Genomic DNA, 111,474 nt, shown 5'->3' on the forward strand with positions numbered 1-111,474 from the left:
CGACGTCGTCGCGGCCTGGGCGGTGCGCACATTGGCGCGGACCGAGACGTTCATGCCGATGAAGCCTGCGGCGCCGGACAGGATCGCACCGATGGCGAAACCGATGGCGACGTAGAGCCCGAGGAAATAGGCAAGCAACACGAAGATGACGATGCCGACGATACCGATGGTGGTGTATTGGCGCCGGAGATAGGCTTGTGCGCCTTCGCGCACCGCCGCTGCGATCTCCTGCATGCGCGGCGACCCCGCATCCGCGCCCAAGACCGAAGACGTCGCCCAAATCGCGTAGGCGACGGAAAGCGCTCCGCAGAGCACTATCAACCATAATGCTGTCATGTGATGTTTGCCTCAGATCCTTGATGTACCCCCGGCGCCTTTTGTTGTCCGTCGTGCGGTGCAGCGCCTTGATTTTGAACAAAGCCGCCCCCTTGCCCTTAAGGGGCGGCTTCAGTCGGCCGCGAGCTTGCCAAAATCAAATTGACGGTGCAACGCCGGATGAGGCCGAAAAGGCCGATCTCGGCAGGTATTTAGGACCAAGCGCTGAGAACCAGGATGCCGGTTTGGAGCAATTGCTAGAAATGGCTGTAGGACAGCCGCGTCAAAAGCAGGTCCTGCCCCTGCCCGTCCAGGAAGCGCAGCGGCTTCTGCCCCTCGGTGATCGCACCGATTGCGGTCACGGCAACGCCCAGGGACCGCCCCGCGGCAATCAGCGTCTCGCATTGCGCCGGCGGAACGGTGCAGAGCACCTCGTAGTCATCGCCGCCCGCAAGCAGCGCCTCGACAGACGCGACGTTGCGGGCGCGAAGGCCGGCCGCCGCGGCCGAGAGTGGCAGGCTCGTCACGTCGACCGAAGCCGAGACCCCGGAGGCGGCGCAGAGCTTGGTCAGATCGCCGGCGAGGCCGTCGGAGACGTCCATCGCCGCGGTGGCATGATCGCGCACGGCCGGCGCCAGCACGTTGCGCGGCTGCGGCACCCGATAGCGCGAGACCAGAAAATCCCGTGCCGCGGGATCGGATGTCAGCGCGCTGGCGGCAGCGCCGCCTTTGAGCACGTCGAGGCCGAGCGCGGCATCGCCGATCGTGCCCGTCACCAGGACGCGGTCGCCCGGCCTTGCCCCGGTGCGGCCGATCATCCGCCCCCGAGGCACGCGGCCGAAGGCGGTGATCGAGATCATCTGCGGGCCCGGCGTCGACACCGTGTCGCCACCGAGCAGAGGACAAGCGAAGGTCTTCGCATCCTCGCCCAGCGCGTCCGCAAAGGGACGCAGCCAGGCATCCTCCTTGCTGCGCAGCGCCAGCGTCAGCACGAAGCCGGCCGGCGTCGCTCCTTTCGCCGCGAGATCGGACAGGTTCACCCGCAGCGCCTTGCGCGCGATGGTGTCGGGCGGATCGCCGGCAAGATAATGCACGCCCTCCACCACGGCGTCGGTGGTGACGACGATGTCCTCGCCGGACGAGGACAGCACCGCAGCGTCGTCGACCAACCCGAACGCGCCCGGATCGGTCGCCAGCGGCTTGAAATAGCGCGCGATGAGGGAGTCTTCGCCGGAGGGGTCCTGTGCGTTCGTCATCGGCGTTAACTCCACCCTCCGCCGTCATCGCCCGGCTTGACCGGGCGATCCAGTATTCGAGAGACAGTCGTGTTAGCCCGATAGGCCGCGGCGTACTGGATCACCCGCCTTCGCGGGTGATGACGACGGAGAATGGGGCAGTCGTCTCGCATCACTTCACCGCCCTCGCGGGAAACTACCCCCGCCCGAACTCGTCGCCGCGAAACTGGCGGCCGATCTGGTCGAGCACGGCATTGACCATGCCAGTCTCCTCACGGTCGACGAAGGCATTGGCGACGTCGACATATTCGGAGACCACCACCCGGCCCGGCACGTCCTTGCGATGCTGGAGCTCATAGGCTCCTGCCCGCAGCACTGCCCGCAGGATCGCCTCGATCCGCTTGAGCGGCCAGCCCTTCGACAGCGCCTCGTCGATCAGGGGATCGAGCTTCTTCTGGTCGCGGACGACGCCGGAAACGACGTCGCGGAAAAAGGCGGCTTCCGCCGGCAGATACGTCTCGCCCTCGACCTCGTTGCCGAGCCAATGGCTTTCGAACTCGGCAAAGATGTCGTTGATGCCCGCACCGGCGATGTCCATCTGGTACAGCGCCTGCACGGCTGCGAGCCGTGCCGCACCGCGCCGGTTCGCCTTCTTCTCGACAACGCCTGTCGGCTTCTTGGTGTTATCGGCCATGGCTTCAGGCCTGCGCCAGGCGGCGTTTTATGCGCAGCATCGCAAGCGCGGCGCGCGCGGCATCGCCGCCCTTGTTGAGCTCGCTGGCACGCGCCCGCGCCCAGGCCTGCGCCTCGGTGTTGACGGTGAGGATGCCGTTGCCGAGCGGCAGCTTTCGCGCCACGGCGAGGTCCATCAGCGCGCGCGAGGATTCCTGCGAGACGATCTCGAAATGAATGGTGTCGCCGCGGATCACGCAGCCGAGCGCGATCACCGCATCATAGGGCCTGCCGTTCGCCGCCGCGGCATCGACCGCGATGGCGACTGCCGCGGGGATCTCCAGCGCACCGGGAACCGTGATGACGTCGTGGGTCAGGCCGGCCACCTTCAGCTCCGCAACCGCGCCGTCCAGCAGCGCATCCTGGAGATCGTCATAGAACCGCGCCTCGACAATCAGCGCGCGCGCGCCGGAAATGTCGGTCTGGTCCTTCAGGGGTGCGCGCCGCGCGTCTGCCATCGTTCAATCCGTTTCGAAAGGGGTCGGCGCTATGTAGTAGCCGGAAGCATGTAAGCCAAGTTCTAAGAGACCGTCATTTCCGTCAGCCGCGCCGCGTAGCGGGCCATCAGGTCGACCTCGATATTAACCTCATCCCCCGCCTTCCAGCTGCCGATTGTCGTGACATCCAGCGTGTGCGGAATGATCAGCACCGAAAAGGTCACGTCTGCAACCGTATTGATCGTCAGCGAGACGCCGTCGAGCGTGATTGAGCCCTTAGTGGCGATGAACCGTGCCAGCTCCCGCGTCGTCGAGAGCACGAACCGCGCCATATCCGGCAAGTCCTCCCGGCTGACGATGGTTGCAATGCCATCGGCGTGGCCGGCGACGATATGGCCGCCGAGCTCGTCGCCGATCTTCAGCGCGCGCTCGAGGTTGAGCCTGGTGCCGACCTTCCAGCGCTTGGCCGTCGTCAGCGCCAGCGTCTCGGCCGCGGTGTCGACGTCGAACCAGGTCCTTGGCTTGGAGTCCATGCCATCCGCAACGCCCGAGCCAACCACGGTCAGGCAGACGCCGTTGCAGGCGATCGAGGCGCCGTCCGCAATCGTGCTCTGATCGTAGCGGCAGGCGATCCGGAGCCGGTGCAGCTGCCCCTGCGCCGTCGGCGTGAAGCTGACGATCTCGCCGATATCGGTGACAATGCCGGTGAACATTACGCGCGCTCGTAGATGGTGAGAGTATCCTTGCCGCAGGTCTCGCTAGCATGAACCTTGTAGGCCGGCGACTGCGTGATTTTCGACAGGGGCAATGCATCGAGCGCATCGACGCCGCCTTCGCCGACTGCTTCCGCTCCGCGGAACAGCCAGACCTCGTCGACGAGATCGGCCGCGACGAACGATGCCGCAACGCGGCTGCCGCCCTCGACCATCAGCCGCGTGATGCCCTTCTCCGCCAGCGCATGCAGCACGGCCGAAAGATCGAGCCCGGATGCACTCCCTGGAGGCATGCGCATGATTTGCGCACCGGCCGCGCCAAGGCGCGTCGCGGCGGCCGCTTCCGCAAGCTCGGAAGCGATCACCCAAAGCGGCGTCTCGCGCGCGGATCGAACCAGCTGGCTCGATGCGGGTATGCGCAGGCTCCGGTCGAGCACCACACGCACCGGCGAGCGCGCCGTCATGCCCGGCAGGCGGCAGTTGAGCTGCGGATCATCCGCCAGCACCGTGCCGATGCCGACCAGGATGGCATCGCTTTGCGCGCGGAGCAGATGCACGCGATTGCGTGCCGCCTCCCCCGTGATCGCAAGCGGCTTGCCGCCGGCCGCGCCGATCTTGGCGTCGGGCGAGACCGCGAGCTTCAGGATCACATGAGGACGCTGGTCCCGGATGCGGCGGAAATGTCCGGCATGATCGAACGCGGCCTCCGCCGCGCACAGACCGACGTCCACATTGATGCCGGCTGCGCGCAGGCGCGCATGGCCCTGGCCCGCAACTTCCGGATTGGGGTCCTCGATCGCCGCCACCACGCGCTTGATGCCGGCCGCGATCAGCGCATCGGCGCAAGGCGGCGACTTGCCGAAATGCGAGCATGGCTCCAGCGTGACGTAGAGCGTGGCCCCCCGCGCCGCTTCGCCCGCCCGCCGCAACGCCTCGGGCTCACCGTGCGGACGTCCGCCTGCTTGTGTCCAGCCGCGGGCGACGATGACGCCGTCCTTGACGATGACGGCGCCCACGGCCGGATTGGGCCAGGTACGCCCCTGCCCGCGCCGACCGAGCGCAAGCGCCAGCTCCATGAAACGGCGATCAGCATCCTTGGCCTCGCGGGCCTTCTGCGCGAACTGGTCTTCCAGGATGCGGAAGATCATTTGCGGATCGCGGCGAGCCGCGCTTCCTCCTCGCCGGAGAGCTCGCCGAGCACGTCGGCGAAATCCTTGGCCTCGCGGAAATTGCGGTAGACCGAGGCAAAGCGCACATAGGCGACATCGTCGAGCGTGCGCAGATGCTCCATCACGGTCTCGCCGATCACCTCCGAGGAGATCTCGGCCTCGCCACCGGTCTCGAGCTCGCGCACGATGGTGGAGACCATCTTCTCCACGCGCTCCGGCTCGACCTGCCGCTTGCGAAGTGAGATCTGCACCGAGCGCATCAGCTTGTCGCGGTCGAACGGCACGCGGCGGCCGTTGCGCTTGATCACCGTGAGCTCGCGCAGCTGCACGCGCTCGAAGGTGGTGAAGCGGAAATTGCAGGCGACGCACACGCGCCGCCTGCGGATCACGGACGAGTCCTCGGTCGGACGCGAGTCCTTTACCTGCGTATCGAGACTGTTGCAGTTCGGGCAGCGCATCCGTGTGACCTTTATTTTCGCATGATCTTTTCGGAAAACCGGTACCCACTTTTCCGGATCATGCGGCGCCTTACTGGTAGATCGGGAACCGGTCGGTGAGCGCCTTGACCCGTTCCTTGATCGCAGCCTCCACCAGCGGCGCCTTGCCGTCGGAGGATTGCGCGATCGCGTTGAGGACCTCTGCGATCATGCCGCCGACCTGCTGGAATTCGGCCACGCCGAACCCGCGGCTGGTCGCAGCCGGCGTGCCGAGCCGAATGCCCGAGGTCACAAAGGGCGATTCCGGGTCGAACGGAATGCCGTTCTTGTTGCAGGTGATGGCGGCGCGGACCAGCGCCTTCTCCGAGACGTTGCCCTTCAGGCCCTTCGGCCGGAGATCGACCAGCATCAGATGATTGTCGGTGCCACCGGAGACGATATCGAGACCATGGCCCTTCAGGGTCTCGGCCAACGCCTTGGCGTTCTCGACGATGTTCTTGGCGTAGACCTTGAAGTCCGGACGCAGCGCCTCGCCGAAGGCGACCGCCTTGGCTGCAATCACGTGCATCAAGGGACCGCCCTGCAGGCCCGGGAAGATCGCCGAGTTGAGCTTCTTGGTCAGCGTCTCGTCATTCCACAGCATCAGGCCGCCGCGCGGACCGCGCAGCGACTTGTGCGTCGTGGTGGTGGTGACGTGCGCATACGGCACCGGCGAGGCATGCACGCCGCCGGCGACGAGGCCGGCGAAATGCGCCATGTCCACCAGCAGGTAAGCGCCGACGCTGTCGGCGATCTCGCGGAAACGCTTGAAGTCCCAGGCGCGCGAATAGGCCGAGCCGCCGGCGATGATCAGCTTCGGCTTGACCTCTTCGGCCTGCTTGGCCACCGCATCCATGTCAATGATCTGGTCCTCGCGGCGCACGGTGTAGTGCGCCGCCTTGAACCACTTGCCGCTCATGTTCACGGGCGAGCCATGGGTGAGATGGCCGCCGGCGGCGAGATCGAGACCCATGAAGGTGTCGCCGGGCTGCAGCAGCGCCAGGAACACCGCTTGGTTCATCTGGCTGCCGGAGTTCGGCTGCACGTTCGCAAAGCTGGCACCGAACAGCTTCTTGGCGCGATCAATCGCAAGGTTCTCGGCGACGTCGACCCACTCACAACCGCCGTAATAGCGCGCGCCCGGATAACCTTCCGCGTATTTGTTGGTCATGACCGAACCCTGCGCTTCCAGCACGGCCCGGCTGACGATGTTCTCGGAGGCGATCAACTCGACCTCGTGGCGCTGCCGGCCGAGCTCGCCCTTGATGGCGGCGGCGATTTCCGGATCAGCCTGCTCGAGCGAGGCGGTGAAAAACGAATCGGGCGCGGAGGCGGACTTGGGTGCGGTCATCTTGCGAATATCTCCACCGCCGCAGCCTTTTGGCGGGCTACGGGCGGGTCTGGTGTGGCGGTCGGAAGCACGCGCGATCTACCACATCGGCCGACCGCGGCCAAGCATTTGCGGGTCGGGCCTGATATTTATGCAAGATATGGTGGGATTGTAGGTTTTCAGCCCGGGAGCGGTTGCGAGACCGCTCCCTGTCAAGATCCGGGCTGGGGCCGCCTTGGGCCTCATTCCTGAAGGTCGTGCTAAAGCCCCGTGTACCCCGCCTTCACTGGGTCGACGCTGCCGTCGAGCTGGCGCAGATAGGTCAGGCCGCAGACGGTCAACCTGTGACTGTCGGTCTCGCCGGCTTCCATCAGGATGTTGAGGTAATTCGTAACCTTTTCACGCGCCTCGGCGCTGGCCGCCGCGGTGCGGTTGGCGAGCAGGTCGTAGGTCTGCATGATGCGGTCGATGGCGGCTTCCATGGCATCCTCTGGTTCGGGGGGATTGTGGGAGTTTCGATCAGGCAACCGCTTTGGCCTCGGTCCGCGCCTGGAACCGGCCGATCGCCTTGTTGGCCAGCCTGATCTTGTTGAATTCACCCTGCTGGAGCAGTTTGACGATCAGGTGAAGCAGGCGGTCGTCGGTAACCAGAGTGTCCGGGATTGCGCCGGAGCGGCGAAGGTAGTTCGCGGCGATGGCGTAGGCCTCGCTGACGAGTTCCACGTTCATCACCCGAAGCCCGCGCTCGACCAGCATCGCCGTTTCTCCGATCCGAAGAAGATAAGCGCCGAGCCCGGAACTGGTTCCTGGCTGCCGGGGGATTTTTTCGCAGGTGCAAAAAAGATATCAACGCACCGGTCCGGGGCAACTCCGGACCAGCGCGCTTGGGGAAGTCAGGCACGTTCGGGAGGGCTGCCGGTCTTGTTGCGGGCCGGCTTCGCCCAGATCCCTTTAGAACTCAAAGGCGATAGAGGATCTGGTCGGTCCAGAACCGCTCCAGGCGGTGCAGCGACTTGTTGAGGGTCGCGAACTCGTCGCCGGAGATGCCGCCGACCTGCTCCACCGTCTTGACGTGCTTCTGGTAGAGCGCATCGACGATGCGGCGGACTTCCTGGCCCTGCGGGGTCAGGCGGATGCGCACCGAGCGGCGATCGACCCGCGAGCGCTGATGATCGAGGAAGCCGAGCTCGACGAGCTTCTTCAGATTGTAGGAGACGTTGGAGCCGAGATAGTAACCGCGCGTGCGCAATTCGCCCGCGGTCAGCTCCTTGTCGCCGATGTTGTAGAGCAAGAGCGCCTGGACCGAGTTGATGTCCGCGCGGCCGCGGCGATCGAATTCGTCCTTGATCACGTCGAGGAGCCGGCGATGCAGCCGCTCCACCAGAGTCAAAGCTTCCAGATAGAGCGACTGCACCGAACCCTGCTGGCCGGAGACGCGCTCTGCGGTATCTGCCGCAGTTGCGACGGCTTTCATCATGACACTTCCCCTGTTGTCGTTTTTATCGACACTTATTCGACGAAACTTTTGTCCCGTCTGATAGGTGCAACTTAAGAGGGGCGTTTGAAGATCGGCTTAAATAAGAGAATAAAGAGATCATGAATTTAAGACAGTGAATTGCGCATTAAGCCTGTGCCACAAGTACTTTTTGAAAGCCTCTGTTGACCTTCGCAAGGTCCTGTTCACCCTCCGTCCGCCCCTGTTGTCGCATTCCAGAACAGCCCCGCTCCGTTTCGAAACGCACGCGTAAGAGCTGTGGCGGAACCGGCTGGTCAATGAAAACTTGCCGCGAATTTTAGGCAACCAGCGGTCAACCAAACGCGCACACTCTCATGTCCCGGACAACATGCAGCGCGCAGCGATGCATCGCCGAGCCGGGACCCAGATAGCCGGAAACGAGATCGCGGAGAGATGGGCCCCGGCTCTGCAACGCATCACGCCGCAAGTGCGGCGCGCTGCATTGCGTCCGGGGCACGTTTGCGCCTACGGCGGCCGCTCGCGCGCGGCCATCCAGGCGAGCGCGAGATAAGCGGCAAGCATGAAGACCTCGACGCCGACCACGACCAGGCTGCCGCCGTAGATTCCCGGGAACATCAGCTCGATCACGGCCATCGACACCACGGTCGTCAGCCACACCACCGCGCCCCAGGGCGTCGCCAGCCAGAGGCCGACCGCGGCGACGAGCTCGATCACCGCGAAGTACACGGTCGCGGCCTGCCAGGCCATCGACTGGTTCTCGAACGCCTCGTCCTCGCCGCCGACGAAGCCCGTGACCTGCGCCCAGTGATAGAGGCCTTTCAGGATCGAGAGCAGCGCCATCACCCGCAGGAACAGCACCAGCCGGCGGGTCCAGACATTGTCGTCGGACTCCGGGCGCTCCGAGGAGATCGCCGCCACCGAGAGCGCGCTCTCTCGGGCAGTGTCACGGGCAGCGTCCCTGGCATTGGCGCCGCCCTGGGCCGCATCGCGGGTGGATATCTCGGACATGGCCCCTTCTGGCTGCTTCGGCCCGCAAAATCAATCGGCTGCCCAAGTCAGGTTCAGATCTGCCTTGCGGCAGGTCAAGCCGCGGTGACGGGAACCATGCGAGCTGGTATAAGAATAATTCCAGCCGGAGGAAGAGTAATGGCGATCAAATACGGACGTCCGATCGAATTGCGCGACGTTTCGCGCCGGGACAGCACCGCGGTGCCGCATGCCCTCGATCTGACCGTTCGTCCGCGCCGCAACCGCAAGGCCGAGTGGGCTAGGCGCATGGTGCGCGAGAACGTCCTCACCACCGACGATCTGATCTGGCCGCTGTTCCTGATCGACGGCACCAACAAGCGCGAGCAGGTCGCCTCGATGCCGGGCGTCGACCGCCTCAGCGTCGACCAGGCCCTGCGCGAGGCCGAGCGCGCGATGAAGCTGACCATCCCCTGCATCGCGCTGTTTCCCTATACCGATCCCTCTTTGCGCGACGAGGAAGGTTCGGAAGCCACCAACCCGAACAACCTGGTCTGCCAGGCCGTGCGCGCGATCAAGAAGGAGTTTCCCGAGATCGGAATCCTCTGCGACGTCGCGCTCGATCCGTTCACCAGCCACGGCCATGACGGCCTGATCTCCGACGGCAAGATCCTGAATGACGAGACGGTCGCCGTGCTGGTGCGTCAGGCCTTGGTGCAGGCCGAAGCCGGCTGCGACATCATCGCGCCCTCCGACATGATGGACGGCCGCGTCGCCGCGATCCGCGAGGGGCTGGACCGCGCCGGCCTGCTCGACGTGCAGATCATGGCCTATGCCGCGAAATACGCCTCCGCCTTCTATGGCCCGTTCCGCGACGCCATCGGCTCGGCCAAGACGCTCACCGGCGACAAGCGCACCTACCAGATGGACAGCGCCAACACCGATGAAGCGCTGCGCGAGGTCGAGCTCGACATCGCCGAGGGCGCCGACATGGTGATGGTGAAGCCCGGCATGCCCTATCTCGACGTGGTCCGCCGCGTGAAGGACACCTTTGCGATGCCGACCTTCGCCTACCAGGTCTCCGGCGAATACGCGATGATCGCCGCAGCCGCCAACAACGGCTGGCTCGACGGCGACCGTGCCATGATGGAAAGCCTGCTCGCCTTCAAGCGCGCCGGCGCCGACGGTGTGCTGAGCTATTTTGCGCCGAAGGCGGCGGAGAAGCTGCGCAGCCAAGCGTAGGGTCTCGCAGCTGTCGTAGGTGGGCCAAGCGAAGCGGGCCCACCGATCCACCCATCGTTTAAGTCGGCGGGCAATGGTGGGCACGGCGCTGCGCGCCTTTGCCCCCTACAGCATCCGCGCTTGTGGCCTCCCTTCGCCCCCGAATCGCCGGAATATTTCGGCTTGCTGCCGCCCGCGCGCCCTTGGCACGGGCATGGCCTGTTCCCATGTCCTGCGAGGGGGCTTCGCTGGGAGAACGGACCATGTCGTACAACTCGGGCAATTCGGGCGGCTGGCGCAATGACGGCGCCATGCAACCGCATGCCTACGACCCCGACCTGCATCCGGAGCTGTTCCGGGGCGTCGCGACGCGGCGGGTGTTCGCCTTCCTGATCGACATGGTCGTGATCTCGGTGCCGGTGATCCTCGGCTACATCTTCATCGCCTTGTTCGGCGTGGTCACCCTCGGCATCGGCTGGGCGCTGTTCTGGATCGCCTGGCCGGCCTCCGTGATCTGGGCCATCGTCTATTACGGCGCCAGCATCGGCGGTGCGTCCTCCGCCACGGTCGGCATGCGCCTGATGGACCTGGAGCTGCGCACCTGGTACGGCGCGCCCGGCTACTTCGTGCTCGGCGCCACCCATGCCGTGCTGTTCTGGGTGACGGTCTCGTTCCTGTCGCCGTTCGTGGTGCTGGTCGGCCTGTTCAACGGCCGCCGTCGCCTGCTGCACGATTTCGTGCTGGGAACGGTCGTGATCAACAATTCGGTTCGGATACCCGCACCGCAGGCGGCGCGGACATGGTGAGCTAATCGATTGACCCGGGGCTTTGGGAGCGCGATGCTGATGCCTGTTTCGGAGGCTCACGACGTCCCTTGACCCAGCACTCGCGCGACACCCCCCAGTTTTACCTCACGGCGCCTTCCCCCTGCCCGTATCTGCCGGGCCGGCATGAGCGCAAGGTGTTCACGCATCTGGTCGGAGACCGGGCCGGCGACCTCAACGACCTCCTGACCCATGGCGGTTTCCGCCGCAGCCAGTCGATCGCCTACCGTCCCGCCTGCGACCAGTGCCGGGCCTGCGTCTCGGTCCGGGTCATCGCCAACGAGTTCCGCCCCTCGCGCAACTTCCGCAAGGTGATGGCCCGCAACGCCGACATCATCGGCGAGCAGCGCAGCGCGGTGCCGACCTCCGAGCAATATTCCGTGTTCCGCGCCTACCTCGACGCCCGCCACCGCCACGGCGGCATGGCCGACATGACGGTGCTCGACTACGCCATGATGGTCGAGGACAGCCACGTCGAGACCCGCATCATCGAATACCGCAAGCGCGGCCCGGACAGCGGCATCACCGGCCGCGGCGAGGAGCTGATCGCGGTGGCGCTCACCGACGTCCTCAGCGACGGCCTGTCGATGGTCTATTCGTTCTTCGATCCTGGCCAGGTCAGCCGCTCGATGGGCACCTTCATGATCCTCGACCACATCGCACGCGCCCGCCGGCAAGGGCTGCCTTACGTCTATCTCGGCTACTGGATCGAAGGCTCCAAGAAGATGGACTATAAGGCCCGCTTCCTGCCGCAGCAGCGCCTCGCCCCGTCAGGCTGGCTCCGCATCGACGCGCAGGGCGACACGGCATCCGAGCCGCAGGATTAGCGAATGGTGAGTGGTGAGTAGCGAATAGGAGAACGACCCCACCTGCTCGCTACTCGCCATTCGCCACTCACCCAAAAAACGTATCGGCCAGCAGCTTCAGATTCAAAATCACGATGATGCCCGCGACGATCCAGGCGACCGCGGCAACCGACATCGGAATCGCGAACTTGCCCATCTTGCGGCGGTCGGAGACGAAGCGGACCAGCGGGATCACCGCGAAAGGCAGCTGCATCGACAGCACGACCTGGCTGAACACGAGCAAATCCGCCGTGCCGCGCTCGCCGTAGATCGCGGTGACGATGATCACGGGAACGATGGCGATGCCGCGCGTCAAGAGGCGGCGCGCCCAGCTGGGCAGGCGCAGGTCGAGAAAGCCCTCCATCACGATCTGGCCGGCGAGCGTCGCAGTGACCGTCGAGTTGAGACCGGAGGCGAGCAGCGCTACCGCGAACAGCGTCGAGGCGATGCCGAGGCCGAGCAGCGGCGACAGCAGCTCGAACGCCTGCTCAATCCCGGCCACGTCGGAATGGCCGCTCTTGTGGAAGGTCGCAGCAGCGACGACGAGGATCGCGGCGTTGATGAACAGCGCCAGCATCAGCGCGATGGTCGAGTCCGTCGTCGCCCATTTGATCGCTTCGCGCCGGCCGGTGTCGTTGCGTTCATAAGCGCGCGTCTGCACGATCGAGGAGTGCAGGTAGAGATTGTGCGGCATCACGGTGGCGCCGATGATGCCGATCGCGATGTAGAGCATGTCGGAATTGGTGAAGATCTCGCTCTTGGGCACGAAACCCCGCAAGACCTCTGCCACCGGCGGAGCCGCCGCCGCGATCTGCACCGCGAAGCAAACGGCGATCACCACCAGCAGCGCGATGACGAAAGCCTCCAGGAAGCGGAAGCCGCGATTCATCAGCAGCAGCAGCAGGAAGGCGTCGAGCGCGGCGATCAATGCGCCGCCAATCAGGGGAATGCCGAACAGCAATTTCAGCGCGATCGCCGTGCCGATCACCTCGGCGAGATCGCAGGCGATGATGGCGGCCTCGCAGGCGAGCCAAAGCAGGAAGTTCACTACCCGCGGATAGGAGGCGCGGCAGGCCTGCGCGAGATCGCGGTCGGTGACGATTCCGAGCCGAGCCGCCAGCGACTGGAGCAGGATCGCCATCAAGTTCGAGATCAGGATGACGGAGAGCAGCGTGTAGCCGAACTTCGACCCGCCGGCGAGATCGGTCGCCCAATTGCCGGGGTCCATGTAGCCGACCGAGACGAGGTAGCCCGGCCCGACGAAGGCCAGCAACCGCCGCCACCACCGGCCGGCGGCCGGAATGGCGACTGTGGAATTGACCTCAGCGAGGCTCTTGGTGATGGGGGCGTCAGCGCGCCAGCCGGCGAGGTCGGGAGTGATGTGGGGTGATCTGGCATCCATGTCGGCAGAATACCCAACTTCGTTCTTATTGCAACTCATTTGCAACTGCATCTAGCGGCGAACGTACCGCCGCGGATTGTGGGGAGATCGCCTCTTGTCGGGAAGCGGGTGGGTTTGGTGGTCATCGGGGGCCAACATCGGCAAATTCGCCTTTACGGGATATGCGCCATGTCAACGCCGCCTCGCCTCCCTGACACTTTCAACCGCCTCGCCTGGTCCAATCTCGCAGCGCAGTCGGCCGAGCAGATTGCGCTCGCGGCAGCGCCCATCGTCGCCGTGCTGACGCTGGGAGTGGCCGAAGGGCAGACCGGCCTGCTCCAGACCGCACTCACCCTGCCCTTCGTCCTGTTCGCCATCCCCGCCGGCGTGCTTGCCGACCGAATTTCCCGCCGCAGGCTGATGGCGAGCGCCGAGGCGCTGCGGGCGGTGGCGCTCGCGGCCGTCGTGCTGCTGCTCGCGCTGGGAGCCCTCAACCTGCCGCTGCTGGCCCTGCTCGGCTTCGCCGCCGTGTGCGGCACCGTCGTTTACAGCGTGGCAGCACCGGCGCTGGTGCCCTCGCTGGTGAGCTCCGACCTGTTGCCGGCGGCCAATGCGCGCATCGAGCTGGCGCGCACCATCGCCTTCGCCAGCGGCCCTGCCCTCGGCGGTGCGCTGGTTGGGTGGTGGGGCGCGAGCCCGGCGTTCGGCTTTGCCGCGGCGCTCTCGGCCATCGCGGTCGTGCTGCTCTCCGGCATCTACGAGCCCGCACGCGCGCCTGCGCCCCGGCGGCATCCGCTCCAAGAGATCCGCGAGGGCGCGGCCTTCGTGTTTCACCATCCGCTGCTGCGGCCGGTCTTCATCACCCAGTTCATCTTCAACACCGGCTGGTTCCTGCAGATCGCCGTGTTCGTGCCCTACGCCGTGCGCCATCTCGGTCTGAGCGCCGCCGGTGTCGGCACGGTGCTGACGATGTACGGCGTCGGCATGGTGATCGGCGCGCTCCTCGCCACGCGCGTGATGAAGCGCATCGCCTTTGGCACTGTGGTGGGCCTCGGCCCCGTCGCCGGCTTTGTCGCCGCCTTGGTGATGGCGCTGACGGTGCTGGTCCCCTCGCCCTGGCTCGCGGGCTTGAGCTTCTTCCTGCTTGGCGTCGGCCCGATCCTGTGGGTGATCTCGACCACAACGCTGCGCCAGTCCGTGACGCCGCCGCGCCTGCTCGGCCGCGTCTCCGCCATCAACATCATGAGCTACAGCGCCCGCCCGCTCGGTTCAGTGCTGGGCGCGCTCGTCGGCGGCCTCTGGAGCGCGGAGGCATGCCTCTATGTCGCCGCCGCATTGTTCGGCATGCAGGCGCTGGTGATCCTGCTGTCCCCGGCGGTGGGACTGGACCGGCAGCCGGACATGGTGGGAGACGAGGTGGCGGCGCGGTGCTGACCACAAGTGCATTGCGAGGAGCGTAGCGACGAAGCAATCCAGGGTCCCTCCGTCGCGGGACTCTGGATTGCTTCGCTGCGTTCGCAATGACGGCGTCTGTTGAGGCCGCGGAGACTAACCCGCCAGATAGCGCTCGTAGCTGCCCCTGACCGGCTCGCTCGCGTCGACTTCCGGATCAAGCGTGTAGAGATCCTGCGCGCGGCCGATGCCGCGCAGCGCGTAGCGGCCGGTGGAGACGAGGTAGCGGCGGCCGGCGGCATCGAGGCCCTTGTAGAATTCGGTCGAGGCCAGGAGCTCACGATCGACCGAGCGGCTCATCGAGGCGATGCGGCTGACCTCGTTGACGGTCGGGCCGACCACGGTGAAATCAAGCCGGTCCTCGCTGCCGATATTGCCGTAGAAGACCTCGCCGACATGCAGGCCGATATAGGCTGACGTGGTCGGACGGCCCTCCGCCGCCCGCCGCTCGTTCAGCGCAGCGACATTCTTGCGGAACAGGTGCTCGGCGCGGAGCGCGGCCCGCCGCGCATCCGCCATGTCCTCGCCCCAGAACATCGCGAGCACCCCGTCGCCGATCAGCTTCAGCACGTCGCCGCCGGCTTCGTGGATCGGATCGATCACGGCCTGCGCATAGTCGTTGAGGAATGGGATGATCTCGTCGGGACCGATGCTCTCGCTGATGCCGGTCGAGCCGCGCAGGTCCGAATACCACAGCACGGCATTGATGCGCTCGGTGACGCCGCGCGAGATGCGCCCGCGCAGCACCTGCTCGGAGGCGTCGCGGCCGAGATAGACGCGGCCGAGCGTGCGCGCGATGTCGACCTGCTGCGCCGACTTGATCGCGAGCCCCAACACCGGAACCAGATCGCGCAGCGCTTCCAGCTCCAGTCCGGAGAACCCGCTCGCGCGGCGGGTGGTCCAGCAGGAATAGAGGCAATCCATCAGGCCGAGCGCGCCGTTCTCTCCGAAGCGGTGGACGAAGGCGAGATAGTGCTTGTGGCCTTTCTCGGCGAGCTCGCCGATCTGCGAGAAATCCATCGACGGCGCATCGGCGAGATCGATCACCATCTCGTCGTGGCCATTCTCGAGCATGTGGAAGAACACCGAGCGGCGCCAGCTCTTGGGCGGCGTCGCCGTCGGCGGTCGAGCCGTATTCGAAGGCATCGCTCTCGTTGCTGGGACGATCGCTCCAGCGGAAGCCGCGGCCTTCATAGATCGGATGCAGCGTGTCGATGACGACGAGGCCACGCGACAATTCCAGCCCCTCGGCGCAGCAACGCTCGCAGAAGCCGCGGAGCAGTTCAATTTCGGGCAGGCCCGTGAGCCCCTGGCCGGTCAGCCAGTTCATCAGCGTAAGGCGCGAGGTCAATTGCATGCGCCATTATGGCGTGCATTCGTGACGAGCGGAAGGCGGATGTCCGCATACAACCCAAAGGCTCCCCGCCGGCAGCAGGTCGAATATGCCGCAGACGCGGTTGACGCGCTCTCGCCGCGGGCTGCAAATGCGCCGATGACACGGCCGATCGGAAATACGAGGACATGACCCAGCGCCAGCTTCCGATCATCCTGGCGCTCGGCACCACGCAGACTCTGGCCTGGGCCTCCAGCTATTATCTGCCGGCGCTGCTCGCCGATCCAATGGGACGCGAGCTCGGTGTCTCCTCCAACTGGATCTTCGGCGCGTTTTCGGCCGCGCTGGTGCTCTCCGCAATGCTGGGCCCGCGCATTGGACGGCAGATCGATCTCGTCGGCGGCCGTCAGGTGCTGTCGGCGTCCAACGTGACCATTGCCGCCGGCCTCGTGCTGCTTGGCATCTCGCAGTCGGTGATGGTGATGGCGATCGCCTGGCTGGTGCTCGGCATCGGCATGGCAATGGGGCTCTACGATGCCGCCTTCGCCGCTTTGGGGCGCATCTACGGCACCGAGGCGCGCAGGCCGATCACCGGCATCACGCTGATGGCGGGCTTCGCCTCCACCGTCGGCTGGCCGCTCACCGCCTGGGGCCTGTCGCATTTCGGCTGGCGCGAAACCTGTTTTGCCTGGGCCGCTGCCAATATCCTGATCGGCCTGCCGCTCAATTTCTTCATGCTGCCGGTCATCAAGGGCGCCAAGCAGGCGGCAGCCGCGGCCGCGAAGCCGCATGTGCCGCTCGACCGCACCATGATCTTGCTGGCCTTCATCTTCGCTGCGGTCTGGACTGTCACCGGCGCGATGGCCGCGCATTTTCCGCGCATCCTGGAGGCGATGGGGGCAACGCCCGCCGAGGCGATCGCGGCCGGCGCATTGATCGGGCCGGCGCAGGTCGGTGCACGCATGTTGGAGGCCGGCTTCCTCAGCCGCTTCCATCCGCTGTGGTCGACGCGGCTCGCCTGCCTCACCCACCCGCTCGGCGCCGTGATCGTCGCAATCTTCGGCGGCGCTGCGGCGAGCGCGTTCGCGTTGTTCCACGGCTCCGGCAACGGCATTCTGACGATCGCCCGCGGCACCCTGCCGCTGTCGATCTTCGGCCCGAAGGATTTCGGCTACCGCCTCGGCATCATCGGCGCGCCGGCACGGATGGCGCAGGCGGTGGCGCCGCTCGCCTTCGGCCTGCTCATCGACCTCATGGGCGCCAAGGTGCTGATTGTCTCATCCGCGCTCAGCCTCTCGGCGCTGGCCGCGCTGTTCCTGATCCGCGCCGGGCGGCGGCCGGATTGACCAGACCTTAGCTTTCGCGCACAAGCGGGCTATGAGCGACGACAACAGCCCGCCCCGCACATTCAAAGGCCTCGTGCGCTGGGCGACCACGCCGCCGCAGGCTTGGGGCGTTTATCTGCTCGCGATCCTCCTGGTCTGGCTGATCTCGTTCTATGCCGGCACGCTGAAACCGAAGAAGACGCCGGAGGCGAGCCCGCCGACAGCAACCGCGCCGAAGGGCTAAGCCACCCTTAGACGCCGGCAATCCATTGTGCCGACGTGAAGTGCTCGAGCGGTGCAAAGCTGCCCTTCGCCAATCCAGCCAGCACCAGCACGACGGCGAGCGTGTCGGCAATCTTGTGCATCGAGGCCGGGCGGCGGCCGGATTGACGCTTGCCCCGACCGGATGCCCTTCCTGTTGGCGCGCTCTTCGACCACATCATGGCGGATAGAGATCGCCATCACCTCGCTTCTCGTCCGGAGGACTGGTTGGCGGATCGTGTGCCGTTAAAGGCACCCCGTTCGCAACCAGTCGCGCGAGCTGCGGCGCGGCGGCGCTGGTACCGACGAGGCGAAACACGGCGCCGCTTCGATTGCCACCGGCGCGTACGCCCTGGAGAGCATCCGACTCGTCGCAAAACAGCGCGTAGTCGGGACCAACTCGCCGTGGGAGGGGCCCGGTTCGTGCGCGGCCCGCCGACGAATAAGGCGACTTGCGTTTCGGCGCCGACAGAATATAGCCGCCCGCCACGTGCACACCCGCGACGCTGTCCGTACCAATCCCGTTAAGGGTGCCCAGGCGAGAAACAAGCGACCCGGTCTTGTCGAACTCTCCACCGGCATATTTGCAGCCGGCCTCGGCCGCGCGGGCCGTCTCCCAGCCGGCATCGACAAAATACGAGCGCTTCGCGCCGGTGCGCATGTTCATGTTCGGATCGGTACGAGCCACATAGGCATGAACCTCGTTCCCCGCCTCGATGCCCTCGACCTTGATCTTCCAATTCCCATGTTTGGGCACCATCCCGGCTCCGGCGATGGTGGGCTCGACCGCAAGCAGCCACACCCTGTTGTCACCCCAGTCAACCGGGGCATACGCGCCGGTGTAGGGCGGAAGAGCGGGTACCGCGGGCGGTGGAGGTGGGGGGCCGGGGGGCGCAGGACCGGTGGTCGACGAGGAGCTACAACCGCCCGGCGAGGTGAGCGTAACAACGACATCGTCGCTGTGGTTCTTCTTCATCCAGACTTCGACAAAGCAGAGCACGGTGTTGTCGGGAGGAAGGCGCCAGGTCCATTCGACATGATCGGGGTCTGCCATGGATTGCCTGAGGAAACGGACGTGGCCCTCGCTCAGATACGTGTTGCCGGCGGACAGGAAGATATCAAGCTTTGGATTTCCGGAAGTACCGTCATAGTAAGTGACAAGCTCCCTCAGCTTCTCCTCGAGCGGCGCGGTGCCATCGTGAGGTCCGGTCGTCGGTCCGTAGCTGACATTGATCACCACGTTCGTTATGCGGGAATCGACAAATGACATGATGTATTCGATTGCGTCCGCGACGTAACCCTTCAGCCAAACGCCGGTCGCATCACGAAGACAACTCTCCGGAAACTGCACGAACACGATATCGGCTTCGCAAGCGGGATCGGTCAAGGGATCTCCGGGATTCCAACTCGGCGGATCGCGCCGCGCGATGCGCGCCGAGGGCGGTATGCGTCCCGCGAGGACGTCCATCACGTGTGCGCCATGCGAACGCTGATGCTTCAAGCTCCTGAAACCCGCATCGGCGTAGCAGCCATCCTCGTCGACCGTGTTCGCCCTCTTGTGCAACAGGATCCAGTCGTCGAGCCCGATCACGCCTGGTACGGATTCGCGAAAGAACTCGAGGCCGTAATTGAAGTCGAACGGCTTCTCGCCGAAAACGTCGGCGCCGACCGGGATCGGGGCTCTGGCTGGATCCTCGTTCTGGTCCCAGATGCCGCGCACGCGTGTCCCGGTTGCGACACCCGCGGTCCATTTGACAAACGGAGCGGCGGCGAACGGACAGCCATCGTCGATCACGCCGATGAGGAGAGATGTTGGTGGTTGTTCGCTCGCGGACCTAACCCGCTGCGCCCCCTTTTCTATGGCTGTCGGCTTCAACGGAAGCGACAACTCGACCCGGGATACGTTGTCGTTCCATGCCCGGAAACTTTCCGACCTGACGGCCGCCTTGTAAGCCCGTATGGTCAGATATCGCGAGTTCGGACTGGTCAATCCGAATTCGGCGCCGAAGATGTCACGACTTAGAGCTCTCACAAAGTCACCGGCCAGCCCGGCGTGCTTAAGCTCCACGAACAGGAATAGCTTGGACTCCCGCTCGTCGAAAAAGTCGAAGTTCTTGAATTCGCTCGCGATTGCGTATCGGAGATACGGGTCAAAGCATCTCGGCAATTCCTCGGCCATGGAATGCACTCCACTTCGGCTGCAGGGACGTGTTTCCTACGGAAATCTTGTCGAAACTTCGTAGTAGGCCTTGTCCCATAGTTCCTTCATTAGGAGGGACTGCGTAACAGTCCCTCCTGTGGTTTCCGAATAGAACTTGTTGGCATTGAGCGCCTGGTCAGCGTGGAAGGGATTGAAGTCCGTCCTGGAGTTGCTGTCCGCGTAGCCCGCGTTGAACGTGCGGCTCTTGGTCCCTGTGCTCCCCAGACAACGGCCGACGAAGTACTCGCCCAAGGCGATACCCAGCATCCGCCCTGCCATGCTGTCGACCGGAAAATGAACTCCGGCCACGACCCGATTGGTTGCGATCCGTGCGGCCTGCCGGTCGAGCTGCTCGACGATCTCCGGGAATCCGGATGTCGACTTCTGCAGGCTCAATAGCCGTTTCAGCACGTAGGCCACCGCATAGGCCTGCGTTGCATGTCCGCTCGGGAAGCTTCCGTGTCCCGGCGTCGTGAGCATCGGCTGTATCTCGGCGTTGTATTCGACCGGCCGCCAGCAGGCCAGCGCATGTTTGAAGCGCATTTCCACGTAGACGCAGAATTGCAGGACCATGTTGATGAGCTCGAACGTGCGCCTGGTCCTCTCGGGATGCAGATAGACGATCGAAGACCAGAAGGCATACTGGGGATCGATCTGCGCCATGATTTCCGTGGCGCGTTCGTTGCGCAGCTCGGCCCAACTCAGGACCATCGCAATCTGGTCTTGAAACGTCGACGCGCTCGGACGTCCGATCTCCGCAATCACGTATGCGGGCGACCGAACCAGGAATGCGTTTGGATCGGTAGCCGACACCTGAAGGGTGATGCCCTGCAGCATCTCCCCGACCGCCGTGTAGGCGCGCACCCACGGCTCCCAGCGATCCAATTGGGCGGGGTCGTCGATCGTTGTCGGCAAGCCCGGCGCGTAAAAATAAAAGTATGGAGGTGTCGAAATTTCGGGAACAACGATCGTCCCTTCGCGAGCGTGGATGAGTGCATCCACCATGATGGGATTGGCCCAGACGTCGCCGAGCGTGCCAATTATCGCCCCACCGGCCCCTCCAGCGCCGCCCGCTCCGCCTGCACCTCCTGCCCCCCCTGCGCCGCCGGCTCCGCCAGCACCACCTGCACCGCCTGCTCCTCCCGCCCCGCCTAGTTGAGCCATTGCCTGCCTCCTTATGAAAACAAGTCGGTATGAGGTTAGTTAGCCTGTCGTCGGTAGTCCTGCCACTTCGAGGCAACGAGCCCAGTGCCTGCCTGTTTCGAGATGCGCATTGGGGAGGCGCCCGATGTATCGATCTACGGTCAAATGCGGCTCGAGCTCGCGCATCTTGCCCAAGGCTTCGCGGGCCTCCGCGACCCGTCCCTGCGAAACGAGTGCGATAGCGAGGACCCGCCACGTGGACGGATGCATGCGATTGAGAATGAGAGATGAGCGCGCGAGCTCTTCCGCCTCGTCGTATCGATGCGCCGATAGAAGCGCCGTGGCGCCCAGGGACTCGAAATAATACCGCTGCGGATCGAGCGGGGAGAGTTTCAGAGCGCGCCGCGTTGCGTCCACGGCTGCCTCGCCGTCGCCTTTGAAGGCGTCGACGGTGCCGCGGTAGAGCCAGCCCAACGCGTGGCTGGGGTTGGCATCGACGGCCTGCTCACACCGCTTTCGGGCAGCGTCCAGGTCCTTCAACATGTGACAATAGACGAAGCCTTCGGTCGCAAGCGCAAGCGCGTCGGACGGGTCACGGTCGAGCGCCGCGCGAGTGGCGCTCAAGGCCTCGGCGGCCTCGCGTTTGCGGTCCTCGGACCAGCCGCGCGTCATGCGCAGGATGTACCAGTTGGCGAGCCAGGCGCGCGGGGCAGCTATTCGGCCGTGGCGATTGATCAGTTCCTCCAGCACCGTCCGGGTCTGGAGAAACTCCTCTCTGCTCGACCGGTGCATCAGGCGGATGCTGCCAAGCAGCAGCGAGTAGCTTTCTAGCGTCGGTAACGGCTGGGTCAGGATATGCTCGACCTCGGCATCGAAGACCGACAGATGCACTGCAGCGGCGATGCGGTGAGCCAGTTCGCTCTCCGGCTGCAGCAGATCGCCGATATTGCCGCTCAGGCGGTCGGTCCAGACGACTTGATTGGTTCGCGCCGCGGACAGCTCCGCCGTCACCAGAATCCGGTCCGCATCGACCACATAGCTGCCGCTGAGAATGTAGGTGGCACCGAGATGCGCCGATACTTCCGCCACATCGCTGACCCTGCCGCGAAATATATTGGTCGACAGACGCGAGATCACCTTGAGGTTCGCCGATCTGGAGAGGCACCAGATCACGCTGTCCGCGATCAGGTTACCGACGTCGAGATGCTCCTCCGCGTCCTTGCGCGCGTCGAAGGGGATGACGGCGATTGTCGGCTCCATGGGAGTTCCATAGTCTCGCCGAGCTGCGAGGCTTGGGTGTGGACTGGCCGGACCAACGCGGTAGGCGCGAACCGGCTTGTCAAAGTGCTTGAGGATACAGTCGCCCAAATCTTCGCACAGCGCATCCACTCCGTGCGTCAGCTCGTCGCGCGCCGCCTCGCTGCCAATCGTCTCCCCCGGACTGGCCAGGCTGGCAAGAGCTGTCGCCAGTTGCTCATGCGCGGCCTCGCTGGCGATGGTTTCACCGGGACCGGCAAGAGTTGCGAGCCGGGCTGCGAGGTTGATACCGGTGCCATAGATGTCGGTGCCGTCACTCCAGGCGGTGGAGGAGTTGATCCCCGCACGAAGCTGGAAGTGTTCATCTTCAGGCCGCCCGGTGTTCTGAACGGAGATACTCCGGTGCATTTCGGCGGCGGCATTGACGGCATCGCGCACGGATTCGAAGCGGGCCATGAGCCCGTCTCCGAGGCTCTTCACGAGGCCGCCGCGATAACGCGGCAGAATTTGGCCGGTGGCAAGTTGGACGAAGTCGGTCCATCGACGCACCGCGGACGCCTCATGCTCCCGCATCAGACGCACGGACTCGACGAGGTCGACCAAGAGGACCACGGTGTCCTGCTGCACGAGGCCCATTGCTCGTCTCTCCGAAGCCCGGCCTCCGCTGACCGGGCTCTCAGGTGAATGGCCCTTAAGGCCGGTACTGCTTCACTTCCTTGATGTTGACCGGACCTTGCCCGGCAGTTGCGAACTCAGCGCACGCACGCCCTCATCGAGCGCACGTCAATCCATACTGCGCAGCTGGCCGCTCGGTTATGAACCAGATCACGATTTGCGAAACGCCCGGGTGGGTCGCAATCGCGACAACTCAAAATGAAAACGCAAACTTCTTCTCGTCATGCGCGAAGTCACGTTCACTCACCGCTAATGCGGGCAGGTCTCGACCTCGACCGTGACGTGGCTGAGGCCCTTCAGCCCCGCGAGCCGCCGCTTGTAGACAGCCGGCTGCTTCGGCTTGTCCGACACCACCGAAAGCAGCACGGCACAATGGCCGGGGCCGACCTGCCAGAGATGCAGGTCGGTGACGCGATCCTCACCGACCTCCATGCGGGCGCGGATCACCCGCTCCAGCTTCTCGTCGGCGCGCACGTCCAGCAACACCGCACCCGATGATTTGATCAGGCCGAATGCCCAGCTGGCGATCACGGCGCTGCCGATCAGGCCCACCGCCGGGTCGGCCCAGATCCAGCCCGAATACATCGCGACGGCAAGCGCTGCGATCGCCAACACGGACGTTGCGGCATCGGTCATGACATGGACATAGGCCGCGCGGAGGTTGTTGTCGTGGTGATGGTGGTGACGATCGTGCTCGTGGTCATGCCCGGCGTGGTCGTCGTGCGCATGGCCATGACCGTGATGGTGATGATCGTGGCTGTCGCGCAGCAGCCACACGCTGGCGAGATTGACGCACAGTCCGAGAGCAGCCACGGACATGGCCTCGCCGTAGACGATCGGCACCGGATTGATCAACCGCAGCACGCTCTCATAGGCGATCTCGACCGCGATCAGGCCGAGGATGATCGCGCTGGCGAAGGCGGCAAGATCGCCGAACTTGCCGGTGCCGAAGGTGAAATGCGCATTCCCCAGATGCCGCCGCGCGAAGCGATAGGCGAAGGCGGCAATGCCGAGCGCCGCCGCATGGGTGCCCATGTGCCAGCCGTCGGCGAGCAGCGCCATCGAACCGAACAGCGAGCCGGCGACGATCTCGCCGACCATCATGACCAGCGTCAGCACGACCACGAACCAGGTGCGGCGCTCGTTGTCGTCGTGCTTCTCGCCCAGGAAGGCGTGGTCATGGGTCCATTGCTCGATGGAATGGGAATGCATCGAATTCTCCCGAAGATTCAGCTCTGTTGGCCTCCAATATAGACGGCAGGCACCAATTTTCTAAGGACCAATGGTCCCGCGGATTGACAGTGCTTCTTAGTTTCGCTGTAATCTGTGCCATGGGGATTTGAGCGATCTCCCCACGAGGCGACAGGCCCAAGCATCGCGTCCCGTTTGGTTCTCGAGGACGCATCATGTCTACATTCACGACCATCTCATCCGACAAAATGGCACGGCTGATCGGCACGGCGAATGCGCCGGTTCTGATCGATGTGCGCACCGAGCAGGATTTCGTCGCCGACCGGCGGCTGATTCCCGGCTCCATCAAGCTCGGCCACGACAACGTGGCGGAATGGGGCGGCGCCTTCGGCGGCCGCCGCGCCGTGGTCTCCTGCCTCCGCGGCGAGAAGCTCGCGCAAGGCACCGCGGCCTGGTTACGCCAGCTCGGCGCGCAGGCCGAAACGCTGGAGGGCGGCTTCGAGGGCTGGAAGGCGGCCAAGCTGCCGCTGGTCGACGCCCGCAAGCTGCCGCCGCGCGATGCCAAGGGGCGCACCGTCTGGGTGACGCGGGCGCGGCCGAAGGTCGACCGCATCGCCTGCCCGTGGCTGATCCGCCGCTTCATCGATCCGGCCGCAGTGTTCCTCTATGTCGCGCCGTCCGAGGTGGTCGCCGTCGGCGAGCGGTTCGGCGCAGCGCCCTTCGACATCGAGAACGTGTTCTGGAGCCACCGCGGCGAGCTCTGCACCTTCGACGTGATGATCGAGGAGTTCGGCATCGCGACTCCGCCCCTGCTGCGCCTCGCGACGCTGGTGCGCGGCGCCGACACCGCGCGACCCGACCTCGCACCGGAGGCGCCCGGCCTGCTCGCAGCCTCGCTCGGGCTGTCGCGCATGTATGACGACGACCTCGAGCAGCTCGAGGCCGGCATGCTGCTCTATGATGCCTTCTACCGCTGGTGCCGCGACGCCACCACCGAGACCCACAACTGGCCGACCAACAAGGTGAAGGCGTAATGGACGTTCGCGCCGATCAAACGGGAGCTGGTGCCGGTCACGGCATCAGCTTCAGCGAAGCTTTCCGCGTCTGGCTCCGTGTCGCCTGCTTGAGCTTTGGCGGGCCCGCGGGCCAGATCGCCGTGATGCACCGCATCCTGGTCGAGGAGAAGAAGTGGATCTCCGAGGGCCGTTTCCTGCATGCGCTGAACTATTGCATGCTGCTGCCGGGACCCGAGGCGCAGCAGCTCGCGACCTATGTCGGCTGGCTGATGCATCGCACCGCCGGCGGGCTGATGGCGGGCGGGCTGTTCATCCTGCCCGGCATCATCGCCATCATGGGCCTCAGCTACATCTATGCTGCCTTCGGCAATGTCAGCTTCGTCGAGGCGCTGTTCTTCGGGCTCAAGGCGGCCGTGCTCGCCATCGTCGTCGAGGCCGTAGTGCGCGTCGGCAAGCGCGCGCTGAAGAACCGCATCATGATCGCGCTCGCGGCCGCGGCCTTCGTCGCGATCTTCTTCTTCGCGGTCCCCTTCCCGATCATCATCATCGCTGCCGGCCTCATCGGCTATGCCGGCGCCCGAAGCGGCCGTCCGGAATTCGCGCCGGCCGGCCACGGCCATGGCGGCGGCGGCGCGATCGACAGCATGCTGGGCGAGGCCGTGCCCGATCACGTCCGCCCCAACACGGCGCGCGCGATCCGCGTCGGTGCATTGTGGCTGGCGCTTTGGCTGGTGCCGGTGATCGCGCTGCTAATGGGCTTCGGCGAGGCCAACGTATTTAGCCAGATCGCCTTGTTCTTCTCGAAGATGGCGCTGGTCACGTTCGGCGGCGCCTATGCGGTGCTGGCCTATGTCGCCCAGCAGGCGGTCGAGCATTATCATTGGCTCAAGCCGCATGAGATGCTCGACGGTCTCGGCATGGCCGAGACCACGCCGGGCCCGCTGATCATGGTGCTGCAATTCGTGGGCTTCATGGCGGCCTATCGCGACCCCGGCGGACTGTCGCCGATGCTGGCGGCAACCTACGGCGGCCTGCTCGCGACCTGGGTCACCTTCACGCCCTGCTTCCTCTGGATCTTCGTCGGCGCCCCCTATATCGAGCGCTTGCGCGGCAACACCGGCCTCGCCGGCGCGCTCAGTGCGATCACCGCCGCCGTCGTCGGCGTGATCCTCAACCTCTCGATCTGGTTCACGCTGCATACCCTGTTCCGCGAGACGGTGCCGGTGCATGCGTTTCCGCTGAACTTCGACATGCCGGTGCTGAGAAGCGTCGACGTGCCGGCCCTGGTGCTGGCGATCGCGGCGGCCACCGCGATCTTCCGCTTCAAGCTCGGCATGCTGACGGTGCTCGCGGGCAGCTGCGCGGCGGGCGTGGCGTTGCGGATGGCCGGGGTGATCTGATGCCAGGGACGTGACTAATCGTGAGTCCAGGATGAGTTGGAACGCCGCGGCCGAACGCCACCTAAGCAGGGGGTTTGGAGAAACAGCGATGCGTTTCATTCTGGCTTTGAGTTTTCTGATCACCTTGGTCGGCGCTGCCGACGCCGCACAGCCGCGTCATTCACACCGGCGGCACGCGATTGTGCATTCCGGTCAGGGTATGGTCCCGTCCGGTCCAGCTTCGGGCTTCGCCTACGCGCCGCCGCCGGAAACCTCAGCTTATCCTGGCGCCACTGAACCTTATTTCGGCGCTTCTCAAGGTTACGCGCCCGGCGAAAAGGAGCGGTTTCTCCGCAGCTTGTTCAGTCCATAGACCCGTTCCACCTTGGGCCGGCTCGCTGATGCCGCGGGAAAGCTGCTGAGTCGAACTCAGCAGCCTTCCCTTATTCATGTATAAGCTTCACGTATAAGCGCCGACGTTTGTTAGCGTCGGGTTGGATCGTTTGTGCCGCCCGGACGGATGGTCTGAGGACCGCCCTGGCCGGAACCCGCGCCACTGCCGCCGGCGCCTACGCTGGATCCCGTCGAACTGCCGGTACCTGCATCGCCCGCTCCTGTTCCACCCGCCGCGCCGCTCGTTCCGCCGCTGGTTCCTCCGGCCCCGGCGCTAGCGCCCGCACCTGCGCCGCCCGCTCCACCTGCGCCTGCCCCGCCTCCGGCACCTCCGCCCGCCTGCGCATGGGCGAACCCGATCGACGCGCCAGCAAGCAACGCACACATGGCTACTGAGAAGATTGTCTTTCGCATGGTTCAAACTCCGATTGACGATGACATGCCAATCGAAGCCGCGCGCAAACGTTCCTGATGATATTCGTCGGAGGCTTTCAACATCGCTAGGAACGATGTTGCGCAACGTTCAATTGATTCCAGTCCCGCGGCCACTCGACGTACCCTTCCGCGTAGCGCGCACGACTCATCACATGGCGGGCTTCGATCCTGGCCGCCGGCTACCGCATCATCATCCGCGCGATCGCTTCCCCGATCGCCACCGTCGTGAAGTGCGTGTTGGCGCGGCAATCGGACGGCATGATCGAGGCGTCGGCGACGCGAAGGCCGCTGATCCCTTTCACGGTACCGTCGGGGTTGACCACGCCATCGTCGTTCCCGCCGCTCATGCGGCAGCTGCCGGCGGCATGCTGGATGTCGCCGGTCTCGCGGCGCAGCACCGCGTCGAGCTCGTGATCGGGCAGGCTGGCGGCCTGCGGCAGCGTCAGATCCGTGTCAGCGAGCCTGATCCAGTCGGCGATGCCTGACAGCGCCGGCTGCGACGTGATGACCGCGAGCCGTTTCACCGCATCGATCATGCGCAGCATGTCGCGCGGATCGGCCAGCATGTTCTCCTCGACGACCGGATCGATCGCAGGATCGGTCGAGGTCAGCTTGAGCGTCCCGCGCGAATAGGCGTTGAACAGCCCCGCGCCGATCGCTCCGGGGTTCCCGATGCCGCGATGATTGAAGGCGATCAGGATCATGTCGCGCTTGCCGCCATTGGCGAGGCCGGAGGAATAGGTCACGCAGCAATTGGTGTGGCGCGTATCGGGATCGGTGGGACGAAGCTCGTCCCGGAGCTGGATCGTGGCGCGAAACAGCGGATGATCGAAGAAATGGCGGCCGACCGGCAGATCGCGCGCGACCGCGATCCCCATTGCCTTCAATTCCTCGGCCGGCCCGATGCCCGAGCGCAGCAGGATCGCCGGACTGTGGATGGCGCCGGCGCACAGCACGATCTGGCGTGCGCTGATCTCGTGGGTGCCCTGCCCCTCGACATGAACGCGGACGCCGGTCGCCCGCCCGTCGCTGATCAGCACGCGATCGACCAGCGCATGCCCGCGGATCTCCAGGTTGGCGCGCCCGCGCGCGGGCTCGAGATAGCCCTCGTTGGTGGTGATGCGGCGCAAGTTGCGGCTGTTGATGGGGTAGCACGCAACGCCCTCGCCGTCCGGACCATTGACGTCGGCGCACCAGGGATAGCCGCTCGCCAACGCCGCATCGCGCAAGCCGCGATCGATCGGGCCCCACTTTTCAGGAGGCGCGCGGTAGACCGGCAGCGGCCCGCCGCGGCCATGGCCCTCGACATCGCCGAATTCCAGATCGTCCTCGATCACCGAGAACAGCGGCATCACCTCTTTCGCCGACCAGCCGGTGCAGCCATTGGCCGCCCATTCGTCGAACGCGTCGGCAACGCCGCGGATCGCGATCTGGCCGTTCATCATCGACGAGCCGCCGAGCCCCTTGCCGCGCCAGTAGAAGCGCGGCTCCTGCCCCGCGACGCGGCGCGTCAGAAGATCGGGCCATTGCCATTTCTCCTGATACTCGCGCTTGTGGATGATCGGGATCGGATTCGGCGTCCTAACCTCCCAGGGCGCCTCGTCGGCGCGCCAATCGAGCCCCGCTTCGAGCAGCAGGACCCGCCGTGCGGGATCTTCGGAGAGCCTTGCGGCCACGGCGGCGCCGGCGGAGCCGCCGCCGACAACAATGACATCGTGCATCGCGCTACTTCTCAACGTTCCAGAACACCGGGATGGCGGACGGTATCAGACCGCGCAAAGTCGCGCGATAGGCGGCCGGCTGCGCGAACTGGCCCCACGGGATTCCGGGCGCCTGATCGTACATGACGGCCTGGATCTCGCCCGCGATCTTCTTCCGGTCCGCCTCGGCCGGCGCCTTGGCGAAGGCTTCCATCAGCGGGGTGATACGCGCATCGCATTGCCAGCCGGTGAAGTCGGCACAGTTGAAGGCGACCATGACATTGGTCAGCGGCGAGCCGAGGTCAAAGCCGCCGGCGTGAACGCCATAGACGCTCCAGCCCTCCTTCTTGGCGCGGCGCGCCAGCACGCTCGCCCAGTCCATCACCTGCAGATCGACATTGAAGCCGGCCGCCTTCAGCCGCTCGGCGAGCACCTGCGCCGAAACGCGCGGGGCTTCGAGATCGTTGGCCTGCATCACGATGACGGGCTCGCCGGCATATTTGGTCGCCTTCAGTGCAGCCTTCGCCGCTTCGATCGAAGGCTTTGCGGCGGCTTCCGTGCCGGCCTTGCTCTCGTATGTGGTGCCGCAGGTGAAGTAGGTCGCGCAAGGGGTGGCGTATTTGGCGTCGAGCCCGAGCGCATCCAGCACTTCGCGCTGGTCGACTAGCTTCCACAGCACGCGGCGGATTTCCGGATCATCGAACGGCTTCGATGCGGCGTTGAGACGGTAGGCGCCGGCGAACATGTTGCCGCCGGTGAAGTTGACGAGCTTGACGCGCGAGTTCTTCTCCAGCTGCGGCAACAGATCGAACGGCGCGTACTGCATGAAATCGACTTCGCCGGCCTGCAGCGCAGAGGCTGCGGTCGCACCATCGGGAATGACGCGGATCTCGAGCGTGTCGACATTGACGCGCTTGCCGCCGGCCAGGAAGTCCGCGGGCTCGGGGCGCGGCACATAGTCGCCGAACTTCTTCAGGATCATGCGGTCGCCGGTGCGGTGGTCGGCCTTGCTGTAGACGAACGGGCCGGAGCCGACGATCTCGGTGATGCGCTGGTCGCCGGGCGTCTTCGCGATGCGCTCGGGCATCATGAAAGCGACCGGGCTGACGGGATTGCCGAGCGCGTCGATGACGAGCCCGGACGGCTCCTTCAGCGTCAGCACGAAGGTTTTCGCATCGACCGGCTCGAGCGACGCCGTGATCGCAAAAATGCGGCGGCCGAGCGCGCTGCGGGTGCCCCAGCGGCGCAGCGAGGCCACGCAATCGGCTGATGTGACGGGCTGGCCGTCGTGCCATTTCAGGCCGTCGCGCAGCGTGAACGTATAGGTCAAGCCATCGGGCGAGACCTTCCAGTCCTGCACCATTTGCGGCTTGATGTCGCCCTTGGCATCCTTCGCAAACAGCGTGTCGAACACCATGTAGCCGAACGTGCGCGAAATATAGGCCGTGGAGAAATGCGGATCGAGCGTGACGATCTCCGCCTCGAGCACCGCGACGAGATTGCCCGCCGCATGCGCGGGCGCCGCCACCAGCGCAAGGCCGAACAGCGCGGGAATAAAAGCCTTCAGTTTGAGCATTGGGTGTTTTTGCCTTTGACCAGCCGTTTGCAGTCGTCAGGAAAAAGCAATGTTCGTGCCCGCACGTATGCGCTCATAGCTAGCTGCCACGCGTTTGCAGGATTCACACTTTTAAGTTGGTGAGCGGCGCTATCGCACCTCGTCATTGCGAGCGCAGCGAAGCAATCCAGAGTGTCTCCGCGGTGGGATTCTGGATTGCTTCGCTGCGCTCGCAATGATGGTGGGGAAGCAGAGTGCACAACACTCTCGTGCCCCGGACGCAGCGCAGCGTCACTTCGACGGTGCGCTGCTGAGCCGGGGCCCATGTCGCCGAGCAATCCGTGCAGCGTGGGTCCCGGCTCTGCGCAGCAACGCAAGATGCGTTGCAGCGCATCCGGGACACCAGAGTGCCCTACCCGATCACCCGGCCGAACTTGTTCGACTTCGGGAAGCCCTTCGGTGGCAGGCGGCCGGCGTCGGCGCGCGTGCCCTGCCACTCCGCCAGCTCCTTCATGGTCGCGGAGAATTCGCGTCCTGCGGAGTCCTTCCAGGTCAGGCCCGCCTTGGCGTCGAATACCGTAACGTCGGACAGGCCGCCATCCTTATATTTCTGCAGGCGCACGCCGCGGCCGCGCGCCATTTCCGGCACCTGGTCGAGCGGGAAGACCAGCATCTTGCGGTTCTCGCCGATGACCGCGACGGTGTCGCCCGTCACCTCGGTGATCGCGCGCGCCTCGTTCGGCATGTCGACGTTGAGGACCTGCTTGCCCTTCTTCGTGGTGCCGACGCAATCGTCCTCGTTGACGACAAAGCCCTGGCCTTCGTGGCTGGCGACCAGGAACTTGCGTCCGCCCTTGTTGACGAACAGCGCGACGGGCGCGGCCTCCTGCTCCAAATCGATGAACAGGCGGATCGGCTCGCCGTGACCCCGGCCGCCAGGCAGCTTGGCAACGTCGAGCGAGTAGAACTTGCCGTTGGTGGCGAACAGCAGCAGCTTCGAGGTCGTCTCGGCGAAGAACGCGAAGCCGAGCTTGTCGTCCTGCTTGAAGGCGAGGCCCGAGAGATCCTCGACATGCCCCTTCATGGTGCGGATCCAGCCCTTGTCGGAGACGACCACCGTCACCGGCTCGCGCTCGACGAAGGCCTCCTCGATCGCGGCGAGGTCGTGCTCCGGCGCATCCGCAAAGGTGGTGCGACGCTTGCCGAGCGGCGTTTTCGGTCCGAACATGTCGCGGACCTTGCCGACCTGCTCGCCGACCTTCTTCCACTGCTCGGCTTCGGAGGCGAGCACCGCATTGATGCCCTTGAGCTCGGCGCGGAGGTTCTTGTCCTCGGTGCGGATCTCCATCTCCTCGAGCTTGCGCAAGGAGCGCAGGCGCATGTTGAGGATGGCTTCCGCCTGTACTTCGGTGAGCCTGAACGCCTTCATCAGCTCGGGCTTCGGCTCGTCCTCGGTGCGGATGATCCTGATCACCTTGTCGATGTTCAGATAGGCGATCAGGAAGCCGCCGAGCACTTCCAGCCGGTGCTCGATCTGCGCCTTGCGATAGTTGCTGCGGCGGATCAGCACGTCGCGCAGATGGTCGAGCCATTCGCGCAAGCACTCCGCGAGCCCCACGACCTTGGGGATGCGCCCCTTGATCAGGACGTTGAGGTTCAGCGGAATCTTGTTCTCGAGCTCGGTGAGGCGGAACAGTGATTCCATCATCAGCGCTGGATCGACGTTCTTCGACTTCGGCTCGATCACGATGCGGACGTCTTCGGCCGACTCGTCCCTGATGTCGCCGACCAGCGGCAGCTTCTTCTGGTCGAGCAGCTCGGCGACCTTTTCGATGAGGCGCGACTTCTGCACCAGGAACGGAATCTCGGTGACGACGACCACCCAGGTGCCGCGCGAACCCTCCTCCTGCGTCCACCGCGCCCGAACGCGGAACGAGCCGCGGCCGGTGGTGTAGGCCTCCGCGATCGCCTGCTTGGAATCGACGATGATGCCGCCGGTCGGGAAGTCCGGGCCCTTGACCCACTTCAAGAGTGCCTTCGACTTCGCGTCGGGCTTCTCGATCAGGTGCAGCGCGGCATCGCACAGCTCGGCGGCGTTGTGCGGCGGGATCGAGGTCGCCATGCCGACCGCGATGCCCTGCGCACCATTGGCGAGCAGGTTCGGGAAGCCGCCGGGCAGCACGATGGGCTCTTTCGACTGGCCGTCGTAATTGGCGCGGAATTCGACGCCGTCCTCGTCGATGCCCTCGAGCAGAAGCCGCGCGACGTCGGTCATGCGCGCTTCGGTGTAACGATAGGCGGCGGGGTTATCGCCGTCGATATTGCCAAAATTACCCTGGCCGTCGACCAGCGGATAGCGCGAGGAGAAATCCTGCGCGAGGCGCACCATGGCGTCGTAGATCGCCTGGTCGCCGTGCGGATGGAACGAGCCCATCACGTCGCCGACGATCTTGGCCGATTTCTTGAAGGCCGTGCCGGGGTCAAGCCTGAGCAGGCGCATGCCGTAGAGGATGCGCCGGTGCACCGGCTTCAGGCCGTCGCGCGCGTCCGGCAGCGCACGGTGCATGATGGTCGAGAGGGCATAAGCGAGATAGCGCTCTTCCAGCGCCTCACGCAGCGGCACCTCGTGGATTTCAGCCGGTTCTTCCGGCGGAACGATTCGTTTTCCCATGCCGCCCGGTTAAACCGTGGAAGCGAATCGGGCAAGGATCGAATGGTTCCCTGTGGGCGGCCTGCTAGCCTGCCCAGCCGGCTGTGACGGTCTGGGTTGGGGCCGGACCAGGTGTTTGCGCAGGCGCCGGCGCATTGGTCAGGCAACGGCGGGCGGTCTCGATCTCGGCGTCGGTCGCGCCCCGTGACCGCGCCCATGTCTCTGCAGTGGCAGCGGAATATTTCGCCACATAGTACCGCACCACCGTGCACGAGGCCCGGCGAAACGCCCCGGGCTGCGGCTCACCGGCCATGGCGTCGGGCGCGAACGCAAGCAGCGTCGCGGACAAGGCGAATCCCTTGATCAACATTTGGGCTGTCCCCCGATGTGGAACCTGACGGCCAATCCGCTCAGGCCGATTTCGTTCCAGGGAACTGCATGCTGCTGGGCAAGGCTGGCCAGCTATTCCGTCATGGCGCCGGGATCGCCGCTCTCGCCTGCTGCCGCATCAGGGCGTTGATGAAGCCGGCCCGCGCATCGGAATGGCCTTGGCCGCGCGGCTCCAGCACGTGGCGGAGCAGGAACAGGCCGGTGAGCCGAAAACCGTCCTGGAGATCTTGCTCGGTGAGATCGCCCGCCGTTTCGCCCTTGCGCAGGAATGGCGGCAGGCGCAACAGCCGGTCGCGCCACGGCTCGCCCGCTCCGCGCGATACCGCGCCGCCGGATTTTGGCGAGACATAGATCAGGTTCGTGGTCTCGCCGGTCACCGCGCAATTGTCCAGCGCCAGGCCGAAGCCCAGCTCGGCGAGCATCGCCAGCTCGAAATGGATCAGGTGCACGGCCGCGCTGCCGATGTCGTCGAAATCGTCGAGCGAATGTTCGAGCAGCGCAAAGATGTCCTCATGCGGATCGCGCTCCGGCAGCAGCCGCGCGATCGAGGCGAGATGGGTGACGCCATAGACGCCGTGGGACGATGCCAGCAGCGTTGCCGCGCGCAGCTTCAATCCCTCGATCGCATAGGTGCCCAGATGCTCGTCGAGCCGCGCCCGCCACACCGCACTGACGCTGTTCCCCGGCTGCAGCAGCGGCCGCATCCGCGAGCCGGCGCCACCGCGGACGAGGCCGAGATGCCGGCCATGCGCGCGCGTCAACAGCTCGACGATGGCGCTTGATTCGCCATGCCGCCGGACACCCAGCACGATGCCTTCGTCGGTCCATTCCATGTGCTAAGTATAGCGGGATATGCCTTTATGCAGAAGTTCGGACACGCCCGGATTACGATGGCCAGCATCATTTTCGACTTGATCGCGCTCGTTCTCGAATTGGTGTTCTGGGTCGTCTGGGCGGCCTTGCCGACCGTTTTCTATTTCACTGCACTGGCGCTGCTATTCGTAACCACCTTCGGCAGGATCACTGTCGAATTCCCGGAAAGCTTGAGCCGGATCGGCTGGACAGGCCTCTTGCAGATCAGGCGCCCGGTCGAAGGCCGGATGACACTGTCCCCAGCGCTCGGCGTGATCGTGGGCTTCGTCGTCTGGGCCATCGTCGTGAGCGCGGTCGTCATCTTCCACGCCTACCGGTCGTAACGCCTCAGGCGTTGAACCAGCCCTTCGCATCGCCGGTGAAGGAGAAACACAGGCCCAGCGTCGTCAGCACGCAGGAGACGATCTCAATGGCGCTGTCGAGCTCCAAGCCGTTTTGGGCTATGATCCGGGCAAGCCCGATCACCGACAGTGCCTGCGCGACCGTCAACAACAAGCGCGGCCAGTTCTTGCGCCCATGCGCAGCCAGCCAGACGAGATAGACGAAGAGCAGGATCATGACCCCTCCCGTTAACGTCCTCGTCATGATCACCTGCTCGGTCAGCTCGGCATTGGGCGTGCGGTCCTGCACCGCAACGGACAAGGCGTCCAGCATCAACGATGCATAGAGCAGCGCTTCGAAGCGCTGGACGTTGGTAGGTAGGCTCATCGAATGCCGATCTATTCTTGGCTATTCTTTTGGGAAGTCCAGGCCCATCTCGCGATAGCGATCGGGATCGTCGCCCCAGTTCTCGCGTACCTTGACGAAAAGGAACAGGTGCACCGGCATGTCCAGGATCTGCATCAGCTCTTTCCGCGAGTCGGCGCCGATCGACTTGATGGTGGCGCCGCCCTTGCCGAGCACGATCTTGCGCTGGCTTTCGCGCTCGACGTAGATCGTCTGCTCGATCCGCACCGAATGATCCTTGCGCTCCTCCCACTTGTCGGTCTCGACCGTGGACTGGTACGGCAATTCCTGGTGCAGCTTCTGATAGATCTTCTCGCGGGTGATCTCGGCCGCCAGCTGCCGCATCGGCGCGTCCGACATCTGGTCCTCGGGGTAGAGGAACGGACCCGGCGGCACCATGTCCGCGAGCGTCTTGCGGATGTCGTCGACGCCATCGCCCGAGATCGCCGAAATCATGAAGGTCCTTGCGAACGTCATGCGCTCGTTGGCGGCCTGCGCCAGCGCCAACAGCTTCTCGCGCTGGACCAGATCGACCTTGTTGATGACGAGGATCTTGTCGTGATTGACGCTGGCGGCCTTGGCGAGGATCGCCTCCGCCTCCTCGTCGATCCCGGTCTTCGCATCGAGCAGCACGCAGACCAGATCGGCATCATGCGCCCCGCTCCAGGCGGTCGAGACCATGGCGCGGTCGAGCCGGCGCTTGGGCGAGAAGATGCCGGGCGTGTCGACAAGGATAATTTGCGCGTTGTTCTCGATGACGATGCCGCGGATCAGCGCGCGCGTGGTCTGCACCTTGCGCGAGACGATCGTGACCTTGGCGCCGACCAGCGCGTTGACCAGCGTCGACTTGCCGACATTCGGGGCGCCGATCAGCGCGACGAAGCCGCAGCGCGTCGCGCCGGGTGCCCCGCCGCTTGCTTCAACCGTCATTGCTGCCGCCGACGCCTTCGCGTTCGATCATCACTGACGCTGCCACTTTCTCTGCCGCGCGCTTGCTGCCGCCGATACCCTCGGCCGGGGCCAGGCCCGGCAGATCGACGGCGACACGGAACTGCGGATCGTGATGCGGGCCGGTGCGCTCGACCTCGCGATAGACAGGCGTCGGCAGTCCCTTGCCTTGCGCCCATTCCTGCAGCACGGTCTTGGGATCGCGCAAGGGCCGGCGCGGCTTGTGCATCCGCTCGGTCCAGTTGCGCTTGACGAATTCGGCTGCCGCCGCATGGCCGCCGTCGAGGTAGATGGCGCCGATCACGGCCTCGCAGATGTCGCCGAGGATGGATTTGCGCAGGCGGGCATCGGCACTGGAGCCGACCGAGCCCAGCTTGATGTCGTCGACGAGACCGAGCGACTTGGCGACGTCCGCGCAGCTCTCCTTGCGCACGAGCTCGGCAAGCCGCTTGGACAGCTCGCCCTCATCTGCGTTCGGGAAGGCGTGATACAGCATGTCGGAGACGACGAGCCCGAGCACGTGGTCGCCGAGGAATTCCAGCCGCTGATAGCTGTCGCCTCGCTTGCGCCCGGACTTCAGGGCCGAGACATGCGTGATCGCCTGCATCAGCATATTTGGATCGGCGAAGCTGTGGCCGATCCGCGCCTCGAGCGCCGCGTTGGCATTCGTGCCCTTGGCCTTGCTGCTCCGCGGCCGTTTCTTCTTGGCAGGCGCCTTCGCCGCAGCTTCGCCCTCGGGAGCGGCTTGCGCCTCGGTCGGTTGGATCGCGATGTCCTTGGCTTCGTCTTTCATCGGACGATTTTGAAGAACCGATTCCAGCGCACCGCCCACGGCCAGCGCCAGAGCATCCAGGCGTGCTCGCCTTCAGCGATGGAGAAGAAGATCATCTGGGCGCGGCCGATCAAGTGCTCCTGCGGGACGTAGCCGACCTGGCCGAGAAAGCGGCTATCGGTGGAGTTGTCGCGGTTGTCACCCATCATGAAGAAGTGGCCGGCCGGGACGGTGTAGACGTTGGTGTTGTCCATGTAGCCGTTGTCGGCGCAATCCAGCGTCTCATAGGACACGCCGTTCGGCAGCGTCTCCTTCCAGCGCTTCACCCGGGAGATGCCGCCGCCTTCCGAGCCGCAAGGGTCCTCGCCGACATATTCGCTCATGCGCTGCCGCTCGACGGGCGTATCGTTGATGTAGAGCAGCCCGTCCCGCATCTGGACACGGTCGCCAGGAAGCCCGATCACGCGCTTGATGTAGTCGGTGGAATCGTCCTTCGGCAGGCGAAACACGACGATGTCGCCACGAGCGGGGTCCGAGCCCCAGATCCGCCCGGAGAACAGCGGCGGCGAGAACGGAATCGAATAATGGCTGTAGCCGTAGGAATATTTCGAGACGAACAGATAGTCGCCGACCAGCAGCGTCGCCTTCATCGAGCCGGACGGGATGTTGAAGGGCTGAAACAGGAAGGTGCGGATCACGAGCGCGATCAGGAGAGCATGAATGACGACCCGGATCGTTTCGCCGACGCCGCTCTCAGTTTTCGTTCCCGAAGTCACGCTCATTGCTCTCTCAATTCCGGCCGGCGATCATAGAGCGCCCTCCTCCCGCGAACGGCCCACCGGTTCGCGGCGCAAGGAGATTGTCCTGATTCTGATAGTGAGGGCCAATTCCGGCGTAAAGCCGAATTCGCCCAGGCTGATTTGCGTTCGCGGACTTTTAGACGGTTGTCGGAGGCCACGCAATCAAGGATCGCATCAAAACTGATTAAGATATTGATTTACAAAGAAAAACACAAAACGCCCGAGCCGCGATCAAGGTTTCGGCAGCGGGACGGCGGAAATCACGACAAAGGCCTGCGCCAGCGGCCAGTCGTCGGTGATCGAAAGGTCGATCCGCGCCTCGAACCCCTCCGGCGTCAGGGCCTGGAGCCGCGCCAGCGCGCCGCCGGTCAGCTGCATGGTCGGCCGCCCGCCCGGCAGGTTGACCACCCCCATGTCGCGCCACCAGACGCCGCGCCTGATGCCGGTGCCGAGTGCCTTGGAGCAGGCCTCCTTGGCGGCGAAGCGCTTGGCGTAGGTCGCCACCACCATCTTCTCGTTCTTGGCGCGCCGTTCCGCCTTGGCCCGCTCGGCCGCGGTGAAGATGCGGTCGAGAAAACGCTCGCCGTGGCGCTCGATCACCTTGGCGACGCGGGTGATGTCGATCAGGTCGGAGCCGATGCCGATGATCATGCCCGGCTCCGGCCACGATCCATCGCCGCGCGCATGCTGCGCACGGTCTCGGCCAGCCCCACGAACAGCGCCTCGCCGATCATGTAATAGCCGATGTTCAGCTCCATGATTTCGGGCAAGCTCGCGATCTTCTCCGCCGTCGCATAGTCCAACCCGTGGCCGGCGTGAACCTCAAGTTCGGCGTCCTTCGCCAGCTTCACCCCGGCCACGATCCGCTGCCATTCGGCCTCGGCCTTGTCGGTGTGGCCGTCGACGACGGCATCGCACCAGGCACCGGTGTGGATCTCGATCACGGGGGCGCGCAGCCGTGCCGCCATCTCGATCTGGGCGGGATCGGCCGCAATGAACAGCGAGACGCGGATGCCGGCTTCGCTCAGCCGCGCGATATAGGGCGCGAGCGCGTTGTGCTGGCCGACCACGTCCAACCCGCCTTCGGTCGTCACCTCCTGGCGCCGCTCCGGCACCAGGCACACCGCGTGCGGCTTGGTGGCGAGCGAGATCCGCATCATGTCGTCCGTCGCGGCCATCTCGAAATTGAGCGGCTTGGAGATCTCCGCCTTCAGGCGCGCCATGTCCTCGTCGCGGATGTGCCGGCGGTCTTCGCGCAAATGTGCGGTGATGCCGTCGGCGCCGGCCTCGATCGCGAGCAGCGCGGCGCGCACCGGATCGGGATGGCGGCCGCCGCGCGCGTTACGCACGGTTGCGACGTGATCGATATTGACGCCGAGGCGGAGCGGAGGTGCGGGCATTTCAGAACTCGCGAAATCAGAGGGAGCGGCGCATGCGAGATGCGCCTATCCATTAACACGTTCGACTTTGGCGACGACCGCCTTCGCGCGCAGCTGGGCCAGGATCGCGCTGAGGTGCTTCAAGTCGTAGACTTCGAGATCGATCGTCGTCTCCGTGAAATCGGGCGAGCGGCGCTGCATGCTGATATTGTCGATGTTGCCGTCGTGCTCGGCGATCACGGTCGCGATCTGCGCCAGCGCGCCGGGCTCATTGACGTTCTCGACCTTGATGCGGGCCGGGAAGCGCTGCGGCGCGGAATCCTCGATGTCCCAGCGGACGTCGAGCCAGCGCTCCGGCTCCTCCTCGAAATCCTTCAGGGCCGGCGCCTGGATCGGATAGATCGTGATGCCCTCGCCCGGCGTGACGATGCCGACAATGCGATCGCCGGGGACGGCGCCTCCGTTCGGCGCGAACTTCACCGGAAGGTCGGAATTGATGCCGCGGATCGGGATCGCGACCGGGCTGCGCGCTGGCTCGGAGACCCCCTTCTCCTTGAGCTTGGCCGCAAGCCCCTTCTTGACGCCGTAGCGCGCGATGCGTTCCTCCTTATAGTCGGGGTACATCGCGCGCGCGACGTGGGAGGCCTTGATCTCGCCGCGCCCGACCGCCGCCATGACGTCCTCGATCGAGGTGCGCGCGAGCCGCGGCAGCGCGCCCTTGAGCTTGTCGTCGGCGTATTCAATCTTGGCGCGCTCGAACAGGCGCTCGACGATGCGCCGGCCGAGCCCGACATATTGATCGCGTACCGCGGTGCGCGTGGCGCGGCGGATCGCGGCGCGCGCCTTGCCGGTGACGGCGAGCGTTTCCCAGGCCGACGGCGGCGCGGACTGCGCCTCCGAGGTCAGCACCTCGACCTCGTCGCCGTTCTGAAGCTCCGAGGACAGCGGCGCGAACTTGCCGTTGATCTTGCAGCCCACCGCGCTGTTGCCGACGTCGGTATGCACCGCATAGGCGAAGTCGATCACGTTGGCATGGCGCGGTAGCGCGATCAGCTTGCCCTTCGGGGTGAAGCAGAACACCTGGTCGTGGAACAGCTCGAGCTTGGTGTGCTCGAGGAATTCCTCCGGGTTCGCGCTTTCCGAGAGGATGCCGATGGTGTGGCGCAGCCAGGCGAACGCGTTGGACTCGCGCTTGAGGAATTCGGTCGGCGAACCCACGCCCTCCTTGTAGAAGACGTGCGCGGCGATGCCGCGCTCGGCGATCTGGTCCATCGCCTCGGTCCGGATCTGCAGCTCGACGCGCTGGTTGCCGGGGCCGATCACCGTGGTGTGGATCGAGCGGTAGTCGTTCTGCTTCGGCGTCGAGATATAGTCCTTGAAGCGTCCGGGCACGACCGGCCAGGTGGTGTGGACGATCCCGAGCGCGCGATAGCAGGCCTCGACGTCGCTGACGACGAGGCGGAAGCCGAAGATGTCGGACAATTGCTCGAAGCCGACCGACTTGCGCTCCATCTTGGTCCAGATCGAGAACGGCTTCTTGCGGCGGCCATAGACCCGCGCCCCCAAGCCCCGGTGGCGCAGATTGTTGGAGAGCTGGTCCTCGATCTCGCCGATCAGGTTGCGGTTGCGCTCAGCCAGCGCGTCGAGCCGCTGCATCACCACCGAATAGGCTTCGGGATCGAGGGTGCGGAAGGACAGATCCTCCAGCTCCTCGCGCATTTCCTGCATGCCCATGCGCCCGGCCAGCGGCGCGTAGATGTCGAGCGTCTCCTCGGCGATGCGCCGGCGCGATTCCGTCGGCACGAAATCCAGCGTGCGCATGTTATGCAGGCGGTCGGCGAGCTTGACCAGAAGCACGCGGACATCGTCGGCAATGGCCAGCAACAATTTGCGCAGGTTCTCGGCCTGCTTGGCCTCGCGCGAGACCAGCTCGAGCCGCTTCAGCTTGGTCAGCCCCTCGACCAGCGCGCCGATTTCAGGTCCGAAGATCTGGTCGATCTCGGCCCGCGTCGCCTCGGTGTCCTCGATCGTGTCGTGCAGCAGCGCCGCCACGATGGTGGCGTCGTCGAGCTTGAGGTCGGTGAGAATCGCCGCCACCTCGAGCGGGTGCGAGAAATACGGATCGCCCGAGGCGCGGGTCTGCGAGCCGTGGGCCTTCATGGCGTAGACGTAGGCACGGTTCAGCAGGTCTTCGTTGGTGTTGGGGTTGTAGGACCTGACGCGCTCGACGAGGTCATATTGACGCATCATCCGGGCGCGAGGCCTGGCGGGGCGCGCGACCGGCGCAGTCGGGGCCACGGCAACCGATTCGGTTGCGGCCTGCATCTGCGTGGATCTGCGGCGCCGATATACCATGCCGTCCTGCCTTCAAACGGGCTTGAACCGGCCCGTTGCATACATCCTAACTCCGATCGCGCTCGTGTCCGATCAATTCAGTGACAGGGCCAAGCGCCGACCGCAGCGCTATGGTAACCACGAAAAGGTCAACAAAAGCAAAGGCCCGAACGATCGTTCGGGCCTTTGATATGATCACAAGAAGAAGATGATCGCGATGGAGGAATTACTCGTCTTCCTCGGGCTGCTCCTCGGGAGGCGCGAGGCCTTCCAGGCCCTTCAGCAGCTCCTCTTCGGTCATGCGCTCCACGGCGACCTCGGTGTCGTCGGCATCGACGCTTGCCCCCGCGGAACCGATCAGCGGCACCGTATCCGGCTCGGGCTCGTCCACCTCGACGAACTTCTGCAGCGAGTGGACCAGCTCCTCGCGGAGGTCCTCCGGCGAGATCGTCGTCTCGGCAATTTCACGCAAAGACACAACAGGGTTCTTGTCGTTATCGCGGTCAACCGTTAGTTGTGAACCGGATGAAATCATGCGGGCACGGTGGGCGGCCAGCAGGACCAAGTCAAACCGGTTGTCGACCTTGTCGATACAATCTTCTACGGTGACGCGAGCCATGGACTGTCGCTCCGTTGTGGGTGGGACGAATTATGTGGATGATTGGGGCTAGTTATAGGGGGCGGGACGGTTTCGCAAGACCATTTTGTGATTTGGCCTCGCCAAACCGCTCTGCTACCCCCACATTGGGGTTGGGACGGGTGGTTTTCCGGGCTGCCGTTGGGGGCGGCCCCGGGGTGTATGCAAGTCCGCCATAACTATACCTTGATTGCCCCGACTTCTCCGGATTTGCGGTTTCGACGGGTTTCTGCGGCACTCTAGAACTGCGCGGCCTGTTGTCGCCGCGCCAACAAAAAACGATCAATCACGAACGCTACGCGAGCAAACTGAATGTCACCTTCTTCTACCAACAAGATCGCGCTCTTCATCGACGGGGCCAATCTCTACGCGACGGCGAAAACCCTCGGCTTCGATATCGACTACAAGCGCCTGCTGAAGGAGTTTCAGAGCCGCGGGACGTTATTGCGGGCGTTCTATTACACCGCCATCATCGAAGACCAGGAATACTCCTCGATCCGCCCGCTGATCGACTGGCTGGATTACAACGGCTACACGGTCGTCACCAAGGCGACCAAGGAATTCATCGACGCCTCCGGCCGCCGCAAGGTGAAGGGCAACATGGACATCGAGCTCGCCGTCGACGCCATGGAGCTCGCCGAGCACATCGACCAGATGGTGCTGTTCTCGGGTGACGGCGACTTCCGCTCCCTGGTCGAGGCCGTCCAGCGCCGCGGCGTGCGGGTCACGGTGGTCTCCACCATCGCCAGCCAGCCGCCGATGATCGCCGACGAGCTGCGCCGCCAGGCCGACGTCTTCACCGACCTCGTCGAGCTGCAATCCAAGCTCGGCCGCGATCCGTCCGAGCGCCCCGCCCCGCGTGACCGCGGCGAGCGTGGTGAACGCCACCACGCCCCGCAATTCCTCCAGCGCGCGACCACGACGGCGCCGAGGGGCGATGACGACTTCGAGGAGTGAGGCGGCCCGGTCAAGCCGCCAGCCTCTCACAATCGTTCCCGACCGTGACTGCCCGCTCTGTCCGCGCCTGGTCGCCTTCCGCCAGGCGAACCGCGCGCGCGAGCCCTCGTGGCACAATGCGCCGGTTGCGCCCTTCGGCGACATCAAGGCCCGCCTCCTGATCGTGGGCCTCGCCCCGGGAATGCAGGGCGCCAACCGCACGGGGCGGCCGTTCACGGGCGATTATGCCGGCGACCTGCTCTATGCCACGCTGATCGAATACGGCTTTGCCCGGGGCACCTATCAGGCGCGTCCCGACGACGGCCTAAAACTCGTCGACTGCCGGATCGCCAATGCCGTGCATTGCGTGCCGCCGCAGAACAAGCCGCTGCCGATCGAGATCAACACCTGCCGCCAGTTTCTCGTGGCCAATCTGGCGACGATGCCGAAGCTGCGCGCGATCGTCGCGCTCGGGCGAATTGCGCACGACAGCGTGCTCAAGCCGCTGAATCTGAAGGCCTCGCAAGCCCCCTTCGGCCACGGCGCGGTGCATCAGGCGGGCGCGTTCCGGCTCTACGACAGCTATCACTGTTCCCGCTACAACACGAACACCGGCGTGCTGACGCCAGACATGTTCAGATCCGTGTTCGCGAAGGTGAAGGCGGATCTCGATTAGCTAGAGCATGATCCGGAAAAGTGCGTAGCGGTTTTCCGAAAAGATCATGCTCAAACAATAAGCTAAAGCCCGATGACGATTCACCCTAATCGCATCGCGCTTTATTGACGGGATTCGCCTTGAGCCAGGCCAGCACGTCGCCGGCGTTCCGGTCCGGTGGAAACACCGGATAGAACACGTGCGTGATCCTGGTGTCGTCGATAACAAGCGCGAGGCGCTTGATCAGCGTCAAGCCCGCGACCTCCATGGTCGGCAAGTTCAAGGCGCGCGTCAGCGCCAGCTTCTCGTCCGAGAGCACCGGGAACGGCAGATGCAGGCGCGAGGCCATCTCGATCTGATAGTCGTTGCTCTGGGTCGAGAGACCGAATACGTGCGAGGCGCCGGCGGCCTTCAGCTCGGCGTAGAGATCGCGAAAGGCGCAGGTCTGGGGCGTGCAGCCGCGCGCTCCGGGGATCATGTCCCAATCGTCGACCAGCGCGATCTTGCCGGGCTCGCCGGTGCGGGGATAGGCGAACACCACGGTGCGGCCGCCCAGCGCCGACAGGGTGACCGACGTGTCGTCGGTCGCGAGCAGGCCGATCGGCGGCAACGTCATGCCCTCAAGATGCGCGGCGGCGCCATCGTCGGAAGGCGCGGGAATCTGGCTCCAGTCGACCTCGAGCAGGTTCCGTTGATTCATCTCGTCATCCCCTCGCCCGCAGCAGCCGGCCCTTCTCCCGGCTCCAGTCGCGCTTCTTCTCGGACTCGCGCTTGTCGTGCAGCTTCTTGCCCTTCGCAATCGCCAGCTGCAGCTTGGCCCGGCCGCGCTCGTTGAAGTAAAGCTTGAGCGGGATCAGCGTCATGCCCTCGCGGTCGACCGCGCCGATCAGCTTGTTGATCTGGCGGCGGTGGAGCAGCAGCTTTCGCGGCCGCTTCGGCTCATGGTTGAAGCGGTTGCCTTGGAGATATTCGGGAATGGTGGCGTTGATCAGCCAGATCTCGCCGTTCTTGGAATCGGCATATGATTCCGCGATCGTGCTCTTGCCGTTGCGGATCGACTTGACCTCGGTGCCGGTCAGCGCAATGCCCGCCTCGATCGTGTCCTCGATGGCGTAGTTGAAGCGCGCCTTGCGATTTTCCGCCATCACCTTGATCGGACGTTCGTTCTTATCGGCCATGACGGGCAAACCTGATCGAGATGCGCTCGGATTCTAACAGTTCGGATGAAGTGGGCGCGTCACTTCTTGAGGAGATCGCGGATCTCGGTCAGCAACTCGACCTCGGCCGTCGGCTTGGGCGGAGCAGCGGGTGCCGCCTCCTCCCTGCGCTTCAAGGTGTTCATGGCGCGGATCACCAGGAACAGCACGAAAGCGACGATGATGAAGTTGATCGTCAGCGTCAGGAAGCTGCCGTAAGCAAGGACGGCGCCTTGCTTTTTGGCATCCGCCAAGTTGGTGGCGGTGACCGCCTTCGACAAGGGGATGAAGTAGTTCGAGAAGTCGAGGCCACCGGTGACGGCGCCGACGATCGGCATGATGACGTCACCCACCAGCGAGGTGACGATGCCGCCGAAGGCCGCGCCGATGATGACGCCGACCGCGAGATCGACGACGTTGCCCTTCATGGCGAACTCGCGGAACTCCTTGAGCATCCGCGCGCCCTTTTCCTCCACGCTCATGAAAGGCTCCCCGAACGTCTCATGCGTCAGTTGATCAGGCCGGCGTGAACCATCGCGCTGCGCACGGCAACCCGCGTCGGCTCGGACACCGGAACCATCGGCAGCCGCAGCGTCTCGTCCAGCTTGCCGAGCAGCGACATCGCGTACTTGATCGGCGCCGGATTGCTCTCGATGAAGAGGTTGTTGTGCAGCGGCATCAGCTTGTCGTGGATCGCGAGCGCCGCCTTGGTGTCGCCCTTCTGCCAGGCGGCGTGGAACTCCGAGCACAGGCGCGGCGCGACGTTCGAGGTCACCGAGATGCAGCCATGGCCGCCATGGGCCATGTAGCCGATGATGGTGGCGTCCTCGCCCGAGAGCTGGTTGAAGTCCTCGCCCATCGCCGCGCGCTGCTGCGACACGCGCACCATGCTGGCGGTGGCGTCCTTGACCCCGGCGATGTTCTTCAGCTCCCACAGCCGCTTCATCGTGTCGACCGACATGTCGATCACCGAGCGCGGCGGGATGTTGTAGATGATGATCGGAATGCCGATCGCATCGTTGATCGCCTTGAAGTGCTGGTACATGCCTTCTTGCGTCGGCTTGTTGTAATAGGGCGTGACGATCAGCACGGCGTCCGCGCCCGCCTTTTCCGCGTGCTGGGACAGCTCGATCGCCTCCTTGGTCGAGTTGGAGCCGGCCCCGGCGATGACGGGCACGCGGCCCTTGGCTTCAGCGATGCACCATTCCACGACCTTCTTGTGCTCGTCATGGCTGAGCGTCGGGCTCTCGCCGGTGGTGCCGACCGGAACGAGGCCGTTGGTGCCCTCGGAGATCTGCCAGTTGACCAGGGAGCGGAACGCCGCCTCGTCGAGCGAGCCGTTCTTGAACGGGGTGACCAAGGCGGTGAACGACCCTCGGAATTTCGTCTTGGCTGCCATGGACTTCCTCCGTACGCGGCGATCTCTTGAGCAAGCCCCCTTCATATCGGGTCTATCCGGCTGGTAAAAGACCCGGGGTCGGTGCGAGGCTGCGTTTAGGCCGCGATTTTGCCGCGGTGCTGGTGCAAATCGGCCCCGAGGTAAGCGGCTGTTGGTATTTTCTCCGCATATTCAAGCAAATTCAGCTAGGTCTTGAGCCACTTCACTGATTCGGGGCGACGAAACGCCGTGACCTCCTTTGCTTCTGCCGCGTGGCGATCCCTGGGTATGGCATTGTGCCTGATGGCCGGCCTGTCGATGGACTGCGCCGCGTTCGCCAAGTCCAACGAGACGGCCGCGGCGACCAAGGATCCCGCCAAACCAGCTGCCAAGGACGCGGCGAAGGGCCCTCCCAAGGGGTCGACCAAGGAAACGGCGAAGGACGCAGCCAAGGGAACCGGCACGGACGCCGCGAAGGCTGCAAGCAAGGGCGCGCCTGGCGCCCCCGCCAAGGACGCCGCGAAGAAGCCGGACCCCGGCAAGACCGCCAGCAAGGAACCGGCGAAGGACAAGCCCAAAGACCAACCCAAGCCTGCGGCCGCCGCTCCCGTTGCGACAGCACCTGCTTCCGCACCAAAGGCAGCGCCGACTGCGAGCGGCGCGCCGCCCAAGGCAGCCCCCGCCCCGGCCGTGACTGCCACCGTCAAACCGACTGCGCCGGCCCCAGCGAGACCGGCCGCAGCTCCCATACTGGCGCCTGCAACGCGCCAGCATGCAGCGCCGCGCAAGCCGGTCATCCCGGCCGCCGTCGCCGCGACGTCATCGACGTCGCAGGCTGACAAGGACACCCTGGAGAGCGTCATCGAGCTCGTGCGCAAGCGCAAGGCCGCCGACGCCACCAATGCCGCGGCCGGCATCTCCGATCCGGTCGCGCGAAAGCTCGCCGAATGGATCATCCTGCGCAGCGAGGACAACGGCGCGACCGTGGAACGCTATCGCGCCTTCCTCTCAGCCAATCCGAGCTGGCCGTCGCAGACCTTCCTGCGCCGGCGCCTCGAGGCCGCGATGTGGGACGACAGGCGCGACGAGGCCGTCGCGTGGTCGTGGTTCGAGAACGAATCGCCAATCTCCGCCAAGGGCCGCTTCATGCTCGCCAAGGCGATGCTGGCGCGCGGCGACCGCGCCAATGCCGAGCGGCTGGTGCGCGATGCCTGGCGCGCCGATCCGATGTCGGAGGACACCGAGAACAACGCGCTCGATCAGTTCGGCGCCCTGCTCACGCCGGGCGACCAGAAAGCGCGGATGGACAACCTGCTCTACGGCAGCGAGAACGAGGCGGCGCTACGCGCCGCCAAGCGTCTCGGCGCCGGCTATGTCGCGCTCGCCAAGGCCCGCATCGCCGCGGTCAAGAAGGCGCCGAACGCGCGGGCGCTGCTCGATGCCGTGCCGCGCGAGCTGCACGGCGATCCCGGCTTCGTCTTCAGCAAGATCCAGCTGCTGCGTCGCGAAGAGAAGTTCACTGAAGCCGCCCAGCTGATGCTGTCCGCGCCGAAGGATCCGGGTCGCCTCCACAATCTCGATGAATGGTGGATCGAGCGGCGCCTCCTGGCGCGCAAGATGATCGACACCGAGGAATTCCGTAGCGCCTATCTGATCGCGCGCGACGCCGCCCTGCCCTCGCGCGACATCTACAAGACCGAGCAGGAGTTTACCGCCGGCTGGATCGCGCTGCGCTTCCTCAACGATCCCGCGACAGCCGCGCAGCATTTCGCCCGCATCGGGGTCGGCAGCGTCAATCCGACCGCGCTGGCGCGTGCCGGCTATTGGCAGGGCCGCGCTGCCGAGGCGATGGGCCGCCAGCAGGAGGCACGCAATGCCTATGCGCGGGCGGCCGAGCAATCGACCAGCTATTACGGCCAGCTCGCGCGCGCAAAGCTCGGCCTGCCGCAGATCGAGCTCAACAGCCAGCCGCGCGGTCGCGGCGCCGAGCGGCTCGAGATCGTGCGCGCCGCGCAACTGCTCTACGAGCTGGACGAGCGCGAGTTCGCGATACCGCTGCTCGCCGACATGGGCGAGAACGGCGATCCCGAGGCGCTCGCCGGCCTCGGCGAGCTCACCCAGCGCTACAGCGACGCGCGCGGCATGCTGCTGCTCGGCAAGGCCGCGCTCAACCGCGGCCTGCCGTTCGACTTCTACGCCTACCCCGTCAACGGCATTCCTCAGTTCACGCCGATCGGCCCCGAGGTCGAACGCAGCATCATCTATGCGATTGCGCGGCAGGAGAGCGCGTTCAACCCGTCGGTGGTCTCGCCGGCGCAGGCCTACGGGCTGATGCAGGTGACGCCGGATGCCGCCCGCTACGTCTGCAAGCGCCACGGCGCAACCTACGACCTGGGGCGGCTGAAGAACGACTCCGTCTACAACGCCACGCTCGGCTCGGCCGAGCTCGGCGGACTGCTCGAGGATTATCGCGGCTCCTACATCATGACGTTCGCCGCCTACAATGCCGGCCGCGGCAGCGTGAAGAAGTGGGTCGAGCGTTACGGCGATCCGCGCGACCCCAAGGTCGACGCGGTCGACTGGGTCGAGCTGATTCCGTTCTCCGAGACGCGCAACTATGTGCAGCGGATCATGGAGAACCTTCAGGTCTACCGCGCCCGTTTCGGCGGCGGCACCCGCTTGCAGATCGAAGCCGATCTGCGCCGCGGAGCCGTCAGCGTGCAGTAACGGGCGTCGATGGCCCGATAGAAACAGAGCCTGGTTGCTGGGCAGGGCTCGGCAGGATTCGTCGACGGCACCAGCGACCTGACGATAGAGTTGGAACGAGCGTTTCGTTCCCACGCTCCGGCTAGCTTATACCTCAACTGCCAGTGTTCCACTTACAGCAGTGCATGGCGATCGCGTCGGAACAATCGGTGCCTGCGGTCTCAACCCGACCTATGCCTTCAAGGAGTGAAGGGGCCAACATGGTGACCTGATCGCTCTCGTCGAGAGGGCGCAGCTCGCCCGCGAATGCGAAACGCCTCAAGCACGGGATCCGATTCTCACCACATCCTGTCGGGGGCGGACCGGCCGTGAGGCGGGCGGACCGGGCGGGCCGAAGTCGGCTGGGACCAATATGGGTTCGCAAGGCACATCGCGGGCAATCCCATCGCAGAAGCCTTGCAATCCTCCCAGGACCGGTAGCTGCAGTAGATCCGGTTGCTGCCGCCCCACTTCCATTGCTGGAGGCACACCGGATAATTGGGGTTCAAGGGTTCGGCAGCTGCCGGTGCGAACACGGCCGTAACCCCGGCGACCATTGATGTCACGGCCAGCACGCTCAGCATCCGTCCCCAGCTCGTCGAAATGGTCATGGTCAGAAGCTCCCTTACCGCGGTCTCGAACGATCTGCCTTTTAGGTGCCCGCTTCATGACCCGCAAAGAAAAACCCCGGCAGTTTCCTGCCGGGGTTCTTCGATCAACCTAGGGTCGATCTTAGAAGTTGCGCTGAGCGCGCAGGAGCATCTGGAGGTTACCCTGATCCTTCAGCTCGTAGGTCGCTGCGGGCTTGGCAACAGCCAGGTTGGCCGTGTTGGCGCCCGTGACGACGCCAGAGTGCTTCTGGTCGAGCCAGACGTAGCTCACGTCAGCCGTGAAGGCGAGACCCTTGACCGGAGTCCAGACCAAGTTGCCACCGACAACCGCGAGGTTGAAGTCGGGGTTACAGGTCGAGCCAGCGACGGGGGCCAGAGCAGCAGCGAAGTTGGCGCAGATCAGAGCCTTGCTCGCATCGCCATAGCGGAGCGATGCATAAGCACCGTAGATGCCCGACGACCAGTTCGGGGACCAGTTGTGGGTATAACCACCGCGGAAGCCCCAGGTCTTGACGGTCTCGATCCCGGTACCGGAACCAAACACGCCATCAGCAATACCGGCGAAGCCGACGCTCTGATAGGCAATGCCGCTGCCGCCGTAGATGAAGATGGTCTGCGGGAACAGGCTCTGGAAGTTGTACCGCGAAGCACCGTCGGTGTAGACCGCCTGCAAGTTGATCGAGTCGCCCGCACCGGTCGGGATGTTCTTGATCGACAACGCACCCTGAACCGCCCAGCCCCACTTGTCCGACGGATGACCAGTGGGCTCCGTCGTACCGTAATAAGCCGAATGGAGTTCGTGCGCCGCCGCCGAGATCTGGAACAGACCCCAGGCCTGATCGACACGAACCTGACCGACGATGTCGGGCATGCGCGTGCCACCCCAATCGTTGACACCGTAGATGCCCTGGATGAAGGCAGCGCCCGCAGCTGCGGTCGTGGCGAAGCCACCAACTGCACCCGCAACGCCCGTCACGCTTGCGTTCCAAAGGTTCGACTGGCCGCCAGCGGCGGTCGTCATATCCTGCAACGCGACCGAACCCGTGATGCCCTGGCCGAAATCAGCCGTGTAGGCGACTTGGTTCACACCGGTGACGTTGTTGCTGCCGCCCGGAAGGAAGTCGGGACCGCCAGCCGGATAGCTCTGCCACGGTGCGTCGAAGATCGAGACGGTGCGGCCGAAGGTGAAACCAGCGAACTGGATGAACGCATGGTAGAGGCCGAGCGAAGCCGAACCGACCGAGAAGGCAGATGGGGCGCTGCCGGTCACCGACGTGGCATCCCAGCTGAAAACCGTATCGGCGTAGGTGCGGACCACGCCGTACTCGGTTGCCGTGCGGGTATCGATGGTGAAGTCCAAACGAGCGCGGGTCTGGTAGTAGTTGTCCAGACGGTTGTTGGCGCCGCCGGGAGCGCCCTGGCCAATGCCGTAGTCGCTGTTCGTGTTAAACAGCATGTCGGCACGCAGATAGCCGCCGAACTTGATGCAGGTGTCGGTGCCCGGAATGTAGTAGAATCCAGCACCGTACAGGGAGCAGATCTTCACGTACTCGACCGCCTTGGCCTTCACGGGGAGATCGGCTGCCTGAGCTCCGCCCACGGCGATCAGACCCGCCGCTGAGCCGAGCAAAAGGCTCTTAACCAACTTCATGTTAAACCTCCAAGTTGCTCTTCAGGGAAGGTCACTGACCGGACGGCCAATTCCCCAACCCCCTCTAAATCACCGCTTTCGGCCCCTTCGCGTCTTCGGACACACCCGCATGAACGCGAGGGACTTAAGCGAATGACCTAAACGGGACGACCTCGGGATGCCCCCCTCCGTCGCTCAGTCACAATTACCGAACGTCCTTGCACACACAACAAGAGAACGCTCCGAAACGGGCCGTTGCAGCGTGTTTTCCAACGGGTGTTGCACAAATAACACGCAGATGTGATCAAACCGCTCTCATAACGCGTTGTTTACATTGAGGTTTTCGGAGCGGTTCCAAATGCCATCAAAGTTCCGCACATGAGGCGCCGCGCGCGAGAGCTCGGCTTGAGCCAGCTTTGAGGCGCTCGAATCGTGGAATCAGAAGGAGACTCAATGGGCAGGCATCGACCTGCCTCCCCGCCGCAATCTGACGAAGCAGGTCCCTGCAATGCCTCGGCCGCCCGGGTCGCGCGCTCTATCCCTCTCTATATGGAGATATGGAGGTTGCGGGGCGGGACGACCGGGCCGGACAGCTCGGCGAAGCAGGATCTGGAGGTGCTCGTCCTTTCTTTGCACCTTTGAATTTCCTCGCAAATTCAGCGCCATGCCCTCGTTCGAGCGCAAACCCGTCTCGTTTCGCAAATCACTGGGAATATTCGAGCGAAAACACGCGCTTCCAAATTGACCAGCCCGAGCAAATAGATGCATAAGGCTCGCACCGGAGAGGTGGCCGAGTGGCTGAAGGCAACGCTTTGCTAAAGCGTCATACGGTCTCAAGCTGTATCGAGGGTTCGAATCCCTCCCTCTCCGCCACCCCAGAATCCCGGAAGCAGAATCAAGGTCTCTGCGCGCGTCCAGCGGAAGGCGAAGGGCGACGCCGGCACGAAAGTTCCGCAGAAGGATGAGGGCGGCGAGCCCCCCGATTCGCGCGCTCCCTATATATGTGAGCCCCCACCCAAAATGCCGGATCGCCAGACCCGCCAATGCGAGGGCGCTATCAGCACGGCCTCGTCGGCCCAGACATTGAGCAAGATGCCGCTCTTGCGCCGGCATGGAAAGGACCATGGCACAATTCCTGTTTGGTGCAGACGCCCGAGCTCCAGGTCGCACTCGTCGGGAGCGATCTGAATCGGCAGCCATCGTCTATTCGTAGCCTGGTTGCTCATGCCGTCGGATTCCAGGCGGCGGTGTGACGGAGAAACTTCACGGCACCGGGCCTGCCCGTGCGAAACAAGCGCAGGCGGCGCGGCCGTTGTTCTCGCGGGCAAAGGTGACTAGAGTTTTTGCACCATTTCGCCCGAGCACAGACCCCCCTACGTCGGGTCGAGAAACCCATCGCATGTCGCAACAAGGCCGCAACAAGGGAGCCTCGGCCCCCTCCTCACTCCATCCGTCGGCTATTCTGGACCAGGCAATTGCGGCGCACCGTTCGGGCAATCTGTCGGAAGCGGAACGGGCCTACACGACCATCCTGAAGGGGAGCAGAACGCATGCCGTCGCGCTCCATATGCTGGGACTGTTGCACGCCCAGCGCGGACAGTTTGCCGACGCCGAGCCTTTGCTGAAGAAGGCTGCGCGCGTCGACCCCGGCAATCCCGACGTGCTTTTCAACTATGCCAACGTGCTGCGCGCGCTGAACAAGCCGGACGATGCGCTCGTCTGGCTTGCGAAAGTGATCGCCCTGGCTCCGAACTTCGCGGACGCGCATCTCAATCGCGGAGCGATCCTCATTGCACGGCAGCAGCTTGGCGACGCCATAGCCGAGTTTGATCGCGCCATTGCGGTCGCACCGTCGAGCGCCGCGTTCGCCAACCGAGGCAGCGCATTGCACCAGCTTGGCCGACTCGAGGAAGCGCGTGACAGCTACGGCCGCGCCATCGAGCTTGCAGCGGGCGACCCACAGAACCATTTCGCGTTATCCGAGGTTCTTGGCCAGCTGGGACGAGACGACGAAGCGATCGTGGCTCTGGAACGAACAGTCGCACTTGATAAGACGTTCCCGTTTGCGCTGAGCAACCTGGTTGCTTGCAAGCGGAAGCGCGCCGACTGGAGCAGTTTCGAATGTGAACAGGCCGCCATGGACGAAGCTGTCGAGGCGGGCGTGCCGATCGACCCCTTCGCCTTCTTTCATGTCTCCTCATCGCCTGCACGCCAATTGACCTGCGCGAAGGCCTATGTCGCCAAGGTGACCCCCGACGGCGGTGCCGCCAGGCCCGCAACGCCGCGTCCGGCGCCCCGGCTCCGGGTCGCGTACATGTCGGCCGATTTTCGCAGTCATGCCACCGCGTATTTGATGGCCGGAATCTTCGAGGCGCACGACCGCGAGCGCTTCGACGTCACCGCCATCTCCTGCGGGCCCGACGACGACAGCCAGATGCGCGACCGCCTGAGGGCCGCATTCGAACGTTTTGAAGATGTCGGCGATCTCGCCGACGAGGACGTCGTCAAGCTGATCGGCCAGCTCGAGATCGAGGTTCTCGTCGATCTCGGCGGCTTCACCGCCGGTGCACGGCCGAAAATCATTGCGCGCCGGCCGGCTCCTATCCAGGTGAGCTATCTCGGCTTTCCCGGCACGATGGGCGCCCCCTATGTCGACTATCTCATGGCCGACCGGATCGTCATCCCCGAAGCAGAGCAGCCTTATTACGCCGAGAAGGTGATCTATCTTCCCAATAGCTACCAGGCGACCGACGCGAAGCGACCGCTCCCCTCAAATCCACCGAGTCGGAGCCAGCTCGGACTGGCGGACGATGCGTTCGTCTACTGCGCGTTCAACAGAAGCCCCAAGATCACGCCGCCATTGTTCGGCGTCTGGATGCGGCTGCTCGACAAGACCCCCGGAAGCGTCCTTTGGCTGCTGGATGGTGACCCGGTCGCCACGGAGAATCTGAAGCGCGAAGCCGTTGCGCGGGGGATTGCCGCCGAGAGAATCGTGTTCGCTCCGCGCGTCCCAGCTGACGAGCATTTGGCGCGCCACCAGGTCGCCGATCTGTTCCTGGACACATTGCCCTACAACGCCCACACCGGGGCCAGCGACGCCCTCTGGGCTGGCCTGCCGGTCCTGACGTGCATTGGGACCACTTTTGCCGGACGCGTTGCAGCCAGTCTCCTGAACGCCGTAGGCCTTCCCGAGCTGGTGACGCGATCGCTGGAGGAATATGAGGCTTTGGCGCTTCGGATCGCGCACGATTCCGAGCTTCGCGTCGCGCTCAGGAGCAAGCTGGCGGCGCGCCGGACCACTTGGCCGCTTTTCGATACTGTCCGCATGACGCGGGATATCGAAAAGGCATTCGACGAAATCTGGCGCAGGCATCGCGCCGGCGAAGCGCCGGCCTCGTTTGCCGTGCAAACCTTACTATGAAGCCGCCGCGGCGCGATGGCGCCGCACGGTCAAGGTCCGGTTCCCAAGCGACGTGACGCTCAGTGCGCGCAGACCCAGGCTCTCGCCTCACGCTGCGCGGCGGAGATCTCGGCGTCCGACATCTGGCCGGCGATTTCCTGGCGCAGCACCACGGCGTCCTTGCGGCCCTTCAGCGCGGCGAGATTGAACCATTTGTGCGCGGCGACGAGATCGACGATGCCGGAGCGGCCGCTCGCCCAATAGATCCCGCGCTCGAACAGCACGTCCGACAGCGCGCTCGCATCGACCGGCGTCGCCGTCTCCAGATCGAAAGTACCCTGAAACATCACGCATCCCCTTTGTTCTTATGCCGCCTCGTCCCCCGAGCGCGGCTCCCGTCCAACTCTGATGTGCATGACCCTTGCCGGGATCGTGCAACGTTCAACTCTTCCCCACCGCCGTTTGCCGGCTTGTTGGAGGCGATGATGGCGGGCAAATTTGAATGGCAGTTTAAGCATCGCGATGAAGCAGACGTAAACGCGAGCGGGCGCCTCCTCTGCCGAGAATTCAAGAAGTCCTTGATTCGCAGGCGCTTCTGTCATTCGTCAGATTCGGTTTACCCTGGGATTTCAGGACATCGATAACCATCGCGCGCGGTGGCGCAGGTCATGTGGCTGCTTTTCTTGTCGTCATCCGCGCCCCGGCTTCGCCCTAGGCATTCGGTCTCGGGCCGTCCAAGTTCGGCGAAGGCGGCAGGCGGGTGATCCAGTATCCAGCCGCCGCAATCGTTCCACGACAAGCCGCGCGTGCTGGATCGGCCCGTCGGAGCCGGGCGGCGACACCGCAGGGCGAAACGACGCGCGATCACGCCACAGGCCGCCTTGCCTCTCCAAGCCAAGCGATCAAGCCGGCATGACAGAAGCGCGCTCGGACGCGACGCGGTCAAATCAACGATGTGAGGGAGAGGAATGCCGGCAATGCCCCGGCTTCAAGGGAACGAGGGCGTCGGCGAACACGTCAGGACCAGATTCCACTTTGGCCCGAAGGCCTGTCGTGAAATTGCGGAGCCCGTTTGAGGAGAACCGCACCGAACGAAGAAAACTCGTTTCTTCTGCCGGACCGCGAAAGAGAACGGTCCGACCGTTGACCTGATGTCTCGCCGACACCCTCTATCGTCGACCAGAACCTCTAGGAGGCGCTGATGACGTGCCGGCTATCTGGAGCCGGCAACTTCAGAAGCGAAGTTACTTCTTCTTCTTCGCGACCTTGCGGGTCTTCTTCGCAGTCTTCTTCACTGCGCTCTTCGCCTTCTTCGCCTTCTTCGCTTTCTTGGCCATGTTGCCCTCCGATGTGTGAGATGGCTTTAATCGCTGCGTGCACTCGGGGATCGAATGCACTTCATCCCGAATACACCAACACGAAGAAAAAAACAGCTTCTCGCTTAAAGAAGTGTTGACGCAGCAAGGCGCCTGCGCTTGGCGGGCGCGACGCAGGCGCTTCGCACGACGTGCACTTGCGATCATGCCGAGCGCTCGCATCGCCGACGTTCGCGAACGATGCGATTGCACGAAAACACTATGCAGCAAGTATTTTTTCGCACGCGCGCATCGCGCGCGACCAACGCAGCGATGCGCATCGACAATCGTGCGGTCGCCTCGCAAAGGCGTTTCGCGGACTCTGAGTCGCGATTTTTGGCAACGAAAATATTTTCATGCTTAACGGCGCGGGCGCTCGCCGGAGCGCGTCCAAGCCGCCGTTTCGGGCGAATCGCGCGGCGGCGATTCGCCCCGCCGCATCGCCGTCGATCAGGATGAAGTTTGCCGTCGAGGATGCGCGAGCGTCGCATCGAGAACCGAAAGCGAGGTGACGAAACGCGTCCGTCACCTCGTTCGAATGCGTGAGGCTTAGACGCCGAGCTTGGACTTGAGCAGGTCGTTGACGCTCTGCGGGTTGGCCTTGCCGCCGGATGCTTTCATGACCTGGCCGACGAACCAGCCGAGCGATTGCGGCTTGTCCTTCACCTGCGCCGCCTTGTCGGGATTGGCCGCGATGATGTCGTCGACCACCTTTTCGATCGCAGAGAGATCCGTGACCTGCTTCATGCCACGGCTTTCGACCAGCGCGCGGGGATCGCCACCCTCCTGCCAGACGATTTCGAACAGATCCTTGGCGATCTTGCCCGAGATCGTGCCCTCGCCGATCAGGTCGATGATCGCAGCCAGTTGCCCGGCATTGACGGGCGAGGCCGTAATATCCCGGCCTTCCTTGTTGAGACGGCCGAACAGCTCGTTGATCACCCAGTTCGCCGCCATCTTGCCGTCGCGGGCGCGGTTGGCGAGCTTGTCGAGCACCGTCTCGTAGAACAGCGCGCTCTCGCGCTCGGCGACCAGCACGCTCGCATCATAGGCCGACAGGCCGAAATCAGCGACGAAGCGCGCCTTCTTCTGGTCCGGCAGCTCCGGCAACTTCGCCTTCAGCGCGTCGACGAAGTCCTGGCTGAACTCCAGCGGCAACAGGTCGGGGTCGGGGAAGTAGCGATAGTCGTGCGCCTCCTCCTTCGACCGCATTGAGCGCGTCTCACCCTTGTTGGGATCGAACCGGCGCGTCTCCTGCTCGATCTCGCCCCCGTCCTCCAGGATCTCGATCTGGCGCCGCGCTTCATACTCGATCGCCTGGCCGATGAAGGCGATCGAGTTCATGTTCTTGATCTCGCAGCGGGTGCCGAGCGGCGCGCCGGGCCTGCGCACGGAGACGTTGACGTCGGCGCGCAGGGATCCCTTCTCCATGTCACCGTCGCAGGTGCCGAGGTAGCGCATGATCGAGCGCAGCTTGGTCACATAGGCCTTGGCCTGCTCGGCGTCGCGGATATCAGGCTTCGAGACGATCTCCATCAGCGCCACGCCAGAGCGGTTGAAATCGATGTAGGACAGCGACGGCGACCGGTCGTGCAGCATCTTGCCGGGATCCTGTTCCAGATGCAGCCGCTCGATACCGATGGTGGCCGTCTTGCCGCCATCGAGATCGATGATCACCTCACCCTCGCCCACGATGGGCGATTTGTACTGGCTGATCTGGTAGCCCTGCGGCAGGTCCGGATAGAAATAGTTCTTGCGGTCGAACACCGAGCGCAGGTTGATCTGCGCGTTGAGGCCGAGCCCGGTCCGGACAGCCTGCCTGACGCATTCCTCGTTGATGACCGGCAGCATGCCCGGCATCGCGACGTCGACCAGCGAGACGTGGCTGTTCGGCTCGCCGCCGAAGGCGGTGGACGCGCCTGAGAACAGTTTGGCGTTCGAGGTCACCTGGGCATGGATCTCCATGCCGATGACCATCTCCCAGTCACCGGTTGAGCCCTTGAGAAGCTTGTGCGTGGCCGTGCTCATGTCCTGCTCCCGAGCAGCGTGGCAGCGATCCGCTCCCACTCCGCTTCCAATGAATCCTTTGCCACCGGCTGACCGGCCTGGCGATACCAATAGCCGGCATTGCCGAGATCGCCTTCGACACGGTGCAAATAGGCGTGCACCCAGGCGGCCTCGCGGCTGCTCTCGTCCTGAACGATCGTGTGCGCGCGGTCCCAGTCGCCCTTCGCCGCCCACCAGAGGCCGGCGAGCGGCGCGTTCAGGTCCGGCGCGGGCGCCGCGCCGCCGAGGCTCGCGATGAAATCAGCGACATTCACCACCACCTCGCGGGCGTGAAGCGGCCGGCGGCCTGCTCGATCACCTCGCCGAGCGAGAACAGCGTCTCCTCATCGAACGGACGGCCGATCAGTTGCAGCCCGAGCGGCAGGCCCTGCGCGTCCTTGCCGGCGGGCACCGCGATGCCGGGCAGGCCCGCCATGTTCACGGTCACCGTGAAGATGTCGTTGAGATACATCTCGACCGGGTCGGCGCCGCCCTTCTCGCCGATGCCGAAGGCCGCCGACGGCGTCGCCGGGGTGAGGATGGCGTCGACGCCCTTGGCGAAGCAGTCCTCAAAATCCTTCTTGATCAGCGTGCGCACCTTCTGCGCGCGCAGGTAATAGGCGTCGTAATAGCCGGCCGAGAGCACGTAGGTGCCGATCATGACGCGGCGGCGCACCTCTGCGCCAAAGCCTTCGGCGCGGGTGTTTTCGTAGAGCTCGGTGATGTTCTTACCCTGCTCGCGCAGGCCGTAGCGTACGCCGTCATAGCGCGCGAGATTCGACGAAGCCTCCGCCGGCGCCACGATGTAATAGGCCGGCAGCGCGTATTTGGTGTGCGGCAGCGACACCTCGACGAGCTCGGCGCCCGCCGCTTTCAGCCACGCCGCGCCCGCTTCCCAAAGCTTCTCGATCTCGGCCGGCATGCCGTCGAGGCGATACTCCCGGGGGATGCCGATCTTCATGCCCTTCACGGATTTGCCGATCGCCGCCTCGTAATTCGGTACGGGGATATCGACCGACGTCGTGTCCTTGGGATCGTGGCCCGCCATCGAGCGGAGCAGCATCGCGGCATCGCGTACGCTGCGCGCGATCGGACCCGCCTGGTCCAGCGAGGAGGCAAAGGCGACGATGCCCCAGCGCGAGCAGCGGCCATAGGTCGGCTTGATGCCGACGGTCGCGGTGAACGCGGCCGGCTGGCGGATCGAGCCGCCGGTATCGGTCGCGGTCGCGCCCATGCAGAGCAGCGCCGCCACGGCCGAGGCCGAGCCGCCGGATGAGCCGCCCGGCACCAGCGTCGTGTTGCTGCCCTCGCGCCGCCAGGGATTGCCGACGGGGCCGAAGCACGAGGTCTCGTTGGCCGAGCCCATCGCGAACTCGTCATTGTTGAGCTTGCCGAGCATCACCGCGCCGTCGCGCCAGAGCTGCGAGGTGACGGTGGACTCATAGGTCGGCACGAAATTGCCGAGGATCTTCGAGCACGCCGTGGTGCGCACGCCCTTGGTCGCGAACAGATCCTTGATGCCGAGCGGGATGCCGGCGAGCGGGCCGCCCTCATCCCTGGCGATCTTCTCGTCCGCCGCCTTGGCCATGTCGCGCGCCTGGTCCGGCGTCTCCATCACGAAGGCATTGAGCACGCGCGCAGCTTCGATCGCGGACAGATGCGCATCCGTGAGCTCGAGCGACGTGAAAGTTTTTGCCGCGAGACCCTTGCGGGCCTCGGCGAGCGTCAGCGATGTCAAATCGGTCATTTATTGATCGGGCTGCAGAAGAACGGAGACAGGGTCTTGTCGTCGGCCGGGTCGTCTTGCATGACGTTTTTCTTGGCGGCGGCTTTCGCGGCCGCCTCGATCTCGTCGAGCACGGCATTGACGGCGACGTCGGGATCGGCAGCCTTGCCCTGCCGCTCCATCTTGTCGAGGTAATTCATGTAGGCCTGATAGGCCTTCTCATCGTCGCAAAGCAGGCACATCGAACCTAACCTGTTTATTCAACGACCTTCGGCACCAGGAAGAAGTGACCTTCGGTCGCGGGCGCGTTGGCAACGATATCGTCGGCGATCCCGCCGTCATCGACCACGTCCTGCCGCTTCTTCATCTGCATCGGGGTGACCGAGGTCATCGGCTCCACGCCCTCGACATTGACCTCCGAGAGCTGCTCGACGAAAGCGAGCATGGTGTTGAGCTCGCCCTGCAGATGCGGAACCTCGTCCTCGGAAACCGCAATGCGCGCCAGATGCGCGATGCGGCGGACGGTAGCGGCGTCGACGGACATTATATAAGGCCTCTTACGGCAAAACCTATGTGCCGTATAGCAGAGGCCGGTTTTGCGCCGCAACCGGCGCTTCCCCCTATCCGGCGAGGGCCTTTATGCGCCCCAGCGCCGATTTGGCGAGGTCCCGGGTCAATTCGGCGGCGGGAAGCTCGCGGCCCAGCGCAACGGCCTGCCCTGCCCAGAGATTGGTGAAATCCACCATGCCCTGCTTTTCGGCAGCCGCCTTCAGCGGCCCCAGCGCCGTCGCGGCGTGGGGAAATGGCGGCGCATCCGGCGAGATCGGGCCGGCCTCGCGCATCAGCCGGTTCTGCATCCCCCGCGCGGGCCGGCCGGTCATGACATTGGTGATCACGGTGGAATCGTCCCCCGCCTCAGCGAGCGCCTTGCGGCCGGCCGCGCTGAGCTTGGATTCCGGGCAGCGCAGATAGGCGCTGCCGATCTGCACGCCGGCGGCACCGAGCGCGAAGGCCGCGGCAATGCCGCGCCCGTCGGCGATACCGCCCGCCGCGATCACCGGCACCTTCACGGCATCGACGACCTGCGGCACCAGCGCGAAGGTGCCGGGCTGCTCGGCGATCTTGTCGGTCAGGAACATGCCGCGATGGCCACCCGCTTCCGCTCCTTGCGCGATCACGGCGTCGACGCCGCGCTCTTCCAGCCAGACCGCCTCTTTCACTGTGGTGGCAGACGAGATGACGAGGCAACCCGCCGCCTTGACGCGCCTCAGCAGCGCTTGCTCCGGTAGGCCGAAATGGAAGCTGACGACCTCCGGCTTCAGCTCCTCGACCACCTCGCAGAACGCCGCATCGAATGGCGCGCGGTTCGCAGCCGCGATCGGCGCGGAGGGATCGAGACCGTGCTCGGAATAGTATTCCGCGAGCCGCTGCTTCCACCGCGCCTCGGCTTCGCGCGTCAGATCGACCGGCGTATGGCAGAAGAAATTCATGTTCACCGGCGCCTTGACGCGCTGGCGGATGAGACCAACTTGCTCGCGCGCCTTCTCCGGCGAGATCATCGCACAAGGCAGCGACCCCAGCGCCCCGCCCTGCGCCGCTGCAATCACCAGCTCCGCATCCATCACGCCAGCCATCGGCGCCAGCACGATCGGGAATTCGGTCTTGAAGAGATCGATCAGTCGACGGTCAGGCCACATGGTTGTTCTCTCTCTCTTTTACCCTCCCCCTCCAGGGGCGGTGAAGAATCCTACGCCGCGATCACCGAGTTTCTCCGCCCGGCGATCAACTGCTCCGCCTCCGCCGCAATCCGCTCGACGATCTCCGCCGCCGGTGGGATATCATGAATCAACCCAACCGCCTCGCCGGCGATCACGGCCGCGACATCGAAATTGCCCGCCGCTCTTGCTGCCGCATACTCGGAAGCGACTGCGGCAACATTCTGCATCAGCTCGACCTCGCGGCCGATCCAGCGCCTGGCATGATCGTTGACCAGGCACCGCCCGGTAAACGGCGCCGGCCAGACGTTGTTGCGGGAGAGATCGAAGATGATGCCGCGCACGGTCGAACCGGAGCTCGCCGCGCAGATGCGGCGCTTGGCCTCCTCGGCGCCGTCGGCCTCCTGGCTCGCATAGAAGCGCGTGCCGAGCAGCACGCCACTCGCGCCCAGCATCATCATGGCAGCGAGCCCGCGCCCGTCCGCGATGCCGCCGGCCGCCACCACGGGAACGCGACCCGCGGCGAGATCGACGATGGCAGGCACGAGATCGACGGTGGTGCGCGAAGCGCCATGACCGCCCGCCTCCGTGCCTTGCGCGATCAGGATGTCGGCACCGGCATCGAGCGCCTGCCGCGCCATCGCTTCGTCCTGAACCTGGCAGATCAGGCGCGCGCCGGCGGACTTGATCTTGGGCGCGAACGGCGCGGGATCGCCGAACGACAACATGATCGCATCCGGCTTTGCAGCGAGCGCGAGATCGAGAAGCTCGGGCCGCTTGGCGAGGCTCCAGGTGATGAAGCCGATCCCGAACGGCGCGCTGAGGTCGGCGAGCTTCGCCGTCTCCTGCTCCAGCCAGACCCGCTCGCCATAGCCGCCGCCAAGAATGCCGAATCCGCCGGCGCGGCTCACCGCGGCGACCAGACGGCTGCCGGCAATGACATCCATCGGCGCCAGCAGGATCGGATGCTTGATCCTCAGCAGCGTGGTCAGCGACATCGTCATCGGCATGGCTCCTCCCCGATCTGGACAGCGAGATTAGGCGCGACTAGCATTCTCGAAAATTGAATTGTTGCGAACGCTGCCATCTCGAAAGCGAAACGACGCCATGGAACTCAGCGATTTCAATACCTTCGCCGCCGTCGCCCGCACCGGGGGCATCACCCGCGCCGCCGAAGAACTCAACACCGTGCAGTCGAACGTCACCCAGCGCGTGAAGGCGCTGGAGGCGGAGATCGGCACACCGCTTTTCGAACGGCATTCGCGCGGCATGACGCTGACCGGTGCCGGCAAGCGCCTCCTCCCCTACGCGCAAAAGATGGCGGCGCTGTCGCGCGAAGCCTTGCTCGCCGCGCGCGACGATGGCGAGCCGAAAGGACCGCTCGCGATTGGATCGATGGAGACCACGGCAGCCGTGCGATTGCCGCCGCTGCTCGCCGATTTCCACCGCCGCTTCCCGGCCGTGCGCCTGTCCTTGCGCACCGCGCCGACCGCCGACCTCGTCGCGAGCGTGCTCGACGGTACGCTCGACGGCGCCTTCGTCGCCGGACCCATCGCGCATGACGACCTCTCCACGACGAGCGCGTTCGGCGAAGAGCTGGTGCTGGTCAGCGCGCGCCGCTGGGCCTCGCTCGCCGAGCTGCGCGCCGGCACGTCGGAGTCGGGTCCGACCGCGCTGGTGTTCCGCACCGGCTGCACCTATCGCCAGCGGCTCGAACAGATTTTCGTCGAATTCGGCTGGCCGTCGGCGGCGCGCTTCGAGCTCGGCACGCTCGACGGCATGATCGGCTGCGTCGCCGCCGACATGGGCGTGACGCTGCTGCCGCGCGCCGTCGTGGAACGCAGCGCGATGAACGGCGCCGTCGCCGTCCACACGCTGAGCCCGTCACATGCCCGTGTCGAAACACTCTTCATCCAGCGCCGCGCCGGACATCAATACAGCGCGCTGAGCGGTTTTGCCGATTGCCTGAAGAAGGACGAGGACGTCATCGCGGCATGACGGAGCGCCAACGTTCCACGCCACGAAATTCGTCACAAATCCATCGCGTTTGAATCGATCCGCGCTGCGTGCCGCCATCGCAGCGCAGCACTTCGAAAAGCTTTGAAGCCCCCGCTTCTTCTACGTTAGGATGAGTGACTGGCCAGCGCGAAACCATAAACGAAGCCAAACACCGGCAGAAACATCGGGAGGACTATTGATGCGCAATACGCTCGTGTTGTGCTGCGTCGCTGCGTTGTCGGCGATTTCAGGAACCGCAAGTGCACAGGACTGGACCAAATCGAAATGGGGGCCGAACGACGAGATCGGCGCCGCCAACTACATGACGCCCGAGCTCGTGGTGAAGGCGGCATCGCTGGTGAAGACCGGCAAGACCTACGCCCTCGGCATCCCCGTCACGCCGCAGACGCCCGCCTACCCGCCGCGCACCTTCAAGCTCACCATCGTGCAGCCCGGACAGGCCGGCACCCCGGGTCTCGGTCCGAACAAGGCCACTTACAACGATGACATCCTCGACAGCTGGGTCGGCATCGGCAGTCAGCTCGACGGGCTCGGCCATCTCGGCGTCGAGCACGTCTACTACAACGGCAACAAGCTGGCCGATTTCGCCGATCCCAATGGCTTGAAGAAGCTCGGCATCGAGAAGGTGCCGCCGATGGTCGCCCGCGGCGTGCTGCTCGACATGGCCGCCTATTTCAAGACCGACGTGGTGAAGGAAGGCACCGCCTTCAACGTCAAGGAGATCGAGGAAGCCGCCAAGCAGCAGAACGTCGAGATCCGCCAGGGCGATGTCGTCATCTTCCACACCGGCTGGCTCAGCCTGATCGGCAAGGACGACAAGCGCTACTCGGCCGGCGAGCCCGGCCTTGGCGTCGAAGGCGCGAAGTACCTCGCCGGCAAGGGCGTCGTCGCGGTCGGCGCCGACACCTGGGGGCTCGAGGTGCTTCCGTTCGAAGGCAAGACCGTGTTCGAGGTCCACCAGATTCTGCTCGCGATGAACGGGACCTATATCCTCGAGAACATGGACACCGCCGCGCTCGCCCGGGACAAGGGCTACGAATTCCTGTTCGTGCTGGGCCAGCCGCGCTGGACCGGCGCCGTGCAGGCCATGATCAACCCGATCGCGATCCGCTGACGCCACACGCGCGTCCGTCGAAAGAAGCCGGGTGAGGTCTTGCAGTGTCTCGATAGAGCGCACCGCTGCCCTCACCCGAACGTCGCGTCGGTTTCACTGCTTGGCGAAACAAGCGCTCCTCAGAGTCGAATGTCCTCGTAGGACTCGATCCGCCGCGGACCGACCGAGGTCGCCTCGTGCGAATCCGCATCAGTGAGATTGCCGAAATCCAGCTTGGTCAACCTCGTCAGGTCCGCGATCGAGACCTGGAAGACGCTGACATCCTCCTCGGACATCCGCTCGCGCAGATCCGCCTCCTGGATGCGATCGATCTCCATGACCTGCTTTCGCTGGCTCATCAGGAAGGCCGCCGCCTTGAGAGCATCGTCATCCTCGTTGCGTCGGATCAGGATCTTCCAAAAATATTTCGGGATTTGGACGCCGCCGAAGCTTGGATCCTTGTGCGGCCGCCCGGCCGGATTGGGCAGATCGGATCCATCGGCGTCGGGCCCGTCGAACACCGGACCGTTCATGACGATGCCCTTCTCCTCGCCTTCGAGCAGGACATCGCGTGTATAATCCTCCAATCCCGCCCACAGCTGCTTGCCCTGGTTGAACGAGAAGAATTGCGGCGAGCAATTGGTGAAATGGAAAGAATCGTCGCCATGCTGCTTGGCCGCGGCGACGGTCTCGCCCCACGTCGCATCCAGGCGGCGCACGAGATGACCGCGGTCGAACGGATTCTTGCTACGATCCGCCTCGAAAGTGGCCTGCTTGCGGTAGAACTCGTCACCGATCTGGGCATCGTCGTCGATGCGCGGATCGCGCAGCCAGGAATCACCCTCGCGCTTGCCGACGTCCTGCTGCTTGCCGCCGTCGATGTTGACGCAGCTGAAGAAGGCGAGCCGGCGCTCCTTGTTCATGACAACGCTGTAGTTGAAATATTTCAGCTCGGATTGCCTGGAGCTTCCCTTGAGCATCGCGATCCTGGGCTTGAGCGAGGCCGGAATCTTCGGCAAGGGCACCGAGAATCTGCCGGTGCCAAGGAAGTTCGCCTTGTATCCGGGACGCGATTTCAGCGTGCTCTGATCGATGTGCACGGCCTCCATCGGGAGGCCGTTCCTCGCGCTGATGTAAGGCAACAGGCCGGTCGGCGGAGCAATCAATGGCGTGCCGCCGTTCCGCTTGCCGCCGTTCGTGCCGCCGTTCGGCGTCCGGCCATTGCCATGACCTCCCGCCGGGCTCGGTAGCGGCGGCGTTGGAGCGAGAGGAATCTCCTTCCTGAACATCGGCAGCGGAACGCGGATCGGGACCACCAGAGACGTGCCGTCGACGGATTGCTCGACCCAGACATTGGCGCCGTACGGAGTTGCGTCAATCGGGGGCCGCAAGGCTCGCTCGATCTCGGGCCGGCCTGGCGGGTCCATCTCGTCCAGCACAGGCCTGATCAGAGGGTGAGAGCCGACGGCCACCTTCAGATCGGCGACGATCGCGCTGATCCGAATGCCTTCATTGGCGATCCATTCGATCGAGGATTCGTCCATCGACGGCTTCCACACCTTGCCGTCCTTGGTCAGGATGCGACCCTGCGCATTCTTCCGGGGAACACCGCTGTGGTGCAGCGCAACCACCTGCCAGAAGCGGTTGAACGCCGGCGACCCTGACGATCCGGCCGTCGTGTCGGTATTGTACCAGAGGAAGTCACCGACATATTTGAGCAGCTTGTTCTCGCGGACGCAGACCTGCTTCATCTGCCCGCTGGGATGCTGGATGATGGTGAGATACTCGCCCGGATCTGCCTTGCCGGGCGCGTCACTGAGCGGCAGCCATCCCCAATCCTCGAGTTCCTCGTGGCCTGACAGCGAGGCCGGCGCCACCGCGACGACCGAGAAATCCAGCCGGTCATTGGTGTAGAAGAATCTGCCCGGCTCGAATCCGAACCTCACCGGCACACGCTCTTGTCCCGAAGCGTCCAGTTCGTAGTTGAAATCGGCGATCGAATGGGCTGCGTCGGAGGGCCGGCCGAAGACATGATGATTGGTCAGCAGCAGACCGGGCCCGATCAGAAAGCCGGAGCCATAGCCGAGCAGATTCGACTTGGCATCCCTGAGCTGGATACGGCAGACCGAGCGCGAGGCTGCGGTCCCCTTGGCAAGATAATTGATGCTGTCGAGATCATTGCCCTGGATGATCCGCTCCAGGCCAATTTCGGCCTTCTCCACGTCCCGCGTCTCGGCCAGCAGTTGTCGCTGGCGCAGACGCATCTTTTCGACCGACATGTCGATCGGACCGTCGCCCAATTTCCGGTTCAAGGCTTCGGGTGAGAACTCGGCTTGCTTGAATCGCCGTTCTGAGCCCGCGATCAGACTTGGCTTGATGAGCATCATGACCTCTCAAATGATTGGCGAATATTGGACGTCGTCGGCGCCCCCAAAAAAATTGGCGCCAAGTTGCAGCGGCGGGCCGGACCGCCGGTCGCAGCCGATCGTTCCCGAAATCGGGGGCATGCACCCAATACTACTTTAGACCGGTAACTCTATTGCCACGCAACCACGCGGCATCATGCCATGGCCTGCAGCATCACCAGTGTGAGATTTCCCACATTTGATCGATACAGCCGTGCATCACGATTTCGCGCGCTGCTTGCGGCCCTCTGGCGATCTACGGCTTCAGGTACCAGCGCCGCAATGCCACGACGGCCCAGATCGCCTCGACGAGGCCGAACGGCCAGGCGCCTTGCAGGAAGCCATAGGCGGAACCGAGCGCGCAGGACGCCGCGAACAGCAGCACGAACCAGTGGCTGCGATCCTCCAGGGCATAGCAGACCAGCATCGCCGTCACGGCAAACAGGCCGAATAGTGTCAGTGCATCCATGGTTATCAGTTCACCCCGCAGCGCAACGCGTGATATGCGCTAAAGCCATGCCGGCTCCTATCCTGCCTCTCATCGATGCTGCAACCCACTGGCCCGCGCGCGGCGCGCTGGTCGGGCTCGACTTGGGGACCAAGACCATTGGCGTTGCCGTATCCGATCCGGACCGGCGGCTGGCGACCGGCGTCGAGACGATCCAGCGCAAGCAGTTCAAGCAGGATGCCGCCAAGCTGCTGGCCATCGCCACGGAGCGCAAGGCGGTCGGCTTCGTGCTCGGCCTGCCCATCAACATGGACGGCAGCGAAGGTCCACGCGCGCAATCGACCCGCGCCTTCGCGCGAAATCTGGCCGGATTGACCGCGCTGCCCATCGGTCTCTGGGACGAACGCCTTTCGACCGCGGCGGTCGAGCGCGAGCTGATCGGCATGGACGTCAGCCGCGCCAAGCGCGCCGAGGTGATCGACGAGCACGCCGCGATCTTCATCCTGCAAGGCGCGCTCGATCGCCTTGCCAATCTTCGCACGAGCCCGGGACCGGACTGATCCATGGCCGTCGTCATCGCGGCGCTGCTGCCGGTCTTCATCCTCATCGTGCTCGGCGTCGTGCTGAAGCGCAGCCTGATGCGGCTGGACACGCAATGGCACGGGTTGGAGCAGCTGACCTATTTCGTGCTGTTTCCGATGCTGCTGATCCAGACCCTGGTAAAAGCCGACCTCTCCAAGGTGCCGGTGACTGGCGTCGGCAGCGCGCTGCTGCTGTCGGCGCTGGCGATGTCGCTTTTGTGCCTCGCGCTGCGCCCTGCGCTTTCGCGGCTCGGCATCGACGGCCCCGCCTTCACGTCGATCTTCCAGGGTGCGACGCGCTGGCAGACCTTCGTTGCCCTGTCGATCGCCGCCAATCTGTTCGGCGATGTCGGGCTGGCGCTCGCCTCCGTGGCGATGGTGGCGATCATCCCGCTCGTCAACGTGTTCAGCGTCTCGGTGCTCGCTCGTTACGCATCGCCGGAAAAGCAATCCGGCCGCGCCATCGTCATGACATTGGTGCGCAATCCCTTGATCTGGGCCTGCATCATCGGCCTTACTTTCAATGTCACCCACCTGCCGCTGCCAAGGCTCTGGCATGAGGTTGCAGACGCGCTCGGCAGTTCCTCCCTCGCCATCGGCCTGCTCGTCACAGGCGCGGGCCTGCATCTCGAAGGGCTCTTCCGTCCAAGCCTCGGCGCAGCCGTCGGCGTCGTTTTAAAGCTCTTGCTGATGCCCGCGCTCGCGATGGGGCTCGGTCTCTGGTTCGGGCTTTCCGGCAACAGCCTGGCGATCGTGGCGATCTGCTCGGCGGTGCCGACCTCGTCCAGCGCCTATGTCCTCGCCCGCCAGATGGGCGGCGACGCCCCGCTGCTGGCGCAGATCATCACGCTGCAGACGATCTTTGCAGCCATTACGATGCCGATCGCGATCGGGCTGGCGGCCTAGCACTCGTCATGACGAGCGCACCTCTCTCACCTCGTCATTGCGAGGAGCTCTTGCGACGAAGCAATCCAGACTGCCGCGGCGGAGAGATTCTGGATTGCTTCGCTGCGCTCGCAATGACGGAGTTGCGGCCTAGCTCCCCAGCCACATCGTCAGCACCACCGCGGTGAGATTATTCAGCGCGTGCAGCACGATGGTGAGCCACAGCGAGCCGGAGCGGTAGCGCATGTAGCCGAACCACAGGCCGATGGCGAAAACTTCGGCGAGGAAGTACATGTCGTACTGCAGATGGACGATTGTCCAGACCAGCGACGACAGCAGGATCGCGCCGGGCGCGCGAAGGAAGCTCGCCGACCAGCCACGGAAGAGGAAGCCTCGCGCCAGAACCTCTTCCGACATCGGCGCCGCCACCGCGAATGCGGCGAGCAGCAGCAGCGCGGCGCCCTTGTCGCGGCCCGATTTCAACAGATCGGTCATGAAGCCCGGCGTCGCCTCGCGGCCGAGCGCACGCGACATCGTCTCCCAGAGCAGCACGATCAGGATGAGGCCGACGGCGCCGAACAGCAGTTGCTTCCAGGACGGCCAATGCAGCGCGAGATAATCGACGAACGAAGCTTTCTTGATGCGAATGGCGAGCCAGACCGCGGCCAGTGTCGCCGGCAAGCCCATGATGACCGAGAGCGCAAGCGTCTGGGGCTCGCGGCCGACGACCTGCAGCGAAGCGAGGTCCATGGGTAGTCCACGCTGCGCCGCCAGCAGAAGGACGGCGCCGATCTGCCCGACGAACATCGCGACGAAGATGAAGAGGCCCCACAGCGCCGTGCCCCAGAACTTCCAGACACGCGGTGTCGCCGGCGTCGCGGTCAACGGCGGATGATCGGGGTTGAGGGAGTCCATCAGCAGGCTTTCGTTGGAGAGCGCAAACTATCGAGCGATCGTCATGCCCGGGCTTGTCCCGGGCATCCACGTTCTTCTTGCCGCGCAGCAAGACGTGGATGGCCGGGTCAGGCCCGGCCATGACGCTGCGGAGAGACCGTGCCCAGTCACGGCAGCGCCCGCTCCAGCAGGGCGCGCACGTCGGCGCCATCGAGTTCGACTGCGCCGTACATGCTGGCGTGATTGGTCGCAAGGCGCGTGGCCGCGAACAATTCGGCCTGGCGCGACGACGCGCCATTGAGCGCGGCCGTCGCGGCCAGCAATGCCAGCCTCTCGACCGCAAGCCGCGCGACGCGCTCGCCGTCGGCGCGCCGAAACGTCTTGCCGATGAAGCTGGCCGCCTCGCCCGCCCCCGGCAGCCCCTTGGTCTCGGCCGCCAGCGCTTGCAGCACCGCCGTCGCCGCCTCGCCCTCGCGCGAGAGCGCGCGGAGCACGTCGAGGCACATCACGTTGCCCGAGCCCTCCCAGATCGCGTTGACCGGCGACTCCCGATAATGGCGCGCCAGAATGCCGTCCTCGACATAACCGTTGCCGCCGAGGCACTCCATCGCCTCAAACAGGAACGGCGGCGCGCTCTTGCAGGTCCAGTATTTGATCGCGGGCGTGAGCAGTCGCATATAAGCCGCCTCCGCCGCATCGTGCGGCGTGCGGTCGAAGGCACGGCAGAGCCGCATCACCAGCGCCGTGCTCGCCTCCACATGCAGCGCCATATCCGACAGCACGGCCTGCATCAGGGGCTGATCGGCCAGATGCTTCTGGAACACGCTGCGATGCCGGGCGTGGTGCAGCGCATGCGCAAGCCCCGAGCGCATCAGGCCAACGGAGGCGATCGCGCAATCCTGCCGCGTCAGCTGCACCATCTGGATGATGGTGCGGATGCCCTTGCCTTCCTCGCCGACCCTTTCGGCATAGGCGCCGACGAACTCGACCTCGGACGAGGCATTGGAGCGGTTGCCGAGCTTGTCCTTCAGCCGCTGGAACTGAACGGCGTTGACCGATCCGTCCGGCGCGAAGCGCGGCATGAAGAAACAGGTCAGCCCGCCATCCGCCTGCGCCAGCACCAGGAATGCATCGCACATCGGTGCCGACATGAACCATTTGTGCCCGGTGATGCGATAGCCGTCCGTCTCGCGCACCGCGCGCGTCATGTTGGCGCGCACGTCGGTGCCGCCCTGCTTCTCGGTCATGCCCATTCCGAGGGTCATGCCGCGCTTCTGCCACCACGGCGCAAAGCTCGGATCGTAGCTCTTGGTCGACAGCACCGGCATCACCCGCGCGAGCAAGTCGGGCTGCATCGCCAGGGCACCGACGGAGGCGCGCGTCATCGTGATCGGGCAGAGATGGCCGGTCTCGACTTGCGCAGCCATGTAGAACTTTGCGGCGCGAATGACCTCGGCGCCATCGCCGGCCGGCTTGCCATCCGCGGTCCAGGTAGAATTGTGAACGCCGGCATGCGCACTGTGCGCCATCAGTTCGTGATAGGCGGGATGAAACTCGACCTGGTCGCGGCGATTGCCCTTGGCATCGAAGCTGCGCAGCTTCGGCGTGTTCTCGTTCGCCACGCGCCCGCGATCGGCCATCGCCGCCGAGCCCCAGTGCCTGCCGAACTCCGAGAGCTCACGCTCGGCCGCTGCGCCGCCATTGGCCCTGACCGCCTCGATCAGCGGTCGGTCCACGGCGAAAAGATCAATGTCCTCGAATGGCGGCGACTGGTTGAAGACCTCGTGGGTCGCAAATGTGGGCTGGGTCATTTTGCTTCCATCGAATCTATCTCGGCTCGGGCGCCACCTCTCCCATTGGGAGAGGTCGCGCCGGAGGCGCGGGTGAGGGGCTACGCTCTATCGAGGGACCTGATCCCCTCACCCGGCGCTTCGCGCCGACCTCTCCCCTTGGGAGAGGTAACCCTGCTCGCAGGTGCTTCCGTTTCAACCGAACTCTACCTCGTCCGCGGCTGGATCGGGAAATCATAGGCCGCCCCGCCCGTCCCCGGCAGGGAAAAATGCCACCACTCCTTCGAATAGTTCACAAAGCCTTGCCTGGCCATCGCAGCCACCAGCCGCTTGCGCCAGGCACGCTGCTCCGGAGTGATCGATGGTGCCGCAGTGTGCCCCTTCGGGTCGGTGCAGTCGTAGCCTGTGCCCATGTCGACGCTGCCCTCCGGCGCCCGCGCCTCGACCGGCGCCGTGCAATCCGAATAGGTCTTGGCTGGATCATATTTGGCGGAATTGTCCGCCCTGAGATCGACCAGCGTGAGATCGAGTGCCGCACCGGTCGAATGCTGCGAACGGCTCGCAATGTAGCCGAGGCGGAACAGCTCGGTCTTGGGGATCTTCGGATTGTAGCGCCGCTCCGACGCGGTCTCGCGGCCGTTCTGCGACCACTTGACCATGTCGAGCGAGGCCCGCGCCGGCCGGTAGCAGTCGAACATCTTGAGCGAGAGATTTTGCGCCGCCAGCTCCTGCTGCACCGCTTTCAGCCGCAGCCCCACCTGGCGCTTCACCACGCATTCGCCGGCATCGTAGCCGGCGAGCGGACGGCCGACGAAATTGTTCGACGTGGCGTAACGGATGTCCTGGATGATGCTGGGATCGATGTCGCGCAGATAGACGAAGTCGCCGGGCAAGGTCTGCGCCCGCACGGGAACGAGAAACGATAGTGCGAGCAGCACGACAAGCGCGGCGCGCGCCGCGGTTCCGGTCCTTGCGGTCATTGCACCGGATCCGAGTTGACCAGAAGCTTCGTGATCGCGGTGTCCGTATATTTGTTGCCGGCCCAGACGTCGTCGATGATGAACTGCATCCAATGGGCCGACACGGGCGGCCGCAATGTCAGCAATTGCGCCGACAGCTTGTCGTCGAGAATGAAGGTCTGCGACTCGCCGCCCGAGAACAGTACGCGGATCTGGCGGACCCTGTTGTTCTTGGCGAAGATGTCGGGGCTTTTCTGGTAGCCGTTCTGCACGTGGATCGATTTGACCCGCCGCACGGTTTCGAACTCGATGGTGATCCATTCGCCGATGCCGTTGCCGGATGCGCCCTCCACCCAGGCCGTCCCCGTAGAGGCGTCGAACAAATTCGCTGCGCCGTACGAATTGCCGAATTGCGGCTTCAGCATCGAGCTGACGCAATAGGTCTCGAAGCCGCTGCGGGCGCAGCTTTCGCCTGCCGCGGAGGGACGCGGCGGACGCATGGTGGCGCGCTCCGCGACCGCAAGCCTTGCCGGCGGCTTCGCCAGCATGCCCGCCACTTTCGGCGTCCCGTTCGACGATTCCGCATTCCAGAGAAAAATGCGCCCGCCGAGCGTCTGGTCGTAATAAGCGGGCGTCTGCTCGTGCGGTGCTGCTTGTCCTCCGGCATCCGTCGCCGTCAGCGCCAGCGCCGCCACGCGCTCGCGCACCTCGACCGCGAGGTCGCCGAGATGCAGCTCGGGCCGCTTGAGCTGCTCGACGAATATCCGCGTGAACACCGAGTTGTGCGCCGTATCGTTGCTGCCGAGCTGGTCGAGCGCGGTCTGGCCGATGCCTGCGGAATAGAGCGTAAAGATCCCGCGCGCGGGCCGGGCGTCAGCAAGCCCCCGCCTGTTCCCGATCGAACGTCCCGCGGCGCGCGGAAACGGATTGTCACGGCAGGCATCGATGACGACGAAGGCGACCCGCACTGCCTTGGCCTGAAGCTCCGAAATCACGTCGGGCTCGGCGATCGAGGCCCCGCGCACCCGCGCCTCGGCGCCCTCGTTCACGGTGGGAACGTCGCTCGGCACGAGGTAGTTCACGCCTGCGATCGCAACGCCGTGTCCGGCATAGAACACGGCGGCGGTATCGCCCGGCTCGAGCCGCGACGTGAAATCCGCAAGCCGGTCGATCATGCCCCGGCGGCCAAGATCGGTCCCGAGCACGATGTCGAACCCGAGCGACCTCAGCGCGTCGGCCACGGTCGTTGCGTCATTGGCGGCCTTCTTCAATTGCCGGTCGGCCGGCAGGTTCGGATAGAGATCGTTGCCGATCACGAGTGCGACGCGTTTTTCGGCCCAAGCCGGTGTCGCAAGGCCAGCCATGCACGCGGTCGCGAGCGCAGCAACATTGCGCGCCAGTCGATTAAAATACCGCGTGCCCGTCATGATCCAGCCCGTGACGCAACCAATGTTGCGAGTCTAGCGCAAAGCGGCTGCCCCGAACACCGGCTGGCGGCGCCGCCTCCGCCGCAAAGCGCCGTGGATAAGTCCGGCGGCCGGATTTGAAGCTTGCTCCCCCCGCCGTCCGCCCCTATAGCTCTGCTTTTAATGACATCGAAATCGACCTTCGTCCTCGGCCACCGGCATTTGCTGGGCATCGAGGGCCTTTCCGCGGCCGACATCAGCGGCCTCCTCGACCTGTCCGAAGAATATGTCGAGCTCAACCGCCAGGTTGACAAGAAGCGCACCGTCCTGCGCGGACGGACGCAGGTGAACCTGTTCTTCGAGGCCTCCACCCGGACCCAGTCCTCGTTCGAGCTCGCCGGCAAGCGGCTGGGCGCCGACGTCATGAACATGTCGGTCGCCTCCTCGTCCATCAAGAAGGGCGAGACACTGATCGACACCGCGATGACGCTCAATGCGATGCACCCGGACATCCTGGTGATGCGCCATCACGCCTCCGGCGCGGTGGAACTGCTGGCCCGCAAGGTCGACGGTTCCGTGATCAATGCCGGCGACGGCGCGCATGAGCATCCGACCCAGGCGCTGCTCGACGCGCTCACCATCCGCCGCAACAAGGGTCGGATCGAGGGGCTCGTGGTCGCGATCTGCGGCGACGTGATGCATTCGCGCGTCGCCCGCTCCAACATCATCCTGCTCAACACCATGGGCGCCCGCGTCCGCGTCGTCGGGCCCTCCACGCTGCTGCCGCCGGGCATCGAGCGGATGGGCGTCGAGGTCGCGCGCGACATGCGCGAGGGTCTCAACGGCGCCGACATCGTCATGATGCTGCGGCTGCAGCGCGAGCGCATGAACGGCTCCTTCGTGCCCTCGTCGAGCGAATACTTCCACTATTTCGGGCTCGACCAGAAGAAGCTCGCTTACGCCAAGCCGGACGCGCTCGTGATGCATCCCGGTCCCATGAACCGCGGCGTCGAAATCGACACGGCGGTCGCCGACGGTGCGCAATCGCTGATCCGCGAGCAGGTGGAGATGGGCGTCGCCGTGCGCATGGCGGTGCTGGAAGCGCTCGCCCGTAACCTGCCGAACGCGTGATGCCGATGTTGACCGATCGCCGCCCCATCCTGCTGGGCAATGCCCGCGTCGTCGATCCCTCCAGGGATTTCGACGGAATCGGCGACGTCCTGATCGCCGACGGCAGCATCCGCGAGACCCGCCGCGGCATCGGCGCGGCCGGCGTCCCCGAGGGCACCGACATCGTCAATTGCTCCGGCAAGATCGTCGCACCCGGCCTGGTCGACATGCGCGCCTTCGTCGGCGAGCCCGGCTTCAGCCACCGCGAGACCTTTGCCACGGCGAGCCAGGCGGCTGCGACCGGCGGCATCACCACCATCATCTGCCAGCCCGACACCTCGCCGGTGATCGACAATTCGGCGACGGTCGACTTCGTGATGCGCCGCGCCCGCGACACCGCGATCGTCAACATCCAGCCGATGGCCGCCCTCACCAAGGGCATGCACGGCCAGGAGATGACCGAGTTCGGCCTGCTCAAGGCCGCGGGCGCCGTCGCCTTCAGCGATGGCGCCAGAAGCGTGACCAATGCGCAGGTGATGCGCCGCGCGCTGACCTATGCGCGCGATTTCGACGCGCTGATCGTGCATTACACCGAAGACCCCGATCTCGTCGGCGAAGGCGTGATGAACGAGGGCGAGTTCGCCTCGCGGCTCGGCCTGATGGGCATCCCGAATGCCGCCGAAGCGGTGATGCTGGAGCGCGATCTGCGCCTCGTCGCCCTCACCGGCGGCCGCTACCACGCGGCGTCGCTGACCTGCATCGATTCCCTCGACATCCTTCAGCGCGCGCGCGATGCCGGGCTCGCCGTCAGCGCCTCGGTCTCGATCAATCATCTGGCGCTGAACGAGAACGACATCGGTCCTTACCGTTCGTTCCTGAAGCTGTCGCCGCCGCTGCGCACCGAGGACGACCGCCGCGCCCTGGTGGCGGCGATCGGCTCCGGTCTGCTCGATGTCATCATGTCCGACCACAATCCGCAGGACGTCGAGGGCAAGCGCCTGCCGTTCGCGGAAGCCGCGCCCGGCGCCGTCGGGCTCGAGACCATGCTGCCGGCCGGCCTGCGGCTGGTGCACAATGGCGAGATCGAGCTGAAGACGCTGATCCGCGCGATGTCGACCCGCCCGGCCGAGCTGCTCGGGCTGTCGGGCGGAACCCTGCGCGCCGGCAGCCCCGCGGATGTCATCGTGATCGACCCCGACGTGCCCTGGGTGGTCGATCCCGCCGACCTCAAGTCGCCCTGCAAGAACACCCCGTTCGACGAGGCCCGCTTTACAGGCCGGGTGGTGCGCACCATTGTCGGCGGACGAACGGTATATGAGCATGTCTGACGTGCGGCTTCGTTCGACGTGGAGAATGGGCCTTTGGAGATGCCGCCATGGCGCTTGAACCGTTTCTGCCGGTGGCTTTCGTCATCGGCTATCTCCTCGGCTCGATTCCGTTTGGGCTGATCCTGACCAGGCTCGCGGGCACCCAGGATATCCGCTCGATCGGCTCCGGCAGCATCGGCGCCACCAATGTGCTGCGCACCGGACGCAAGAGCCTCGCCGCGGGCACCCTGCTGTTGGACGCCCTCAAGGGCACCGTGGCGGTGGTGATCGCCGGCTACATCGCAGGCCCCTATGCCGCAATGGTAGCCGGGCTCGGCGCTTTCCTCGGCCACCTCTTCCCGGTCTGGCTGAAGTTCAAAGGCGGCAAGGGCGTCGCGGTCTATATCGGCATCCTGCTGGGGCTGTTCTGGCCGGGCGCCGTCGTGTTCTGCCTGCTCTGGCTGGCGACCGCCTTCACCACCCGCTATTCCTCGCTATCGGCGCTGGTGGCGGCATTCATCACGCCGATGTTCCTTTGGTGGTTCGGTCATCTCGCATTGTCGGCACTTGCCGCCGTGCTGACCCTGCTGTTGTTCTACGCGCATCGCGAGAACATCAAGCGCCTGCAAGCGGGCAAGGAAAGCCGGATCGGCGAGAAAGCCTAGAGCATGATCCGGAAAAGTGCGTAGCGGTTTTCCGAAAAGATCATGCTCAAACAATAACCTAAAGCGCAACGACGATTCCTAATCGCATCGCGCTTTAGAGCGCTTTCGGCGAAGTGGATGCCGGTTCGCTCAAACAAGAATCTGAAATCGGAAGAAGTACGGATACCGTCGCACCCCTTCTGCATTATATGCCAAATCCTGTTCGCAATTGCCGTGCGAGTCACGGCATGCTGTAGCGAACGGGTTCCATGCCTGTCATCCTGACACGGGAAACGGCGTTAGGCGGTTGCTCAGAATGAGCGAGAAGATTGTCGGCGTGAATGACGGGATCGGCTCGCTCGGTGCTTCCGGCACTGCAGCAAGCCGGCTGCTCTCGGCGACCAATATCTGGTCCGACGCGCCGCTGCCCGCGCCTGCTGCACGGCCAGCGCCGCAGCCGGAGCCCGCAGTTAAACCTGACGCTCCGCTCGATGTCGTCGTCACCAAGGCTGCACCGGTCGCGCCCGCGCGGGCGCGTTCCGAGCAATGGCCGCCGCGAAAGCTTTCGCTGGCGCTGCAGGGCGGCGGCACCTTTGCGGCCTTCACCTGGGGCGTGCTGGAGCGCCTGCTCGAAGAGACGTCCATCGAGATTGACACCGTCAGCGGCGCCAGCGCCGGCGCCATCAATGCGCTGCTGCTCGCTTGCGGCCTGGCCGAAGGCGGCCGCGAAGGCGCCCGTTCCAGGCTGAACCGGTTCTGGGTCCGGCTGATGCACGAGGCCTCGTTCCGCTCACTGATGCTGATCGGCGGCTTTTCGCCCGCGGGAAGCTCGGTCGCGTTCGGCCCGACCCTGCGCTCCGGCCAGTTCGATCCGTTCGATCTCGATCCGCTGCGGCAGGCGGTCTCCCGCGACATCAACTTTTCCGTCCTGCGCCATGTTCGGTGCCCAAAACTGCTGATCGCGGCGACGCGGATCCGCGACGGGCAGCAGCAGATTTTCGGCAACGAGGCCATCACCGCCGACGTCGCGCTGGCCTCGACCTGCCCTCCGCTAGTCCATTGTGCGGTCGAGATCGACGGCGAGGCCTATTGGGACGGCGGCTTTGGCGGCAATCCGCCGCTGCTGCGCCTGGTGCAGGACACGGCGGCAACGGATCTGCTGCTGGTCCAGGTCACGCCGACGCGCGACAGCTACGTGCCGATCACGCTCGCCGCGATCGACCGCCGGCTCGACCAGATCGCGGCCAACGCCGCGCTCAAGGCCGAGATCGCCGCGATCGAATGGGCGCAGTCGCACATGGCCTCTCCGCTGCGGCTCACGAGGATCGCGGCGGAAGACTCTTTTGACGGTCTGGCGCAGCGCTCATCCACCGATCTCGGCCGCGGCTTCATTCGCCTGCTGCACCGGAGCGGCCGCGCAGCCGCCGAGCAATGGCTCGGGCAAGGCGCGGGCGCCGGCGCAGCGCCCTCAGCGCCCGCTCAGGCCCTCGCTCCTTCCGAACCTGTGCTAGCCTGATTTCGCCAGCGCGTCCTCCAGGAACCAGGCCGCCGCGAGCGCGAGCGGATCGTTGCCGAAGCGTGCGATCACCTGCACGCCAACTGGCAGGCCACCGACCTTGAGCACCGGCACGTTGACGCAAGGATTGCCCATCAGCGTCCACAGCCGGTTGTAGCGGGGATCGCCGGTGCTCGCGAGCTCCTTGGCCGGCGCAGTGCCGGGCGCGGAATAGGTCAGCAGGACGTCGACGCTTTCGAACAATTCACTGAGCTCGCGGCGGCCGCGACGGCTGATGCGGCGCGCCTCGTCATAGTCTTTCGGCGTCAGCCCGACCGTCGCATCGAGACTGGCGCGCAGCATTGGCGCGATCTCGTCGTGACGTTCCGAAAACTCCCAGGCGAGCGCGCGATGCGCTTCATAATCCTGGATGATCGGGTGGATGCGCCAGGCCTCCTGCACCGCCTCGGGCAGATCGATGGTCTGCACCTTGGCACCGGCGCGCATCGCCGCCTTGATCGCAGCCTGCAGCCCCTCTTCGGCCGCTGGCTCCACGGCGCCTGCGAACTCCTGCCTGACCACACCGATGCGCGGCGACTTCGCCGGGGTGATACCGGAGAATTCCGTGCGCCCCGTCATCGCCAAGAGACCGCGCGCAAGATCCTCCGCGCGGGCGCCGAACAGGCCGACCGTGTCGAGCGCCCACGAATAGCACTTGACGCCGACGGTCGGCAGCATCCGGAACGACGGCTTGATCGCCGCCGTTCCGCAATAGGCCGCCGGCCGGATCACCGAGCCGCCGGTCTGAGTACCCAGCGCCAGCGGGATCATGCCGGCGCCGACGGCCGCCGCCGAGCCCGAGGACGAGCCGCCGGGCGAATGCGCCGTATTGTGCGGATTGCGCGTCGGCGTCGGATCGCGCGAGGCGAACGCGGTCGTGGTGGTCTTGCCGATGATGGTGGCCCCGGCGCGCTTCAGCATCATCACCACCGGCGCATCAGCGCGCGGCTGCCAGCCGCGATAGATCTCCGAGCCCATCTCGGTCGGCATGTTGGCGGTGTCGATGATGTCCTTGATGCCGACGGCAATGCCGCGCAGCGGGCCCGAGGCTTGCGCCTTCGCGGATTTGTCGTGCCGGACGAAAGCCTGAACGTCCTTCTCCTTGGCTTCGATCGCCGCATGCGACTGAGCGATGGCGGCGTCGGGCGAAAGCTCCCCCGCTTCGATGCGGCGCTGGAGGTCGGCAAGTGAGATCATGGCAACATCCTTCTTATTGCGATCGCTTTTAGCATCGCAGCGAGGTCGTGCAAGCGTACGTCCCTGTTGCGCAACGCCCTCAGGTTGTTCCATGCTGTCCCTGCAAGGAGCCGCCGTGGACGCCATCAACAGAAGCGTGGAGCTGACCGAGGCCGAGCGGATCGACCGCCTGCGGCTGATCCGTTCCGACAATGTCGGGCCGCGCACCTTCCGCTCGCTGGTCGATCATTTCGGCGGCCCACGCGCCGCGCTGGAGCGGCTGCCTGACCTTGCCCGGCGCGGCGGCGCGGCGCGATCGGGGCGCATCTGCAGCCCGGATGAAGCAAAGGCCGAGCTCGCCGCGAGCCGCAAGTTCGGCATCGCCTGGCGCGCGCCCGGCGAGGACGGCTATCCGGCGCGGCTGGTGATGATCGACGATGCGCCGCCGCTGCTCGCGGTGCGCGGCGACACCAAATCCCTGATGCGGCCGATGATCGCGATCGTTGGCTCGCGCAACGCCTCCGGCGCCGGACTTAAATTCGCCGGCCAGCTCGCGCGCGAGCTCGGCGAAGCCGGCTTCGTCGTCATCTCCGGGCTCGCCCGCGGCGTCGACCAGGCCGCGCATCGCACCAGTGTCGAAAGCGGCACCATCGCGGTGCTTGCCGGCGGGCACGATTGCATCTATCCGCCCGAGCATGGCGACCTGCTCGCCGCGATCCTCGACCACGCCGGCGCTGCGATCTCCGAAATGCCGCTCGGCCATGAGCCGCGCGCCCGCGACTTTCCCCGCCGCAACCGATTGATCTCGGGCGCTTCGCTCGGCGTCGTCGTGGTCGAGGCGGCGCACCGCTCGGGCTCGCTGATCACAGCACGCATGGCGGCCGAACAGGGCCGCGAAGTGTTCGCCGTTCCGGGCTCGCCGCTCGATCCGCGCGCCGCCGGCACCAACGACCTGATCAAGCAGGGCGCAACGCTCGTCACGGAAGCTGCCGACATCATCAACGCGGTTCAGCCGATCATGGAACGGCCGCTGATGCATCCCGCGAGCGAGCCCGACAGCGAGCCGTTCGAGAGCGATCCGCAAAACCATGATCGCGACCAGATCACCGCCCTGCTCGGCCCGGCCCCTGTTACAATCGACGACCTCGTCCGGATGTCCGGCGCCTCGCCTGCGATCGTGCGCACCGTGCTGCTGGAGCTCGAGCTCGCCGGCAAGCTCGAACGCCACGGCGGCGGATTGGTGTCGCTGGTTTAGCGTCTCCAGATGTCATTCCGGGGCGGCTCGAAGAGCCGAACCCGGAATCCATTCGTCCACTTGCTCTGCCGCTGGATGGATTCCGGGCTCCCTCGCTTCGCCCGGGTCCCGGAATGACGGATTGGAGGCCGCACGCTAACCTTCCTTGCGTCGATCGAACCGCGTTCGTGCCGCCTCGATTTGCTCCAGATGCGCGATCGCCCATTCTCCGAGCGCTTGCACCGGCTGCTGGAGGCCGCGGCCAAGCTCGGTCAGCTCGTAGTCCACCCGCGGTGGGATGGTCGGAAAGATCGTGCGCGTGACGAGGCCGTCGCGCTCGAGGCCACGCAACGTCAGGGTCAACATCCGCTGCGAGATGCCGTTGATCATGCGCTTGAGCTCGTTGAAGCGCTTTGGCCCGTCGCTCAGCATCATGATGACGAACACGCTCCACTTGTCGCCGACGCGGGACAGCACGGAGGCGACCCCGCGGCAGTCCGCATGGTTGGGATCCGGCATGGGCCTGGTATCCGGCCTCGGATTTGGCCGCGGCGGAGCAGGCAAATCGGTGTGCGCAGGTTTCAATGATGTGCCCATGGCTCAAAAAAGTGCGTTCTTGCGGGGATTTCGATAGTCACACATGTAGCGCTGGTTACAAACTTATACCAGGGTGACCCCACATGAAACTCCTCCATGTCGACTCCAGCGTGCTCGGCCCCCACTCCGTTAGCCGGCAGGTTTCCGCCGCCATCGTCGACCGGCTCCGGCAGGCGACGCCCTCGCTTCAAGTCGTCTACCGCGACCTGACCGAGACGCCGCTCGCCCACCTCTCCGGCTCGCACCTCGCCGCCGCGCAAGGCGCCGCCGCGCCGGCGGAACTCGGGCCCGACCTTGCCGCAAGCGCGGCGGCGCTGGAGGAGTTCCTGGCCGCCGACATCGTGGTGATTGGCGCGCCCATGTACAATTTTACCATTCCGAGCCAGCTCAAGGCCTGGATCGACCGCATCCTCGTGGCGGGGAAGACTTTCAAGTACGGCGCGGCCGGGCCGGAGGGACTCGCCGGCGGCAAGCGCGTGATCGTGGCCATCTCGCGCGGCGGCCACTACGGCGCAGAGACGCCCTACGCAGCCGGCGAGCATCTCGAAACGTATCTGCGCTGGGTGTTCGGCTTCATCGGTATCACCAGCGTCGAATTCATCCCGGCCGACGGCATCCAACTCGGGCCGGAGCACCGCGAGAAGGCGATCGCCGGTGCGCTCCAGTCGGCAACAAGCCTGCGCGCGGCCTAGGACTCGCGACAGCCAAGCCGTCCGGCGCAACTCGTGTGTTGCGCCGGACGGAATCAAGTTTGATGGATTAAGTCAGCCGCGATAGATCGGCGCGCCGCTCGGCGAGGCCACCGCGCCGCCGTCGACGAAGATCTCCTGGCCCTGCACATGTGCGGAATCATCGGAGGCGAGGAACAGCACCGTCTTCGCCACGTGATCGGTCTCGCCGATGCGGCCGAGCGGCGTCGACAGCGCGATCCGCTTCTCGAACACCTTTTCGGCTTCCGGCGTCGCGGTCGCGGGTCCCCAGATCGGGGTGCGGATCGCACCGGGCGCGACCACGTTGACGCGAATGCCGCGCGGCGACAGTTCTGAGGCCATGATCCGCGCCATCGCCCGCACGCCGGCCTTCGCCGCGCCGTAGGCCGAGTAGCCGGGAATGCCGAGCACCGAGATCACCGAGCCGTTGAGGATGATCGAGGCGCTGTCCTTAAGAAAAGGCAACGCGGATTGAACGGTGAAGAACACGCCGGTCAGATTGGTGCTGATCACCTTCTCGAACACTTCGAGCGTGGCCGAACCGAGTGGCGTGCCGCCGGCGATGCCGGCATTGGCGAACACGATGTCGAACTTGCCGAACTTCTCTGCGCCCTGCTTGATCGCAGCTTCCGTCGCCGCGATGTCCGTCGCGTCGGCTGGCAGCGCGAGCGCGTTCGGCCCGAGCTCCTTGGCGGCCGCCGCCAGCGTCTCCTTGTTGCGCCCGGTGATCACCACCTTGGCGCCCTCGGCCACGAAAAGTTTTGCCGTTGCCAGCCCGATGCCGCTATTGCCGCCGGTGATCAGCGCCGTCTTGTCCTTCAGCCTCACGCTTGCCTCCAGTAGTTGCATTATGAAACTACGTTGCCATCTAGGCCATTTAGTTTTATGATGCAACCACACAAGCGCGTGATCGGCGCTGGAGCCGTGTGAATGCGAAAGGACGAACGAGAGTGGTGAAACGGACGAGCTTCGAGGGTGATGCCTGCCCGATCGCGCGGTCGCTGGAGGCGCTCGGCGACTGGTGGTCGCTCTTGATCATCCGCGAGGCGCTGTTCGGCGTCCGCCGCTTCGGCGAGTTTCAGAGCAAGCTCGGCATGGCCAAGAACATCCTGGCGGCGCGGCTGCGATCGCTGGTTGATCACGGCATTCTCGAAACCGCCCCCGCTTCCGACGGCAGTGCCTATCAGGAATATGTGCTGACGCCGAAGGGCCGCGGCACCTTCCCGATCCTGGTCGCGCTGCGACAGTGGAGCGAGGAGTTCGACGACCGCCCCGAGGAGATTGCGACGATGCTGGTCGATCGCGCGAAGGGCCGTCCGGTGAAGAAGCTGGAAATGCGTGCCGAGGATGGGCGGCTGCTCACGCCGGCGGAGACCACGCTGAAGCCACGACCGTCGTCGCGACGTCGGTCGGCGTGATTGTGGCGCACCGCCCCCACGACGTCCTTGCGAGGAGCCCTTGCGACGAAGCAATCCAGAATCCCACCGCGGCAAGACTCTGGATTGCTTCGCTTCGCTCGCAATGACGGGGAGAGAGCGGCGCCCAGGTCTCTCACGATCACCGGGGAGCCCACTCTCACGACAGCTTGCGCTTGGTCCGTAGCCGCAGGTGCTCGTCGGCCTCGAGCTTGGTCATGCCCAAGAGATAATGCAGCACGTCCAGCTTGTGGCGCTCGGCCAGCTTGCGTAAGGCCCCCGTCTGCTCGGCGATGAAGGCCACGGCCTCGTCCGCACCGCCCTCCCCCGGTTCCTCGTGACGCGTGCCCCCCGGCGCGCCGGACCCGGCGCGCGCCCGTTTTTTTCCTGGCTTGGTCACCAGTACCCCACCCGAATCCATGCCCCGACAGGACATTACGCCCACATCAACCGCAACTCCAAGGTGGTATTCTGCAACTTTTTCGATATGAAACTTTTCCCATTGCGGCGCCTTTCAACACCCCACGATTTGACAGGGGGCCGCTCACCACCCATGTTCGGGTCGAAACGGCCGACCCGAGTCCTTTCGTTTTCGGCCCAAGATTTTCCCGTAAGCCACTGGAACTAAATGAATATCGTCATTGTGGAGTCGCCGGCGAAAGCCAAGACGATCAACAAATATCTGGGCTCGTCCTATGAGGTTCTGGCCTCGTTCGGCCATGTCCGCGATCTCCCGGCGAAGAACGGTTCCGTCGATCCCGACGCCAATTTCAAGATGATCTGGGAGGTCGACCCCAAGGCGGCCGGCCGGCTCAACGATATCGCGAAGTCGCTGAAGGGCGCCGACCGCCTGATTCTCGCCACCGACCCCGATCGCGAGGGCGAAGCCATCTCCTGGCACGTGCTGGAGGTGATGAAGGAGAAGCGCGCGCTGAAGGATCAGAAGATCGAGCGCGTGGTGTTCAACGCCATCACCAAGCAGGCCGTCTCGGAGGCGATGAAGCATCCGCGCGAGATCGACGGCGCCCTGGTCGACGCCTACATGGCGCGCCGCGCGCTCGACTATCTGGTCGGCTTCACTCTCTCCCCCGTGCTGTGGCGCAAGCTGCCGGGCGCCCGCTCGGCCGGCCGCGTGCAGTCGGTGGCGCTGCGCCTCGTCTGCGACCGCGAGCTCGAGATCGAGAAGTTCGTGCCGCGCGAATATTGGTCGTTGATCGCGACCCTGCTCACCCCGCGGGGCAATGCCTTCGAGGCGCGCCTCGTCGGCGCCGACGGCAAGAAGATCCAGCGCCTCGACATCGGCACCGGCGCGGAAGCCGAAGACTTCAAGAAGGCGCTGGAACTGGCGACTTACGCGGTCACCGCGGTCGACGCCAAGCCGGCCCGTCGCAATCCGCAGGCGCCCTTCACCACCTCGACGCTGCAGCAGGAAGCCAGCCGCAAATACGGCTTTGCGCCGGCGCACACGATGCGCATCGCCCAGCGTCTTTATGAGGGCATCGACATCGGTGGCGAGACCACCGGACTCATTACTTATATGCGTACCGACGGCGTGCAGATCGCCCCGGAGGCGATCACCCAGGCGCGCAAGGTGATCGGCGAGGACTACGGCAACGCCTACGTGCCGGATAGCCCGCGCCAGTACCAGGCCAAGGCCAAGAACGCCCAGGAAGCGCACGAAGCGATCCGCCCGACCGACCTCTCCCGCCGCCCCGACAGCATGAGCCGCAAGCTCGATGCCGATCAGGCCAAGCTGTATGAGCTAATCTGGAAGCGCACCATCGCGAGCCAGATGGAATCCGCCGAGCTCGAGCGCACCACCGTCGACATCACGGCGAAGGCCGGCTCCCGCACCCTGGAGCTGCGCGCCACCGGCCAGGTCGTCAAGTTCGACGGCTTCCTCGCGCTCTACCAGGAAGGCCGCGACGACGAGGAGGACGAGGATTCGCGCCGCCTGCCCGCGATGAGCCCGAACGACGCCCTGAAGCGGCAGAGCCTGTCCGTCACCCAGCATTTCACCGAGCCGCCGCCGCGCTTCTCGGAAGCTTCACTAGTCAAGCGTATGGAGGAGCTCGGCATCGGCCGGCCCTCGACCTATGCCTCGATCCTGCAGGTCCTGAAGGACCGCGGCTACGTCAAGCTGGAGAAGAAGCGTCTGCACGGCGAGGACAAGGGCCGCGTCGTGGTCGCCTTCCTCGAAAGCTTCTTTGCCCGCTATGTCGAGTACGACTTTACGGCGAGCCTCGAAGAGCAACTCGACCGCATCTCCAACAACGAGATCTCCTGGCAACAGGTTCTGAAGGACTTTTGGACCGGCTTCATCGGCGCCGTCGACGACATCAAGGAGCTGCGCGTCGCCCAGGTGCTCGACGTGCTCGACGACATGCTGGGCCAGCACATCTATCCGCCGCGCGCCGATGGTGGCGATATCAGGCAGTGCCCGAACTGCGGCACCGGCCGGCTGAACCTCAAGGCCGGCAAGTTCGGCGCCTTCGTCGGCTGCTCGAACTATCCGGAATGCCGCTACACCCGTCAGCTCGCCGCCGATGGCGAGGCGACTGCTGACCGTTCGCTCGGCCAGGATCCCGACACGGGTCGCGATGTCTGGGTCAAGGCCGGCCGCTTCGGCCCCTACATCCAGCTCGGCGAGCAGAAGGATTATGAAGAAGGCGAGAAGCCCAAGCGCGCCGGCATTCCGAAGGGCACCTCGCCCAGCGACGTCGATCTCGAGCTCGCGCTGAAGCTGCTGTCGCTGCCGCGCGAGATCGGCAAGCATCCGGAGACCGGCCAGCCCATCACCGCGGGCCTCGGCCGCTTCGGACCGTTCGTGAAGCACGAGAAGACCTATGCCAGCCTCGAGGCCGGCGATGAGGTGTTCGACATCGGCCTCAATCGTGCCGTGACGCTGATCGCGGAGAAGGTTGCCAAGGGCCCGAGCCGCCGCTTCGGCGCCGATCCCGGCAAGGCGCTCGGCGATCATCCGACGCTCGGCACGGTCACCGTGAAGAGCGGCCGTTACGGCGCCTATGTCACCGCGGGCGGCGTCAACGCGACCATCCCGGCCGAGTTCGAGAAGGACACCATCACGCTGCCGCAGGCGATCGCGCTGATCGACGAGCGCGCCGCCAAGAGTGGCGGCAAGGCCAAGAAGGCGGCGAAGCCGACCAAGGCCAAGAAAGCGTCAGAGAAGGCTGCGGACGGCGAGGACGCCGCACCGAAGCCGAAGAAGCCGGCTGCGAAGAAAGCCTCGGCCAAATCCAAATCCGAATCCACCAGCAAGGCGCGCGCCGCCGTGCCGTCGACCGCAAAGACGTCGCCGACCAAGGCAGCTGCCACCAAGAATCCGGCAAATACTCCGGCCAAGAAGAGTGCCGGCAAGACCTGAGATCAAGAATTAGAGGTTAAGTGAAACCAAAGAGAGACCGTGGCTTTCCCGACAGACAAGCCATCGTCGCCTTCATCAAGGCAAATCCAGGAAAGGTCGGGACTCGGGACATCGCGCGCGAGTTCGGCCTGAAGAACGCCGATCGCGCCGAGCTCAGGCGCATGCTGCGCGAGCTCGCCGACGACGGCATCATCAAGAAGAAGCGCCACAAGGTCTCCGAGCCGGACGCGCTGCCGCCGACGCTGCTCGCCGACATGACCGGCCGCGACTCCGATGGCGAGCTGATCGCCTCCCCCGCCGAATGGGACGAGGTCGAGAACGGCGAGCCGCCGAAGATCCTCATCGAGATGCCGCGCCGGCCGAGGCCCGGCACCGCCGCCGGCGTAGGCGACCGCGCGCTGCTGCGCGTCGAGCGCAGCGATGACGACGAAGGTCCCCCCTATCGCGGCCGCATCATCAAGGTCATCGACAAGGCCAAGAGCCGCATCCTCGGCGTCTTCCGCAGCCTGCCCGAGGGCGGCGGCCGGCTCGTTCCCGTCGACAAGAAGATGGCGGACCGCGAGCTGAACATCGCCAAGACCGACACTAGCGGCGCTGAGGATGGCGACCTCGTCAGCGTCGACATCGTCCGCAGCCGCGGCTTTGGCCTCGCCTCCGGCCGGGTCAAGGAGAAGCTCGGCTCGGTCAAATCCGAGAAGGCGATCAGCCTGATCGCGATCTACGCCCACGACATTCCGCTGCAATTCTCCTCCGCCGCCGAGCGCGAGGCGGACGCGGCGGAGCCGGCCAATCTGAAGGGCCGCGAGGACTGGCGCGACGTCCCGCTCGTCACCATCGATCCGCCCGACGCCAAGGATCACGACGACGCGGTGCATGCCGAGCCCGATCCGGATCCCAACAACAAGGGCGGCTTCATCGTCAACGTCGCCATCGCCGACGTCAGCTTCTACGTGCGGCCAGGCACGGCGCTCGACCGCGACGCGCTCGACCGCGGCAACTCGGTCTATTTCCCCGACCGCGTCGTGCCGATGCTGCCCGAGCGCATCTCCAACAATCTCTGCTCGCTGGTGCCCGGCGAGCCGCGCGGCGCGCTGGCGGTGCGCATGGTGCTCGGCCCCGACGGCCGCAAGCGCTCGCACAGTTTTCATCGCATCCTGATGCGTTCGGCCGCCAAGCTCGCTTATGCGCAGGCGCAGGCCGCGATCGACGGCCGGCCTGACGACACCACCGGCCCCCTGCTCGATCCGATCCTGAGGTCGCTCTATGCCGCCTATGCCTGCGCCAAGCGCGCACGTGACGAGCGCGATCCGCTCAATCTCGACCTGCCCGAGCGCAAGATCCTCCTGAAGAGCGACGGCACCGTGGACCGCGTCGTGGTCCCCGAGCGTCTCGATGCGCACAAGCTGATCGAGGAGTTCATGATCCTCGCCAACGTCGCTGCAGCGGAGACATTGGAGAAGAAATCGCTGCCGCTGATCTACCGCGTGCACGACGAGCCGACCTTGGAGAAGGTTCACGCGCTCGCGGAATTCCTGGAGACGCTGGACGTTCCCTTCGCCAAGTCCGGCGCGCTCCGCCCGACCACGTTCAACCGCGTGCTGGCTCAACTCGAAGGCCACGACTATTACCCGCTGGTCAGCGAGGTGGTGCTGCGCGCGCAGGCGCAGGCTGAATATTCCTCGGAGAATTACGGTCACTTCGGCCTGAACCTGCGCCGTTATGCGCATTTCACCTCGCCGATCCGCCGCTATGCCGACCTCGTCGTGCACCGCGCGCTGGTGCGTGCGCTTGGCCTTGGCGAAGGCGCCCTGCCCGACAGCGAGACGCCGGAAAGCTTGAGCGAAGTCGCCGCGCATATCTCGCTGACCGAGCGGCGCGCCATGAAGGCGGAGCGCGAGACCGTCGACCGCCTGATCGCCCATCACCTCGCCGACCGCATCGGCGCCAGCTTCCAGGGCCGCGTCTCCGGCGTCACCCGCGCCGGCCTGTTCGTGAAGCTCAGCGAGACCGGCGCTGACGGGCTGATCCCGATCCGATCCCTCGGCACGGAATATTTCAACTATGACGAGAGCCGCCATGCCCTCGTCGGCACGCGCAGCGGCACCATGTACCAGCTCGGCGACGTCATCGACGTCCGCCTGATCGAGGCCGCTCCGATCGCGGGCGCACTGCGCTTCGAGCTGCTGTCGTCGGAGAGCGACGGCGGGCCGCGCGAGCGCAGGCCGCTCCGTCCGCAGCGCAAATCGTCCAAGCCGCATCCGGGGCGCAGCCCGGAGCGAAAACGCAAGCCGGAGAAGCAAAAGTCCGGCAAGGGAAAGAAGGCCAAAGGAAAGAACAAAGGCAAGGGCAAGAAGGGCAAGGCGTGGTGACGATGAGGACGGCCCCGAAAATCTGGACGCGCGAGAGCGGCCTCGTCGAGAAGCGCGACGTCTGGTCGGCAATGAAGCGCGGCTTCCGCGGCCGCTGCCCGCGCTGCGGCGACGGCAAGCTGTTCCGCGCCTTCCTGAAGACCGCCGATCATTGCGCCAGGTGCGGCCTCGACTTCACCCCGCATCGCGCCGACGATCTGCCTGCCTATCTCGTCATCGTCATCGTCGGCCACATCGTGGTGCCGGCCATCCTCTGGATCGAGACCAATTATTCGACCCCGGTCTGGCTCAGCTTCGCGGCCTATCTGCCCTTCACCTTCGTCGCCTCGCTCGCGCTGCTGCAGCCCGTGAAGGGAGCTGTGGTCGGCTTGCAATGGGCTCTGCGCATGCACGGGTTTGACGACAACCCTCCCGATGGTATTCCGCCTGTGTAAACACGTACAAGAACAGTTCGGGTGAGGACATGACCGATATTTCGCAGGCCGAGGAGAAGACCAGGGTTCACGAGGAGAAGGAAGCCGACCATCATCCTTACTTCCGCCCGAAGGATGCAGCGACGCTGATCCTGGTCGACCGCAGCGGCGCCATTCCGAAAGTGCTGGTCGGCAAGCGCCACGACAAGGTGGTGTTCATGCCGGGAAAATTCGTCTTCCCGGGCGGGCGCGTCGACAAGGCCGATTATCGCGTACCCTGCGCTGCGCCGATCACCGCCGAGCTGGAAGCCAATCTCGCCAAGGGCAGTCCGAAGACGCCGGCCTCGCGCGCGAAATCGCTCGCCATTGCCGCCATCCGCGAAGCCTGCGAGGAGACCGGCCTCTGCCTCGGCCGCAAGGCCGAAGGCAAAGTGCCGAAGCTCGAAGGCCCCTGGCAGCCGTTCGCGGATGCGGGCCTGCTGCCTGATCCCTCCAGCCTGTTCCTGATCGCGCGCGCGATCACCCCGCCCGGCCGCGTCAAGCGCTTCGACACGCGTTTCTTCACCGCCGATGCCTCCGCGATCACCCACCGCGTCGAGGGCGTGATCCATGCCGATGCGGAGCTGGTCGAGCTGGTCTGGGTCGAGCTCGGCTCAAAACCGCTCGCCGACCTGCATCCGATGACGCGCAACGTGCTCAACGAGCTCGACACCCGCCTTGCCACCGGCCCGCTCCGCCACGACGCGCCGGTGCCGTTCTTCCACTTCTACGGCGGCAGGATGCAGAAGGATATTTTGAGCTAGGCTTCGAGGTGCCAAGCCCTCGTTCGTCATCCAGCGCGGCTCTCTCCTCCGTCATTCCGGGGCGCGCGCAGCGCGAGCCCGGAATCCATTCATCCATTGTCTCCGCAATTCGATGGATTCCGGGTTCGCGCCAAGAGGCGCGCCCCGGAATGACGTGCTGAGAGAGCATCGAAAAACAAAATAATCTTCCCGTCTCCCCCAATGGCGGAGTTCCGCTGCGTCCCTATGTCTTTGCGAGCGTCACCAAGAACGGACACCGGTCGATGGCACAACTCAAGCTTGGCGCGTTCATGCGCCCGATCAGCATCCACACCGGCGCCTGGCGCTATCCCGGGGCCTGGCCCGACGCCAATTTCAATTTCGGCCACATCAAGACGCTGATCCGAAAGCTCGAGGCCGGCAAGTTCGACGCCTTCTTCATGGCCGATCACCTCGCCGTGCTGAACATGCCGATCAACGCGCTCAAGCGCAGCCACACCGTGACCTCGTTCGAGCCGTTCACGCTACTATCGGCTTTGTCAGCCGTGACCGAGCGCATCGGCCTGATTGCGACCGGCTCGACCACCTTCGACGAGCCCTATCACGTCGCGCGCCGCTTCGCCTCGCTCGACCATCTCAGCGGCGGCCGCGCCGGCTGGAATATCGTCACCACCTCGAACCCGGACGCGGCGCTGAATTTCGGCCTCGACGATCATATGGAGCACGCCGAGCGCTACAAGCGCGCCCGCGAGTTCTACGACGTCGTCACCGGTCTCTGGGACTCCTTCGCCGACGATGCCTTCGTGCGCGACGTCGAGAGCGGGCTGTTCTTCGATCCCGCCAGGATGCAAACCCTCGACCACAAGGGCAAATACTTCAAAGTGCGCGGCCCCCTCAACATCGCCCGCCCCGTGCAAGGCTGGCCCCTGATCGTGCAGGCCGGCGCCTCCGAAGACGGCAAGCAGCTCGCCGCCGAGACCGCGGAAGCGGTGTTCACCGGCGGCGGCAGCCTCGCCGATGGCCAAAAACTCTATGCCGACATCAAGGGCCGCATGGAGAAGATCGGCCGTGACCCCGAGCACCTGAAGATCCTCCCCGGCGCCTTCGTCGTCGTGGGCGACAGCGTGGACGAGGCCAAGGAGAAGCGCGCTTTGCTCGACAGCCGCGTGCATTACGACAGCGCCATTGCCTCGCTCTCCGTCATCCTCGGCACCGATGCCTCCGGCTTCGATCCCGATGGGCCGCTTCCCGAAATCCCCGAGACCAATGCCAGCAAGAGCGGCCGGCAGCGCCTGGTCGATCTCGCCGCCCGCGAGAAGCTCACCGTGCGCCAGCTCGCCCAGCGAGTCGGCGGCTATGGTGGGCTGTCCTTCGTCGGCACCGCCAGGACCATCGCCGACCAGATGGAGGAATGGCTGGTCGGGCGCGGCTCGGACGGCTTCAACATCATGTTCCCGTTCCTGCCCGCCGGCCTCGACGATTTCGTCGACAAGGTGGTCCCGGAGTTGCAGAAGCGCGGGATTTTCCGCAAAGAGTATGAAGGGCCCACTTTGAGGGAGAATCTGGGCCTGCCGCGGCCGAAAAACCGGTTCTTTGCGGCCTAATGGGCCCGATTTGAGCAGTTTCCGCAGCCTGAAACCTTGACTTCCCGCCGTTTCTGACTAGGTTGCCGGCCAACGCGGGCCGTTTGGCCGGCTCCAGATTCCCCCTGATATTCTGAGGTTCAGAACATGGCCAAAGCGGTCACCATCAAGGTCAAGCTCGTGTCCTCGGCCGACACCGGCTTCTACTACGTCGCCAAGAAGAATTCGCGCACCATGACCGACAAGCTGGTCAAGAAGAAGTACGACCCGGTCGCGCGCAAGCACGTCGAATTCCGCGAAGCCAAGATCAAGTAAGATCGCGGCGTAGCGCTAAGGATTTTTGCGGGGCCCTTGCGGGCCCCGTTGTCGTTTCGGCGCACGTGCCCCGGGGCCAAGCTATCGGGCGCTGCGCTGCATCGAGAGCACGAGACCAAACTGATGTGCTCCTGACGTCTCTGCAGAAGGATCTGGATTGCTTCGTCGCAAAAGGCCCTACTGACGGCGCGTGGCGACAACACCGCTCGCACGCCTCTGCGAGCGCCTACCTGCGACACTCCGGCGCGAGATAGGAACCCGCTTGAGCCATCATTGTTGAGCCACGATCATCGAGCGGCTATCTTTCGAGAGTGAACCTCTTGCGCCGCTCAGACATGATGGGAGAATCGCATGCGCACCGCCCTACTCATCGTCGTCATGGTCATCGGATTTTCTTCCGCAGCAAAGGCTGAGCGTGAATATCCCTGGTGCGTCTTTGGCGGGCACCTCGGCTATCCCGGCGAATGCATGTATTCGACGCGAGAACAATGCCTGGCGTCGGCGTCCGGGCGATGGAACATGTATTGCGATGTGAACCCACGCGTGAGGTTCAAGCAGCCGCCTCCGCCCCGGCAGCGCTGATCGTGGTGCGCACGCTTGCCTGTCTCCTCTTCGTCTTGATCACCATGTCCGCGCCCAGTCCAGCCGCAGCGCAGCGGTTCGGCGGCAACTCGCCGGTATGCCTTCAGAGCTGGAAACGGGGCGGCATCACCTGGATCTCGTGCCAGTATCGTTCATGGGACGAGTGCAGAGCGAGCGCCGCGGGCCAGTCGGCAATGTGCCTGGAAAACCCCTACGTGCAACAGCCGCCCCAGCCACGCCGCAGCCCGCATCCCCGATAGAGGCGGTCGCGGAAGGGAAGCGTCAGGCAGCGATTGTCGGAGCATTCGCCGGCACCGGTACGATGTCGTGCTCAAGCATGATCTGGAAAAGTGCGAAGCGGCTCCGGAAAGATCATGCGTGAACGACAACCTAAAGCGCGATGATGATTCATCCCTAATCTCATCGCGCTTTAACGGGCGAGCGCATCCTTGTAGATAATCCCATCTTTCATGATGACCCTGAAATTGTTGGCGGGGTCGGCAAGAAGGCCGATATTGTCCAGGGGATTTCCGTCGACGAGCAGCAAATCCGCGAGCGCGCCCTGCTCCATGACGCCGAGTTTGCCGGGATAAGGATTCCGCTTGCCCGATAGCGCCAGCAGTTCGGCGTTCGTCGATGTCGCCATCGTCAGCGCTTCGGCGGGCGTGTACCAGCGAGCGAGCGAGGCCAGGATGGCCCCCTGTTGGCGCGCGAGCGCTGCAGAGAACAGGACGTCGGTGCCCCACGCCGTCTTGATCTTGTACTTCTTCGCCAACTCGTAGGACCTGACTATGCCGGGCCAGACCTCATCCGCCTTGGCTCGCTGGACCGAGCCTACAGGAAAGCCCAGCCTCAAATCGTCGGGGAGAGGCTGTAGACTCAGCCATACACCCTTCTCCGCCATCAGCTTCGCTGTTGCCTCGTCCATCAGGAAGCCGTGCTCGATACACTTCACCCCAGCCGCAATGGCTCCCCGAATGGCAGCAGGCGTAAAGGCATGCGCAGCGACATAGGTGCCCCAGTTCTCGGCCGCTTCGACGGCGGCGCGTATTTCCGGTTCGGTGAAGGTGGTCACGTCGATCGGACTGAAAGGCGACGACACCCCGCCGCCAGCCGTCAACTTGACTTGGGAGGCGCCTTGCATGAGCTGTTCGCGGACACGGACGCGGACCTCGTCGGGACTGTCCGCAACCATTGCCCCGCCGGTCTGTTCCATGCGGCTGAGCATGCCGCCGATCGTCCGCGGCAGGTCGGTAAGCTGGCGGAAGTCGCCATGCCCACTCGTGACCGTAATGATCGCGCCGGACGGAAAAATGCGCGGCCCCTTGATGATACCCTCGTCGATGGCGCTCTTGAGCCCGAACACCGGCCCGCCCACGTCTCGAACGCTGGTAAAACCGCGCATCAGAGTGTGCGCAGCCTCGTCGCCAGCGACAAGATTGACGTAGCCGACGTCGCCGAGCGACTGTTCCGGCGTCACTCGGATCAGCATCGCATGCCAATGGTTGTCGATGAGGCCGGGCATCAACGTGCGCCCGCCGCCTTCGATGATGCGAATCTCCGCCGGGCTATCCACCGCTATCGGCTGGAGCGAGATTGATTCTATCTTGTTGCCGCGCACCAAGACGTTGGAGGAGGCAGACAGCGTGGCGCTCTTGCCATCGAAGATGCGGACGTTCTGAAAGAGCGTGCCCGCGCCACCGGTCTGAAGCGCTTGCTGCGCCAGGCTCGCTCCACCGGGCCAGGCCGAGAGCATGACTGCGATCGACAGCGAGCGACATGTTACGCTGATCGGCGGTCGGATGCGCCGCGCACTGTACAACGCATTCAAGAGAGTTCCTGCCATCATCGCGCACGGCCCCTCTCCGAACGAAATGTCGCGCGGCCCCTTGAACGCAACGTAAAAGACGAGGCCTTCGCTTCTCGTTCGCGAAGACTACTGTAGCGTGTAACCATTCATAATGAAACGACAAGTGATTTGACGCAACGGGGCTGTCGAAGGCATCGCCGAAACGTCGCGGCAGGAGCAGGCCAGGTAACTTCAGTGCGTAAATTCGTATCAATGTTGGTGATGTGGCCGAGAAAGCCGATCGGCTTTCTCGTTCGGAACATGCTCGTCACATGGGCCGTACTGGCCATCTGCTACGCGAACTTGCCTTGGTCCCGGCTGCGCGCGATTTCGACCGCAGCCCTGCTACGCCGTCCGCAACACCGGCGCCGGCGGCTGCGACGGCTTGATCAGCGCGAACGCGACCTGCACGATGCCGCCGGCAAGGCCCAGCGCGACGCCGATGCGCCAGGCCATGGTGTAGGAGCCGAGCGCGTCGTAGAGCAGCCCGCCTCCGTAGGCGCCGAGGAAGCTGCCGATCTGGTGGCTCATGAAGGCGAGGCCCTGGATCATCGCCTGCCAGCGCAGGCCGAACATCTCGGCGACCGCGCCCGCGACCAGCGGGCCGACGCCCATCCACAGAAAGCCCATGATCGCGCCGAACAGCAGCGTCGAGAACGGGCTTGCCGGCAGCATGAAGTACCAGGCGAGCGCGAGCGAGCGCAGGATGTAGATCCCGCCCAAGAGCGCCAGCTTGTTCCAGCGTTGGCCGGCCCAGCCGAAGAACAGCGAGCCCAGCACGTTGAAGCCGCCGATCATGCCGAGCGTCTGCGCGCTCAGCATCGGATCGAGGCCGCAGATCGCGAGATATGACGGCAGGTGCGTGGTGAGGAACACGAGCTGCATGCCGCAGACGAGATAGGCGCAGGTCATCACCACGAAGGAGGCATTGCCGAACGCGGTCCTCGCCGCGGCTGCAGCCGTGGCATCATCGATCTCGTCGGCCGCCGGCTTCGGCAACGGAATCTTGTCGACGCGCCCGGCATACCAGGCCGCAGGGATCATCAGCACCGACATGATGACGAAGCCGGCAAGCCCGACGCGCCAGCCAAAGCCCTCGTTGAGCATCTGCCCGATCGGCGCCGACAGCAGCGCGCCGAGCGAGCCCGCGCCGGAGACGATGCCGAGCACGGTCGAGCGCACCGTCTCTGGCACCGCACGTGCCGCCACCGACATCGCGATCGCCGCCGCGGTGCAGGCGAGCGAGGTCCCGATCAGCACGCCCGCGCCGATCATGATGCTGAGAAGCCCATTCGCCGTTGCCATCAGCGCGAGGCCCGCGATGTACATCAGCGCGCCCGCGATCATGATCGGTCGGAAGCCGTAGCGCACGGTGAGTGCACCGGCGGGCGGCTGCAGGAAGCCCCAGGCGAGGTTTTGCACGGCCAGTGCAAGCGTGAAATCCGAGATCGAAATGTGGATGTCGTGCGTCAGCGGCTGCATGAAAATGCCGAGCGACTGCCGCAGCCCCATGCTCAGCGTCAGCATGATCGAGGCGCCGATCAGGATCGGCAACGTCGGACGCAGGACCTGCAGCAGGGGCATTTTTCTTCTCCCTTTTGGGCGCGGCACGCGTGCCGTCGTCTGCTTTTGCCGATGTTTTTGGGTACACAGACCTGTCTACTTAGGCTATAGATGGAAGCGGCTGTCAAGCGAACAGGACGCATTCCGCTGCATGGCTCCCCCGCCTGCCCCACAGACGATGAAAGAGCGGATCCTTCAGACCGCCGACAAGCTGTTCTATCTGCAAGGCATTCGCGCCATCGGCGTCGACACCATCGCGGCCGAGGTCGGCATCAGTAAGCGCACGCTCTACAATCACTTCCCGTCCAAGGACGCGCTGATCGCGGCCTATCTCGAGCGCCGCTTCGTCAGCGCACGCCCCTCCGACAAGCCGCCCGCCGAGCAGATCCTCGCAACGTTCGATTCGCTGGAGCGACGCTTCGCGGCGAAAGACTTTCGCGGCTGCCCGTTCGTCAACGCGGTCGCCGAGCTCGGCCCCGCCGACCGCGCCGTGAAGAAGATCGCGATCGCCTTCAAGGAAAGCCGCCGCCTCTGGTTTCGCGACCGCCTGACCGAGCTCGGCGTCGCCGATGCGGAGGCTCTCGCGACACAGCTGGTGCTGCTGGTCGACGGCTCCATCGCGCAGGACTTGGTGCGTGACGATCCCGCGATGGCAAGGGCCGCGAAGGAAGCGGCGAAGGTGTTGTTGCGGAATGCGGGGGTGGATGTGGGCGAGGATGCGAACCCGGCGGAGAAACGGAGCAAGCGCGCTCCAGACTAACCGCTCTCGCCTGATCGCTCGCTGTCATCACCCGCGAAAGCGGGTGATCCAGTATTCCAGAGACAGTGAGGCTAGACCCGAGAAGCTGCGGCGTACTGGATTCCCCGCTCCAGTGCGCGACTGCGCACAAGGCGGAGAATGACACCGGAATTTGCGGAGGAAGCGCGGGCGCCTGACTACCCGTCAGGACCATTTCGCGACCCTACCAATATGCTCCTGTTTTGCCCGACGGGTCAAATGACGCTGCCGCCGGCGCAAGCCAACTCGCCACCCGCGTAACCCATTGATCCGGCTCGCACCGGCTACTGTGCATGGGGTTGTTTTCGCAACTTTGCGCGGACGGCCCTTACGCTGCGTGCGACACCACGCGATTGCGGCCGTCGTGCTTGGCGCGGTAGAGCGCGGTGTCGGCGCGCTTGAGGACGTCGGCGACGGCCTCGCCCTTGCGCTCCAGCGTGGTGAGGCCGATCGAGATCGTGACCTCGATGCGCTTGGCACCCTTGTGGATCGCGAACGGCTCGCCCGCGATCGAGCGGCGAAGGCGCTCGGCGACCATGCCGGCGACGTGGAGATCCGTCTCCGGCATCACGATGACGAATTCCTCGCCGCCGTAGCGGCAGGCGAGATCAATGCCGCGGATCGATTTGCGCACCCGCACCGCGAACTCGCGCAGCACGTCGTCGCCGGCATCGTGGCCGTAATTGTCGTTGATCGACTTGAAATAGTCGATGTCCAGGATCATCAGCGCCAGCGGCTTGCCGCGGGTCGCGGCCTGCTCGGCGAGCGTCGCCAGATGGCTCTCCATGTAGCGGCGATTGTGCAGGCCGGTCAGCGCGTCGGTGATCGCCATCTCGATCGAGTTCTGCACATTGTCGCGCAAATGATCGGTGTAACGGCGGCGGCGAATCTGGGTGCGGGCGCGCGCCAAGAGCTCGGTCTTGTCGATCGGACGCAGCAGGTAGTCGTTGACGCCGATCTCGAGGCCGCGCAGCAGCCGCGTCGAGTTCTCGGGGTCGGCGATGGCCAGGATCGGCACGTGCCGCGTGCGCTCCAGCGAGCGCGCCTGGCTGCACAGGCGCAGGCCGTCGAAATTGTTGAGGTCGAGCGAGACGATCAGGAGGTCGTAATTGCCTTCGGCGGCGTGGAACAGCGCCTCCGTCGGGTTCGGCTCGACGTCGATGGTGTGCTCGGCAGCGAGGATCGTCGCCAGCCGCTCGTAGGAGGACTGGCGGTCGTCGACCAGGAGGATGCGGCCGCCCTTGCCGGTGTCGGCGATCGCACTGCGCTCGGGCGCCTGCATGCCGATCTCGAGCGAGGTGATGGCGCGCATGCGCAGCTCATCCGTCATCATCTTCAGCCGCGTCAGCGAGCGCACCCGCGCGATCAGCACGACGTCGGAGACGGGTTTGGTCAGGAAGTCGTCGGCACCGGCCTCGAGCCCGCGGTTGCGGTCGGCGGGGCTGTCGAGCGCGGTGACCATCACCACCGGGATGTGATGCGTAGCCGGATCGGTCTTGAGGCGGCGGCAGACCTCGAAGCCGTCCATGTCGGGCATCATCACGTCGAGCAGGATGATGTCGCATTCGGCACGCCTTGAGATCGCGAGCGCCTCGGTGCCGTTCGCAGCGGTCATCACGTCGAAATATTCGGCGGAAAGGCGGGCCTCTAACAGCTTGACGTTGGCGGGAACGTCATCGACGACCAGGATACGCGCGGACACTGTGAACTCACTTCCTATCCGATAAAACGCCGGACCGTCTCAATGAATTTGCCGACCGAGATCGGCTTGGACAAATAGGCTTCGCAGCCGCCCTCGCGGATGCGCTCTTCGTCGCCCTTCATCGCGAACGCCGTGACCGCGACAACGGGAATGGCACGCAGCTCCGGATCGTCCTTGATCCAGCGTGTCACCTCGAGGCCGGAGACCTGCGGCAGCTGGATGTCCATCAGCACGAGGTCGGGCCGCATCTTGCGCACGAGGTCGAGCGCCTCGTAGCCGTTGCTGGTGCCGGAGGTCTGGTACCCGTGCGCCTCCAACAGGTCGCGGAAGAGCTTCATGTTGAGCTCGTTGTCTTCCACGATCAGGACGGTCTTAGCCATCCCGCCCTCCTGATTGGTCCGAAGGACCGGTACATATGACGCCTCAGACGCCGCTTCCCGGCGTTTCGAAAACTGGATTCAAACTAGCCTCAGATTCGCTTGAGTTTCGTTAAACCCGAGGGTCCACTTTCTGCGATGTGGTTTCCAGTTGCTTGTCCGGGGCCGGAAGACTTGAGCACGAGACTCGGGCATGATGATTCCAAATTAGAGACCGAAAGTTAACGGAAAGGCAAACCGTCCCCGTGAAAAAGCCTGTTCACAACCCCCGCGAAGTCGCTGAAATCGTTGCGATTCAGGCCCTGTCCTTCGTCGCGGGCGAGCCTGAGCGGCTGGGCCTGTTCCTGGCCGAGACGGGGGTCGGTCCGGAGACCCTGCGCAACGCCGCCGCGAACCCGAATTTCCTCCTCAGCGTGCTCGATTTCGTGATGCGGGACGATGCTACCGTGAAGGCCTTTGCCAAGGCCGCGGAACTGCACCCGACCAACGTTGCCGCGGCGCGGCAGGTCCTCGGCGATGCGCTCGGCGACCCCTCCTGGGAGCGCGACGTGCCGTGAGCGTCCCAGAGCCGGCCGGGCCCCGCTGCTTCTGCCGGGATTGTCTGGCCGACCTCGACATGGGCGTACAGAACCTCGGCGTGCGGCGCTGCACGGCCTGCGGTTCCCCCCGCCTCGTCCGCCACCGCTCGCTCGCCGGCCTGACCATCGCCCATATCGACTGCGACGCCTTCTACGCGACGGTCGAGAAGCGCGACAACCCTGACATCGCCGACAAGCCTGTCATCATCGGCGGGGGCAAGCGCGGCGTGGTGTCGGCGGCCTGCTACATCGCGCGCACCTATGGCGTTCGCTCGGCGATGCCGATGTTCAAGGCATTGGAAGCCTGCCCGCATGCGACCGTGATCCGCCCGGATATGGCAAAGTACGTCCGGGTCGGCCGCGAGGTCCGCCAGGCCATGCAGGCGCTGACGCCGCTAGTCGAGCCGCTCTCGATCGACGAGGCCTTCCTCGATCTCTCCGGCACCGAGCGCGTGCACGGCATGATCCCCGCCAAGGTGCTGGCGCGCTTTGCCCGCGACGTCGAGCGCGACATCGGCATCACCGTCTCGGTCGGCCTGTCCTGCAACAAGTTCCTGGCCAAGATCGCCTCCGACCTCGACAAGCCCAGAGGCTTTGCCGCGCTCGACCAGGAGGAAGCGCGGTTGATGCTGGCGGAAAAGCCGGTCGGCTTCATCTTCGGCGTCGGTCCCGCGACGCAGGAACGCCTGGTGCAGCGCGGCTTCCGCATCATCGCCGATCTGCAGAAGGCCGACGAGATCGAGATGATGCGGCAATTTCCGAGCGAGGGCCGCAGGCTGTGGCGGCTCGCACGCGGCATCGACGACCGCCGCGTCGAGCCTGACCGCGGCGCCAAGACGATCTCCAGCGAGACGACGTTCGAGACCGATATCCGCGATTTCGCGACGCTGGAGAAGATCCTGTGGCGGCTCTGCGAGAAGACGTCGTCGCGCCTGAAGAGCAGCGAGCTCGCCGGCTCCACCGTGACGCTGAAGTTGAAGACCGCCGATTTCCGCCAGCGCACGCGCTCGCAATCGATCGCCGCCCCGACGCAGCTGGCCGCGAAGATCTTCTCGATCTGCCGCGAGATGCTGGCCAAGGAAATCGACGGCACCGCCTTCCGCCTGATGGGCGCCGGCGTCAGCGCGCTGCGCGAGGGCTCCGCGATCGACGACACCGACATGCTCGACCGCCGCGCCGCCCACGCCGAACGCGCGGTCGACAGCCTGCGCAAGAAGTTCGGCAGCGCCGCGGTGATCCGCGGCATTGCCTATCAGGGCCCGGAGAAGGCGCAGGAGTGATGACGGGCGAACGCGATCTCAATGCGCTGCTGAGACAGATGAAGCCGGAGCTGCGACCGGGCACCTTCGCATTTTGCACGATCGCGGCAGACGAGATTATTCCCGCAGCAGTCGATCCGCTCCTGATCTTCCGCGAGCAGGAGAGCACAACGGTCGTAGCACCGCTGGAGGATGCCGAACGGGCGGGACTGCGCTACGAATTCGCCTCACGCCTGATCACGCTCACGGTTCACTCCGCGCTCGATGCCGTCGGCTTCCTGGCGGCAATCACGGCGCGCCTCGCCGACGCCGGCATCAGCGTGAATGCCGTGTCGGCGTTCCACCACGACCATCTCTTCGTACCCGTTGGCCGTGCGGATGAGGCGATAGCCGTTCTGCAAGAGCTGTCGGAGGCGAAGCACTCATAGCACCTGTAGCCCGGATGGAGCGCAGCGCAATCCGGGACAGTGCTCCGTGGCGACAGGCTTCCCGGATTACGCTTGCGCTTCATCCGGGGTACAGGAAAACCTCAATCCGCAACCGCGACCGCCTCGATCTCGATCAGCCATTCCGGCGCAGCGAGCGCGGAGACGCCGACAAGCGTCGAGGCCGGCGGCTCCATGCCTTCGAAGAAGGCCGAACGGGCTTTGCCGATGATGGGGCGCAGCTCCGGCTTGTAGTTCACCACGAAGGTCGTGATCTTGACGATGTTGGAATAGCTTGCCCCCGCGGCCTTCAGCGCGAGGCCGAGATTCTGCATCACCTGCGTCGTCTGCGCGGCGATATCGCCCTCGCCGACGATCCGCCCCTCCTCGTCGGTCGAGACCTGGCCGGAAATGTAGATCGTGCGCGCGCCCGTCGCGGTGACGACGTGGGAATAGGCTGGATTGTGATGCAGGCCGCTGGGGCGGAGATGGTCGAGCTTCGGCATGGGCTGGCTCCCCGAGTTTGTGGTTGTGAGGGAGCGTAGCGGGAGAGTGTGACGAGAGCTAGCCCTGTCACGGTGAAGCGGCGAAGAGGCATCTTGTAGGGTGGGCAAAGGCGCCCTTGCGCCGTGCCCACCATCTTTCATCACTCGCGCCTCGAAGTGGTGGGCACGCTACGCTTTGCCCACCCTACGGGCACTGCGCGCGCGGAGAGCTCTGTGCCTCAATTACAGGGCTTGCTGTCCTTCACGTCGAACTTGCCCATGGCGCCGGAGATGACGAAATCGTTGTAGTCGAGCATGAGCTGGCGCGAGACGCCGTTCTCGTAGAGCTCGAACGCCATCGCATAGACCGGCGTCTGCTCGCCCTCCTTCTGCTGGGCGTCGCGGTCGAAATAGCTGACGGTGACCGGCCAGCGCTTGAGCGACTTCATGTGCTCGTCCGCAGTCGACGGATCGGACGAGGTGGCGCGGTCGGCGGGGATCGGCTGACCGATCACGGTCAGCGTGTTGTAGACCTTCTGGCCGTCATCGGAGCCGTCATAGACGGAGAGTTCGAGCAGCGATTTGCCTTGCCTCGCCGCTGCGATGATGCGCTGGATCTGCTCGGTCGGGAACACGATCTTGCCGTCGAGCGTGAACGTCTTCGGCGCCGGAAGCTTCAGCTTGACGTTGATGTGGTCGCCGTCGCGCTCGGCAGAGCCGTCGACGCGGCCGGCATCCGTCTCGTTCATGCGCGTCTCGATCTTGAAACGGTAGCTCTTGCCCGCGGCATCCTCCCAGGAGTTGGAGCGGAGGTCGCTGAGCGTGACCTTGCCCTCGCCGCTGTCGAGCTCGGAGACCTGGCGGAATTCCGAGGTATAGCCTTCACAGGCGTTCCCCGTGAAATTGTAGAGGATCCGGCCGCGGGCGCTATTGACCGAATTGGTGCGCGATTTGACGAGGCGGAGGTCATAGAGCGCCTGGTGCGCAAGAAACGGACCGTTGGCGGCCTGGGCTTCGCCGCCAAGGCCAACACTGGCTGCGGCGAGCGCCATCACACCGAGCGAAGTCCGGAAAAGGTGCAACATGTCTGTTCCCTGAGGAAAGCGCAGATTCGACATTTTAATGACCGTTCCATTGCGCCGCAACTGAGGCCGTACACGTAAAATTGCCCCTCCACGTTGAACCTGCTGCCCCCCAACACAATGCGCCCCCCTCCGGTTGCTTGCATGTGGCGGCACGATGGGCGAAACAGGGCGCGCCCGGCCATCCAGGGGACGCGCCGGAACGAAGGATTTTTGGACAACGAGGTCGGACATGGCGGGCACGGTCGAGCAGAAACTGGCGGAGCAAGGCATCAAGCTGCACGAGGCCCCCTCCCCCGTCGCCAACTACGTGCCCTTCGTGCGCACGGGCAACCTCCTGTTCGTCTCCGGCCAGGTCTGCTTCGACCCCGCCGGCAAGCTGATCGCCAAGGGCAAGCTGGGCGCCGGCGTCTCGATCGAGGACGGCGCCGCAGCCGCGCGCGGCTGCGCCGTCAACCTGCTGGCCCAGGTCAAGGCGGCGCTCGGCGATCTCGACAAGGTCGTACGCGTGGTGCGCCTCGGCGGCTTCATCAACTCGGCCCCGGATTTCCTGGATGCGCCGAAGGTGCTCAACGGCGCCTCCGACCTGATGGTTGCCGCCTTCGGGGACAAGGGCCGCCACGCCCGCACCACCGTCGGCGTCGCCTCGCTGCCCGCGGATGCGGCGGTCGAGGTCGAAGGCGTGTTCGAGGTCGCCTGACGCCAAATGCGCGCTCCGGATTGGCTGACAGCGCGGCCGGTCGCCCATCGCGGCCTGCATGACATTTCGCGCGGCATCGTCGAGAACATGCCGGGCGCGGTGCAGGCTGCGATTGCTGGTAATTTTGCGATCGAGGTCGATATCCAGCTCTCGGCCGACGGCGAGGCCATGGTCCATCACGACCATGCCCTGGGCCGACTCACCGAGGCCACCGGCGAGGTGATCGCAAAGACCGCGACCGAGCTGAAGGCCGTCAGGTTCAAGGACACCGACGAGCGGATGATGTCGCTCGCCGACCTCTGCGCCATGGTCGCCGGACGTGTGCCCCTGGTGATCGAGGTGAAGAGCCATTTCGGTGGCGATCGCAAGCTGGTGAAGCGGATGGCCGAGGTGTTGGCCTCGTATGACGGCCCCGCCGTCGGCATGTCCTTCGATCCCGACCAGGTGCTGGCGCTGCGTGACCTGTTGCCCAACCGTCCGCGCGGCATCGTCGCGCAGCGGAGCTATGAGGACGAGTACTGGGCCAACCTCACCCAAGAACAGCGCGACAGCATGCTGTACCTGCGCCACGGCTTGCAGACCCGGCCGCATTTCGTCGCCTTCAAGGTCGACCACCTGCCGGCCCCCGCCCCCTGGATCGCCCGCAACCTGTTCGGCTGCGCCCTGCTCGGCTGGACCGTCCGCACCCCGGAGCAGCGGAGCCGGGTCGGGCGGTATGCGGACCAGATGATCTTCGAGGGGTTCGTGCCGTAGCACCTCGCGTGTCCCGGACAAGCTGCAACGCTTCAGCGTTGCGGCGCAGAGCCGGGACCCATCTCTCCGCGGGCGCGCTGCCACATGGGCCCCGGCTCTGCAGCGCACCGCTGAAGGAGTGCTGCGCCGCGTCCGGGGCACGAGACCTGTGTTCCCCCGCCCTCTTGAAGTCGCTGCTGCAATGCACGATCTTGGGCACGATGGCATCATCGGAAATCACGCTCGAGGCCGTACCTTCGATTGGCGACGTGTCACCGGAGGATTGGGACGCCTGCGCCAATCCCGGCGGACGGTGCAACGGGGCTGGCGCCGGAACCTCATCCGCTCTTCCAAGCGATTCCCTCGACCTCTCAAGACCCGCCTATAACCCGTTCGTCTCCCACGCCTTTCTCTCTGCGGCCGAGAAATCGGGCTCGGCCACGATCCGGACTGGCTGGGGACCTCGGCATCTGGTCGCCAAGCTCGGCGGCCGCGTGGCTGGCGTCGTGCCCTGCTATCTGAAATCGCACAGCCAGGGCGAGTACGTCTTCGACCGCGGCTGGGCGGACGCCTATGAGCGCGCCGGCGGACGCTACTATCCGAAGCTCCAGGTCTCGGTTCCCTTCACGCCGGCCACGGGGCCGCGGCTGCTGGTGCGCGACGGCATCGATCGCGAGCGCATCAATGAGGCGCTGGCGAGCGGGCTCATCGCGCTGTGCGGCGTCAGCAAGGCCTCCTCCGTTCACGTCACCTTCGCGCGGGAGTCGGAATGGAAGCTGCTCGCCGAGCACGGCTTCCTCCAGCGCACCGACCAGCAGTTCCACTGGCACAATGAGGGCTTTGCGAGCTTCGACGACTTCCTGGCGACGTTGAACTCGCGCCACCGCAAGTCGATCAAGCGCGAGCGGCGCGATGCCCTTGCGGCCGGCATCACGATCCATTGGCTCACCGGCAAGGACATCACCGAGGATGCCTGGGATGCCTTCTTCGCATTCTACATGGAGACCGGCTCGCGCAAATGGGGTCGGCCGTATCTGACGCGCGAGTTCTTCTCGCTGATCGGCGAGACCATGAACGAGGACGTGCTGCTGGTGATGGCCCGCCGCAACAATCGCTGGATTGCGGGCGCGATCAACTTCATCGGCTCGGACACGCTGTTCGGCCGCAATTGGGGCGCGGTCGAGCATCACCCGTTCCTGCATTTCGAGGTCTGCTACTACCAGGCGATCGATTTCGCGATCAAGCGCGGCCTCAAACACGTCGAGGCCGGCGCGCAGGGCGAGCACAAGATCGCGCGCGGCTACCTGCCGCGCACCACGCATTCCGCCCACTTCATCGCCGATCCTGGCCTGCGCCGCGCCATCGACGATTACCTCAAGCGCGAGCGCGCCTATGTTGCGGAAGCCGGACGAGAGCTCGCCGAGCTCGGCCCGTTCCGCAAAGGGGCCGACGAGGCGCCTTGACGCCTCGCCACGGCTGGTGACAGTAAGCGCAAATCGTCCGAGGAGCCGCCGCCATGACCGCCTACGACAGCAACAACATCTTCGCAAAGATCCTGCGCGGCGAACTGCCCTGCTACAAGGTGTACGAGGACGAGCACGTCTTCGCCTTCCTCGACATCATGCCGCGGGTGCCCGGTCACACGCTGGTGATCCCGAAGGCCCCTGCCCGCAACATCCTCGACATCAAGCCCGACGATTACGCCGATGTCGCCCGCGGCGCGCACAAGATCGCGGCCGCCGCGATGAAGGCGTTCGACGCCGACGGCATCACCGTGCAGCAGTTCAACGAGCCTGCCGGCGGACAGGTGGTGTTTCACCTGCACATGCACGTGATGCCGCGCCACGACGGCGTCGCCATGTTGCCGCCGGCGAGCCGCAAGGAAGACGACAAGGTGCTGCAAGAACACGCGGCGAAGCTGATGGCGGCGTTGAAGGGTTGATCGTCATTCCGGGGCGCGACGAAGTCGCGAGCCCGGAATCCATTTCACTACCGTCACTGCCGCCCGATGGATTCCGGGTTCGACGCTTCGCGTCGCCCCGGAATGACGGAGAAAGTCACTCCGTCTCGAAATCACCCTTTTGCGGCGCGGCCAGCGGCGTGAACTCGCAGCGGTCGGGCTTGATGTCGATCAGCGGCGTGTTGTCGATGCAATCGAGGCCGCGCACCAGGATGGCATTGCCATCGATGCCGACCAGCTTGACGATCGAGGTGCCGATCGGATTGGGCCGCACCGGCGAGCGCAGCGAAAACGTGCCGCGGGTCTTCTCGTTGTTCTTCGGGCTCTGCAGGATGATGTCGCGGCGCGACTTGTCGAGCCAGTACAGGACCTCGAGATTGCTGTAGAAATCGACGCCCTTGATCGCGGGCACGAACGGCTCGAAGATCTCGAGCCGGCAGATCGGGCCATCGTGACGCCCCTGCCGCGGCGTCTCCAGCCGCGACGACCAGGGCGTGCGGATACGGCCGATGAAGACGAGGCCGGCATCTTGCGGCGGCGGCAGCTCGATGGCGACCTCGCCCTCGCGGAGCTCCTGTTCGCGAACCATATGTCCTATTCCCTGGCTGTTCGCTGGCGGTTTTAGCCCAACCACCACTTGCCGGCCAGCATGAAGACCTCGCCCGTGACCACGCCCGCGAAGATCGAACGGCGGGTCAGCAGGAAAACGACGAGCCCGGCACCGACCGCGCCATAACGCAGGACGTCAGGCACGCTGGCCAGCGCGCCCGGTGGCTGGACCACGATCTGGGCGATGACGCCGGCCAGGATCGCGGTGGCGACCGCCCTGACCCAGACCAGCAGCTCCGAGCCCTCGTCGATGCCGCCGCCGAACCACAGGCCCAGCATGCGCCAGATCTGGTTGGGAACGACGCCGGCGACGAACAGGACGGCAAGCGCGTGCCAGTCGCCGATGGCTTGCGCAAAGCTCATGCGCGCACCTCCCGCCACCAGTGCACGCCATAGGCGATCGTCCCGGCGACCACGCCGCTGACGAGGATGTCGAGACCGGAGTTCATCTTCGCCGCCAGAGGATAGAGCACGATGCCCAGCACGAGCGCGACGACGTCGGCGGCTTCGCGGCTGTTGCGCGCGGTCGAGAACAGGAACGACAGCGGCGTCAACAGCAGGATCGCCGCACCAAGCGTCTGCGTCAGGTTGGCGGCGAGGAAATAGCCGACGATATTGGCGGCGAGGCACACGGAGACGAGCCCGCAGCCGAGCCCGTGGACGAAGGCGATCCGCCGTTCGCGCGGCACCTGCGGCAGGAAGCGATGGCATTCGACCCACAGCGTCACTGCGGTGAGATGCGCGGCGAAAATCAGCTCGCGCCGCTTGGTCGTGGGTGTGCGCATCAGCGGCAGCACAGAGACCACCATCGGAAACAGGCGGATGGCGCTGACTGTCACCGCGATCGCCGACTGGATGATGGTGGCGCCCGAGCCGAGCGTGGTGATCAGGATGATCTGCGCCGGACCTGCCCAGACGAACAGCGTCGAGCACAATGCCCAGAGCAGGCTGAATGGGTGTCGTGAGCGAGCGCACCGATGCCGAGATAGGTCACGAACAGCACGATGGTGAGGATCGTCTGCGTGATCGAGCGCAGTCCCCACGCGAAGGCGCGCCAGGGACTATTCCATTGCGGTGAATCGAGCGGAGGAAGCGCCACGGAAGCTTTGGCCGTTGAGGAATCGTGCCGGCATAACGGGCGAGACGGGGGCGCGCGTCAAGGAAGGGTGCGGCGGGGCTGGCATGCGTGACACACCCACCGCCGTCATTCCGGGCGCGCCACTTGGCGCGAACCCGGAATCCATCAGGCCGCAGGAATCGCTGTGGATTCCGGGTTCGCCACTTCATCGCGCCCCGGAATGACAGCTCATCCTACCCCGCCACACCCCTGTTTCTCAGAACGAAGCAGGCCCCGCCCGCCTTGCGGATGCGGTTGCACAGATCATCGGCCTCGGCGCGTGTATCGGCGCCGATGCGGACCTGATAGAAGGCGCGCGTGCCGCGGCTGCGCACCACCGAGGAGAGCAGGCTCGGATCGCGCTCGCCGATCACGGTGCTCAGCTTCGTCACGGCCCGGGAATACATTGCGAGCGCCCTGTTGCGGTCGAAGCCGGCCGCGAGCTGGACGCCCCAGATCTTTGCGGCCGCGAGCTCGACATGCTGCTCGAGCTCGGCGACGAACGGATTGGGAGCACGCTTGAGCAGCGCCATCAGATCACGGCAGCTCGTCGGGGGTGAGCTGGGCGGTCCCTTGCCGGTGCTCCCCGCCTTGGCCCAGGCATCGACACTGGTGCCGGTGATGGCATAGACGTAATTGCGGGTCTGCTCGGGCATCGGTCCGGTGCCGGCGAGCCATTCCTGCACCCGCCGAGGGCCGGCGTTGTAGGCGGCGGCGGCAAGGCCGAGATTGCCGAACTGGTTGCGCAGCTCATTCAGGAATTCGGCCGACTTCGGCAAGGCCTGCACCGGATTGAACGGATCGAGCAGCCCGCGCTCGCTGGCAGTGCCCGGCATGAACTGCGCGATCCCCTGCGCATGCTGGCCGCTGCGCGTCATCGGCCCGACCGCATCGGCCTGAAAGCGGCTTTCCTGCCAGATCACGCGCGCGAAGAATTCCAGCGGCAGGCTATTGTCGCGCGCGGCCGCCTCCACGATCAGGCAGATCGACTCCCGCGTGTCGCTCTCGCGCGCGTCGTTTGGTTTCTCCGGCGGCCTCTCGGGTTCCTCGGCCTTCGGAGGCGCATCGATGGGGGGCGCCTCCTCTGCAAGCGCTGGCGACTGCACGAGGACCTGGCACAAGACAGCAATGACCCGAGCTATTCGCATGGCATCGACGTAATAGGACAAATCGGACCTTGACTTGGAACCAGAGCCAACTAGCAACAGACGGCAGTATCGACACCGGTCCCGCCCGATGGTGACAATCTTTTTTGATCTCGACGGCACGCTGACGAACCCGAAGCCCGGGATCACCCGCTCGATCCAATATGCGCTGGAACGGCTCGGCGTTCCCGTGCCGAGCGAGGACGAACTGACCTGGTGCATCGGCCCTCCGCTGCTTGCCAGCCTGCGCAAGCTCACCGGAGCCGATGAGCTCGCCGACCGCGCACTGCTGCTTTATCGCGAGCGCTTCAGCGATATCGGCCTGTTCGAGAACGAGGCTTACAGCGGAATTACGGACACGTTATCTTCGCTCGCAGCGACACGTCAGCGCATGTTCGTGGCGACCAGCAAGCCCGCCGTCTACGCCAGCCGCGTCGTCGATCATTTCGGGTTGAAGCCGTATTTCGAACGCGTGTTCGGCTCCGAGCTCGACGGCACGCGTGTCGACAAGCGCGACTTGCTTCGCTACGCGCTCGACGAGGCCAGCGTCGATGCGAACAGCGCGATCATGATCGGCGACCGCAGCCACGACGTGGTCGGCGCCAGGACCAACGGGATGACTGCCATCGGCGTGCTCTACGGCTACGGCAGCGAGGCCGAGCTGCGGGAGGCCGGCGCGCATCACATCTGCGCGGCACATCCCGAGCTGCTCGGCCATTGCGTCGCTTAGGTGCTGACCGTTTCGACCGCAGCAAGCATACCCGTCTTCGGGTGACAGTTCAGATATTCGAAGAACTGTTCATCGGCGGCTGCCACCGTCACCTCGTGATAGAGCCGCAGCTTGGCTGACGGCCCGAGCGTCGACAGATATTTCATAGCCGCGCCGAAGATCTTGACGTGAGTGGGATGCGACTCCGCCCAGCGTTCGAGCGCGGCGAGGCTCTTCCACCAGCTCTGACCGTAGGACTTTTCGCTCGCGCTGCCGTCGGCCGTCAGCACCTGCATATAGCGGTTGGCATAGCAGCCAATCGCGAGGCCATCATCGCGCAGAAAATCCATGCCCTCGCGTAGCACCGGTTCGACGTCGTCGAGATAGAGCTTTCGCTCGGATGCTTCCGTATCGCTCCAGTCCTGCCCGGACCGGATCAGGCAGAGATTATCGTGCGCCACGACTCTCAGCCGCGCGCCGTCGCGGATCAGCCCTAGAGTCCCCGCGGGCGCCATGGCATCGGTCTGTGATTGCGGGATGCGATCGCGCATGCCGCCCCAATAGGCGTGCTCCTGCACCTCACCGCTCATGCCCTCCGCAACGACGGCGATACCTTCCGGCCGATCGGGCGAGGAGAACAGCGTCTCGTGACGGGTCACAATGGGACGCAACACCTCGATGAAGGTACCGATGCCTTCGCGCTGCCGCCCGGTCCACATCTCGCGAGCTCGCGCGAACCAGGCATCAAAGCGCGCGAGATTGTCCCAATAAGCGACTGTGACAACATTCTCGGAGCCGGACTGATCGGCATAACGCGCACGGTCCCAATGTGACGGGCCGCCATCCATTGCGAACAATCCTGCGAGTTCTTTCAACGCGTCAATTGCTGCCGCCGGTGCCGCACCGCCATACTGAACACCGAAATAGGCCATCACGACCCGGCTGACCGAAGGCTTGTAGCGCGCCACGAAGGACGGATATGGCGGCTGGTAATCGTCCGGCACGCGCTTGTGGCGCGTGCGTGGCGTCTCGAGATGAGCAGGAACTGCGGATTCCATAGCCATGCCCTCCCCGTGATCGCCGCGATCAGCTTGCCGCCGCGGCAATGTCCATGGGCTCGACGGTGTCGGCCGGCAGCGCGAACTGCTCGACCCGCTGGTACCGCTTCTTGTTGAGCAGCAGCCGTGTGACGTCGGGCCGCGAATAATGGCCTGCGGGATCGGCGGCATTCTTGGCAACGCCGATGGCGCCGAGATCGATCTCTGCGATCAGCAGGCCTTCCTGATCGGGCGCCAGCTTGTCCCCGATCTGACTGCCGTCGGGGCCGTAGATGGCCGCAAAGCCGCCGCCGGCATGCAACAGCGCATTCTTGTCCGGCCGGTCGCAGAGCTCGTCGATCATGGCCTGCG

At 65.0% G+C, this 111,474-nt stretch carries 107 protein-coding genes, 1 tRNA gene and 2 pseudogenes (2 of these 110 only partly in view); 43 read left to right on the top strand and 67 right to left on the bottom strand.

All coding sequences use genetic code 11. The features are described 5' to 3' along the window. The 12 genes from ACVWYQ_RS06825 to ACVWYQ_RS06880 all read right to left on the bottom strand — a co-directional run. Window positions 1–336, bottom strand: the beginning of a protein-coding gene (locus ACVWYQ_RS06825; RefSeq protein ID WP_271538079.1) for a sodium-translocating pyrophosphatase. The gene continues 1,785 nt to the left of window position 1, outside the view; only the first 336 of its 2,121 coding nucleotides appear in the window; it begins with the start codon at window positions 334–336; the stop codon falls past the left edge of the window. Between the two features lie 236 nt (window positions 337–572). Further along, window positions 573–1,571, bottom strand: a complete 999-nt coding sequence (gene thiL, locus ACVWYQ_RS06830; RefSeq protein WP_271538080.1) for a thiamine-phosphate kinase — start codon at window positions 1,569–1,571, stop codon at window positions 573–575. A gap of 175 nt (window positions 1,572–1,746) precedes the next feature. After that, window positions 1,747–2,244, bottom strand: a complete 498-nt coding sequence (gene nusB / locus ACVWYQ_RS06835) for a transcription antitermination factor NusB (RefSeq protein ID WP_036010453.1) — start codon at window positions 2,242–2,244, stop codon at window positions 1,747–1,749. Between the two features lie 4 nt (window positions 2,245–2,248). Beyond that, window positions 2,249–2,740, bottom strand: coding sequence for a 6,7-dimethyl-8-ribityllumazine synthase (ribH, locus tag ACVWYQ_RS06840; protein WP_271538081.1), 492 nt, complete (start codon window positions 2,738–2,740; stop codon window positions 2,249–2,251). Window positions 2,741–2,802: 62 nt separating this feature from the next. Then, entirely contained in the window at window positions 2,803–3,432 is a 630-nt protein-coding gene (locus ACVWYQ_RS06845; RefSeq protein WP_271538082.1) for a riboflavin synthase, read from the bottom strand. After that, window positions 3,432–4,580, bottom strand: a complete 1,149-nt coding sequence (gene ribD, locus ACVWYQ_RS06850) for a bifunctional diaminohydroxyphosphoribosylaminopyrimidine deaminase/5-amino-6-(5-phosphoribosylamino)uracil reductase RibD (RefSeq protein WP_271538083.1) — start codon at window positions 4,578–4,580, stop codon at window positions 3,432–3,434. The genes ACVWYQ_RS06845 and ribD overlap by 1 nt, the downstream gene beginning before the upstream one ends. Continuing rightward, window positions 4,577–5,059: a transcriptional regulator NrdR gene (gene nrdR / locus ACVWYQ_RS06855; protein ID WP_011087793.1), complete on the bottom strand. Its 483-nt coding sequence runs from the start codon at window positions 5,057–5,059 to the stop codon at window positions 4,577–4,579. The genes ribD and nrdR overlap by 4 nt, the downstream gene beginning before the upstream one ends. A 70-nt stretch (window positions 5,060–5,129) precedes the next feature. Beyond that, complete coding sequence (gene glyA, locus ACVWYQ_RS06860; RefSeq protein WP_036010474.1) at window positions 5,130–6,428, bottom strand: serine hydroxymethyltransferase; 1,299 nt, start codon at window positions 6,426–6,428, stop codon at window positions 5,130–5,132. Window positions 6,429–6,667: 239 nt separating this feature from the next. Continuing rightward, window positions 6,668–6,889 (bottom strand): hypothetical protein, encoded by a 222-nt coding sequence (locus ACVWYQ_RS06865; protein ID WP_128265268.1) that lies wholly within the window; start codon window positions 6,887–6,889, stop codon window positions 6,668–6,670. Between the two features lie 37 nt (window positions 6,890–6,926). Next, complete coding sequence (locus tag ACVWYQ_RS06870; protein ID WP_157283491.1) at window positions 6,927–7,163, bottom strand: hypothetical protein; 237 nt, start codon at window positions 7,161–7,163, stop codon at window positions 6,927–6,929. 202 nt (window positions 7,164–7,365) lie between these two features. Then, complete coding sequence (gene ldtR / locus ACVWYQ_RS06875; RefSeq protein ID WP_025036696.1) at window positions 7,366–7,884, bottom strand: transcriptional regulator LdtR; 519 nt, start codon at window positions 7,882–7,884, stop codon at window positions 7,366–7,368. Window positions 7,885–8,388: 504 nt separating this feature from the next. Next, complete coding sequence (locus ACVWYQ_RS06880) at window positions 8,389–8,892, bottom strand: DUF6163 family protein (RefSeq protein ID WP_271538084.1); 504 nt, start codon at window positions 8,890–8,892, stop codon at window positions 8,389–8,391. A 138-nt stretch (window positions 8,893–9,030) separates the two neighbouring features. Between ACVWYQ_RS06880 and hemB the strand changes: the two genes are divergently transcribed. The 3 genes from hemB (at window position 9,031) to ACVWYQ_RS06895 (ending at window position 11,722) form a co-directional block, all read left to right on the top strand. Next, entirely contained in the window at window positions 9,031–10,092 is a 1,062-nt protein-coding gene (gene hemB, locus ACVWYQ_RS06885; RefSeq protein WP_271538085.1) for a porphobilinogen synthase, read from the top strand. 242 nt (window positions 10,093–10,334) lie between these two features. After that, window positions 10,335–10,877: an RDD family protein gene (locus tag ACVWYQ_RS06890; RefSeq protein WP_057029747.1), complete on the top strand. Its 543-nt coding sequence runs from the start codon at window positions 10,335–10,337 to the stop codon at window positions 10,875–10,877. A 68-nt stretch (window positions 10,878–10,945) separates the two neighbouring features. After that, window positions 10,946–11,722, top strand: a complete 777-nt coding sequence (locus ACVWYQ_RS06895) for an arginyltransferase (RefSeq protein ID WP_225151846.1) — start codon at window positions 10,946–10,948, stop codon at window positions 11,720–11,722. Window positions 11,723–11,789: 67 nt separating this feature from the next. Here the strand turns inward: ACVWYQ_RS06895 and ACVWYQ_RS06900 are convergent, their stop codons facing one another. Next, entirely contained in the window at window positions 11,790–13,142 is a 1,353-nt protein-coding gene (locus tag ACVWYQ_RS06900; RefSeq protein ID WP_157283487.1) for an Nramp family divalent metal transporter, read from the bottom strand. A 168-nt stretch (window positions 13,143–13,310) separates the two neighbouring features. On the opposite strand from ACVWYQ_RS06900, the gene ACVWYQ_RS06905 reads away from it, so the two are divergent. Beyond that, on the top strand, window positions 13,311–14,555 hold the full coding sequence (locus tag ACVWYQ_RS06905; protein WP_275499958.1) for an MFS transporter: 1,245 nt from the start codon (window positions 13,311–13,313) through the stop codon (window positions 14,553–14,555). A gap of 114 nt (window positions 14,556–14,669) precedes the next feature. On the opposite strand, the pseudogene ACVWYQ_RS06910 reads toward ACVWYQ_RS06905, so the two are convergent. Further along, window positions 14,670–15,930, bottom strand: a pseudogene (locus ACVWYQ_RS06910) (adenylate/guanylate cyclase domain-containing protein). A gap of 164 nt (window positions 15,931–16,094) precedes the next feature. Here ACVWYQ_RS06910 and ACVWYQ_RS06915 point away from each other — a divergent pair. Both ACVWYQ_RS06915 and ACVWYQ_RS06920 read left to right on the top strand, forming a co-directional pair. Further along, window positions 16,095–17,252 (top strand): MFS transporter, encoded by a 1,158-nt coding sequence (locus ACVWYQ_RS06915; protein ID WP_404540739.1) that lies wholly within the window; start codon window positions 16,095–16,097, stop codon window positions 17,250–17,252. Window positions 17,253–17,283: 31 nt separating this feature from the next. Then, window positions 17,284–17,475, top strand: a complete 192-nt coding sequence (locus tag ACVWYQ_RS06920) for a hypothetical protein (RefSeq protein WP_157283483.1) — start codon at window positions 17,284–17,286, stop codon at window positions 17,473–17,475. 195 nt (window positions 17,476–17,670) lie between these two features. On the opposite strand, the gene ACVWYQ_RS06925 is transcribed toward ACVWYQ_RS06920, so the two are convergent. The 4 genes from ACVWYQ_RS06925 to dmeF all read right to left on the bottom strand — a co-directional run bounded on the left by ACVWYQ_RS06925 (window position 17,671) and on the right by dmeF (window position 23,979). Then, the gene (locus tag ACVWYQ_RS06925) at window positions 17,671–19,671 is read right to left on the bottom strand and encodes a S8/S53 family peptidase (RefSeq protein WP_404540737.1); all 2,001 of its coding nucleotides are present in this window, start codon (window positions 19,669–19,671) and stop codon (window positions 17,671–17,673) included. Window positions 19,672–19,707: 36 nt separating this feature from the next. Continuing rightward, window positions 19,708–20,856, bottom strand: coding sequence for a phosphatase PAP2 family protein (locus ACVWYQ_RS06930; RefSeq protein ID WP_404540735.1), 1,149 nt, complete (start codon window positions 20,854–20,856; stop codon window positions 19,708–19,710). 39 nt (window positions 20,857–20,895) lie between these two features. Beyond that, entirely contained in the window at window positions 20,896–22,728 is a 1,833-nt protein-coding gene (locus tag ACVWYQ_RS06935) for an adenylate/guanylate cyclase domain-containing protein (RefSeq protein ID WP_456725539.1), read from the bottom strand. Window positions 22,729–23,016: 288 nt separating this feature from the next. After that, entirely contained in the window at window positions 23,017–23,979 is a 963-nt protein-coding gene (dmeF, locus tag ACVWYQ_RS06940; protein ID WP_404540732.1) for a CDF family Co(II)/Ni(II) efflux transporter DmeF, read from the bottom strand. 194 nt (window positions 23,980–24,173) lie between these two features. On the opposite strand from dmeF, the gene ACVWYQ_RS06945 reads away from it, so the two are divergent. The 3 genes from ACVWYQ_RS06945 (at window position 24,174) to ACVWYQ_RS06955 (ending at window position 26,726) form a co-directional block, all read left to right on the top strand. After that, the gene (locus ACVWYQ_RS06945; protein WP_404540730.1) at window positions 24,174–24,992 is read left to right on the top strand and encodes a chromate resistance protein ChrB domain-containing protein; all 819 of its coding nucleotides are present in this window, start codon (window positions 24,174–24,176) and stop codon (window positions 24,990–24,992) included. Further along, entirely contained in the window at window positions 24,992–26,374 is a 1,383-nt protein-coding gene (chrA, locus tag ACVWYQ_RS06950; protein WP_404540729.1) for a chromate efflux transporter, read from the top strand. Before ACVWYQ_RS06945 ends, chrA begins: the two co-directional genes overlap by 1 nt. An 88-nt stretch (window positions 26,375–26,462) precedes the next feature. Beyond that, the gene (locus ACVWYQ_RS06955) at window positions 26,463–26,726 is read left to right on the top strand and encodes a hypothetical protein (protein ID WP_404540727.1); all 264 of its coding nucleotides are present in this window, start codon (window positions 26,463–26,465) and stop codon (window positions 26,724–26,726) included. A 634-nt stretch (window positions 26,727–27,360) separates the two neighbouring features. Here the strand turns inward: ACVWYQ_RS06955 and ACVWYQ_RS06960 are convergent. The 5 genes from ACVWYQ_RS06960 to recO form a co-directional block, all read right to left on the bottom strand. Beyond that, the gene (locus ACVWYQ_RS06960) at window positions 27,361–28,902 is read right to left on the bottom strand and encodes a GMC family oxidoreductase (protein ID WP_404540725.1); all 1,542 of its coding nucleotides are present in this window, start codon (window positions 28,900–28,902) and stop codon (window positions 27,361–27,363) included. A gap of 4 nt (window positions 28,903–28,906) precedes the next feature. Beyond that, window positions 28,907–30,457 (bottom strand): ABC transporter substrate-binding protein, encoded by a 1,551-nt coding sequence (locus tag ACVWYQ_RS06965; protein WP_404540723.1) that lies wholly within the window; start codon window positions 30,455–30,457, stop codon window positions 28,907–28,909. A 391-nt stretch (window positions 30,458–30,848) separates the two neighbouring features. Beyond that, complete coding sequence (gene parC / locus ACVWYQ_RS06970; protein WP_404540721.1) at window positions 30,849–33,107, bottom strand: DNA topoisomerase IV subunit A; 2,259 nt, start codon at window positions 33,105–33,107, stop codon at window positions 30,849–30,851. A 64-nt stretch (window positions 33,108–33,171) separates the two neighbouring features. Further along, complete coding sequence (locus tag ACVWYQ_RS06975; protein WP_404540719.1) at window positions 33,172–33,456, bottom strand: hypothetical protein; 285 nt, start codon at window positions 33,454–33,456, stop codon at window positions 33,172–33,174. Between the two features lie 100 nt (window positions 33,457–33,556). After that, the gene (gene recO, locus ACVWYQ_RS06980; protein ID WP_271538098.1) at window positions 33,557–34,309 is read right to left on the bottom strand and encodes a DNA repair protein RecO; all 753 of its coding nucleotides are present in this window, start codon (window positions 34,307–34,309) and stop codon (window positions 33,557–33,559) included. Between the two features lie 57 nt (window positions 34,310–34,366). Here recO and ACVWYQ_RS06985 point away from each other — a divergent pair, with 57 nt between their 5' ends. Continuing rightward, window positions 34,367–34,672: a hypothetical protein gene (locus tag ACVWYQ_RS06985; RefSeq protein ID WP_275510116.1), complete on the top strand. Its 306-nt coding sequence runs from the start codon at window positions 34,367–34,369 to the stop codon at window positions 34,670–34,672. 4 nt (window positions 34,673–34,676) lie between these two features. Here the strand turns inward: ACVWYQ_RS06985 and ACVWYQ_RS06990 are convergent, their stop codons facing one another. The 8 genes from ACVWYQ_RS06990 to rpoZ form a co-directional block, all read right to left on the bottom strand. Then, a complete protein-coding gene (locus ACVWYQ_RS06990) occupies window positions 34,677–35,057 on the bottom strand; it encodes a hypothetical protein (RefSeq protein WP_275510117.1) in 381 nt (126 codons plus the stop codon). 21 nt (window positions 35,058–35,078) lie between these two features. Beyond that, complete coding sequence (gene era / locus ACVWYQ_RS06995) at window positions 35,079–36,005, bottom strand: GTPase Era (RefSeq protein ID WP_157287362.1); 927 nt, start codon at window positions 36,003–36,005, stop codon at window positions 35,079–35,081. Next, window positions 35,995–36,816 (bottom strand): ribonuclease III, encoded by an 822-nt coding sequence (gene rnc, locus ACVWYQ_RS07000; RefSeq protein ID WP_271538101.1) that lies wholly within the window; start codon window positions 36,814–36,816, stop codon window positions 35,995–35,997. Before rnc ends, era begins: the two co-directional genes overlap by 11 nt. After that, window positions 36,813–37,577: a signal peptidase I gene (lepB, locus tag ACVWYQ_RS07005; RefSeq protein WP_036015031.1), complete on the bottom strand. Its 765-nt coding sequence runs from the start codon at window positions 37,575–37,577 to the stop codon at window positions 36,813–36,815. The genes rnc and lepB overlap by 4 nt, the downstream gene beginning before the upstream one ends. Window positions 37,578–37,826: 249 nt before the next feature. Further along, window positions 37,827–38,246, bottom strand: a complete 420-nt coding sequence (gene acpS, locus ACVWYQ_RS07010) for a holo-ACP synthase (RefSeq protein ID WP_025036721.1) — start codon at window positions 38,244–38,246, stop codon at window positions 37,827–37,829. Then, window positions 38,243–38,995 (bottom strand): pyridoxine 5'-phosphate synthase, encoded by a 753-nt coding sequence (locus ACVWYQ_RS07015; RefSeq protein WP_157287360.1) that lies wholly within the window; start codon window positions 38,993–38,995, stop codon window positions 38,243–38,245. Before ACVWYQ_RS07015 ends, acpS begins: the two co-directional genes overlap by 4 nt. A 45-nt stretch (window positions 38,996–39,040) precedes the next feature. Then, window positions 39,041–41,329 (bottom strand): RelA/SpoT family protein, encoded by a 2,289-nt coding sequence (locus ACVWYQ_RS07020; RefSeq protein WP_271538102.1) that lies wholly within the window; start codon window positions 41,327–41,329, stop codon window positions 39,041–39,043. 205 nt (window positions 41,330–41,534) lie between these two features. Beyond that, complete coding sequence (gene rpoZ, locus ACVWYQ_RS07025; RefSeq protein WP_007603391.1) at window positions 41,535–41,927, bottom strand: DNA-directed RNA polymerase subunit omega; 393 nt, start codon at window positions 41,925–41,927, stop codon at window positions 41,535–41,537. A 330-nt stretch (window positions 41,928–42,257) separates the two neighbouring features. On the opposite strand from rpoZ, the gene ACVWYQ_RS07030 reads away from it, so the two are divergent. Continuing rightward, complete coding sequence (locus ACVWYQ_RS07030) at window positions 42,258–42,902, top strand: LabA-like NYN domain-containing protein (protein WP_157287358.1); 645 nt, start codon at window positions 42,258–42,260, stop codon at window positions 42,900–42,902. After that, window positions 42,883–43,557, top strand: a complete 675-nt coding sequence (locus ACVWYQ_RS07035) for a uracil-DNA glycosylase (protein WP_404540714.1) — start codon at window positions 42,883–42,885, stop codon at window positions 43,555–43,557. Before ACVWYQ_RS07030 ends, ACVWYQ_RS07035 begins: the two co-directional genes overlap by 20 nt. Before the next feature lie 85 nt (window positions 43,558–43,642). Here ACVWYQ_RS07035 and ACVWYQ_RS07040 read toward each other — a convergent pair whose 3' ends face one another. Genes ACVWYQ_RS07040 through dapA form a run of 4 tightly spaced genes read right to left on the bottom strand, consistent with a single transcriptional unit; the run spans window position 43,643 to window position 46,131 of the window. Next, entirely contained in the window at window positions 43,643–44,236 is a 594-nt protein-coding gene (locus ACVWYQ_RS07040; protein ID WP_404540712.1) for a peroxiredoxin, read from the bottom strand. Between the two features lie 4 nt (window positions 44,237–44,240). Continuing rightward, on the bottom strand, window positions 44,241–44,714 hold the full coding sequence (gene smpB / locus ACVWYQ_RS07045) for an SsrA-binding protein SmpB (protein WP_128265290.1): 474 nt from the start codon (window positions 44,712–44,714) through the stop codon (window positions 44,241–44,243). 59 nt (window positions 44,715–44,773) lie between these two features. Next, on the bottom strand, window positions 44,774–45,187 hold the full coding sequence (gene mscL / locus ACVWYQ_RS07050; protein WP_157287375.1) for a large conductance mechanosensitive channel protein MscL: 414 nt from the start codon (window positions 45,185–45,187) through the stop codon (window positions 44,774–44,776). Window positions 45,188–45,240: 53 nt separating this feature from the next. Further along, window positions 45,241–46,131: a 4-hydroxy-tetrahydrodipicolinate synthase gene (gene dapA, locus ACVWYQ_RS07055; protein WP_028179703.1), complete on the bottom strand. Its 891-nt coding sequence runs from the start codon at window positions 46,129–46,131 to the stop codon at window positions 45,241–45,243. 282 nt (window positions 46,132–46,413) lie between these two features. Here dapA and ACVWYQ_RS07060 point away from each other — a divergent pair, with 282 nt between their 5' ends. Beyond that, window positions 46,414–48,837 carry a transglycosylase SLT domain-containing protein gene (locus tag ACVWYQ_RS07060; protein ID WP_404546194.1) on the top strand — a complete coding sequence of 808 codons (2,424 nt, stop codon included), beginning with the start codon at window positions 46,414–46,416 and terminating at the stop codon, window positions 48,835–48,837. 317 nt (window positions 48,838–49,154) lie between these two features. Here the strand turns inward: ACVWYQ_RS07060 and ACVWYQ_RS07065 are convergent, their stop codons facing one another. Both ACVWYQ_RS07065 and ACVWYQ_RS07070 read right to left on the bottom strand, forming a co-directional pair. Next, on the bottom strand, window positions 49,155–49,466 hold the full coding sequence (locus ACVWYQ_RS07065; protein ID WP_456725540.1) for a DUF3551 domain-containing protein: 312 nt from the start codon (window positions 49,464–49,466) through the stop codon (window positions 49,155–49,157). 121 nt (window positions 49,467–49,587) lie between these two features. Further along, window positions 49,588–51,117 (bottom strand): porin, encoded by a 1,530-nt coding sequence (locus ACVWYQ_RS07070; RefSeq protein WP_271538105.1) that lies wholly within the window; start codon window positions 51,115–51,117, stop codon window positions 49,588–49,590. Window positions 51,118–51,876: 759 nt separating this feature from the next. Between ACVWYQ_RS07070 and ACVWYQ_RS07075 the strand changes: the two genes are divergently transcribed. Together ACVWYQ_RS07075 and ACVWYQ_RS07080 are read left to right on the top strand one after the other, a co-directional pair. Beyond that, a tRNA-Ser gene (locus ACVWYQ_RS07075) sits at window positions 51,877–51,969 on the top strand. Window positions 51,970–52,345: 376 nt separating this feature from the next. Continuing rightward, on the top strand, window positions 52,346–54,517 hold the full coding sequence (locus ACVWYQ_RS07080) for an O-linked N-acetylglucosamine transferase, SPINDLY family protein (RefSeq protein WP_456725541.1): 2,172 nt from the start codon (window positions 52,346–52,348) through the stop codon (window positions 54,515–54,517). 59 nt (window positions 54,518–54,576) lie between these two features. Here the strand turns inward: ACVWYQ_RS07080 and ACVWYQ_RS07085 are convergent, their stop codons facing one another. The 8 genes from ACVWYQ_RS07085 to ACVWYQ_RS07120 form a co-directional block, all read right to left on the bottom strand. Next, entirely contained in the window at window positions 54,577–54,843 is a 267-nt protein-coding gene (locus ACVWYQ_RS07085) for a hypothetical protein (protein WP_157287348.1), read from the bottom strand. 1,557 nt (window positions 54,844–56,400) lie between these two features. Continuing rightward, a complete protein-coding gene (gatB, locus tag ACVWYQ_RS07090) occupies window positions 56,401–57,879 on the bottom strand; it encodes an Asp-tRNA(Asn)/Glu-tRNA(Gln) amidotransferase subunit GatB (protein WP_128265294.1) in 1,479 nt (492 codons plus the stop codon). Next, window positions 57,876–58,178, bottom strand: a complete 303-nt coding sequence (locus ACVWYQ_RS07095) for a hypothetical protein (protein ID WP_404540706.1) — start codon at window positions 58,176–58,178, stop codon at window positions 57,876–57,878. Before ACVWYQ_RS07095 ends, gatB begins: the two co-directional genes overlap by 4 nt. Then, complete coding sequence (gene gatA / locus ACVWYQ_RS07100) at window positions 58,169–59,644, bottom strand: Asp-tRNA(Asn)/Glu-tRNA(Gln) amidotransferase subunit GatA (protein ID WP_271538108.1); 1,476 nt, start codon at window positions 59,642–59,644, stop codon at window positions 58,169–58,171. The genes ACVWYQ_RS07095 and gatA overlap by 10 nt, the downstream gene beginning before the upstream one ends. Next, entirely contained in the window at window positions 59,641–59,865 is a 225-nt protein-coding gene (locus tag ACVWYQ_RS07105; protein WP_404540703.1) for a hypothetical protein, read from the bottom strand. Before ACVWYQ_RS07105 ends, gatA begins: the two co-directional genes overlap by 4 nt. Before the next feature lie 14 nt (window positions 59,866–59,879). Next, window positions 59,880–60,167, bottom strand: a complete 288-nt coding sequence (gene gatC / locus ACVWYQ_RS07110) for an Asp-tRNA(Asn)/Glu-tRNA(Gln) amidotransferase subunit GatC (protein WP_404540700.1) — start codon at window positions 60,165–60,167, stop codon at window positions 59,880–59,882. 76 nt (window positions 60,168–60,243) lie between these two features. Beyond that, complete coding sequence (locus ACVWYQ_RS07115) at window positions 60,244–61,320, bottom strand: NAD(P)H-dependent flavin oxidoreductase (protein ID WP_404540697.1); 1,077 nt, start codon at window positions 61,318–61,320, stop codon at window positions 60,244–60,246. 50 nt (window positions 61,321–61,370) lie between these two features. Further along, complete coding sequence (locus tag ACVWYQ_RS07120; RefSeq protein WP_404540694.1) at window positions 61,371–62,348, bottom strand: NAD(P)H-dependent flavin oxidoreductase; 978 nt, start codon at window positions 62,346–62,348, stop codon at window positions 61,371–61,373. A 97-nt stretch (window positions 62,349–62,445) separates the two neighbouring features. On the opposite strand from ACVWYQ_RS07120, the gene ACVWYQ_RS07125 reads away from it, so the two are divergent. Then, on the top strand, window positions 62,446–63,336 hold the full coding sequence (locus ACVWYQ_RS07125) for a LysR substrate-binding domain-containing protein (protein WP_456725542.1): 891 nt from the start codon (window positions 62,446–62,448) through the stop codon (window positions 63,334–63,336). Between the two features lie 199 nt (window positions 63,337–63,535). After that, entirely contained in the window at window positions 63,536–64,471 is a 936-nt protein-coding gene (locus tag ACVWYQ_RS07130) for a cyclase family protein (protein ID WP_036025535.1), read from the top strand. 119 nt (window positions 64,472–64,590) lie between these two features. Here the strand turns inward: ACVWYQ_RS07130 and ACVWYQ_RS07135 are convergent, their stop codons facing one another. Both ACVWYQ_RS07135 and ACVWYQ_RS07140 read right to left on the bottom strand, forming a co-directional pair. Beyond that, the gene (locus ACVWYQ_RS07135; protein ID WP_404540688.1) at window positions 64,591–66,837 is read right to left on the bottom strand and encodes a DNA/RNA non-specific endonuclease; all 2,247 of its coding nucleotides are present in this window, start codon (window positions 66,835–66,837) and stop codon (window positions 64,591–64,593) included. Between the two features lie 274 nt (window positions 66,838–67,111). Beyond that, window positions 67,112–67,324 carry a hypothetical protein gene (locus tag ACVWYQ_RS07140; RefSeq protein WP_157287544.1) on the bottom strand — a complete coding sequence of 71 codons (213 nt, stop codon included), beginning with the start codon at window positions 67,322–67,324 and terminating at the stop codon, window positions 67,112–67,114. A 47-nt stretch (window positions 67,325–67,371) separates the two neighbouring features. Here ACVWYQ_RS07140 and ruvX point away from each other — a divergent pair, with 47 nt between their 5' ends. Then, window positions 67,372–67,863 carry a Holliday junction resolvase RuvX gene (gene ruvX / locus ACVWYQ_RS07145; protein ID WP_404540685.1) on the top strand — a complete coding sequence of 164 codons (492 nt, stop codon included), beginning with the start codon at window positions 67,372–67,374 and terminating at the stop codon, window positions 67,861–67,863. Window positions 67,864–67,866: 3 nt separating this feature from the next. Further along, a complete protein-coding gene (locus ACVWYQ_RS07150; RefSeq protein ID WP_404540682.1) occupies window positions 67,867–68,790 on the top strand; it encodes an AEC family transporter in 924 nt (307 codons plus the stop codon). 129 nt (window positions 68,791–68,919) lie between these two features. On the opposite strand, the gene ACVWYQ_RS07155 is transcribed toward ACVWYQ_RS07150, so the two are convergent. From ACVWYQ_RS07155 to ACVWYQ_RS07170, 4 genes are all read right to left on the bottom strand, one after another. Next, window positions 68,920–69,684 (bottom strand): CPBP family intramembrane glutamic endopeptidase, encoded by a 765-nt coding sequence (locus ACVWYQ_RS07155; protein WP_275510131.1) that lies wholly within the window; start codon window positions 69,682–69,684, stop codon window positions 68,920–68,922. A 146-nt stretch (window positions 69,685–69,830) separates the two neighbouring features. Beyond that, window positions 69,831–71,474, bottom strand: coding sequence for an acyl-CoA dehydrogenase family protein (locus tag ACVWYQ_RS07160; protein ID WP_404540679.1), 1,644 nt, complete (start codon window positions 71,472–71,474; stop codon window positions 69,831–69,833). Between the two features lie 185 nt (window positions 71,475–71,659). Continuing rightward, on the bottom strand, window positions 71,660–72,433 hold the full coding sequence (locus tag ACVWYQ_RS07165; protein ID WP_456725543.1) for a M15 family metallopeptidase: 774 nt from the start codon (window positions 72,431–72,433) through the stop codon (window positions 71,660–71,662). Continuing rightward, window positions 72,430–73,839, bottom strand: coding sequence for an NADase-type glycan-binding domain-containing protein (locus ACVWYQ_RS07170; protein ID WP_456725544.1), 1,410 nt, complete (start codon window positions 73,837–73,839; stop codon window positions 72,430–72,432). The genes ACVWYQ_RS07165 and ACVWYQ_RS07170 overlap by 4 nt, the downstream gene beginning before the upstream one ends. 162 nt (window positions 73,840–74,001) lie before the next feature. Here ACVWYQ_RS07170 and ACVWYQ_RS07175 point away from each other — a divergent pair, with 162 nt between their 5' ends. From ACVWYQ_RS07175 to ACVWYQ_RS07190, 4 genes are all read left to right on the top strand, one after another. After that, window positions 74,002–74,949 (top strand): aspartate carbamoyltransferase catalytic subunit, encoded by a 948-nt coding sequence (locus tag ACVWYQ_RS07175; protein WP_036015092.1) that lies wholly within the window; start codon window positions 74,002–74,004, stop codon window positions 74,947–74,949. A gap of 5 nt (window positions 74,950–74,954) precedes the next feature. Beyond that, window positions 74,955–76,256 carry a dihydroorotase gene (locus tag ACVWYQ_RS07180; protein WP_456727127.1) on the top strand — a complete coding sequence of 434 codons (1,302 nt, stop codon included), beginning with the start codon at window positions 74,955–74,957 and terminating at the stop codon, window positions 76,254–76,256. A 47-nt stretch (window positions 76,257–76,303) separates the two neighbouring features. Continuing rightward, window positions 76,304–76,900, top strand: a complete 597-nt coding sequence (gene plsY / locus ACVWYQ_RS07185) for a glycerol-3-phosphate 1-O-acyltransferase PlsY (RefSeq protein WP_404540670.1) — start codon at window positions 76,304–76,306, stop codon at window positions 76,898–76,900. A 295-nt stretch (window positions 76,901–77,195) separates the two neighbouring features. Further along, window positions 77,196–78,395 carry a patatin-like phospholipase family protein gene (locus ACVWYQ_RS07190; RefSeq protein WP_404651406.1) on the top strand — a complete coding sequence of 400 codons (1,200 nt, stop codon included), beginning with the start codon at window positions 77,196–77,198 and terminating at the stop codon, window positions 78,393–78,395. Here the strand turns inward: ACVWYQ_RS07190 and ACVWYQ_RS07195 are convergent. Continuing rightward, a complete protein-coding gene (locus ACVWYQ_RS07195) occupies window positions 78,387–79,631 on the bottom strand; it encodes an amidase (protein WP_456725545.1) in 1,245 nt (414 codons plus the stop codon). The two genes, ACVWYQ_RS07190 and ACVWYQ_RS07195, sit on opposite strands and share 9 nt — an antisense overlap. Window positions 79,632–79,722: 91 nt before the next feature. On the opposite strand from ACVWYQ_RS07195, the gene dprA reads away from it, so the two are divergent. Then, window positions 79,723–80,865 (top strand): DNA-processing protein DprA, encoded by a 1,143-nt coding sequence (gene dprA, locus ACVWYQ_RS07200; protein ID WP_456725546.1) that lies wholly within the window; start codon window positions 79,723–79,725, stop codon window positions 80,863–80,865. 135 nt (window positions 80,866–81,000) lie between these two features. On the opposite strand, the gene ACVWYQ_RS07205 is transcribed toward dprA, so the two are convergent. Further along, window positions 81,001–81,441 (bottom strand): winged helix-turn-helix transcriptional regulator, encoded by a 441-nt coding sequence (locus tag ACVWYQ_RS07205; RefSeq protein WP_157287533.1) that lies wholly within the window; start codon window positions 81,439–81,441, stop codon window positions 81,001–81,003. 83 nt (window positions 81,442–81,524) lie between these two features. Here ACVWYQ_RS07205 and ACVWYQ_RS07210 point away from each other — a divergent pair, with 83 nt between their 5' ends. Further along, on the top strand, window positions 81,525–82,133 hold the full coding sequence (locus ACVWYQ_RS07210) for an FMN-dependent NADH-azoreductase (RefSeq protein WP_271538146.1): 609 nt from the start codon (window positions 81,525–81,527) through the stop codon (window positions 82,131–82,133). 72 nt (window positions 82,134–82,205) lie between these two features. Here ACVWYQ_RS07210 and ACVWYQ_RS07215 read toward each other — a convergent pair whose 3' ends face one another. Continuing rightward, window positions 82,206–82,979 (bottom strand): SDR family oxidoreductase, encoded by a 774-nt coding sequence (locus ACVWYQ_RS07215; protein ID WP_456725547.1) that lies wholly within the window; start codon window positions 82,977–82,979, stop codon window positions 82,206–82,208. 122 nt (window positions 82,980–83,101) lie between these two features. Here ACVWYQ_RS07215 and ACVWYQ_RS07220 point away from each other — a divergent pair, with 122 nt between their 5' ends. Continuing rightward, a complete protein-coding gene (locus tag ACVWYQ_RS07220; protein ID WP_275498679.1) occupies window positions 83,102–83,569 on the top strand; it encodes a winged helix-turn-helix transcriptional regulator in 468 nt (155 codons plus the stop codon). Between the two features lie 157 nt (window positions 83,570–83,726). Here ACVWYQ_RS07220 and ACVWYQ_RS07225 read toward each other — a convergent pair whose 3' ends face one another. Then, window positions 83,727–83,966 (bottom strand): hypothetical protein, encoded by a 240-nt coding sequence (locus tag ACVWYQ_RS07225; RefSeq protein WP_036025554.1) that lies wholly within the window; start codon window positions 83,964–83,966, stop codon window positions 83,727–83,729. A gap of 228 nt (window positions 83,967–84,194) precedes the next feature. Between ACVWYQ_RS07225 and topA the strand changes: the two genes are divergently transcribed. The 8 genes from topA to ACVWYQ_RS07265 all read left to right on the top strand — a co-directional run bounded on the left by topA (window position 84,195) and on the right by ACVWYQ_RS07265 (window position 93,255). After that, entirely contained in the window at window positions 84,195–86,951 is a 2,757-nt protein-coding gene (gene topA, locus ACVWYQ_RS07230) for a type I DNA topoisomerase (protein WP_456725548.1), read from the top strand. 20 nt (window positions 86,952–86,971) lie between these two features. Then, entirely contained in the window at window positions 86,972–89,320 is a 2,349-nt protein-coding gene (gene rnr, locus ACVWYQ_RS07235) for a ribonuclease R (RefSeq protein WP_404540658.1), read from the top strand. Further along, window positions 89,314–89,754: a DUF983 domain-containing protein gene (locus ACVWYQ_RS07240; RefSeq protein ID WP_271538157.1), complete on the top strand. Its 441-nt coding sequence runs from the start codon at window positions 89,314–89,316 to the stop codon at window positions 89,752–89,754. Before rnr ends, ACVWYQ_RS07240 begins: the two co-directional genes overlap by 7 nt. Before the next feature lie 29 nt (window positions 89,755–89,783). Further along, a complete protein-coding gene (locus ACVWYQ_RS07245) occupies window positions 89,784–90,536 on the top strand; it encodes an NUDIX hydrolase (protein WP_271538158.1) in 753 nt (250 codons plus the stop codon). A gap of 263 nt (window positions 90,537–90,799) precedes the next feature. Beyond that, window positions 90,800–92,119 (top strand): LLM class flavin-dependent oxidoreductase, encoded by a 1,320-nt coding sequence (locus tag ACVWYQ_RS07250; protein ID WP_404540655.1) that lies wholly within the window; start codon window positions 90,800–90,802, stop codon window positions 92,117–92,119. Window positions 92,120–92,245: 126 nt separating this feature from the next. Beyond that, window positions 92,246–92,413, top strand: a complete 168-nt coding sequence (gene rpmG / locus ACVWYQ_RS07255) for a 50S ribosomal protein L33 (protein WP_007603295.1) — start codon at window positions 92,246–92,248, stop codon at window positions 92,411–92,413. Window positions 92,414–92,764: 351 nt separating this feature from the next. After that, a complete protein-coding gene (locus ACVWYQ_RS07260) occupies window positions 92,765–92,995 on the top strand; it encodes a DUF3551 domain-containing protein (protein WP_271538160.1) in 231 nt (76 codons plus the stop codon). After that, on the top strand, window positions 92,926–93,255 hold the full coding sequence (locus tag ACVWYQ_RS07265; protein WP_271538162.1) for a DUF3551 domain-containing protein: 330 nt from the start codon (window positions 92,926–92,928) through the stop codon (window positions 93,253–93,255). The genes ACVWYQ_RS07260 and ACVWYQ_RS07265 overlap by 70 nt, the downstream gene beginning before the upstream one ends. Before the next feature lie 170 nt (window positions 93,256–93,425). Here ACVWYQ_RS07265 and ACVWYQ_RS07270 read toward each other — a convergent pair whose 3' ends face one another. Beyond that, window positions 93,426–94,751, bottom strand: coding sequence for an amidohydrolase family protein (locus ACVWYQ_RS07270; RefSeq protein WP_456727128.1), 1,326 nt, complete (start codon window positions 94,749–94,751; stop codon window positions 93,426–93,428). A gap of 438 nt (window positions 94,752–95,189) precedes the next feature. Further along, the gene (locus ACVWYQ_RS07275) at window positions 95,190–96,428 is read right to left on the bottom strand and encodes an MFS transporter (RefSeq protein WP_271538166.1); all 1,239 of its coding nucleotides are present in this window, start codon (window positions 96,426–96,428) and stop codon (window positions 95,190–95,192) included. 130 nt (window positions 96,429–96,558) lie between these two features. On the opposite strand from ACVWYQ_RS07275, the gene ACVWYQ_RS07280 reads away from it, so the two are divergent. Beyond that, on the top strand, window positions 96,559–97,167 hold the full coding sequence (locus ACVWYQ_RS07280) for a TetR/AcrR family transcriptional regulator (protein ID WP_333919199.1): 609 nt from the start codon (window positions 96,559–96,561) through the stop codon (window positions 97,165–97,167). A gap of 346 nt (window positions 97,168–97,513) precedes the next feature. Here the strand turns inward: ACVWYQ_RS07280 and ACVWYQ_RS07285 are convergent, their stop codons facing one another. Continuing rightward, window positions 97,514–98,887: a PleD family two-component system response regulator gene (locus tag ACVWYQ_RS07285; RefSeq protein ID WP_225152436.1), complete on the bottom strand. Its 1,374-nt coding sequence runs from the start codon at window positions 98,885–98,887 to the stop codon at window positions 97,514–97,516. Between the two features lie 14 nt (window positions 98,888–98,901). Then, window positions 98,902–99,267 carry a response regulator gene (locus ACVWYQ_RS07290; RefSeq protein WP_008566616.1) on the bottom strand — a complete coding sequence of 122 codons (366 nt, stop codon included), beginning with the start codon at window positions 99,265–99,267 and terminating at the stop codon, window positions 98,902–98,904. A gap of 242 nt (window positions 99,268–99,509) precedes the next feature. On the opposite strand from ACVWYQ_RS07290, the gene ACVWYQ_RS07295 reads away from it, so the two are divergent. Genes ACVWYQ_RS07295 through ACVWYQ_RS07305 form a run of 3 tightly spaced genes read left to right on the top strand, consistent with a single transcriptional unit; the run spans window position 99,510 to window position 101,529 of the window. Next, window positions 99,510–99,821, top strand: a complete 312-nt coding sequence (locus tag ACVWYQ_RS07295) for a DUF3572 domain-containing protein (protein ID WP_338122813.1) — start codon at window positions 99,510–99,512, stop codon at window positions 99,819–99,821. Then, on the top strand, window positions 99,818–101,122 hold the full coding sequence (locus tag ACVWYQ_RS07300) for a DNA polymerase IV (protein WP_275498696.1): 1,305 nt from the start codon (window positions 99,818–99,820) through the stop codon (window positions 101,120–101,122). The genes ACVWYQ_RS07295 and ACVWYQ_RS07300 overlap by 4 nt, the downstream gene beginning before the upstream one ends. Then, the gene (locus tag ACVWYQ_RS07305) at window positions 101,122–101,529 is read left to right on the top strand and encodes an ACT domain-containing protein (RefSeq protein WP_157286641.1); all 408 of its coding nucleotides are present in this window, start codon (window positions 101,122–101,124) and stop codon (window positions 101,527–101,529) included. Before ACVWYQ_RS07300 ends, ACVWYQ_RS07305 begins: the two co-directional genes overlap by 1 nt. A 101-nt stretch (window positions 101,530–101,630) precedes the next feature. On the opposite strand, the gene ACVWYQ_RS07310 is transcribed toward ACVWYQ_RS07305, so the two are convergent. Together ACVWYQ_RS07310 and ACVWYQ_RS07315 are read right to left on the bottom strand one after the other, a co-directional pair. Then, on the bottom strand, window positions 101,631–102,032 hold the full coding sequence (locus ACVWYQ_RS07310; RefSeq protein WP_018646938.1) for a RidA family protein: 402 nt from the start codon (window positions 102,030–102,032) through the stop codon (window positions 101,631–101,633). A gap of 218 nt (window positions 102,033–102,250) precedes the next feature. Next, window positions 102,251–103,096: a cell envelope integrity EipB family protein gene (locus ACVWYQ_RS07315; RefSeq protein ID WP_271538180.1), complete on the bottom strand. Its 846-nt coding sequence runs from the start codon at window positions 103,094–103,096 to the stop codon at window positions 102,251–102,253. Between the two features lie 229 nt (window positions 103,097–103,325). Here ACVWYQ_RS07315 and ACVWYQ_RS07320 point away from each other — a divergent pair, with 229 nt between their 5' ends. The 4 genes from ACVWYQ_RS07320 to ACVWYQ_RS07335 all read left to right on the top strand — a co-directional run bounded on the left by ACVWYQ_RS07320 (window position 103,326) and on the right by ACVWYQ_RS07335 (window position 106,467). Continuing rightward, complete coding sequence (locus ACVWYQ_RS07320) at window positions 103,326–103,793, top strand: RidA family protein (RefSeq protein ID WP_271538182.1); 468 nt, start codon at window positions 103,326–103,328, stop codon at window positions 103,791–103,793. 6 nt (window positions 103,794–103,799) lie between these two features. Further along, entirely contained in the window at window positions 103,800–104,546 is a 747-nt protein-coding gene (locus tag ACVWYQ_RS07325) for a glycerophosphodiester phosphodiesterase (protein WP_271538184.1), read from the top strand. A 200-nt stretch (window positions 104,547–104,746) separates the two neighbouring features. Continuing rightward, window positions 104,747–105,988 (top strand): GNAT family N-acetyltransferase, encoded by a 1,242-nt coding sequence (locus ACVWYQ_RS07330; RefSeq protein WP_275498701.1) that lies wholly within the window; start codon window positions 104,747–104,749, stop codon window positions 105,986–105,988. Between the two features lie 53 nt (window positions 105,989–106,041). After that, window positions 106,042–106,467, top strand: a complete 426-nt coding sequence (locus tag ACVWYQ_RS07335; protein ID WP_456725549.1) for an HIT family protein — start codon at window positions 106,042–106,044, stop codon at window positions 106,465–106,467. Window positions 106,468–106,582: 115 nt separating this feature from the next. On the opposite strand, the gene tsaA is transcribed toward ACVWYQ_RS07335, so the two are convergent. From tsaA to ACVWYQ_RS07355, 4 genes and pseudogenes are all read right to left on the bottom strand, one after another. Beyond that, the gene (gene tsaA / locus ACVWYQ_RS07340; protein ID WP_271538189.1) at window positions 106,583–107,074 is read right to left on the bottom strand and encodes a tRNA (N6-threonylcarbamoyladenosine(37)-N6)-methyltransferase TrmO; all 492 of its coding nucleotides are present in this window, start codon (window positions 107,072–107,074) and stop codon (window positions 106,583–106,585) included. A gap of 32 nt (window positions 107,075–107,106) precedes the next feature. Beyond that, window positions 107,107–107,457 carry an AzlD domain-containing protein gene (locus tag ACVWYQ_RS07345; protein ID WP_036015173.1) on the bottom strand — a complete coding sequence of 117 codons (351 nt, stop codon included), beginning with the start codon at window positions 107,455–107,457 and terminating at the stop codon, window positions 107,107–107,109. Continuing rightward, window positions 107,454–108,193: pseudogene (locus ACVWYQ_RS07350) on the bottom strand (AzlC family ABC transporter permease). The gene ACVWYQ_RS07345 and the pseudogene ACVWYQ_RS07350 overlap by 4 nt, the downstream one beginning before the upstream one ends. A 212-nt stretch (window positions 108,194–108,405) precedes the next feature. Next, window positions 108,406–109,359: a lytic transglycosylase domain-containing protein gene (locus ACVWYQ_RS07355; protein ID WP_456727129.1), complete on the bottom strand. Its 954-nt coding sequence runs from the start codon at window positions 109,357–109,359 to the stop codon at window positions 108,406–108,408. Between the two features lie 88 nt (window positions 109,360–109,447). On the opposite strand from ACVWYQ_RS07355, the gene ACVWYQ_RS07360 reads away from it, so the two are divergent. Next, window positions 109,448–110,086 carry an HAD family hydrolase gene (locus ACVWYQ_RS07360; RefSeq protein ID WP_456725550.1) on the top strand — a complete coding sequence of 213 codons (639 nt, stop codon included), beginning with the start codon at window positions 109,448–109,450 and terminating at the stop codon, window positions 110,084–110,086. On the opposite strand, the gene ACVWYQ_RS07365 is transcribed toward ACVWYQ_RS07360, so the two are convergent. Further along, on the bottom strand, window positions 110,083–111,123 hold the full coding sequence (locus ACVWYQ_RS07365; protein ID WP_456725551.1) for a phenylacetaldoxime dehydratase family protein: 1,041 nt from the start codon (window positions 111,121–111,123) through the stop codon (window positions 110,083–110,085). The two genes, ACVWYQ_RS07360 and ACVWYQ_RS07365, sit on opposite strands and share 4 nt — an antisense overlap. 28 nt (window positions 111,124–111,151) lie before the next feature. Beyond that, on the bottom strand, window positions 111,152–111,474 hold the final stretch of the coding sequence (locus tag ACVWYQ_RS07370) for a carbon-nitrogen hydrolase family protein (protein ID WP_456725552.1). It continues 694 nt past the right edge of the window; 323 of the gene's 1,017 nt are visible here — the last part of the coding sequence; its start codon lies off the right edge, out of view; the stop codon is at window positions 111,152–111,154.

The organism is Bradyrhizobium sp. USDA 3397, assembly GCF_054060965.1.

Coding starts and splice junctions, on each gene's coding strand:
- thiL (WP_271538080.1), bottom strand. CDS start 1,571: ATGACGAACGCACAGGACCCCTCCGGCGAAGACTCCCTCATCGCGCGC.
- nusB (WP_036010453.1), bottom strand. CDS start 2,244: ATGGCCGATAACACCAAGAAGCCGACAGGCGTTGTCGAGAAGAAGGCG.
- ribH (WP_271538081.1), bottom strand. CDS start 2,740: ATGGCAGACGCGCGGCGCGCACCCCTGAAGGACCAGACCGACATTTCC.
- ACVWYQ_RS06845 (WP_271538082.1), bottom strand. CDS start 3,432: ATGTTCACCGGCATTGTCACCGATATCGGCGAGATCGTCAGCTTCACG.
- ribD (WP_271538083.1), bottom strand. CDS start 4,580: ATGATCTTCCGCATCCTGGAAGACCAGTTCGCGCAGAAGGCCCGCGAG.
- nrdR (WP_011087793.1), bottom strand. CDS start 5,059: ATGCGCTGCCCGAACTGCAACAGTCTCGATACGCAGGTAAAGGACTCG.
- glyA (WP_036010474.1), bottom strand. CDS start 6,428: ATGACCGCACCCAAGTCCGCCTCCGCGCCCGATTCGTTTTTCACCGCC.
- ACVWYQ_RS06865 (WP_128265268.1), bottom strand. CDS start 6,889: ATGGAAGCCGCCATCGACCGCATCATGCAGACCTACGACCTGCTCGCC.
- ACVWYQ_RS06870 (WP_157283491.1), bottom strand. CDS start 7,163: ATGCTGGTCGAGCGCGGGCTTCGGGTGATGAACGTGGAACTCGTCAGC.
- ldtR (WP_025036696.1), bottom strand. CDS start 7,884: ATGATGAAAGCCGTCGCAACTGCGGCAGATACCGCAGAGCGCGTCTCC.
- ACVWYQ_RS06880 (WP_271538084.1), bottom strand. CDS start 8,892: ATGTCCGAGATATCCACCCGCGATGCGGCCCAGGGCGGCGCCAATGCC.
- hemB (WP_271538085.1), top strand. CDS start 9,031: ATGGCGATCAAATACGGACGTCCGATCGAATTGCGCGACGTTTCGCGC.
- ACVWYQ_RS06890 (WP_057029747.1), top strand. CDS start 10,335: ATGTCGTACAACTCGGGCAATTCGGGCGGCTGGCGCAATGACGGCGCC.
- ACVWYQ_RS06900 (WP_157283487.1), bottom strand. CDS start 13,142: ATGGATGCCAGATCACCCCACATCACTCCCGACCTCGCCGGCTGGCGC.
- ACVWYQ_RS06905 (WP_275499958.1), top strand. CDS start 13,311: ATGTCAACGCCGCCTCGCCTCCCTGACACTTTCAACCGCCTCGCCTGG.
- ACVWYQ_RS06915 (WP_404540739.1), top strand. CDS start 16,095: ATGACCCAGCGCCAGCTTCCGATCATCCTGGCGCTCGGCACCACGCAG.
- ACVWYQ_RS06920 (WP_157283483.1), top strand. CDS start 17,284: ATGAGCGACGACAACAGCCCGCCCCGCACATTCAAAGGCCTCGTGCGC.
- ACVWYQ_RS06925 (WP_404540737.1), bottom strand. CDS start 19,671: ATGGCCGAGGAATTGCCGAGATGCTTTGACCCGTATCTCCGATACGCA.
- ACVWYQ_RS06930 (WP_404540735.1), bottom strand. CDS start 20,856: ATGGCTCAACTAGGCGGGGCGGGAGGAGCAGGCGGTGCAGGTGGTGCT.
- ACVWYQ_RS06935 (WP_456725539.1), bottom strand. CDS start 22,728: ATGGGCCTCGTGCAGCAGGACACCGTGGTCCTCTTGGTCGACCTCGTC.
- dmeF (WP_404540732.1), bottom strand. CDS start 23,979: ATGCATTCCCATTCCATCGAGCAATGGACCCATGACCACGCCTTCCTG.
- ACVWYQ_RS06945 (WP_404540730.1), top strand. CDS start 24,174: ATGTCTACATTCACGACCATCTCATCCGACAAAATGGCACGGCTGATC.
- chrA (WP_404540729.1), top strand. CDS start 24,992: ATGGACGTTCGCGCCGATCAAACGGGAGCTGGTGCCGGTCACGGCATC.
- ACVWYQ_RS06955 (WP_404540727.1), top strand. CDS start 26,463: ATGCGTTTCATTCTGGCTTTGAGTTTTCTGATCACCTTGGTCGGCGCT.
- ACVWYQ_RS06960 (WP_404540725.1), bottom strand. CDS start 28,902: ATGCACGATGTCATTGTTGTCGGCGGCGGCTCCGCCGGCGCCGCCGTG.
- ACVWYQ_RS06965 (WP_404540723.1), bottom strand. CDS start 30,457: ATGCTCAAACTGAAGGCTTTTATTCCCGCGCTGTTCGGCCTTGCGCTG.
- parC (WP_404540721.1), bottom strand. CDS start 33,107: ATGGGAAAACGAATCGTTCCGCCGGAAGAACCGGCTGAAATCCACGAG.
- ACVWYQ_RS06975 (WP_404540719.1), bottom strand. CDS start 33,456: ATGTTGATCAAGGGATTCGCCTTGTCCGCGACGCTGCTTGCGTTCGCG.
- recO (WP_271538098.1), bottom strand. CDS start 34,309: ATGGAATGGACCGACGAAGGCATCGTGCTGGGTGTCCGGCGGCATGGC.
- ACVWYQ_RS06985 (WP_275510116.1), top strand. CDS start 34,367: ATGGCCAGCATCATTTTCGACTTGATCGCGCTCGTTCTCGAATTGGTG.
- ACVWYQ_RS06990 (WP_275510117.1), bottom strand. CDS start 35,057: ATGAGCCTACCTACCAACGTCCAGCGCTTCGAAGCGCTGCTCTATGCA.
- era (WP_157287362.1), bottom strand. CDS start 36,005: ATGACGGTTGAAGCAAGCGGCGGGGCACCCGGCGCGACGCGCTGCGGC.
- rnc (WP_271538101.1), bottom strand. CDS start 36,816: ATGAAAGACGAAGCCAAGGACATCGCGATCCAACCGACCGAGGCGCAA.
- lepB (WP_036015031.1), bottom strand. CDS start 37,577: ATGAGCGTGACTTCGGGAACGAAAACTGAGAGCGGCGTCGGCGAAACG.
- acpS (WP_025036721.1), bottom strand. CDS start 38,246: ATGATCATCGGCATCGGCTCCGACCTGATCGACATCACCCGCGTCGCC.
- ACVWYQ_RS07015 (WP_157287360.1), bottom strand. CDS start 38,995: ATGCCCGCACCTCCGCTCCGCCTCGGCGTCAATATCGATCACGTCGCA.
- ACVWYQ_RS07020 (WP_271538102.1), bottom strand. CDS start 41,329: ATGGTATATCGGCGCCGCAGATCCACGCAGATGCAGGCCGCAACCGAA.
- rpoZ (WP_007603391.1), bottom strand. CDS start 41,927: ATGGCTCGCGTCACCGTAGAAGATTGTATCGACAAGGTCGACAACCGG.
- ACVWYQ_RS07030 (WP_157287358.1), top strand. CDS start 42,258: ATGTCACCTTCTTCTACCAACAAGATCGCGCTCTTCATCGACGGGGCC.
- ACVWYQ_RS07035 (WP_404540714.1), top strand. CDS start 42,883: ATGACGACTTCGAGGAGTGAGGCGGCCCGGTCAAGCCGCCAGCCTCTC.
- ACVWYQ_RS07040 (WP_404540712.1), bottom strand. CDS start 44,236: ATGAATCAACGGAACCTGCTCGAGGTCGACTGGAGCCAGATTCCCGCG.
- smpB (WP_128265290.1), bottom strand. CDS start 44,714: ATGGCCGATAAGAACGAACGTCCGATCAAGGTGATGGCGGAAAATCGC.
- mscL (WP_157287375.1), bottom strand. CDS start 45,187: ATGCTCAAGGAGTTCCGCGAGTTCGCCATGAAGGGCAACGTCGTCGAT.
- dapA (WP_028179703.1), bottom strand. CDS start 46,131: ATGGCAGCCAAGACGAAATTCCGAGGGTCGTTCACCGCCTTGGTCACC.
- ACVWYQ_RS07060 (WP_404546194.1), top strand. CDS start 46,414: ATGGCCGGCCTGTCGATGGACTGCGCCGCGTTCGCCAAGTCCAACGAG.
- ACVWYQ_RS07065 (WP_456725540.1), bottom strand. CDS start 49,466: ATGACCATTTCGACGAGCTGGGGACGGATGCTGAGCGTGCTGGCCGTG.
- ACVWYQ_RS07070 (WP_271538105.1), bottom strand. CDS start 51,117: ATGAAGTTGGTTAAGAGCCTTTTGCTCGGCTCAGCGGCGGGTCTGATC.
- ACVWYQ_RS07085 (WP_157287348.1), bottom strand. CDS start 54,843: ATGTTTCAGGGTACTTTCGATCTGGAGACGGCGACGCCGGTCGATGCG.
- gatB (WP_128265294.1), bottom strand. CDS start 57,879: ATGAGCACGGCCACGCACAAGCTTCTCAAGGGCTCAACCGGTGACTGG.
- gatA (WP_271538108.1), bottom strand. CDS start 59,644: ATGACCGATTTGACATCGCTGACGCTCGCCGAGGCCCGCAAGGGTCTC.
- ACVWYQ_RS07105 (WP_404540703.1), bottom strand. CDS start 59,865: ATGTGCCTGCTTTGCGACGATGAGAAGGCCTATCAGGCCTACATGAAT.
- gatC (WP_404540700.1), bottom strand. CDS start 60,167: ATGTCCGTCGACGCCGCTACCGTCCGCCGCATCGCGCATCTGGCGCGC.
- ACVWYQ_RS07115 (WP_404540697.1), bottom strand. CDS start 61,320: ATGTGGCCTGACCGTCGACTGATCGATCTCTTCAAGACCGAATTCCCG.
- ACVWYQ_RS07120 (WP_404540694.1), bottom strand. CDS start 62,348: ATGCCGATGACGATGTCGCTGACCACGCTGCTGAGGATCAAGCATCCG.
- ACVWYQ_RS07125 (WP_456725542.1), top strand. CDS start 62,446: ATGGAACTCAGCGATTTCAATACCTTCGCCGCCGTCGCCCGCACCGGG.
- ACVWYQ_RS07130 (WP_036025535.1), top strand. CDS start 63,536: ATGCGCAATACGCTCGTGTTGTGCTGCGTCGCTGCGTTGTCGGCGATT.
- ACVWYQ_RS07135 (WP_404540688.1), bottom strand. CDS start 66,837: ATGATGCTCATCAAGCCAAGTCTGATCGCGGGCTCAGAACGGCGATTC.
- ACVWYQ_RS07140 (WP_157287544.1), bottom strand. CDS start 67,324: ATGGATGCACTGACACTATTCGGCCTGTTTGCCGTGACGGCGATGCTG.
- ruvX (WP_404540685.1), top strand. CDS start 67,372: ATGCCGGCTCCTATCCTGCCTCTCATCGATGCTGCAACCCACTGGCCC.
- ACVWYQ_RS07150 (WP_404540682.1), top strand. CDS start 67,867: ATGGCCGTCGTCATCGCGGCGCTGCTGCCGGTCTTCATCCTCATCGTG.
- ACVWYQ_RS07155 (WP_275510131.1), bottom strand. CDS start 69,684: ATGGACTCCCTCAACCCCGATCATCCGCCGTTGACCGCGACGCCGGCG.
- ACVWYQ_RS07160 (WP_404540679.1), bottom strand. CDS start 71,474: ATGACCCAGCCCACATTTGCGACCCACGAGGTCTTCAACCAGTCGCCG.
- ACVWYQ_RS07165 (WP_456725543.1), bottom strand. CDS start 72,433: ATGACCGCAAGGACCGGAACCGCGGCGCGCGCCGCGCTTGTCGTGCTG.
- ACVWYQ_RS07170 (WP_456725544.1), bottom strand. CDS start 73,839: ATGACGGGCACGCGGTATTTTAATCGACTGGCGCGCAATGTTGCTGCG.
- ACVWYQ_RS07175 (WP_036015092.1), top strand. CDS start 74,002: ATGACATCGAAATCGACCTTCGTCCTCGGCCACCGGCATTTGCTGGGC.
- ACVWYQ_RS07180 (WP_456727127.1), top strand. CDS start 74,955: ATGTTGACCGATCGCCGCCCCATCCTGCTGGGCAATGCCCGCGTCGTC.
- plsY (WP_404540670.1), top strand. CDS start 76,304: ATGGCGCTTGAACCGTTTCTGCCGGTGGCTTTCGTCATCGGCTATCTC.
- ACVWYQ_RS07190 (WP_404651406.1), top strand. CDS start 77,196: ATGAGCGAGAAGATTGTCGGCGTGAATGACGGGATCGGCTCGCTCGGT.
- ACVWYQ_RS07195 (WP_456725545.1), bottom strand. CDS start 79,631: ATGATCTCACTTGCCGACCTCCAGCGCCGCATCGAAGCGGGGGAGCTT.
- dprA (WP_456725546.1), top strand. CDS start 79,723: ATGCTGTCCCTGCAAGGAGCCGCCGTGGACGCCATCAACAGAAGCGTG.
- ACVWYQ_RS07205 (WP_157287533.1), bottom strand. CDS start 81,441: ATGGGCACATCATTGAAACCTGCGCACACCGATTTGCCTGCTCCGCCG.
- ACVWYQ_RS07210 (WP_271538146.1), top strand. CDS start 81,525: ATGAAACTCCTCCATGTCGACTCCAGCGTGCTCGGCCCCCACTCCGTT.
- topA (WP_456725548.1), top strand. CDS start 84,195: ATGAATATCGTCATTGTGGAGTCGCCGGCGAAAGCCAAGACGATCAAC.
- ACVWYQ_RS07245 (WP_271538158.1), top strand. CDS start 89,784: ATGACCGATATTTCGCAGGCCGAGGAGAAGACCAGGGTTCACGAGGAG.
- ACVWYQ_RS07250 (WP_404540655.1), top strand. CDS start 90,800: ATGGCACAACTCAAGCTTGGCGCGTTCATGCGCCCGATCAGCATCCAC.
- rpmG (WP_007603295.1), top strand. CDS start 92,246: ATGGCCAAAGCGGTCACCATCAAGGTCAAGCTCGTGTCCTCGGCCGAC.
- ACVWYQ_RS07260 (WP_271538160.1), top strand. CDS start 92,765: ATGCGCACCGCCCTACTCATCGTCGTCATGGTCATCGGATTTTCTTCC.
- ACVWYQ_RS07265 (WP_271538162.1), top strand. CDS start 92,926: ATGGAACATGTATTGCGATGTGAACCCACGCGTGAGGTTCAAGCAGCC.
- ACVWYQ_RS07270 (WP_456727128.1), bottom strand. CDS start 94,751: ATGCTCTCGGCCTGGCCCGGTGGAGCGAGCCTGGCGCAGCAAGCGCTT.
- ACVWYQ_RS07275 (WP_271538166.1), bottom strand. CDS start 96,428: ATGCCCCTGCTGCAGGTCCTGCGTCCGACGTTGCCGATCCTGATCGGC.
- ACVWYQ_RS07280 (WP_333919199.1), top strand. CDS start 96,559: ATGGCTCCCCCGCCTGCCCCACAGACGATGAAAGAGCGGATCCTTCAG.
- ACVWYQ_RS07290 (WP_008566616.1), bottom strand. CDS start 99,267: ATGGCTAAGACCGTCCTGATCGTGGAAGACAACGAGCTCAACATGAAG.
- ACVWYQ_RS07305 (WP_157286641.1), top strand. CDS start 101,122: ATGACGGGCGAACGCGATCTCAATGCGCTGCTGAGACAGATGAAGCCG.
- ACVWYQ_RS07310 (WP_018646938.1), bottom strand. CDS start 102,032: ATGCCGAAGCTCGACCATCTCCGCCCCAGCGGCCTGCATCACAATCCA.
- ACVWYQ_RS07315 (WP_271538180.1), bottom strand. CDS start 103,096: ATGTTGCACCTTTTCCGGACTTCGCTCGGTGTGATGGCGCTCGCCGCA.
- ACVWYQ_RS07320 (WP_271538182.1), top strand. CDS start 103,326: ATGGCGGGCACGGTCGAGCAGAAACTGGCGGAGCAAGGCATCAAGCTG.
- ACVWYQ_RS07325 (WP_271538184.1), top strand. CDS start 103,800: ATGCGCGCTCCGGATTGGCTGACAGCGCGGCCGGTCGCCCATCGCGGC.
- ACVWYQ_RS07330 (WP_275498701.1), top strand. CDS start 104,747: ATGGCATCATCGGAAATCACGCTCGAGGCCGTACCTTCGATTGGCGAC.
- ACVWYQ_RS07335 (WP_456725549.1), top strand. CDS start 106,042: ATGACCGCCTACGACAGCAACAACATCTTCGCAAAGATCCTGCGCGGC.
- tsaA (WP_271538189.1), bottom strand. CDS start 107,074: ATGGTTCGCGAACAGGAGCTCCGCGAGGGCGAGGTCGCCATCGAGCTG.
- ACVWYQ_RS07345 (WP_036015173.1), bottom strand. CDS start 107,457: ATGAGCTTTGCGCAAGCCATCGGCGACTGGCACGCGCTTGCCGTCCTG.
- ACVWYQ_RS07355 (WP_456727129.1), bottom strand. CDS start 109,359: ATGCGAATAGCTCGGGTCATTGCTGTCTTGTGCCAGGTCCTCGTGCAG.
- ACVWYQ_RS07360 (WP_456725550.1), top strand. CDS start 109,448: ATGGTGACAATCTTTTTTGATCTCGACGGCACGCTGACGAACCCGAAG.
- ACVWYQ_RS07365 (WP_456725551.1), bottom strand. CDS start 111,123: ATGGAATCCGCAGTTCCTGCTCATCTCGAGACGCCACGCACGCGCCAC.